Origin of the sequence: Desulfosporosinus sp. SYSU MS00001 (assembly GCF_049943955.1) — a bacterium.
Classification (GTDB): Bacteria; Bacillota; Desulfitobacteriia; order Desulfitobacteriales; family Desulfitobacteriaceae; genus Desulfosporosinus.
Genome location: NZ_JBNFTW010000007.1, coordinates 115,343 through 226,167, shown reverse-complemented (window position 1 = coordinate 226,167; position 110,825 = coordinate 115,343). Strand labels below are relative to the sequence as shown.

Below are 110,825 nucleotides of genomic sequence, written 5' to 3'. Positions count from 1 at the left end.
AGTGTTAAGCATTAGACCGTTCGACTTGCATGTGTTAGGCACGCCGCCAGCGTTCGTCCTGAGCCAGGATCAAACTCTCCAAAAAAGTTATCTCAACTTCTTTAAAGAAGATGATATCTGCTCATGATTCCATGATTCGTTTGAAACTCTTGCGAGTTTCTCTCATTGGCTGTCCTTGTTGTTTAGTTTTCAAAGACCACGGATGGTCAGCCATCTTGGCCGGAATTAAATAATAACATTTTTGACCCATGTTGTCAAATACTAATTTTCACTCCTTTCATCCAGGTTAGTGGATTCTTTAAGCCCAAACACATTGTTCAGCGGTTTCGTCACACTTCAAGTTCATATAGTAAAACATTTCGACCTTCGATACTTGATAGCGATTCCTCAATATATGTAGCTCCAACCTTGTCATAAAACCCTATGGCATTTGGATCTGAAAAAATCATAAGCCGATTTATATTCTTCTTCCTGCATAACTCTTTTGCGTATGAGATCAGTTGGGAGCCAATTCTCTTTCCAATAAATTCTGGCAGTATAAAAAAGTGCTCTAACCAATAACCCTTTCTGATCACCACTTTGCCCGTGCAAAAATCCTCTTCAACCTCAACAATTGAAAAATATCCGGTTATTTTCCCATCAACCGTGACAACGAAAACCATGTTGTCTTGAATATATTCCGGGGTAATTGTTAACTCCTCTTTCCATATATCAAAATACTCTTCAGGATAATTCCAAAACCCTTTTGAAGTAAAAGAAATAGCAGTTAATTCATTACTTTCACTGGCTTTAGCTTGTCTTATTTCGATTTCCATCTGATGCAGCACCTCTATTTATTTTTCAGTCACTTAATTAGTAATTGTCCAATAGCAAATTTAAACAGAGCGAGGAAGTTTCTTAAATAGATTCTTGTTAAATATAATTATTACCTTGACACAAATTCACCTTTTAATATTGAATAATATAATCTATCTACATATTGACCATCCATATAAAAAAAGTCTCGTAATGTTCCCTCATAAACAAACCCACATTTTTCAATGACTTTACGCGAAGGAATATTTATAGACTTATGACATATTTGTACTTTATGTAAATTCATTTTGTTAAATCCAAATTGAATAACTGCTTTTGTAGCTTCAGTTGCAAACCCCTTTCTCTGGAAGCCTCTCCCAATACAGTATTCAATTTCAGCAAAATGATTATTGTTATCTACTAAAAAGTAGGCAATCTGCCCTATACATTCATCTGTTTCCTTTAATATTATTGCCCATCTGTAATAATTATCTTTTTCATAGAAACTGATATATTTATCCAGCAATTCTTTAACATCCCTCTTGGTTGTGTAAACTGGTTCAGAGTACAATGACTGAATTTCAGGATCACTGACCCAATAGTTTAACATGTCAGCGTCATCTGTATATTTAAATTTTCGCAAAACTAATCTATCCGTTTCAATCTGTCTAGTGCCAATATGTTCTAACATAAAAAATCCTTCCTCAATGTAAATGATTTCTTGTTTATAAAACTTACAATATGGTGAATTGTGCGGAAACCATCATGGCCAGAATACTATTTAATAGCATCCTCTCTAACAATTTTTGTATCAGGCTATTTCCTTATTTGCTCCATTAAACTATTTTCACCAGGATATAAAAGATCCTTAATCTATTAATGAACATTTCTCAACATGCGTATCCTTAGCTTCCTAAACTAAAGTTCATTATATTTTTTATTAGATCCGTAAGCTTTCTCAATAGGATACTTTTCTTCGTTCTTCTTTATTTTATCGATAATAGCTTGTTCAGGTTTAATATTTAATTCATTTGACAGCAACAAAGCATAAATCAATACATCTGCTAATTCTTCTTGAATTCTTTCGAAATTAACGGTTACGCTCTCATCACTAGTTTTCCATTGAAAATTTTCGAGTAGTTCACTAGCCTCTATGCTTAATGATATCGCTAGATCCTTTGGATTGTGAAACTGCCTCCAATTTCGAGAATCTCTAAATTCAACAATCTTTTGAATTAATTTATCCATCATCATCACCACGCATCTACAAAATATTGCCCTTTGCAAGTCTATATTAAATCGCCTCTCCAACTCCTTAAAGCTTCTCGTACTGAACGAGCCATCTCAGTTGAAAACTGTGCACCAGTTTTTCTGGCGTACATCCATTGTCCGAAGTTCTTTGCTCTAAAAGGATTGCCCGGAGAAAAAGCACTTTCCCGAGTAGCTAACATATCAGCCAGTTCTTCAGGGGTTAATTGATGATATTGCTCTGTGAAAGCAATGAATTTCCTATCAAAACGTGGCCTAGGGACCGGTCGAGCACCTTCGGGATAATACCCGAAACAGAGCATTGCAACTGGAAATACCCAAGCCGGCAAGTTCAATAACTCACGATGTTTTTCATAGTTTTCCATTATATCCCCAATATAGCAAGAACCAATCCCCCGGCTCTCGGCGGCAATGACTGCATTTTGCGCAGCAATAAGAGCATCTGAACATGCTAATAATAAGTCTGCTTCATCGGGGCCGCGGAATTCCAGACCATGATCCTCGCAAAAACTCTTAACATTAGAACTCTGATAATAGTCAAACCAGCGTTGGTAATCCGCAACAAAAACAATTATCAAGGGGGCTTTGGCTATGAAAGGCTGATGATCACAAGTTTCACTTAAGATTTGTTTTTTACTGGCATTGGTAATCAATATCATGGAATAAAGCATCATATTCCCGGCTGTAGGTGCTCTCATAGCTCCCTCTACAATCCAATCCACATCTTCTTGTTTAAGCGGTTGATCAACATACTTCCTTAGGGAAATGCGATATTTCAGTAATTCTGTAATTGTTTGGTTATTATCTTTCGTCAACCTCAAAACCTCCTCTTCAGTAACGGTTCATGTCAAAGTGAATTTTTTTAGCAGAAGTAGATTTCCTCTCCTAAATAGTTAGACAACTAAAGCATTCACAGTTAAAAATTTAGAGGCAGCAACTTTTGTAACCTCTAAATTTCCATTCCAGCCCATATTCAATTAACTTTCAGATATCCTTCAGCATCATTTCAGCTTACCTATAGAGACATTTCAGTTTATTCCTTTATGATTAAATACAATAAACAAACATAAAGGAGCGATTCAAATGTATAATTTCCAACTCAAACCAACTGAAAAGGTATTTCTCATTACTATGGGAGGGCTAATAAATAAGCAAGAGAGCGATAATTATATGGAAGATTTACTGCAGAAATTACACACATTTAAAACATCCGAATATTATTTTGTTCTAGATACGCAAGAATTAAAAGCTTCAACACAAGATATGCTCGATGAAGAAAAGAAGGGTATCGAACTTTTAGTTAAAACACCTTTCAAAGGCCGATTTAATATTGCATCTAAAGCTCTCATCGCGAATATGCAGGCTAAACGTGTAGCCGGCAATGCTCTAAAACAGATTACTACCGTCCAGTCCTACGATGAGTTTGTATCTATTATTAATTTACACAGAGCAGGATAACCCTGCTTCTAGTACTTAAGCTAGTGAATTTAACACCCAACACCCTATGCAAACTACACCGACGAAATTATAGCCCAAACGCAATGCCCGTTATTTAAAGTCTCATTTTGGCCCATTGACATTTTCCGTCAATGGGCCTTCATTAATCACCTCTTCTCTCACGATAATCGTCGCTCAAAATTCCAAATATGCGCTCTCCCCCATTCTTCATTAGCTTATTATATCTGGGTTTTACCTGTTAAAATATGGCATCTCATCCAACAACCCACTAATGAACGTCAAGTTGTTGGTGTGTTATCCTTTATCATGTTCTCACAAGAACAAATTCATTCTTGGAGGTTAGCATGATGAAGAAATTTACAACAATAATTATATCAGTCTTAATTGGAGTTTTATCTTGTGTTCCAGTAGCAAGTGCTTCTACAAGTTCAACTCGTTCCGCAGAAGTTCATAAAGTTATAGCCAAATCTGAAAGTTATATTGGTACCAGATACGTATTAGGTGGGACAAGCTATCGAGGTATTGATTGCTCTGGCCTTACAATGGATGCTTTCAAGGCAGTTGGTATCAATCTTCCGCGAACAAGTACCAACCAGTATAAAATAGGAACTTATATTCCAGCCAGCCGTCTTATACCAGGTGATTTAGTTTTCTTCAGCTTTAATTCAAGTCATACTGTAACTCATGTTGGAATCTATCTTGGTCATGGTAAATTTATTAATGCCACAAGTCACAAAGGCGTAACAATAAGCAGCTTTAGCTCATACTGGTGGAAAGCATATGTCGGTGCCAAAAGAGTAATAAGGTAAACAAGAAATTTCACAAACCCAAAACCTCCTCAACTTCAGCAGTTCCTCTTTATTTGATATCATTATGGGGTAATGTGCATTTTGTCTCTATCAGAGCATTTATGAGGTTGTCCATCTTTTTAGGTAATCATGGGCAACCTTGAAATATCCATAATGAAATAGTGCTTTGAGGATTAGTTCTTTATAGGTATAATATTGTCATGAAAAAAACATGAGGGGAATTGCTTGTGAAGTTAATATCATGGAACGTCAATGGTCTTCGAGCTTGCCTTACCAAAGGTTTTCTTGATTTTTTTAACGAAATGCAAGCCGATATCTTCTGTATCCAGGAAGCAAAGCTCTCCGAGGGGCAAATTGAACTTGCTTTAGATGGCTATACCCAATATTATAATTTTGCAGAAAGAAAAGGATACTCAGGCACTGTAATCTTTACTCGAAACAAACCAATAAATTGCACTTTAGGGCTGGGTATTCCACAGCATGACAGGGAAGGCCGGATAATTACTCTTGAGTATGACGAGTTTTTCCTTGTCAACGTTTATACCCCAAATTCACAAACCGAGCTGGCTAGGCTAGAATATCGATTAACATGGGAAGATGACTTTCGCCGATACATCCAAAATCTTGATACCCATAAACCTGTGATCTTTTGTGGTGATCTTAATGTAGCCCACCAGGAAATAGACCTTAAAAATCCTCAGTCCAACAAACGAAACCCCGGATTTACAGACGAAGAGCGCTCGAAATTCTCTCAACTCTTGGAATCTGGCTTTGTCGACACTTATCGGCATTTCTTTCCTGAGCAGAAAGATGCCTATTCCTGGTGGTCTTATCGTTTTAATGCTCGAGCACGAAATGCAGGTTGGAGAATTGACTATTTTTGCACTTCTGAAAGATTAACGGACAAGCTTATAGCAGCAAAGATCTACAGTTCTGTTTTAGGTTCCGATCACTGTCCGGTAGGGCTGGAAACAAGAGACTTCTAACCAATAATTATCCCAAACTTACATACCTCGCTAAAGCAACAACTTTTCTTTTCCATCGCTAGGCTATTCGTTTCATCAATGACATGCACTCTTATCAATGCGACATCTTCCTTAAGCTCGGAACGTTCCAAGGCTTCAAGATGTTGTTATATCTTATTGCTTTAATTACCCGTTGTAATTCTATTCACAATTTTGTCAACTTTAATGTCAATATTAAAGGTCTCTTCTTTTTTAAAATAGCTAGCTGGCAAAGAAAAGCATATTATTTTCTTGCTGTTCTTTAAATACGAATAAATAATTTGCGCCTCATCAATATCATTTTGAGATAATCTTGGCATAATTTTGTTTACTTGCCCAAACTTATTCAAGATGGTTTGTTTTATATGGTGTTTTAATTCTAAAATGTTTTTATTTCTGGTATCAATGACTTCTCTGTAAAATAACTTATTTCCTTTAATAAAGAACAATTTTGGATGGTCAGGATTTACAAATTCAATTGCTAAAATGTTTCTATTTTTTATCGAAGATTTGACCAATCTCTGTTTACCAATAATATGCTTTAGCCCCAAATAATACTCTTTATATTGGGCTGCTTTTTCGAACTGCAGATTTTCAATCGCCGAATTAAGACTATTGAGAAGTTCCTCGATAGCCGACAAATTATCACCATTAAGAAGACATTTGATACTTTCAATATGAGTACTATATTCTTCCGGTCTAATCCGGCCAGTACAAACACCTAAGCAGGCACCTAACTGCTTGAATAGGCAACCATTTACTGTCTTTGCTAATCCGGGACTTGTACATTTTCGTATTGGAAAGTACTCGTTCAAGTAAGCTATTGTAGTCTCAACTGAATGACGGCTTGTAAATGGGCCAAAATATAATGCACCGTCATCATATTTTTCCTTTACCACCAAAACTTTTGGATATTGTTCAGCAGGAATTTTTATGTATTGATAATTACATGAATTCTTCATTAGCTTATTATATCTGGGTTTTATTTCTTTTATAAGCCGACATTCTTCAATAAAAGCATCTAATTCAGTATCCGTAACAAGATATTTTACGGCATATATGTTATTTATCATTTCTTCAACTTTAGGTGCCCTATCCTTCTGATTTCTAAAATACTGGGATACTCTATCTTTTAGCTTTTTCGCCTTACCAACATAAATTGTATTTCCCAGTGAATCAATCATCATATAGACACCTGGGCTTAGAGGAAGCTGCTTAAGCGTTTCTTTAATACTCATAGTTTTTTTGCTCATGAAATCATCAAAAGCAGCCAAGACCAACCCTCCTGATAATATTACAAATATTATACAATCATAATCACATATCTATATAATAGCTTAGTTGCTACATTTTATCATTAATCCATGTTCGAATTAACTCATTAAATTTATCATATGCAACCCATGGATATGTATGGTCGGCCCCTTTTATTATAAAACCTCTTGATCTGGGAAGAGCCTCCCCTATGTCCTCTACAGATTGCTTCATAGCCTTTGGTTCATTTTCTCCGGCTAATATTAAAGTCGGGACGTTGGCATGTTTTAGTTCGAAAAATGGAATCCTCCCAAATTTATAGAGCTGGTCGTATAATCTGAATAGCGAATCCCCGGTCAGTCTACTAAAATCGGCCATCAAGTTATCAATTGCCACTTTGTCAAGAAACTTAAACTGCTTAGCTAAAAATAATAGCATTGCTCTATTTCTTAACATAGCCGCCGAGAGTTTATAGATGAAAGGCCTATGAACAAGACTCAACAAATATATTGGTCTAAATAATGCACTGGCTACAACGGCATGATCCACTAAATCCGGACGTCTGGCGAGGAGTTCTATTACAACTTTACCTCCAAGGGAATGGCCAACTACATGAGCTTTACGATTATTCGTTTTGTTTTCGATTAGTTCTGCTATGCGGTCTGCACAATCTCTTAGATTAAGCGTCCCTTCATTTATACTTTTCCCGTGTTCTGGTAAATCAGGTACAAGACAATGGTAATCGCTAAAATGCTCAATCTGCTTATACCACATCCATCCGCTTATTCCCCCACCATGAATAAATACAATAGAAGGCATACTTTTATTTTGGGTCTCTTCAAAATACATAGTCATCCCAATACCCCTCTGATATAGTAAATACTATTTTTTATCCAGCTTGCAATACAGTATCCCACTTTGAAAAGATTATTCCACCCATTTCCAATTTTTATTTATATATGGACATTTCCCAAAATGCTTGTGCCTTCTTTGCATGAGATGCACATGGCTAATTATTTTTTACTTGATATCAAGAAAAGCCATCTCGAGTGAATTTAGTTTAATCGTTGAACTTTTTTTCTCTTTTTTTCTTCATACATCAAATTGTCTGCTTTTGCTATTAAGTCGTCTGCGGTCGTGTTTTCTTTTGAAATAAGATGTACAGTACCAATACTTAAACTCATATTATATGGTTTCTCAAATTCATTTTTCTTTCGTTCTATGGAATTGTTAATTCTCTTGATAATTACTCTTGATCTCTCTTCATCACAGTTAGTGAAGATTAGAATTAATTCATCTCCACCATATCGAAAAGCAAAGTCATCCTCTCTGAGGTTCGACTTTATTGCTTCCGCAATAGCAACAATGTACCAGTCACCTTCATCGTGTCCGAAAGTATCATTGACATATTTTAGTCCATCAATATCACAGAAGGATACTGCCAGGCTCTGTTGTTCCGCCTTAGATCTTTCAACAGCATTATCTAATATGATTTTACCGGAGCGTCGATTCAGCAATCCCGTTAACTCATCGATTGTCGCGTACTTTTTAAGGATTATCTCTGCGTTCTTCTGCCGTGAAATATCCATCATACTAAGAATCATAGCTGGAGTATTTTCATAAGAAAGTGTGCTGGCAGAAACCAAAACAACTTTTATAGAATCCTTTGATTTTAGAACTGCTTCCTCATCTGCGAAAACATTACCCTCCATCATATTCTCAATTAAGTTACATTCGTTTTCTAAATTATTTTCAAAAAACTTCGAAAACGAGTGGGGATCATTAATTTTAACCGAACTAGAGGTGAACTGTTCAGCGAGGCTATTCATCTGTAACACTAAAAGATCAGGCAACCGGATTAAAAATAATGCTGCAGGAGCAACCTCAAAAAGTTTCCGAATATTTTCATGATTTTCATTGATTTTGTTAAACGAATCATTAATGCTACGTTCTGCTGGCACGAAAATAAATCGGACTTCTAACGCCAAAACAAGAAACGTAACCAACAAGAGAATAATTTCCGTTGTGCGAATTAAAAAGATTTTGTAATTAGCTTCAATGGTATACTGATTGACGATATCATCCATGAGTTTAAGAAAAGATTCCTCATTATCTTTAATTACCCTTAAATTATAAGTAATACCGGGGTCTTTTTTATCTTCTCGTTTAATGAGATCCTTTGCAGACGTTAAGATTCTTTGGTAATAGGGTTCTGCTTTGGAATAGAGCGACATAATCGTGACACTATTATGACCCGGAAGTCCTAATTTCTCATCACCTAATAAGAGACCATTGTGAGAGTATTGCCACAGAGCGGTAGATTCCTTTAGTCCTTCAATATAAAAACTTCTCTCAGCAATATCGTTAGCCTGTTCAACCCCAAAAGCAGACTTTACAATTTGCTGACTCAACATTCTTTGCCTGCCAGCAATATTAATAACCATAGAATATGAGGATTCTTGTTGGATAGTGTATTGTATAACAACCTGACTGAATACTACCAAAAAGGCAATAATGGAAAGCGCTAAAATATAGCGTCTCCGTAAAAGCGAAATTTTACCTTTTTCAATCATAGCGTCCCCTAAATTTAAGATATATCGTCCAAACATAATCGTTAAATTTCCTAAAGAACATACATTATTCTATGTAATTCTCCAGAAATCCTTTTTCGATATTCTGAGGTAAATAGTATTCCTGGTAAAATTAGCCTCTTCTAAACCGTACAAAAAAAGTAGTTCCTTTTGAGCATGTCTCAATTTCAATTTTTGCATTATGCCTAGCTGCAATGCTGTAACAAACCGCCAATCCTAACCCAGTTCCATTTTCTTTTGTAGTAAAGAACGGAGTGCCAAGTTTTTCAAGCACCTCTTGCGGTATCCCTTCACCATCATCAACAACGGATAATACAATTTCTTCTTTATCCATAAATGTTCTTATTTTCATAGTCCCGCCTGGTGACATTGCCTGCGTACCGTTCTGAACAAGATTCAGAACCAACTGTCGTATTTCTTTTTTGTCTAAAGGGATTTTCTCTACTTCTTCAAGTTCCAGATTTATATACTTGTCGCTAACCAATCCATCAGCTTGGATTAATGGGAATAAGTTTTCAACGATTTCTTTTATGCTTTGCATTTCTAATTCAACAACTCTGTCTTTGGCCAATGAAAGGAAGTTCGTAATAATCGAATTCGCTCTATCCAATTCTTCTATCATCAGGGCGAAAAAGTCCCAATATTTAGTGCATTCTTCTTTGCGGGATAATAATTGCAAAAATCCTCTAACAGTAGTCATTGGGTTCCTGACTTCATGACCAATACCAGCGGCCATCTGACCGACCAAATTCAATCGATCGAGGTGAGCCATTTCCTTTTCCATCTTGTTTTTTAGGGATTCTTCTTCATACTCTTTAATTATTGTTATATCATCAGCGATACCTATACATCGAATCATTTTTCCATCTTTGTCAAGTATAGGCATTGATCTATCCCAAATCCATCTGATTGTTCCATCTGGCCTGATAATTTTATACTGTTCATTTAATAACCCATTGACAGTGCGCTTTTCTCCCGTATATTCAAGGACAATTCTTTCTTTATCTTCAGGATGTATGGCGTCAAGAAAAGAATCGGGGTCATCATATAAACTTTGACACGTTCTCCCCCATACCTTCTCATAGGCAGGATTAATATAAACAAGCTGCTCGTTCTGCCGAACCCAAATCACTTCACCAAGATTTTCAGCAAGTTCCTTAAATTTTTCTTCACTTTCCTTCAGGTCAATTTCGCTCAGTTTTCGCTCTGTTATATCTTGAACAATCCCGTAAGTTCGAACTAATTTTCCGGACAAATCTTGACGATATTTGATTTTTACATGAACCCATCTGTTTTCAGCATCCGATCTAATTATTCTAAAATCTATTTCAGGGCTTGTATCAATTATAGGATTTCGCATGATATTAATTATTAATTCTTTATCGTCAGGATGCACTAATTTTATAAAATCCTGAATGACCGGTATAAACTCTTGCGGCTTAAAACCACATATTCGAAAGAGTTCATCAGACCAAAGATTTTCTCCAGTAATTCTATCTAATTCCCAGAAGCCTAAATTAGCAAATTCCTGGGCCTCCTCTAATCTCATCCTTGTTTTTCTTAGTTCTTCCTCATCGTTTTTTCTTTTAGTAATATCCCGGATTATGACAGCGAAATAGCCAGCTTGAGGAGAATAAACATTAATCACATACCACTTACAAAGTGACGCAGAATAGTTTTCAAAGGTTTCTGCAATCCCCGTTTTGGCTACTCTACCATAAGTTTCGATCCAATACCCACTCGCATTCGGTAATATTTCAAGGACACGTTTTCCAATTATATTTTCCCTCTTCAGGCCAGTATGTTTTTCAAATTCAGAGTTTACTTCCAAAAACACGTAATCAATCGGGTTGCCGTCGCAATCATAGAGCATTTTATGATATGCAAAACCATCCATCATATTTTCAAATAAGAGACGAAATCTCTCTTCACTATTGCTATGAACGTCTTGTTCAAGGTTCCATGAATTGTATTCTTCATCTATTTTCATATCAAATCTCCCGTCAATTCGTCCCCAAAATCGATGATAGCTGTTTTTTAAATTCGCTATTGTATTTAATGAATTTTATTATCTATGCGTTATTTCGAGCGATATTTAGTTATTTCTACATATTCTGCATTTTGATAGAATTTCCTCTCTCTAGAAAAAGTATAAATAAATGAAAAGGCCAGACCCTCCATAAAAATATAGAGCAATCTGGCGATTATTCGTCCCTACTATTTTCTAAATCAATCAACTCTCAACCTTTCCTTTGATAATTATCAACATTTCAGATAAGTCGCTGCCTGAATCCCCGCAATTGCCCCATCGGCAACGGCAGTAGCAATTTGTCTCACCTCTTTTTTGCATATATCACCCACAGCATAGACACCAGGAATATTAGTTTGCATTTTCTCATTTGCAACAATATATCCATTCACATTATCAACCGAAGAATATATTGAGGAATTAGGTGTTGATCCAGCATAGATGAATATATAACTATTTGAAGCTTCCACGATTTCGGTCTCATTAGTATTTATATCTGTAATCTCCAATGTATCAATACTCGTGCGCCCTTTAATATTGGTAATTCTGGAATGAAGACAAATTTTCAGGTTCGAGGTTTTTTCCGCTTTTGATGTAAACTCTACTATAGCTCCTAACTTTTCTTCAAAATGGATGAGGGTAACCTGTTTTGCCAACTTCGATAAAAACAATGCCTCTTTTAATGCACCATCGGAGCCACCCACAATAAATATTTCCTTTTCCTTATATAAGCTTAAATCATCGGACAAGCAATAATCCACCCCTTTTCCGATAAGTTCTTGCTCACCTGGTATATCAAGATGTCTTGGCGTAGTACCATTGGCAATGATTACTGTTCTGGTTTGGTATCTACTTTTATTAGTTTCTACTTCTTTGATCTCCGCTTCCAGATTCACTGCAGTTACTTCCTCGAATTTAAACGCCACCCCTGCCTCCATAGCTTGGTTATACATTCTAGTCGCAAAAGTCTTACCAGTTTCATTTTCTGTAATTCCCGAATAATGCGTTACATTTGAAACTTGTCGGATAGTTCCACCTACTTGCTTCTTTTCCAGGACCAACGTTTGTACTCCTCTACTAACAGCATAAATCGAGGCGCTAATACCTGCTGGGCCTGCACCTATAATAATTAAGTCATAAATCATATTCTTTAACTCCTTATTAATATTTATTTTTCCGAATCTCCTCTATATTATTTGAATTTGATGTAAAAAAATGATAGCAATTTCACTCTGATAATATAAAAACCCCACCCACCATTTAAGTGAGAGAGGTTTGGCTCAGATGTCGATCATGCTAAAACTTTGGAAATCGGAAATGGCCGGTTATTTTAGAAGGCCAGCTTTGAAGTTGATTCGTTTCGCTCGCCGTGGGGCCCGCATTATGTAATAAGTATGGTACGCCATCTTTCCTCCGTTTATCTGAGATAATTGCTATATGTTCATGAGGATTATCGAAAGTAACAATGTCTCCGGGCTGCCACTGATATAAATTTTCTGCGTCCCCGGGTTTTATATCCTTTGTAAGTTCCGTTCCGTGCCTTCGAAAGAAAACATATAAATTAGGAACCCGACGAAAGTCTATATTTGGATCGGGATTGCCCGCAATCCGAGGATATTTGGCAGGATTTTCACGGATATCGTTATCCACTAATGATTTTAAATTATAACCCGCATCACGCATAGCCCTCCATACGACATCTGTACACACGCCTTCATTGTCAGGGGGAAATCCCCCTTGATAATAAGCACTGCGATATTGAGGCTTTCTGTTCACTTCCGCTCTGGCACCATTCACAATGTCTTGTAAATCACTGACGCCATCGTTGTCCTTATCACTTGGACAAGAAATATTGGAAATCTTAAGTGATTGTCCTAATGGAAACTTATCTAAAGGAGGGAACAATTCAATACTGGCCCAAGATATCAGGGCTAATCCTACTAGGCTGAACAAAAACAGATATCGTTTGGCAGACATTTCAGGCTGATCACCTCACCAGTACCATACTTTAAATGTATTAACATTTAATATCATCCTAAGACAATTATCTTAATAACCAAATCCACTTAAGATATACGATATTTCGTTAAATAAACTTTACTTTCCTTCTACCTTAAGCTTATTTATTCTTACTTATATAAAAAAAGACCCAAAAAATGTTTGAGTCAAGAAAACAGCAACTCTTGGCGGAGTCCTGATAACCAGAAGGCATATGGAAGAACAATCCATTAAAATAAAGCTGCTCTCCATGAGAACAGCTAAATAAAGTTAATATATTAGTCAACTTGTTTTAGTACATAATAACTAGGTGATATGCCTCTATTGATATAGTCGCCAGTTTTCCATTCATAAAACATATAAGTATTTCCGTCCATAACATTTTAGATTTAAATTATTTACCGCCCTCTACAATTCATGCTCCTCTTCGCTTTTAAGAATATAGTTTTCCACGAACTCAGTAGAGCGGTTTTCTGGGACTTCTACAATACCCCTCCTATCTGTTAATCTACTTTATATACACACCAAACACCGAAAGGGTTCGATCAATAGTATGAAAAATAATTAATCTAGACATCATCAATCCATTCTATCCCATTTTCTTCTTACCATTTCGTAATAATAAGGCGATCTGATAATAATTAACCATCTTGTTAAAACAAGTTTAACCCTTTATGATTAATTCAACAAATGATACATAAAGGATTGATTCAAATTTCAAGACGGTATCAATTAACGTAAATGTACAAAAAACAGAACAAGGTAGTTGGAGGTGTACAGCAATGAATTTCAGTGAGATTTTTAAGGATATTTCTGCGGGACTTTTGGTTACAGATGCAGATTTCTATGTGATATGGGCTAATAAATTTGAGGAACGGTTCTATGGGAAACCTGTTGTGGGTTTGTGGGCTTTAGACTGTCACAAGGAAGAAAATCGTCAAAAGATTGGGGACTTTATTGCACGCTTTAAAACCGGAGAATTAAAATCCTTTACAAAAATAGCCTTTGGAATGGTTATTACCTACAGTAGTTATTTTAAGGATGGAGAGTTTGCCGGAATGATTCGAACAAGAATTTATTTGCCCGAAGGGGCAGATGCAAAGGAGACAGCTCATTATCCCAAGTAAAAACTAGAAATAGAGTATTAAAGAGATGCCAATACCTTAACAAGGTACAGCATCTCTTTTTCTCATGTGATTCTTTAATGAAAAAGCTACCAATATGTTATTTACAAGGCAATTTTGATTTGCCTTAAAGGGTGACCTAGCACTTCCTGCAATCAAACTTTAAAATTGACAAACATAATATTATTAAATAAAATACCATTATCAATACTACTACATATAATAGTAGTATTGATAATGGTATTTAGAGGTGTCTATTATGCTCCTTAATATCGAGCTTATTCCCCTTAAATTTGTCCGGCAAAAACCCTCGTGAGCCTATGATATTGAACGGATGATAGAGGAAAGAGGAATCTGAAATTGGATGAAATGAGTGGTTAAACGTGTTAGCAAAACTCAAGAAGACATACCCTGCATTAACTCAACGAAATTTCCGTTACTTTTGGCTTGGCCAATGCATTTCTTTAATTGGCACTTGGATGGATACGACTGGCCAACAATGGCTGGCATATACTTTGACCAAATCTGCACTGTTATTAGGTCTGCTCGGAGTGGCACAATTTGGACCAGTCATGTTTTTTTCACTATTTGCCGGAGTCATTATCGACCGTTACCCTAAAAAACAAATACTCCTATTTACACAAGCATGCCTGATGATCCTTGCGTTCATTCTGGCTATTCTGGTCTTGTCCGGACATGTAACCTATTGGCATATTTTTATTTTGGCTATCTTCCTTGGACTCGTAAACACTCTTGATCAACCTACGCGTCAATCTTTCATGCCGGAATTAGTAGAAAAAAAAGATCTAAGAAGTGCAATTGGACTTAACTCGTCCATTTTTAATGTCGCCAGAATGATTGGACCAGCCATAGCTGCCTTGTTAATGGACAAATATGGAGCAGGCCCATTGTTCATCCTCAATGGAATCAGTTTTATTCCCGTCCTAATTGCAATCAACTTAATTAAAACAAAACCCTTTGAAGCTAAAAAAGCACCTAAGAAAGTACTAACCGAAATTTATGAAGGGTTAATGTATATCAGACATTCAGTCTTTCTGCGCAGTGCTGTCCTATGTATGCTCTCAGTCGGTACTTTTGTAATGAACTATAACGTGATTATCCCCTTGTTTGCCGGAGAGGTACTTAAACAAGGGGTTGGCGGATATGGTTTTCTCTTATCTTCCAGTGGTGCAGGTTCACTCATTGGAGCACTAATAGTAGCTTCTTGGGCTAAAGGTAAGCCTAGGTTGAGGCTGCTTTTCGGCAGTGCTTTCGCCGTATCTGCCTTTCTCACACTACTATATTTTGTCCACCTTCTACCTCTAGCTTCTGTCATGTTGGCCTTTATTGGGTTTTCAAACATTTTATTCATGACTACAGCAAACTCAACCATGCAGTTTAATTCCGCCGACGAATTCCGGGGCAGAGTCATGAGTGTTTATTCGTTTGCATTTTTAGGGACTACCCCCATTGGAAATCTTTTTGTTGGGAGCATTTCACAAAGATGGGGAGCCGGTATTGGAGTTTTAGTCTGTGGATCAATTTCAGTTTTGCTGATTGTGCTAATAGTTATCAATACCATGGTAAAGAAATCTGCCATTCAGCCAAATGCCTAGGATTTCCTAAATAAAATATGCCCTTTGAGCAATAATAGGTTCAAAGGAGTGAGATTATGCGTTCTGAAATATGTAAAGATGCCTTAACAGCCAATGAAATTAATGCCATTTGGACCGCATTTATGAAAAATAGCATGGAAATTCGATTTCTAGAATATTTTTTAGAGACTGCGGAAGATTTTGAACTAAGAAAAATCGTTCAAAAAATGCTGAATCAGCGAATGAAGGATATTGAATGTATTAGTAATATTCTAGTTCAGGAAAATATTACTGTTCCCTTAGGTTTTACAGATGATGATGTATGCACAGAAGCCGCCAAGATTTTTTCGGATAATTTCATATTGTTTTTCTGTTACGATTTAGTTTTATTCTCGATTAGTGTTTTATCAAATGCATTAATTGATTGTGTAAGATATGATATCAGAGAATATTTTCAGACTAGCTTAGAACGTAATATCGAGATGCAAAATATTATTTTAGAAATTAAGATATCGAAGGGTGTTTATTTGAGCTTCCCAAAAGTTGCTATAGACAACGAAGTTGATTTAGTAGATAAAATGAACTTTTTAAAGGGAATTTTCGGTGATAAAAGACCTATTAATGTTGGTGAAATTGCTAATTTATCTAAAATAATAGATCGAGCACAGTTTTCAAAAATGGTTTTTGTTGTTTTTAGTAAAATATCTAAAACACATCACATCTCACAACATTTCAATAGAGGTAGAGATGAGATTCAAAGAGTATTGGATGTATTAACTCATGTTCTTGACGAAGAAAATATCCCAATATCATCGTCGAGTGATTATCAGATATCTGATATTGAAACGTCTCCATTTTCTGATAAATTAATGTTATTCTTTGTAAATATGTGCTTAGGTATGTTTTGCTTTACTATGATAGCGCAAGCATCGACCTCATGCCTTAGAAATGACTTGATATTGAAGATTTCCAAAATTTCAAATGACTTAAAGTTTTATTATTTGGATAGTGTGAAATTATCAATTAAAGAAGGTTGGCTCGAAAGACCTCCACAATCAATTAATAAATGACTCATCGGACTTAGTTCCTGACTTCGAGAAGCTTAATACTTAACGCTTGTTTCTAGTTCTTATTGACTATTAAGAGAGGGAAGGCTCTTAATAGTCAATCCATGATCTACCTATTAGCCCTTCCCTTCTTAGACTCCCGTCTATGCAAATCTGCAATAATTTCGCCTTGTAAATTTACTGCTAAATAAAAAACATCCTCCAGTGAATTAGTTCCTAATTTATTTAGTTGCACTTGTAACCATCTTTCATCATGTTTTGTGCTTTTTAATTTATCATAATCTATTTCCCCATCAATAATGATTTCTACAAAGGGGCCTTGCCCTTCTGGTGAAAGATCTGGCCCCTCAACAAGGTCGACTTTAGAGACAGATTGGTTTTCCTGTTTAGGGAGAATGCTCAATTTCCCTGTTGTCTCTAAAATAGCAAATTCGATATCTGAATAAGAAAAATAACCTTTTTCCCGTAGTAACATCATAAGAATATCCAGATTGACTTTTGTTTTTCTTAAGTTTTCTCTAAGCATAATTCCTTTATGAATAAGGACAATAGGCTCACCATTTGTAATTCGGCGAAATAAACGGAACTTTAAAGATAATATTGCTGCAATGACCGAAATAATTGAAAATAAAATAAGAGTATAACATGAAAAGAACCATTCTTTAATAGTTCGTGATGCAATCATATTTGCCGCGAGATTTCCCATTGCAGCTCCTGCTACCCAATTAAAAAGGGTCAGCTGAGTTAACTGAGTACTCCCTATAAAACGTACTAATATTAATAGTATAAGGAAAGTAATTAAAGTACTAATTGTTAGAAGAAAGTATAACATTTTCTGTGTCCAATTTCTTAATATTTCAAAAATTATGTTTTAAAGGGATACAATATGTACTTAGGCAAACTTGTATTGCCTAGGGATCTGATGACTATTGCAAAACAAGTGAATACAATATTCTTATCTTACCCTGTATCCATTTTATTATTACTCAAGGAACCTTGTTCAGAGCGGGAATTATTTTGGAATATCCTCAGTGAACTCGTTCAGCTAAAGCTGAACATGGAGGCTTCAGATACAATAATGTCCGACATTATTGCCGAGCCGCCTCTCCCAATAGGAATACTTAGCGGCGAAGGAGGACTCTACCCCACCTAAAGTTTACGTAGGACCCACCCCATCAAATTCACAAAGCAAATCCCCTACCGGTCAGGAACGATTTTCCGTTATTAGCAATCGTTTAGCGCGGCTCTTGCTCTTACTAAGGAATTTGACGGTGATGGTCCATTAGCGCCGGTTTTTAAATAGACGATAGAATTAATTTGATGTGTCGATTAAATTCATAAAAATTCATAACACGCAATTAGGTACAACCTTTTCTTGAAAGACACTAAAGGAATAACTTAATAATATATGGATTTACCACAGTAATAAGCCAAGCACCCACTGGAGGAACAATGTATAAAACTATTGGAATAGCCCCTTCCTGTTCTCCAATACATTGAAGGGTTGACATAGTACTTGCTGGCATTCCCAAACTAAATCCAATTAACCCCGAAGCTACATAGGCGGCTAATGCGTCTCTGTTGTAAAAACGAAAGACTAAATAAAAGCTGAAAACCATCAGTATACAAGCCTGCAGGACAAAAATTAAAATAGCGGTAGCATTAAGTTTCGCAAGTGCGGTTAGGTCCATTGACATGAAAGAAATGATTAAAAGCATGGATAAAGAAAAATTACCAATTATATTTACTTTCGGTGATTGGATCGGAGATTTACCCGTTAATTCAAACATTTGTCGTATAATAAGCCCTGCAAGAAAAGAACCCCCTGCCGGATTAATCCACTTACCAAACCCAAATTGTGTAGGAAGTAAGCCCAGACATATAGTCAATAAAAAAATCAAAAGATGTTGTAAGAATTCGTATGGCTTAAATTCGATTGGTGTCATTTTAGGCGATTCCAATTGGGTTCGCTTCTTTAATAAAACAAAAAAGCAACTCCCAAAGACCGTACCTAGAATATTTCCGAACAGCGAATAACCATTAAACAACCCAAGATAAGCATGCCCTTTTGAAATTAGACTTGGAACCCCCTGGAGAACAGAAGCGTCCCCCATCAGGCCCATTGACCCAAATATGACCGTTTGAAATGGATTGTAGCCTGCAGCCTTACTAATCAATAAACTGACTACGTTCTGAAATAATGCCACAAAAATAACAATCCCTAAAAATAGGAATTGACCTTTATAACCCTTTTTTAAAAAAGCACGATCTGTTCTTAGACCTATTGAAGCAAAGAATCCTGCTACAAACACCGGAAGCATAGAATAATCCAAATTCCATTTAACGTGTACAATATTTTTTAAACAGAGAAAGAGAACAGAAGCTAAAATACCTCCAATAAATGGAGCCGGGATGTACAATTTTCTTAACCAAATTGTCTTACTCTGAAGGTAATAACCGAATAGCAAAAAAAGCCCTGCTACTGTTATCGTTTGTATCGAGCTAAAATTCATAAAACTAAACTCCTATATGTTAATAGATTTAATTGTATTGATTAGCTCTTCATCATCCAACAATTTGTCTGTTATCCAAGCCGCAACTTCTCCGGTTATTTTCACACAGTGAGCTTTGCGTTCAGGCGAATCAAAGACTAAATCTTTTGTAATAACTCGGCAGCAAGTGCTTCTATATAACTTTTTGATATGATCATGAAGCTCTGCAGCAATAGGTAACATTTTACTATTCATTGCATTGCCATGATCTCTGCCGTAAGCCATCCCTAATGCCATTACGCCACCACTTATGGCTCCACAAACACAACCCGATTTTCCAATCCCGATCGGAAATCCTGAAGCCAATCTGGTAATTGAACGATCAAAAGGCCAGCCAAGCAACTCATTGAGAGTATGGATCACAGATTCAGAACAAAAAAACTCGCCTCTCTGGAAGTAACCTTCCGCCTTTGTCCTAGCATCATAAATAACTTTTTCTCTTTCCATATACTGCCTCCGATAATAATTAATTAATTATGTATACAAATCACTTTTATATTATATTATTACAATCACGATAACTCAACCACTTCTTAACAAAAAAACCCCGTTTTCACTTTTATCGTGATACAGAGTTTTATTTGACAAAATTAAAGGTTTTAAATTTTTACCATAATAAGGGCCATCTTTTAGGAATGGGAGAAATTGAATTTTGTTCATGAATGGGAATAATCAACTGCTTAAAGTAAAGTTATATAATTTTCACCCCTAAAATTTGTACTATATCAACTGCTTGCAAGGCGTTAATCTTTGCACCCTTGAGTTCACTGAACGTATCGGATAACGTAATACCCCCGATTATACAATCTGAAAGGTCAATTCCTTTTAGTGAAGTTTTAAAGAAATCTGCTCTCTGAAAATCAACTGCTTTGAGATTAACCTTTTTGAACTTCACTTCTGAAAGAAATGCTTCTTGAAAGTTACAATCACTAATTGAACAGCTTTCCCATACTGATAATGTGCAATTTGCGTAACGGAATGAAGAATTAGATAACACTGCCTCTTTAAAATGACTTTGGTTGAAATTGCTTCCACTGCCTTTACATTCTGATATTTTCGCTTTCTTCCAATAGCTATCTTCAAAAATGCAATTTGAAAAATCGGAATTCATAAAGGCTGCATCATAAAAGCTAGTACGTGAAAAATTGCAATTAATAAATTGACACTTGACAAACTGTACCGACTCAAATTCGACCCTTGAGATATCAACATTTGTAAGAACATCATTTACAAAACTTACATTCTTAATATAGTTATCATTTAACCTTGCATCTAAAATTGATTTTTCCAACATAAAATTGCCTCTTATATCTTAATATCCTTAATGATAAATACTAATTCCACCGATATCCTATATTTCCTGCATAAATTATCAAAAACCTCCTCAGTGAACTCGCTTACGCTAAAGCTGAACATCGGGGCTTCAGATACAATAATGTCCAGTGGACATTATTGCCGAGCCGCCTTTTCCAATAGGAATACTTAGCGGCGAATGAGGACTCTACCCCTCCTGAAGTTAACGAAGGGCCCACCCCCACTTATAGAAGTGGGGGTCTTAAAAACTGGATCAAACGCCAAAACGCTCCGCCGTTAATATTCCAATCTGTCTACCTGCCCATTTCGAAACGAACCTTCTTTTAGAAGTGGTGACTTATAAACTCAGTACTTATATATGCTAGTTCTTAGTTGCTAAGAGTTCATAACGATAAGTAGTTATATAATCATTTCCAAAAGGATAATTGATTTTGCATTCACTAGATAAATTATTAAGCACCTTAAAGATCTCCTCTCTATTGCTTTGGTTTGTTTCCATCCTGTCAAACCAGACTGGTAACTTGTACTGCGATTGAAGCAGCGATGCATGAACTATTGTCAGCGACAAATCCCGTAATAACTGGTTCCATAATCGCGGTGAATAAGAATACTGATGAGAACTGTCTCTTAATAACTCAATACGATTAATTTCTTTCTCAGATTCATCGCCATCAACAACAGAGCAATCAAGAATATATAACTTACCGCCATGCTTCAATACTCTGCACATTTCCCGAAGGGCACTTCGTACATCGGAAAAATGATGTACTGCAAATCTCGAGGCAACGATATCAAATTGACAGTCAGAAATATTTAGGTTGTGTACATTTTCTGTCTTAAAAGTTATATTATTTATACCATTTTGAATTGAAGCTATTTTAGCTTCAGCTAACATCTCCGGGGTAATATCAATTGCAACCACTTTTTTTACAAATTTAGCCAGAGCAATCGCAGTATGGCCTCCTCCTGTAGCGATATCCAATACATCATCATCAAAATCAGGATCAATAAGCCTAATCATTCTATCCAAATCTTCCCGATTACCGTGGGTAGAACTCAATCGATATTCACATGCTCTTTTCCCAAAGTTTTTCTTAACCTCATTCGTATTATCCATAGTAACCTCCATTCTGCTGCTGACACTGGCGGCATAAATATTGAAAAATATTTGTTAACTTACTCTCACTTGTGAGCAACCAAATAAATGCGATTAAACACAATTGGCACCATGCCATCTTCCCTAGCCTGCTCACTGAGAGATTCTCTAAAAAGCTCTCTGAACATCTCAACATAATCCGACGATAACAGCACCTGATAATAATCTTGGTTTAAGTATCCATTTTCTGCTCCAGATTGATAAATCCGAAATGCTTTGTCTACACTGTAAAGAGTTTCTTCCTGCACAATCTGACTATAACTGACTCTAAAACCATTACGTTCAAACAGTCGCGCATAGTCCTCAGCCTTTTCCAAGAAGAGCCAAGGACTTCTATAGTCTGAAAATACTCCACTTGTTACTGGGCTGCTCCGAATCTTCTCCTCCGCTGCCACAAAGTTGGAACAAAAATTTCTGGTTGCAGGTGCCTGTATACCCATGCGACCACCTAACTTCAAGGCGTTAAAACATCGTTTTATAACAACATCAGGATCTCTAAACCATTGAAAAGCGGAATTAGAAAAAATTACGTCAAATTCAGAAATGAATTCAAAATCAGCAGCATCTCGCACAGCAAAAGTTATATTGCCAGATGCTGTTCCTCTTCGGCAAGCTTCCTCAATCATTCCCGGTGCTACATCGATTCCAACCACTCGTCCCTTTGTCATCTTGGCTATCTCCATCGAGACATTGCCTGGCCCACACCCCACATCAAGAACATCGTCACCATTTTTAATCGACAATAGATCCAGTAGAACTTCGGAAGCTGACTTTTGTACGAGAGCTGTTTTTTCATAGACACTTGCTACTTTACTAAAATTAATTATAGACATTTTATCCCTCCTAAGTTATATCATACTATGAAACTTTGTGTACTATCAGGAAACAAAATAGGTGAAAATAATGTATACTTCCCTTGCCGAACAGTAATACTCCCACTTATCAGATTATTAGAGACTGAGAATCGAAATATAAGTTACCTTCTCCCCCTGCATCGGGAGAGCGCCATGTGGTACATCAGCATAAAAGTATAGTGAATCTCCTGCTTCAACGAAATATTCTTCATTTCCATACACATACTTCATTTTACCAGATAGAACATAAATGAATTCTTGCCCCGGATGGTCATAGAGCTTAATCTCATGACTAGCTTGGTTATCTATGCTAACTAGTATTGGTTCAAATTTTTGCTGCGGAAAACCCTGCACGAGACTTTCCATCCTTTGCCCGTCAACTGTACTGCTTGGTCTTTGCGCTTTCTGATTCCCCCGCACAATTTCAATGCGACGCGCTTCAGCAGCTCTAAAAAGCTCACTTAAGGAAACATCAAGGGCACGGGTTATTCTCATCAAAGTACTGAGTGGCGGCGACACCTTATTATTCTCGATTTTTGACAATAGACTTTTAGTAAAACCAGTGCGCTTTGCTAATTCGTCCAATGTCAACTGTTTTTCCAGCCGAACTTGTTTTAGTTGTTTGCTAATAATCAAATCTTCCATATCTGTCACTATCCTTAAAATGTCTCTAAATCAAGATTCATATGAATCTATCAATTGTTTACTTTGTGGAAACATTATATCCTTTTAGTCAACTCGCTGTCAATAAATTATCACGAACAGGATAATTGACTAAGACAGTAATTACCATAAAATATTATTAACAACAGCAATTTAGGGAAGGCTTTAAACTTATCTAATACCGTTTTGTATGCATTAGACATGCTATGGTTAATCTCAATTGCTAATATTGTTCATTCTATTCAGCTTCTTTCTAACTTAAGGTAATTTTGGGTTCAAAGTAATTTTACTTTACTTTTTTCAAGTATTAATTGGGTTTATAGTTCTGCCTTTCTAGTTCTTGTAGAAAACAACACAGCTCAGCACTGATTTTATCACCAGTTTCACTCTGAAAAACGACATGTCCCCCAATAGGATAAGTTTTTAAGACCTTCGGTCCGGCAATTCTAGAATTTAGATAATTTGCGCTCTTTGGCTTAACTGTGTCATCGTCAAGGGTTTGAATGATCATTGAAGTACATTTAATGTTTGCTAAGAGTGATTTAGTTTTATGAAGTAAAATTACAAATTGGATTATAGCTCGAAGAGGGGGTACATTGGCACTTGAATTTAGATATTTCCTAACATAAAATCTAAAATCACATCTTAAATTGAGAATTACTCGTTTCGTATTCCCATAAAATATCGGCGTATTGATTAGCACCAAAGCTTGGATCTTATGTACTTGGCAAAGTTGAATCCCAAGCAAGCCCCCCATCGAAAATCCGATAACTACCACATTATTGCATCGCTTTTCTAAATCAACATAAGCATCCAAGACAGATTGAATCCAATGAGTATATTTAGATCTGGCTAGATCCTTTCGAGTTGATTCATGTCCTGCAAGCAGAGGAATCGCTGTTGGCAACCCACATTCATTGAGTTTAGTAACAAGAGAATCAATCTCACGGCGGCTTCCTGAAAAACCATGAATTAGGAGGTATCCTGTATTATGTTTCTTCATTACGAACAAGCTCCTCAAAGCGTTTTTTTATATTGCCAGATTCAAAGGAAGAACAAATTCGCCTTTCCTGGCTGTCGAGGATTCGATAATGCTGGGAGATTAGGTTTTTTTGTATCTTATAACCAAAAGAAGTTTCAATCTCTTCCCACCATACTTTACCGCCAAGAGTTTTAGGATAGTCCCGTTCAGTACTGTCAAAGGCAAGCGCCATAATTACTTCATTGGGCTGGCCGCCAAACATTATAGATAGAATTTCACTCTTTGCAAAAATCGTGCAGAGTGTTACTGCACCCATCCAACCAAGTGTCGACCTGCCTTTTTCAATCTGTACGAGCGTTTTTTTAGACATACCTAGAACTTCTGCCATTTTATCCTGTGAATAATCAAACTCTGTACGAACTAATTTTAGTTTTTGGTCCAGTTTTTTTACAAATTCATCTCTGGTCATCTAAACAACTCCCATATAGTGTAATATTACACTATATGGGAGTTGAGGTCAATAATTAATATATCCCCTAGATTCCCTTATCCCCTACTCCACACCACGCAGGAAATACACCTGGAAACGAACTTGCCGTATGATAACTTACCTTACTCTTATGTTTTCACCTGGAAAGATCAGATGAGGTCGATGCAATAAATGCGGGTTTTTATAAAGTAAACGGTGAACTTGTGGTGCCGTGACGTCACCACCCGATCGTTTTGAACATCTCATCCCTATATATAACCTCCCATTGTCTCGCAAAGGTAGACCCCAAAAACCTAGGGGCTCGTTATCATACAAGAGATCATTAGATTCAAGAACATTTTTGATAAACGGATGCAAATCCTCAAACTTTTCGTGTATTCGTTTTGTCCTGAGTAAAAGTAAGACCCTATAAGAAAAATTTCCCCCAAACAATCAGTTTGAGGGAACATATTTTATCCTTACTTATCACTACATTTTAAGCATTCTTTTCAGTATTTTACCTGAGCTGTTTTTAGGAAGCTCAGATACAAATTCGATTTTTCGAGGTATTTTATAACTGGCAAGATGTTCTTTTAAATATCCAAATACTTCCTTAGAAGTACATTCTTCATTATCTTTAAGAACAATAAAAGCTTTCACAGACTCGCCTCGCAATTTGTCCGTAATTCCGACAACCGCGGCCTCTTTCACCTTCGAATAGTGATATATAACTTCCTCAACTTCCCTAGGATATACATTCAAGCCACCAGCAATGATCAAATCTTTTTTCCTGTCTACGATAAAAATATATCCATCTTCATCTTTCTTCGCAAGGTCCCCGGTATGCAGCCAACCATTCTTCAATGCCTCTTCTGTTTCTTTCTCCTTATTGAAGTATCCTAACATGACATTGTCACCAATGGTTATCAGTTCACCGACATCACCAGCCGGTAGTTCCATATCGCTATCATCAACAATCTTGCATTCAACACCACTAAGCGGCAGACCTATAGAGCCTGCCTTCTGTATTCCATCCAAAGGATTGAAGCTTACTACAGGAGACGCTTCTGTCAAACCGTATCCCTCAACAACTGGGAGCTTCAGGATATCTTTGGCCTGTCTCAGTACTTCCACAGGCAGTGCTGCTCCCCCGGAAATTGCTAAGCGAAGTTTAGGGAAAGTAACGTTATTCTTGCAGGCCTCTAACAATAATACATACATCGTTGGAACTCCCGCAAAAACAGTAACTTCATCATTTAATAAAGATTCTATGACTTCTTTGGGATGAAACTTTTCTAATATCGTAACTGTTGCACCGCTCCATAAAGGGTTAAGAACACAGACTGTAAATCCAAAAACGTGGAACATCGGAAGTACGCACAAATAATTATCATTTACAGTCCCACCAAACGCAATCCGTGACTGTTCAGCATTTGTAACTAGATTTTTATGGGTAAGCATTGCGGCCTTTGGGTTTCCTGTAGTACCGGAGGTATATAATAACGTGGATACGGCATTCTCATCTGTAAAATTCTCAACTGCTTCAACCAAGATTTCAGAAATAGTTCTCTGAAACTCCTCATTCAGAACAATAATCTTAATGTTCAAAAGCTCTTGGAGCGATTCTTTGCTTCGCTTTATTGTTTGAAGAATTGCAGGGTGTATAATCATAAAACTAGCTCCAGAATCGTTAACCAAATATGTTATTTCATCCATGGTAAGCTGTATATTCATTGGAACAATAATTGCTCCATTTTTTACAACACTTAAATAGGAATAGATATATTCAGGTGAGTTCGGACAACTCAGTAGTACTCTTTCTTCTGCCTTGACTCCCAGTTTCAATAATTGACTTGAATACTGATTAACTTTTTTATCAAGCTGTTCATATGTGATACTATTTCCCTTAAATTTTATTGCGATAGAATTGGGATTATATTCTTTCTTATAAATTTTTCCTACCATAATGCCCTCCATAAAACATTAGGAACTTGATCGATTTAATAAAAAAATAACAAAAATAGCAATCGTATTATACTATATATCGCTTCGTATTAAAACGAAATAGGTAAATGACTTTTTTGTTTTTAAACTTTACCATCTTCCTTGCTTAAGAAAAATAATCTTATTCATTTTCATTTCTTCTTCAGCAGTATGACTGTCTCCGTAGGCTGCGTTCACGGAAACAGATTTTCCAAAAAAAAACTTACAATGAAGTAACATCAACGTGCCTCGGGTTCTCGATTTTTCAGTTTAGAAAAAAATATGTCGGTGAAGGAAATGCTCGGGAATTCTTTGGCAAGGTATATCGTCTAAACTAAACTTATTGTATGAACAGAGCTGATCCTATCCCCCTGGCATTAGTCAAACTGCTGCATTACTTAATGCGTTTTTTCTTACCACTTTGTCATCAAATTGAGTTAATAAACCTGGGGCATAGGCAGCTCATTGAAAGAGGCATTTTCATGTGCTATAATGCACTTGCAGTTTATGTCAAAAGCGATAAAAAATACATCATATAGTTTGAAAGGGTTCGGCTTAATGGAAAGTAAACATATTGACGGTGATCGGGACTTTAACCTATTTTTACTGGCAGGGTTGTTCGCCGGGATCGGTGCAGGCATTAATACATCGATATTCAACAACTATTTAAATGATATATTCCGGCTATCCGAGAATGTCAGAGGTTTCCTTGAAGTACCGCGGGAAGCCCCGGGGTTCTTTATCATGCTAATTCTGGCGGTTTTAAGTTTTTGCGGTGATGTGCGAATTGCTATGCTCGGTATGACAGCGGCAGGATTAGGGATGCTTGGACTCGGCCTATTGTCGCCGACCTTTGCGGTTATGATTATCTGGATGATGATGTACAGCCTCGGCACACACATGGTTATGCCCGTCACGCCATCCATCGGCATGTCCCTGTCCAAGCAGAATTCTTTCGGCGCCAGGCTTGGAACGGTTAGCGCTTTCGGCCTGTTCGGCAGTATTGCTGCCTATGTTTTTGTCTTCCTGAGCTTTCACTTCCTGCATATGACTTATCACATTGCCTTTATCGTAGGTGCCGTTTTCTATGTGTTCGCAGCTTTAGCGGTGGGGCTGATGAAGAAAGGTGAACCAAAAGCCAGGAAAGTAAGATTTGTTTTTCGCAGACGCTATATGCTCTACTATGTACTGGCCGGCGTTAGCGGTGCACGGGCGCAGATTTTTCTGACGTTTGCGCCATGGGTGCTGATTAAAGTGTTCGGTGTGCAGCCCCAGATGTTTGCCATCCTAGGAATGATTGTTGCCTTGGTGAGTATCGGCACACGTAAGATGATTGGCAGACTGATAGACGTCCGGGGCGAGCGATTCGTTCTGACTTTGGAGGCCGCTTTATTGTTCGCCATCTGTCTTGGATATGCGTTCTCTGCCGATATTTTTCCCGTTGGCATCGCTGCGGTGATTATCGCCGGCTGCTATGTCATCGACAATTCCATGGCTGCAGTCGAAATGGCGCGGTCAACTTATTTACGGAAGATTGCCGTTGATCTTGCTGACGTAACCCCAACGCTATCGACAGGTGTGAGCCTGCAGCACATCGCTTCAATGATGATTCCCGTTTTTGGCGGGCTTTTGTGGTCGGCTTTTGGATATCAAGCTGTATTTATGGGTGCAGCCGTTATCGCGTTCCTCAACTTTATACTTTCACGCAGAATTAAGATTGAGGTTGATCCCGCCATTAAAGCGAAATAAAACATATTTGGCCAGAAAGTACATACCTATAGATAATTAATAAGCCTTGAGTTACGTAAGATTTATCGTATCTCAAGGCCTTAATTTTTGAGCGATTTCTTGACAAGGGTATCAACTAATTCAATTCTGCCGTTATTTTTACTAACCGCTTGATATAATTCTTCAAATCTTAACAAACTCCTATAAAACCTTATCGTTTTCCAATACTGTTGTATACGGCTAAGGCATCGGTAATATTATACTGTTCCGTTTGGTGATCTCCTTTCGCGCCAGCTGAAATCAGAATATATTCCTGGTTACCTACTTTGGCGAGACTCGCAAGACATAGACCGGCTTCATCGGTATATCCGGTTTTCCCTCCTAAGATTTCCCCACCAATAATATTTTGATTGTTGAGTTCTTCAAATGTGGTACTGTAAAAGGTTATCCCCCGAGGGTGCTTATTCGTGGGTGGTGTTGAATGACGGGATGAAGTAAAAATCTCCCGGAAAGTATCATTTTGTAAAGCATAACTGAGAAGAATAGCCAGGTCTTTGACTGTTGTGTAGTGATTTTCGTTGTGAAGTCCGGTAGAATTTTCAAAATGGGTATTTTTCATGCCAAGTTCTGCAGCCTTTTGATTCATTAAGTTTACGAAATTCTGTTCTGATCCCGCAATCTGATCAGCAAGTCCAATACAGCACTCCGCACCGCTCGGCAGCATTACTCCGTATAACAGATCGATTGCTCTGACTTGCTCACCCGGTAGAAAGCCGGCCATTGATGCATCTGCTCCGTACAGCCCTTGAAACGTAGAATTGGTCAGTTTGATTTCTTTCTTCAGATTAGGTAAATTTTCTATTGCAATAATGGCTGTCATCATTTTAGTCAAAGAAGCAGGATAGATTTTTTCTTCACTATTTTTCTGCATCAGGATGGTATGATCATTTAACCGGATCAGAATCGCATTAGGACTGTTCAGTTTATCCAAGGATATAGAAGCAGAGGGATCGGGTGTTGTCTTTAAAGAAGAATAGGACGAGGTTATATTGTCATATTCTTCTTTAAAGATGTGAGGGTATCCAGGAATAATGATAGATTTATAAACAAAAGCAGCAATTCCAACCATCAACAGAAATGATACAATGTTGCGCATTCCTGATTTTTTCTTTTTTACTTTTCGTACCATATTAAAACAGCTCCTTATTCTATGCTGATATTATTCAACCACAGAACAAGGTGCTATGTTGGAATTCCATCTTATGAACTTCTTAAGTTTTTCTTATGACGGAAGCTTTACTGTAAATGTCGTATTTTCTGTGTTGCTTTCCACAGAGATTGTTCCATCGTGAGCCGTGACAATTTCTTGGGCGATCGCCAAGCCTAACCCTGCTCCACCGGTGTTTGTGGAACGAGCGGAATCTAAGCGGTAAAATTTTTCGAAAATAGTTTCAAGCTTTGCCTGCGGGATTGGATTTCCTTGATTAGTAAACGTTATAACAATAGTTTTGTCCTGCTGTTTAACAGAAATATCAATAACGTTGTTATCATAACTATAGGCTATCGCATTTTTCAAAATGTTATTGAACACACGAGCCAGTTTGTCAGCATCTCCCAACAGAGTGAGGTCGTCAGGCACATTGACTGACACTCGTTTTCCTTGTGGAGTCAACATTGGATAGAATTCATCGGCCATCTGCTGGAGCATGAACTGTAATTTGATTTTTTCTTTATTCAAAACAATCGTTTGAAGATTAAACCTTGTGATCTCAAAAAACTCATTGATAAGCTGCTCTAAGCGATAAGCTTTTTCCAAGGTAATACCGACATATTTTGCCTTCTGTTCTGGAGGCATATCAGGAGCTTCATCCAGAAGACTTAAGTACCCTATAACGGAGGTCAGAGGTGTCTTTATATCATGAGCCAAGTAAACGACTAAATCGTTTTTGCGCTGCTCGGCATCAAGCGCAGCTTTCTTTTGTTTTTCCAAGTTGTTTTTTAACTGATTAAGCTTATTTTCCATAAAATCCAATTCGGGTGATAATTTAATTTCAGCATCGAATTCCGCAACAAGCTTGTCCATTCCAGCACTGACTTCATCGAAATAATTTGTGAACCAGGAAACAGAAAATAGAAAAAGTAATATAACTAAAACTATTAGGATTACAACAAAAAGGATCGTATCCATATTGTTGCGTATCACCAACTGATAGATTTGCTGGGCGTCCGAATTATCAAATCTAAAAGCGCTGACTAATAATCGAACGATACGATCTCCGACATGTCCACGCAGGATAGAGCGCAATAGATAAACAGTCACAGCGGCGGCAACTGTAATCAGAAGCATTTGAAGAAATACTTTTCTTTTTAATTTTGTATAATCATTCCTTCTTTTATCTATCTTACTTTTCAATTTATAGCCAACTCCCCATACCGTTTTGATAGACAACCTAAATAGTGATACTCATTAGTTTATCACTTCTTCCTGATTAAACACTCATTATTTTTCAAATCTTAAGGCATCAATAGGATCCCGTCTGCCTGGGCCTGTTTTAATTTGGCCTCTGCATTGGCAAAATCCAGCTTGGCCTGGTCTAAATCTGACTGAGCTTCCGCCCCGGACTGATAAAGAGTCTGACTTCTGCCGAGAGAAGCTTTGGCATTATCATAGCTAGCCTGGGCCATGCTTACACTGGCCTGGGACTTTTCTAAGTCTTCCTTGGTGGCGCCCTTTTTTAGAGACTCCAAGTTGGCATTCTGGCTATCGAGATTTGCCCGGGCCTCTATCAGGTCAGCCTGCAGGTTACCGGTATCTAATTCCGCCAGGAGTTCACTCGGCTCTACAGTATCACCAACATCTCCGGGGCCCCCTTTCTGAAATTATAAAAGCCTATCCGATTCGATAACTTCATTCTACCGAAGAGGGATAGGCTTTCTTTAAATAATTTCTTATTAATTTCTTAAGTTTTCCTTATGAGGGCTATATTTTTAATTTCACCAGGTTAGTGAACTGATCAATCGGTGTAACCTTAGAAAACGTAACACTACTCAAAAATAAAAATCTCCTCAATTGGTGTTTTTACAACTCGTGAAATATCAATGGCTAATTTAAGTGATGGATTGTACTTGCCTGCTTCCAGTCTAATGATAGTTTCTCTCCGTACTCCAACTAATTGGGCAAGTTCATCTTGAGTCAACTCAATGAGTTGACGATATTTCTTTAAATTACAAGTAAACTTTTCGATGAAACTCACCCCCTTTAATGTTTATCATAATACCAAAAAAGAAAGGCATAAGATATAAGCGTAACCGCCCATCCAAAAGCACAAGTTAAAATAATTAGTTCTTTTGTAACAAAAGGAAATCCCGAACAAAAACCAATAATAAACAAAGTGACTAAAGGAATGGCAGCAGTTTTCAGCTTTGCGTTTTTGCTGTTTTCAAAATAACGCTCATCCTGCATTTCGCCAGCCATTTTTGCTATAAAGTAATAAGCAAAAAAACCGAAAAAACTAAACCAAAATAGCGATAACGGGTTACCCGTTTTAAAATATGTGAAACCTTGAAATCCAAAAAAGCCAAAAAGCCACGCATATTTAATAGATCTTGGAGATGCACTCTTAATCTTCATAATAAAACCTCCCATAGTGATATATTTGTAACTTTGTGACAAATATATCACTATGGGAGCAGGCCGTCAATACATATCGTAAATAAACATCAGATTATTTTATAGCCTAGCTAAAAGTTATTGAATTAATCTTTCTTTCGCATTTTTCTACCTTCACGGAATACATCAAGTAGCTCATTTTAACCCGGAGCATTCAAATAAAATATAGCTTACCGGCTTGATGGCAGACAGTACACCAAGCGCGGGATCATACGTCAAAAGTTGTCTAGATAATATTGGCTGCGATCACAATCAGATAAGAGAAGGGAATCAGTAAAAAGACTGCCGCAAAAGTTCCCAGGGTTTTGCTCCCCACTAAGCCAATGACACATAACCTGAAGTCTTCCTCCGTACATTTCCCGTCAATGACATCGTCCGTCATGATGGATAATTTGGGATCAATCAAAATTGTCATTAAGATGGTGGCAATCCCATTCACAATCGAGGATAAGGTAATGCAGGTCGCTCTCAAATCTGGTTCAATAGCTCCCGCGTAAATGGGAGCCAGGGACCCAATCGTAATCAACGCAACCGCCGCCACATTGGCGACAATGATTCTCTTGGGCAATCTTCCATAACTTAGCTGTTTAACATGTTCTTTCCCCGGCACGGAAACACATTCTTTCATATAGTGAATCCCGGCCTTGGAAAAGCTGTGTAAAATCAATTTCGACAATGACCTGTCTGCAGAAAAAGCCTCTACTCCCTTACAGAGAATTCTTTGAAAGGTGGGAATCAACAAGGCTCCAAAAACCGTCGCCACACCAGAAATTAGAATGATGGCATTAAAAAGGGCTAATAAATCGCCGCTTCCCGAAGCTCTTTCCACATATTTAGTGAGAATGGGAACCTGAAAAGTAACCGCAATCCTTGAGACCAGCATCAGGATATTGAAAAGAGCAAACGATACGGCGATCTTACCCGTCCGAATCCCCACCAAGCGGACGGAGTATGCCAGGGTTCCAATAATGGATATTAGAAAATTAAGCACAAAGACCAGGATGATTTGAATACTCATAACGTCTCCTTCACGTATAATTCTTTCTTTAGCAAAAAATACTGGTAATTCCCTCTCCTTGAAGTCAATCAGAAGCACTTCCCCCAGAACCACTAAAAATAAAAGACCAACATTCTTGTCAGTCTCATGTTGATCAAAAATCAGCTTGGTAAAGTTCTATGTAACATAACTCGATTTACTGACCGGGGTCTCCTCTCCGGTACTTTTGCTAATTATATCTCAAATTACACTAAAATGGAAATCGCTAGCCATTTTTAATCCAGAAATACAAAATGAAGTCCCCTGAGCAGAAGCCTATCTTCTTTCCCTATTCAGAATCACGGTTTTCATCCTGAATGGTTATGAGTTTGAGCTCAGGAACCGGCTCTCCATTTATGAATTGCGCTTCTCCCTCCTGCTGTGCTTTTAAAAGAATATCCAGGGCATCCGCAACTGTGCAACACTGCCTTTGGTACAATGTGAAGCCAAGTATCCCGATGAACGCAGACCAAGAACCTGTTTAGAACTTTGCGAGGCTTGGGCAAGGGGTAAAATTAAAATGCCAACAGCAAAACGGGCAATTTTAGATTCGCATGCAGTAGCGAAAGAGATTGATGATACCGAATATGGTGCTTTGTGCCACGCTATTGGTCATGCTGGAGCCACCGTGCATGTAGAAACACACGCTTTGGGGTTACCTATCTATGAATTAACGGCACTAGTCTTAAAATACGGAAAAGATAACTTTCCAAAACCAGTCAGCGAAAAGATAATCTATTATTCTGACCGCCTATTTTACTGGCAAGAAAATACAGATAAACTTGGATTTGATTGGACTGACTTCTTATTGGATGACACCAGACCTAATAAGGAAAGAGTATTAAGAAAAAAGTTAAAACAATGAGCTTAATCTTTATTTCGCATTTTTCTTATATTGTTTCGTGGTGTAGAAAGATGTGTCTTATATGCAATATAGTGTAGTTAATATTATAGTATATTGATGGTGGTGTAATTCTTACTTACGGTAAAAAAGGATTTTATGTTGCAAAAAAACCAAGGTTGATATGTTACTTAAGCAAATCCCCCGCCACCGCAAACAACGTAAATTCCCTGACATTCTTACCAAAGAGGAAATTCAGGCTCTTTTTGATGCCTGCGATAACTTAAGAGGGAAATGGGTAAAGAGCAGAAAGAAATTCTTTATTCCTGTTAATGTTCTGTCGCGCAAGTTCAGAGGCAAATTCTTGGATTACCTTATGCAGCTCTACGACCAGAACAAACTTGAATTTCACGGAAGCCTTGCATATCTTTCCGTCAGAAAGAACTTTAAAAAGTTGTTATCTCCTTTGTATCGTAAAGAGTGGGTTGTTTACTGCAAGCCGCCCTTAAGTGCTTCCTCTAAACCGGGCCTTTGTTTTTTTGTTCCACTCATTTTATCGTGAAAAATTTTAGTGCAACTATATTGCGTTAATGCATCTGTTTGTAAATCCAAATTTTGCAATCCTGTCGACACTCGTGCATATCCAATTAACACCAAAATCACTCTTTTCACATTTTGAGCTGGTTTCATTGTAACATAAGATGAGAAGGGATTGGTCACTGAACATAGAATAATGAACAGAGTTTTATTACATCTAAGGCGATAAAAAACGCCCCTTTCAAATCAAAAAGAAGCGTGTTCAGAAAAGGACGAGTTTTGAAACAAATAGTAATTTGTACGTTAAACCAGGAAAAGGGAATTTCGTCCTGGCTTAGTCCGCTAAACTGTATTAGTGATATTAAAATGCTGATTCGGATCAAAAGTTAAAATGTTGTCCCTACCCCTAATAGCCATAATAATTTTATTCATAATAATCTACTCCAATATCATCAATCTTCCAATTTCCAACATTATTTTCCCTAATTAAGTAATATGCTCGTTCATATTCTCCACTATTCATAGGTTCTTTTGTTTGATCTTTATACTCAACATAATATTTAACTTTATAGATTATTAAATTCTTTTTCTCAATATTATTTATACGACCACGACCATAACTAAAATAATCATTATAATTAGCCTCTTTTTCTAGGATTTTTATTTCTAAAATTTTAACACTAACCAAATTGTCTAATCTGAAATTTGAATCACTGTATCTAGAAGAATATGACTCTCTTAGCTTACTTAAATTATGATCGTTTTCATAAATAAATGAATCCCTTATAACCTTTTCTGAATCATCAAACCTATTTCCGCCATATTTAAATGAATTGGTATTGTTTGCTTTAATTTGGCCTGGTTGATTATAAATCAATAGTTCAATAAAACTTATTATTAATATAGATAAACCTATAATATATATCAATTTTTTACTAATTTTCATAATAATTCACCCCTTCATATTACTTTATCATAAAAGTGGTTGTGTCCGTAATGGAGTACAGCAGATAAATTCGGAGCTAATTGAATCTGTAAGGGCGATAGAAAGATCCGTTGTTGAATCGAATAAGGCCAGGATAAATAGATGATAGAGGGGAGAGCTTAACTACTCCTCCCCTCTACAAGTAGAGGACTGATAAATAACAAATCAGACTTGATAAATCTGAATTCAATAGCTTCCTCTAAATCCCGTGAACATCTAATACTCTATAACCAGAAAATGTAGAATTATTAGGATAATATACAGAAGCTAGTACATTGTATCGAGCTGATGTATGTGCTGATACATAAGGATATGAGCTCCAACTATCTAAAATGAAAATGTTTCGCCAGGGCATATTAATAGACCATTTACAGACTCTGCGGCAAGGCGCAGATTAAACACCTTGTTTTCCTGATATTTCATATCAAAGCCCGTATTTTCATTTAGAAGCTTCGACTTGGTAACCGTATACACAAAAAGGCAAAAACTCTGGGGCCTTTACTTTTGCATAGTGGTTCCGGTCAAAGTACATCTTGACATAAAAGAATAATCTTCTTTGTGTCCTGCGGATCGGTAGTAAGAATGGGAACAACTGTGTAATTCTTTTTCTTTTCATGTCTGAGACCCCTTTTCAGGAATATAAAAACCTGTCCGATTCGACAATTTTATCTTACCGAAATCAGGCAGGCGATATTGTAATTTCTGCTTATCAAAATCTTAATAAGTGCTTACGAAGCACTTATTCTTTTCTTAAGCTATTGTACACTGACAACGCGTCAGTCAATGTTGACGAGACGCAATGGCCGACGCGTTGCAGTGTACAAAATGTTGCAAATATATGTGTATTCCCGACTTTTTCTTATTACTTTTCGTACCTTAATAAAATAGCTCCTTATTCTGTGCTGATATTATTCAACCACAAAGCAAGGAGCATCTTGGAATTCCATCTCATGAACTTCTTAAGATTTTCTTATTGACGCAGGTTCAAGGGCAACCCTAATTTGTTTCATCACCCTACCGCCGTTTTAAATACAGCTGAAAAGCCCGGTGTAATAAAGGCTGCAGGGGATAGTCCCAAGCACCAATCATTTCACAGGCCTCGCCTCCAAAGCCTAATTTAAATCTCAACAACCCGAACAGGTGGTCAGATTCATCCAGGGTGGGGCTGATGCCTCGAAAATCATAGGTGTGGGCATTAAGCTGATAAGCATCTTGAATCATACGCCACTGGATAGCATGATTAGGGGCCTTCTCCCGTTTTACATTGTTGCTGGCCCCGTAAAGATACCATGAGTGGAAGTTGGAATGGACGGCTAAGGTAGCAGCCAATAATTCCTCTTCGTCTTCAGCCAGATAAAGAGCAATACGGTCTGATGCTTCGACCTTTAATGACTGGTACATATTGGAAAAGTAAGAGAAACTGCGCACCTTGAATTGATCCCGTTCTGAAGTTACCTTCAGCAACTCATAAAAAGCCGGTAAATCCTGTTCTGTCCCGACTCGGACCTTGACACCTAAACGATCAGCCTTTTTAACGTTGCGCCTCCAGTTGGTATGAAAACAGGCGAAGACCTCATCCAAGCTGCGCCCCTTTAAGGGCAGGCGGTAAACATATTCGGGTTGGGACGCAGCGAAACCTGTATCACCTTGCTGCTTCTGCCAACCGATTTGCCGTAATTGCTGCTGCACCTGTTTAGCCGTTGCGTAATTCTCATCAGGCAGCAAATCACGCAAAACTTTACCAGAACTGCCCTGTTCGCGAGCTTGCTCTAAAAACTTTTTAATTGTGGGAGTATACCATTTTGCCTGTACCACAGGAGGGTCGATTTTGACACTGAAAACATGCTTGCTTTTCAAATAAGCAAAAAAAGGTTCAAACCATTCCTTGAGGTTAGGGCTCTGCCAGTCAATAATCGGGCCGCGGGGACAATAAGCCAGGTACCGGTTAAGGTACGGCATTTTCCGGTATAAAACTAAACCACACCCCGCCAATTTGTTATCTGAGGTGAACCATCCCAATAAATCGCTGGTCCACTCAGTTTTGACCTTGGCCCAGGAAGGATACTGCATAAAATTGCCTAAATCTGCTTGAGAAATAAACGAATAATAGGTTTCTTCACTTATTTTGTCTACTTTCAACATCAAGAAAATTACACTCCATTATAAAAACACAAAGCCAAGGGTTACATATCTTTATCTATGCCTGTACCAACAGACTAAAATAGAGTATTATGCGCTTTACCCGCCGAAAAAGGCTTTATATTTTTTAGTAAATTTGGCTATATAAAAGGGCAAAAATAACCGTATTAATTATTTTACCACAATTATGACGTTTAGGCTCCTAAAGCTAGTATTTTCATTTAAAAGCTTCGACTTGTTTCATACAAAAAGTCAAAAGACCTTCGGCAGCATGTTCGCCCTGGCAAGAGAAAGAACAAGCCTGGGAGCCGCAGCGAACAAACCTAGGAAAGAGGAGACCAACCCTAAACAGGAGACAGCAAAAGCGGCATATCCGAGCGCCGGGAATCCGGCGTGTGTGAATGAATCGATAACACCCATCTTATAAGTAGCGGTCTGTTGCCACGGGATGACAAACGCGGAGGATAACAGCACCAATACATAAAAGCATCCTGCCATTGCAACCGATAACACAACGGAAAGTCCTATTTTTCTTGAGCTCATATTGGCTTCTTCCGCCAAGACGGCGACGACCTCAAACCCTGTCATATAGGTCATTGCTGGCAGCATAAATCTCATAACGGAAGGTATTGGCTGCATGTTGGAAGAAAAGGCTGGCCAGAAGTTGGAGGCGCTCCCATGAGAAAAACCAACGACCAGAAGAATCACTCCGATGATGATCATCGCGCTGAACATCACCCTCTGCACTCCTGAGGCAAGACGTATTCCGAAATAGTTGAACACGAAAACTACTATCGTGAGGGCAACTCCGAAGATAAGCTCCGGCAGATGCACGCTGACCCCTGCGATTGTATAGAAGGGCCCTGAATCAAGCTGCGGAATAAGTTTTGCCAGCAAGTAGCTCGACGCGGTAACAAAAAAGGCGATGATCGCCATATAAGCGCCGATCAGTGCCCAGCCCGCGACAAACGATGTTTTTTTGCCGAAAGCCACATAGGCATAAACAACTCCTCCGCCGGCACGGGGGAATATTGTGGCGAGCTCGGCGTAGGACAAGGCGATGAAGATGGCGATAACGGTGGCAATACAAAAACCGAAGATCTCGCCGCCGGCTCCGTATTCCGCAAAAAAGCTGCTGCTGGTATAAACCCAGCTGCTGCCGACAACTGACGCGGCACCTAAGGCAACCAAGCCTGTGAAATCTAAGTTTCTCTTTAACTAGACCATGAAACCACCATTCCTTTCGACGATAAACAACAGTTTATCTGCTGGAAAACACATCTCATATCCGAGACCCCCTTTCAGAACTATAAAAGCCTGTCCGATTCGACAATTTTATCTTATCGAATTAAGACAGGCTAAATTGGAATTTTTGCTTATCAAAATCTTAATAAATTCTTACGAAGGCCTTATTATTTTCCCATACTGTTGTCTACAGCATTACTCACGCTTACGGATTACATAATTATTCCCTTTTAACTCTCTTACTCTTCAATTTTATAGCCAACTCCCCATACTGTTTTGATATATTTAGGATGTTCCGCGCTGTCACGCATTTTTTCCCTTAAATGCCTGATATGAACCATTACCGTATTATTGCTATTGGTGAAATACTTGTCTCCCCATACCTCATGGAACAATTCTTCCGAACTGACCACACGTCCGAGATTGGAACAAAGGACCCAAAGAATGGAAAATTCTGTAGGAGTGAGAGATAGCCTTTTTTCATTCAGCGTACATTCATGGGTCTTCATGTCCAATACCAAGCCAGAAAAGGCAATTAAGTGTTCTTCCTGGTTAGGCACCGCAGAATTATATTTGGTAAATCTCCGGAGCTGTGCCTTTACACGGGCAACAAGCTCCAAAGGGCGAAACGGTTTAGTGATATAGTCGTCTGCACCTAATGTCAGCCCGGTAATCTTATCGATTTCTTCTTCTTTAGCTGTCAGCATGATAACCGGAAAATTATGTTTTTCTCTGATTTTCTGACAGAGAGTAAAGCCATCAATATCCGGCAGCATGACATCAAGTATTGCAAGCTCTAACTGTTCCGACTCAACACACCGAAACGCATCTTGACCATTATAAAATTTGTATACAATAAAACCTTCATTTCTTAAATAAACTTCAATTAGATCCGCTATGGACTGTTCATCGTCCACAATTAAAATATTGATGCTCATAAGTTCTATCCCTTCTTCCTGGATAAACACTCATTATTATAGTACAACAAAACAAAAATTTGTATCATGATAAATTCCTTATGAAAACCTTAAGGTTTAATTAATTAGTATTTTAGTACCAGTATATGGATACGGATATAGAGCAATAATACGAGTAAAAGTGCACCAACAAAAATAATGATTCTATCTAATAGTTTAGTATTAATATACTTATTGCTTAAACCATATAATTTCAGTCCTAGAAGGCCTCCAACAGTATTTGTAATTACATCTATTATGTCTGTCGCTCCAATAGCGAAGATAAATTGAATTAATTCACATGTAAGGCTAAAAATCAGTATTAAAGCTAACTTAGGTAAAAATCCAACTTTTTTAAAATTGACATCCAAAAGCAAGCCAAAAGGAATAAAGATTATAACATTATCTTTCATCTCTCCAAAATTAATCCTTCCATTCGCATTTAAAGGAGCAGCAAATGGATTCAAGTTAAGGCTTCTATGGTGATAATTAAATACTGACAAAATATTGTATTGTAATTTGAATAACACTAACCAAATTAGTATCACTAAATATAAAACCAGCAACCCTCTAAATAATATTTTTACCATACCATCTCCTCTAATTCTTTTTTGTGTATTTTCTCCAGTTGATTGATTGCATGCTGTCATTTTATCTAAACTCCTTTAGTTTTTGTAAATTATGATTGATCCATTTCGATGACTTCATTCTACCAAAATAGCATAGGCTTTTTTTAAATAAGTACTTATGAATTTCTTAAGTTTTCCTTATGAATATAAAAAATATGTTTTCTCAGTCAAGGTATACACTTTTTCTTGTCTGAGAAAACATATTTGATATCTCGTTAAAGCCGATGTTGGCAACACTTTGAAGTTATTCTCTTCTTTGCTTTCATTTTATAATTCAGAATTTTATCATACTATTGATCGAAGCAGGAATCGTTTCTTCATTATTTGGAATTGGCTCCAAACCCAAAATTCTCTTGGCCTTTTCATTACTTACATTGCGGCTCATCCTTAAAAATAGGGCTGCCTCATTCGCTCGCTTATTAAATAAAGCTGCTAAATAAATAACCCAATTGGGTATTTTTATTGAAGAAATTTTTTTCGAAACGTTGGGTTTCTTATTTTTTAACAATGCTGCAATTTCGAGCATAGATATTTGACCATCTGCTGAGGCTATAAATCGTTGTCCATTTGCGTCATTTGTCGCTCATTTTTCACTACCACAACATATTGTGGTCCAACTCTACTATTTCTCCTCCAAACTACATGTCGTCATCAGAACTATATTTCCTTCAATGTCAGCGACCAGTGAAGGTCTCGTCGGTCTCCAACCCAGCCACTTCCGTGTCAATGCATTCGACGTTGGATTGTCACTTAAGACAAACTGGGCAAGCCATCCGAAGTGCTGATAAGCATCTTCAGGGGAAATACTCACCACCGGCAGGTTCTGACGACGTCCTATTGCTTCAGCGATGTCCCGAAATGCTACCTCTTCTTCTCTGACACCATGCAAGCATGAACCAGCAGGGGCAGATTCCAACGCTAATCGGAATAAATTTGCCGCATCAAGTCGATGAACAGCTGGCCAGCGGTTTAATCCGTCGCCGACGTATGCCGAAATACCTTTTTCATAAGCAAGATCAGCCAGACGAGTGGCGAATCCCTGACGGTTTGCATCATGTACACAGGGCGCAAGCCGTACCACAGATACACGCACGCCTTGTGCCGCCATTGAAAGGGCAGCCTCCTCCGAAGCGATTCGGAGTGCCCCCGCGGAATCAGGATCAGTTGCATCTTTTTCCATTCCAAGGTGCCCTGACCTAAGAACTGTAATTACCGAAGTAGTAACGAAAGGTCGATTGGATCCTTTGAGCGCCCTGCCCATTGTCTCGATGGCACAACGGTCTTTTTCGCATGCACCGGCAAGATCTGAGAAGTCGTGGACAAAGCCAGCATGGATTACACCGTCCGCAGCTTCCGCTCCCCTGCGCAGGCTATCAAGATCATCAAGAGAGCCGCGATGTACCTCGGCACCAGCAACCACCAACGCTTCGGCTGCCTTATCCGAGCGGGCGAGCCCGAGCACCTGATGACCTGAACCGATCAGTTCACGAACGATAGCGGAACCGATAAAACCAGTAGCACCTGTAACAAAAACACGCATTATAGAATCCTCCTGAGACTATTTAGTAATAGAGTTAGCCCCTTTTCTTGGCATGCATGAACATTCAGTTCAGCCGGATGGAACACTCTGAACGTATTATAGCCTAAATCTCAACAAGATCATTGCCTGTTCCACGCGACTCATTGCCTAATTCTCCTATAGTGAAGATAGGTACTTTCAGTCAATCTCATTTGCTTCGTTTGATTTTTGAGCCTGCTGATGCAATTTAGCAATGTCTCTTCGCGGCGGATTTCCAAAATAGCTGCTGTAATCCCTGCTGAATTGGGAGGCGCTTGCATACCCTACCAGCTGACATGCAGTTATTGCATCCATTTGCCGGGACAACATGAGGTGCCTGGCTTCTTGCAGACGCAGTGCTTTTTGGTATTGCAGCGGGCTCATGGAAGTGACCTCTTTAAAATGCTTGTGGAAAACAGAAACACTCATATGAGCAAGCCTTGCCAGATCTGAAACTTCCATTGGCTGGTTGAAGTTGTTGCGAAGCCAACCGATTGCCTTTGCGACATGTTGCACACTTGAGTCCGCAAAACCCATTTCGGCAATGTGAACACCGATTGGGCTGCGCATAAGCCGCATTAAAAGTTCATCCTTAACAATTGGAGCAAGTAATTCCGTGTCACTGGGATTGTGCAAGCATTCAACCAGCCTCGTCACCGCATTGATAATACCTTTGTCAGCATCTGTGATATAACCTACCCTCCGCGTTTGCACAGTGTGCAGCCCCTGTGGATAAACTTTGGGGACAAACTCCGCAATTTTTTCCGGGTCGAGGGTCAATCCGATGCCGAGAAATGGTTCTAGAGAGCTGGCCTGTATCGTCTTCAGAGCAACTGGTAATGCAACGGGAATCATGAGCATATGCGACCTGCCGACCTCAAAGGTTTCCTGTCCCAGCCTGACAGCCTTTACTCCCTGCGCAACAATTAACACAGAGGGAAGGTAAAAGGATTTCACCCAATCCGTTCCTATTTTGGAATAGCGTCTGATATGCAGTCCGGAAATGCGTTGGCTAAAGGTGCCGTCGTACGGAGAATGATTACAAATCAAATGTGACAGTTTTGCCATCTCTAAATCGATTGATTCCTCAATTGCCTCTCCCGGTGTCAGTTCTAAGTGATTATCCGTTTTACTCATGATAAAGTCTCCCATAAATAAGTAATTTGGTATCTGTATTCGATGCAATGTAATTACTGAAGCTCATGTTATTAACTTTTTTGTATTTCCAAAGCAGGAAACACTCGATAATCGTCGAATACCCTCCACTATCTGCTTTGAAAGGACAAGATCATATGAATAATGACGCACTCGATCGAATATTGGTGGCCTTTGATACATTTAAACCATACTTTTTAGATCTTTTTGATGAAGATGTTATTATTTCAATTATCGACCATCAAAAATTTCTAAAAACGATTCCTAACCCTAACTTCCCCATAGCTATCAAAGATGGAGATCCATTTACCCAAAGACATCGTGGTATCATCGATGCAATGAACTCTGGAAAGATAACGAACCAGATTATCCCCAAAGAATCCTTCGGCTTTCCTTGTAGGTCTATCGTTATTCCACTTAAGGACGAACATGGGACAATTATTGGCGCAATCACAGTATTAAGCAGTTTAGAAAAACAGGCTGAGATATTAGATGTATCCAACGAATTAGCCAATACTTCGAGTCAAATTACAAATGCCTTACTTCAATTAACCAAGGCGTCCCAATCCTTGGCAGCAAGCAATTCGAATATTTTAGACAACGCAAATGCAACAGCGGAAGAAACTAAGAAAACGGACCATGTGATCCAATTTATTAAAAACATCGCCACCCAAACAAACCTCCTGGGATTGAATGCTTCTATTGAATCGGCAAGGGCTGGAGAAAACGGCCGAGGTTTCGGAGTGGTCGCGGATGAAATTCGGAAACTATCGATCTCCAGTAGTGAGTCGATTAAAAAGGTAGAAGATGTTCTCATCAACATCCAAAGCTCTGTGCTAAAGATTGATAAAAGTATCGAAGAGTCAAATGCAGTTTCTGAAGAACAAACGGCTATGTTAGAAGAAATTGACGCCGCAATGGAAAATTTAAATGCGACAGCTAAAAAATTAGCCGAAATGTCAAGTCGTTTCTAATAGGAGTGCGCTATCCAACGCCATATTTAATGCAAAAGCACCGCCAATCCGCTCGGTGCTCTTTTCTTTGTCCGGTTCATCCATTATTTGCTTTAATAATCTCTTTTAAGGTTACATTTTCATTCATAAATCGTGCATTTGGATTACTTTCTTTCTTTAATCTGATCGCTTTCTGTGGACAAAGGTTTATGCAGGCAAGGCAAAATTCACAATTTCCTCCATAAACCGGTTTAAATCCATCGAATTTTATATTGTCACGGGGACAAACCTTTACACAAGTCCCACAACGATTACAATTAGTACCAATTTGAAAATCTTTATCCGTATTAAAGTTTGGGTTTACTTTGTAAAGGTATTGAATAACTTTTGTCAATAGCGAATCAGATAATGTTTCTCTTCGTATATATAGCTTTCCTTGATTGATGTCACTTAATAAATGGCATAAATTCTCTTCAATATTTTTCTTTTTCATTTTCTGTTTATCAATATTAAATATTGGCAAATAGTTATCAACCATTAGTAAACCATCTGCATATTGAACATTTATATTATTCTCTTCTGCAAAACGCACAAACCAATTAACACCGCCTGCAAGCTTATTCCCATAGGTCATAATGACAAAAATATAGGGGCTCTCGAGGGTGATTTTCTCGACAAATTCGCGGACTATTTTGGGAGCAGCAAATCCATAACAAGGAAATACTAATCCTATTTTTTCATCTTCAAAATGTAGCTGATTGCTTTTTAGTACTTTTGGTATCGAAAAAAGTTCTCCTCCAAATCTTTTTGCGACATCCAAACAGTTTCCAGTAGCGGTGAAATAAAACACTTTCATTTAAGTACCTCCATCAATTCTGTCTTTCACGAGGCTTTATCATTTTGCGTTATAAGATTTGCGTTATAAGGATTAAATGACGTTTCTACAATATCATAATTTTACAATCATCGAATCGTTAATTGTAATTTTGTGAATAAATTATTTATGCTTTAATGATAACAAGGTTCTCACTTCCTCAACTAATTCTTCATTCACTCTGCAGAGAAGAAATTTGCCTTTTTTTTCTGTATAAATCAAATCAGCATTCACCAATTCTTTGATGTGATGTGAAATAGTTGGAGCTCCTATATTCAAAGAACTGATAATATCTGAAACAAAACATTCACTTTCAGTTTGAAAACTAGATTCTTGCATCTCAGCAATTTTAAAATACAATTCTAATCTGTTGGGATGCGATAGTGCTTTAAAGATCTTGGCAGCTTTTTTAGTATCCATAGTTCACTCCACATCATCATTATAAAATTTCGATAACTATCGAATTAATTGTAACTGTAAAAAACATCTCTGTCAATACTGAACTAGACGAAGCAAAAAACCGAACCTTCATAAAAACTAAACAGCCTTCCTAAGTATTAAAACTCAGAAAGGCTTCGGTCGATTAGAAAATTACCAATTATTTCGTGTACGTGGTTGGAAACAATCACGGCAATATACTGGTTTATCACCTGTGGGTTGGAAAGGTACTGTTGTCTCTTTCCCACAACTAGCACAGATAGCGGGAAACATTTCCCTTTGAGGACGAGAGTATCTGCTGTTGGTTCTGCCTTGCGCCTTTTTGGCAGATCGGCAACTTGGACACCGACCAGGTTCATTGGTAAATCCCTTTTCTGCGTAGAATTCTTGTTCGGAAGCAGAGAAGGTAAACTCACTGCCACAATCCTTACATGTTAAAATTTTGTCTTCAAACATAAAAAAACCTCCAAAATTTATTACCCGCGACATGGGAAGTATTTATTGCTTCCAATAGCTTTAGGCAATAGAGGAAGGTTTTCGTAAATCCACAAATACTAACGAGCTTTTTAAGTATAACTACTATGTAGATATAAGTCAAACATTTTAGTGAACCGCCCCCATCTGCACTTCGTTAAGAACGGAAACACTGTTTTTGCCGAAGGATGGGGGCTTCCAGCAAGCCTGAAACGTATGTCTAACAGCATCTTGGTTGAAGATCCCCCATCCGATTGCGTGAATAAATCATCTCTAAGAATTCAACACTTCGTCCAACAAACGAATAGCTTGTTCCTCTCCCAAGCCCTTGACCTCCATAACCTCGCTAACAAAAACCTGACGTGCATTATTCAACATGTTTGTATCATTTGCATCAAGTTTATTTAGTTGGCCTTTACGTGTTAAATCACGGATAATTTCCGCACCTTTATAAATGTCACCACTTTTAAATTTCTTTTTATTAATATCTTTGCACCATCGTTGATTTTCAAAGATAATTGGGTCAGTAGTTCCAAGGTTAAAACCACTGAGTACATTTTCTAATATTTCAGGTTTAACCACCTGACGTATCCCTATATTGACAGCTTTGTCCATAGGAATCATAACATGCAATTTTTCCTGAGGAATATTCAAAATGTAGCAGAGTTTTTTTTCGCCTAAAATCTCTTTTTCTTCAACTGCTTCTACAACGCAAGTTCCATGAACTGGATATACAATCTTGTCGCCAACATTAAATATCATTACACCTACCTCCAGACTATACTCTTAAGTATATCATGAAATCGGAGGAAGTGAAAATATTTATTCTACCATATTACATTTATTTGTGTCAATAATTTGGTGAAAAAGATAATTATCTTCCCATCCAAACCCATCCAACTATGCGGCAACCCGGCAATGACTTGTTCCCCATTCGCCAGTGAACTCGTTCAGCTGAATCTGAACACTCCCACAAGCAATTCCTTTGATCCCTAACCGCAAGGTTAAGTTCAGGTCATAGTTTTGCTGAAGCTTCCAAAATTGAAGTCACCACTTTCTCAATCTCTGATTCCGGTAAAACCTGTGAATGAAGTTCATACTTCAAACCGTTTTTGTATGTAAATATTGCCGCAGGTAAAGTATCATCATTTTGAGTTTTACGAAGTTTAACTTCGGTCCCATCAATTTGTTTGGTATCAAAATTTGATCCTGATATTAACACAGATATTGGGCTTTCAAACGGGCGGTCTCCATAGTACATTAGTACATCCAAACTAGGATGTAATGAATCGGGTGAATATTCTATCGTACATGTCTCTAATTTATCATTCCCATTATAATGTATATTGGATTCTTTCCATTGGAATTTGTATCCCTCTGGAACAACAATATCACTAGGTTGAAGGGTCTTGAAACTTAACTTATCTGATGTAGGAAGATTCCTTTCATCGAAATAAATATTTGTTGGAGGTGTACTCACTGGGACTAAACTTTCGCAGATTTTCTTTAACTCATTAATCGATAGGTTCGTTTTCATGTTCATTAATGTAACCACCACATTGTTCTTAGTAAATTGAATACTATCAGGTACAGTTTCATCCTCAATTACTTTTGCTGACACACCCCCGATCTGAATTTGGGTTTTGGTAGATTGCGGGGAATCAGGTTGATGAATGCTGTTAGAGCATGTTTCAAAGATACATAATTCTGAGTTGGCACCAAATTTGACTAAGTAGATTCCATCATTTTCAATTTCAAGTTCCGAATCGGTCAGCTGATATCCAGCGGTGTAACTTGGAAGTAAAGGGGTAAATGATAAATACTTGTGGTAATCAAAACTTCCGTCCTGTGCAGAAGAAGATTGAATATAGTGGGCTATTTGTTCGCCGGAATGGACATTTGTCACCGTTGATACAGTTTCAACCTTACTGGAAGTACTTGCCTTAGCATTGGTCAAAGTTACGGCGACCAGAACAATTGCTAATGAAACAGCCAATACTGACCACTTTAAGGACACATTTGGGAAATCTTTTATCATTTTGATTCTCCTCTTTATTTGTGAGCCTGAACCCGACAAACTTGCAAGGCCAGCAATCTTAGGCGTTTTTGAGTTACTCTCCGCTAACTTGATGAGTGTATTGGCATATTCTTTAGGAGCGTCAACTCCTATATATTCCATTGCCTTTGCATCGCAAGAAATTTCTTGATCTTCCCGCATTCTATAAAAGGCATACCAAAAGATTGGGTTAAACCAATGAACAGTTAATAATCCCTGTATCAACCAATTGACCATAATGTCTCTCCGCTTTAGGTGTAATAGTTCATGTGTGAAAATATGGTTAAGCTGCACTGGTCCAAATTCGTCCAAAACCCCAACCGGAATTAAGAGCTTGGGATAAAATAATCCAAAAAGTGAAGGAGTTGTTACCACTTTCGTTAAAATTAAAGGAATTGATCCCTTCAGATTTAACTTTTGTTTAGCCTCATCAAAAGCTGAAAGCAACTTTGAGTCATTTACAGATTGGTCCTGTATTCGATGAGCGAACCTTCGATTAACAGATATAGTAACAATCAGTAAGAATGCAATACCCATAATCCATATAAGGATTGGCATACTATATGTAAGCGGTGAGGTGCCAATTGACTCTATTATATTTTTATACCGATATTGAAATACTTCGGAATTTGCAGCCTCACCAGAATTATCTTTGGCAATAGCAACTGGTTGAAGTGAAGTAGATATCAATTTGTTTGAACCGCTAATACTTTCAGGAACAAACCCCGGGGAAGTTTTTACACCAATATTTTCAGATGATCCTTGTACGTCTAATTTAACAAGATTGTAAAGACTTAGGGAACTTTGAGGTGTCCATGGCAAAAGTAACCCGACAATCACAACCGACCATAATAAATAATGCAAACGTGCACTAATCTTAGTTTTAAGAACGGTTTTTACTAGCAATAGAAGAATAATCAAAACACTAACCTTCGCCGAAGTCTGCCAAACCCAATCAAAAAGACGAATCAAATTTGGATGTAGTGGCAGCACCATCATCCCTCCCTTTCTTCGAGGATGCACTTGAGTTCTTTAATATCATCCTCAGATAATTGTTCATCACTTACCACTCAGCTTCCGATACCTTCGGTGTCGCAGGCAATAATATACCTCCACAATCCAAGTTTACATGTGTAATTATTATTACATATGTAAACATATCAGTCAACAATAATTTCCATGCATATAAATTAATTCTAAATTAATTCAAAAGCCAGAGAGTAACTATAAACTCTCTGGCTATGACCTACCTAGCAGTATTCTAAATCAATAACTGTCTCAACATACCGCTTCGTCTTATTGACCCGCTAATCTCCTGTAGCTTTCCAGTCTTTCAGCCGAATCCTTTTCGGTTTTTTCAAATATTGCCTCGGCTACCTCAGGGAATTTCTTCTTCAGGGAAGAATAACGCACTTCTCCCATCAGGAATTCTTGTAAGTTCAACGTTGGTTCTTTGGAATCCAACGCAAAGGCCTTTTTGCCCTCATCCTTCAATTGAGGATTGTAGCGATACAGCGACCAATAACCGCTTTCTACGGCCCGTTTAGCTTCCAACTGACTACATCCCATACCCACCTTCAGCCCATGATTAATGCAAGGTGCGTAAGCAATAATTAAGGATGGCCCCGGATAAGCTTCTGCTTCAGCGATGGCTTTAAGAGTTTGATTCTTATCAGCGCCCATGGAGATTTGTGCGACATAGACATGTCCATAACTCATGGCCATCATTCCAAGATCCTTTTTCTTGGTACGTTTACCGCTCGCAGCTAACTTAGCCATTGCCGCCGTGGGCGTAGATTTGGAGGACTGCCCCCCTGTATTGGAATAGACTTCGGTATCAAAAACCAGAACATTCACATCTTGACCAGATGCCAGGACATGATCTAAGCCGCCAAAGCCAATGTCATAAGCCCAGCCATCCCCACCAAAGATCCATTGGGATCTCTTGACCATAAAATCTTTATTCTTGTAGATTTCATTAAGAAGAGGATTATTACCCTTATTTTTTTCCAGTAGGGCGATGAGTTTATCTGCTCTGCCACGAGTGCCTTCACCTTTCTCAATATGTTCCAACCACTCGTCACAGACAGCGTTGAATTCTATTCCAATATTTAATTTAACCGCTTCTCTGATGTCCTGGGCTAATTTCGCCCTAACTTGATTTAGGCCTAGTAACATGCCTAGCCCATATTCGGCGTTATCTTCAAATAACGAATTACCCCAGGCTGGTCCATGCCCGCTATGATTTTTGGTATAAGGCATAGATGGTGCACTAGCGCCCCAAACGGAAGAACAACCTGTAGCATTGGCAATCATCATCCTGTCGCCAAACAATTGAGTCACGAGTTTAGCATACGGAGTTTCGCCACACCCTGCGCAAGCACCAGAAAATTCAAGAAGTGGTTGCTCAAATTGACTACTTTTTACAGTAAGCGTATTTGAGGGATTGACTTTTGGCGATACAGTCAGAGCATAATTCCATAACTCAGCTTGCTCAATTTGGGTTTCGAGGGGCTTCATTTCTAAGGCTTTTTGTTTGGCTGGACAAATCTGGGCACAGTTTCCACAGCCTGTACAATCGTAAACTGAAAGGGCCATGCGAAAGTTCAAACCCTTCGCACCACTGGCGGCAACACTTACGAAACCTGCAGGAGCGTTTTTCATTTCTTCTTCATTGATCAACACAGGTCTGATAGCAGCATGGGGACATACATAAGAACATTGATTACACTGAATACAATGTTCCGGTATCCAGCAAGGAACATTAACGGCAATACCGCGTTTTTCAAAAGCCGCAGTACCCATTGGGAAGGTGCCGTCTTCCATACCAACAAAAGCACTAACCGGCAATTGATCACCTTCTTGCCTGTTCATGGGAATCAAAATATTTTTAATAAATGTTGGCACGTTATCCTCAGTCCTGCTTTTATCTTGAGCCTTTTCCCAGGAAGCGGGAATACTAATTTTCACGATGCCTTGCACCCCTTTATCGATGGCATCATGGTTCATCTTGACAACTTTTTCACCTTTAGCGCCATAGGATTTTACGACAGCATCTTTCAAGTATTTCACTGCATCTTCCACGGGAATAATATTGGCAATCTTGAAAAAGGCAGCCTGCATGATCATATTAATTCTTCCACCCAGACCAACTTTTTGAGCGATACCAATCGCATCTAAGGTATAAAAATTAATATTCTTCTTGAAAATGTAACGCTTCATAGCTGCCGGTAGATTCTCATCCAGTTCTTGCTCCGTCCAATTACAATTCAAAAGGAAATTTCCGCCCTGCTTTAGGCCTTCTAATACGTTATATTTATCGACATATGACTGGTTATGGCAAGCGATGAAATTCGCTTTATTGATCAAGTAAGGAGATTTTATGGGGCTTTTACCAAAGCGCAAATGAGAAATGGTAACACCACCGGATTTCTTAGAATCATAAGCAAAATACGCTTGGGCATACATATCGGTATGATCGCCAATAATGGCAATAGCACTTTTATTAGCGCCAACTGTTCCATCCGAACCGAGTCCCCAGAATTTGCAAGCTGTCGTTCCAGGCGCAGTGGTATCGATATCTTCACCAAACGGCAAGGAGGTATTCGTAACATCGTCCACAATACCCACGGTGAAATTGTCCTTGGGTTGATGTTGATTCAGATTTTCGAAAATTCCCTGAATGTGGCCGGGAACAACATCTTTGCCGCCAACGCCACAGCGCCCGCCAACGATTGTCGGCTGCCATTCTCCTCCATAAAATGCTGCTTTAACATCCAAATACAGCGGTTCTGCAAAAGCCCCCGGCTCTTTCGTTCTGTCCAAAACCGCAATCTTTTTCACAGTTTTAGGAATGTACTTTAAGAAATGCTTTAAGGAAAAAGGTCTGTACAAATGAACCGTCAATAGACCTACTTTCTCGCCATGAGCATTCAAATAATCAACAGTCTCCTCTATAGCTTCGCATACCGAACCCATGGCTATAATCATTCGTTCGGCATCAGGGGCACCATAGAAATTGAAAAGATGATAATCCCGACCTGTAAGTTTATTGATCTCAACCATATAGTTTTCAACTATCTCGGGAAGAGCTTGGTAGTACCGATTGGAAACTTCTCGCTGCTGAAAATAGATATCCGAGTTTTGGACTGTCCCTTTTATAACCGGATGATCAGGATTTAGTGCTCTTCTTCTAAAATCATCGACAGCATCCTGATCGATTAGTTGAGCCAATTCATCATAGTCAAGGACTTCTATTTTTTGCATTTCATGAGACGTCCGAAACCCATCGAAAAAGTTCAAAAACGGGACTCGTCCTTTTATAGCGGACAAATGAGCTACTGCCGCCAAATCCATGACTTGCTGCACACTGCTTTCAGCGAGCAAGGCAAAGCCGGTTTGGCGAGTGGCCATTACATCTTGATGATCACCAAAGATAGAGATCGCATTTGCTCCAAGCGCTCGAGAACTGACATGAAACACTGCAGGCAAAAGTTCACCCGCTATTTTATACATGTTGGGGATCATTAACAACAGACCTTGGGATGAAGTATACGTCGTCGTTAACGCGCCGGCATGCAAGGAACCATGTACGGCTCCCGCTGCACCTGCTTCTGACTGCATTTCAACAAGTTTTAGCGTTTGTCCAAAAATGTTTTTACGACCTTGGGCAGACCACTCATCCGCATGCTCTGCCATATTTGTGGACGGGGTAATGGGATAAATAGCCGCTACATCGGTAAAAGCATAAGAAATGTGAGCTGCAGCTGTATTGCCGTCCATCGTTTGCATCGTTCTTGTCATGAAAATTTGTCCTTCTTTCGGTTCGTTCTGATTTTGAAAATAAAATAGAGGTTATGGATTGATTCATAACCTCTCTGGAAGATGTTAAATCACGACCATGGGGATTCTATTTAGCAACCTCTTGTGCGGTCTCTGATTCTTGGTTTGTCTGTCTTTTTCCCATGCCAAAGGCATAATAACCCACAATGACAATCAGGAGGAATACTGCTCCCACAATTAATGATAAATGAGTATCAGGATTGAACCACATTCCAACCAAGACGAGTGCCAAAAATATAATGGTGATATAGTTGCTGATCGGAAATAAGGGAGACTTAAAGGGATGATCATTGATTTCATTTTTCCATTTTTCCCTGAACTTAAATTGACTGAAAGCTAAGGCAAACCACGGAACCATTCCAGGAAGAATGCTGGCACTATAAATATAGATAAACAATTTTGAATTTGGAGCTATGACATTTAGTAGAACTCCCAGCAATAGACAGGCAATCGTTGTTGCAATACTATTTCTGGGCACACCACTTTTAGATACTTTGCCAAAGAATTTGGGTGCTTGGCCATTACTAGCTAAGGTATAGAGCATTCTTGCCGCACTATAAATCCCACTATTACACCCTGACATAGCTGCTGTGAGGACAACAAAATTAATGATACCTGCAGCGGCTACAATACCTACTTTAGCAAAGGTCAACACAAAGGGACTACCTAGTATACTAATTTGATTCCAAGGATAAATCGTGACAATAACAAAAATAGCACCCACATAAAAGATCAAAATACGCCAGATGATATTTTTAATGGCTTTTTGCAGCGTTCGTTTAGGATTTTCCGCTTCACCTGCTGTAATCCCCACCAATTCTACGCCTTGGAAGGCTGCCGTTACGATACAGAGGGAAAATAAGAAACCATTGATTCCACCAGCGAAAAACCCGCCATGGCTCCAGAGATTTGAAAGGCCAATGGGATGACCACCGTTACCTAACCCGAAAAAAATCACCCCTGTACCAATAACCAGCATAAAGACAATTGCGATGACTTTGATCATGGCAAACCAAAATTCGAATTCCCCATAATATTTCACTGCAGCTAAATTTGCAGCCGCAACGATTCCTACCCCTATCAGAGCCGGCAGCCAGTGGGGAATGCTCGGAAACCAATAGTTTACATAAATCCCGATTGCTGTAACTTCCGACATCCCCACCGTAACCCATAAGAACCAATAACTCCAAGCGGTCATAAATCCAGCTAAGGGACTTATATACTTATTCGCGAAGGTAGCAAAGGAGCCAGTCACTGGTTCGAGAAACAGCATTTCTCCCATGATGCGCATGACAAAAAACATAATAATCCCAGCCAAGGCATAGGCCAGTAACACAGAGGGCCCTGCCCATTTTATAGTACTCGCCGACCCCATAAACAAACCAACGCCAATCGTACCTCCGAGTGCAATCAATTCAATATGCCGAGCCTTAAGTCCTCTGGTTAATTGTTTTTCTTGCATTATTACACGTCCTTCTTATCGAATATTTACCTTATACTGACGTTGTTCCATTAATTGCTTAATAGTCAGAATTTGTTCCTCATCTGCGGTTTCCAGTTCCAACTCCACTCTCGCACAACCCAATGCCACATCTCTATTTTCCCTGCTATGTGTAACAGCAAGTACGTTCGCGCCTGCATTAGCAACTAACTGCAACAGTTGCCACAGCTCTCCCGGCTTGTCCGAAATAACGGTATCAAAAAACACCTTTCGTCCAGTCTTAACGAGTCCCTTGTTAATGATGCGCGTCATAGTATTGACATCAATATTTCCACCACTGATTACGGCTGCTATCTTACGGTTCTTGTAGTCAGAAAGCCTATTCAGGACAGCAGCAATACTTGCAGCACCAGCACCTTCAGCGACAGTCTTAACCTTTTCGAGTAATAATAAAATTGTACTCGCTAGCTCTTCTTCATCTACTGTAACGATATCATCGACATAACGCTGACAGATATCAAAGCTCAAATCCCCGGGAGTTTTGACAGCGATGCCATCAGCGATGGTCGGGATTCCGTCAACAGTCATTACGTGCTTCTGGGCGATTGATTCCGCCATGCCAGGGCAATTTTTAGTCTGTACTCCGATGATTTTTATTTTCGGGTTTAATTCTTTTATAGCCACAGCCATCCCGGAGATTAGTCCACCTCCACCGATTGGCACAACCACCACTTCTACGTCGGGCAGATCCTCTAAGAGTTCTAAGGCAATTGTTCCCTGCCCCGCCATGACCAAAGGATCATTAAAGGGGTGAACGAAGGTGGCGTTTTCTTCCGTCTGAATTCGTTTGGCCTCTGCATAGGCATCATCGTAAATATCGCCAGATAAGACTACGTTTGCTCCATACCCACGCGTAGCAATCACCTTGGACAACGGCGCATGCCTTGGCATGACAATGGTTGACTTGATACCGAACGTGGTTGCTGCAAGGGCTACCCCCTGGGCATGATTCCCTGCGGAAGAAGCGATGACTCCGTTTTTCTTTTCAGATTCACTTAAATTGGCTATTTTGTTGTAGGCCCCCCTGACTTTAAACGAACCGGTACGTTGGAGATTTTCCATTTTTAGATAAACACTATTGTCGCTCATCTCACTGATGATATTGGAATATGCCAATCCCGTTCTACAAATCACGCCATTTAGTGTTTCTCGAGCTCTTTGTATTTCTTTCAATGAGACCGACATTTCATCACGTCCTTATTTGTTTTGGTAGTATGCAACAAGTTCAATTTCTACTAAAGCCCCTTTCGGTAAGCTGGCGACACCAACACAAGAGCGGGCTGGCAACGTTTTCTTAAAGTATTGTTCATAAACTTTGTTTACAGCAGCGAAATCCCCCATGTCGAGAATAAAAATAGTGGTTTTTACAACATCATCAAAGTCTAGCCCTGCTTCTTGAATAACCTGTTTTAAGTTTTCCATGACCTGTTTGGTCTGAGCTTCAACTCCACCTTCGACAAAAACACCCGTTTTAGGATCAATGGGGATCTGACCCGATGTGTAAAGATAACCTCCAGCCTTTATAGCTTGGGAATAAGCACCGACAGCTTTAGGAGCTTTTTCTGTTTTGATCGCTTCGTTCATTATAATTTCTCCTTGTCATTTTATTTGTACCCTATAATCTATATTTCAATCAGAGCAACCACTACTTACAATACAGTGTTTTTCGTCGCTACACTGCTGCAATCAAGGGAACCCTGAAAGGAAGCAAAACCATTTAGAGATAAGTAATTCAATTTTATTTATTAGCTAAATATCTATAAATTGTGCTTTCCGACGTCTTTAAAGTTGCAGCAACCTTCGCAATTGCACCTTTTATCTTGAAGATTCCGTCTTCACGAAGCTCTTGAACAATCGCACTTTTTTCTTCGCTTGACATTCTTTCTGCAGAAATCTTGTACTTGGTTATAATGTTCTTTACTGCATCATCAACCACGCTGTCCAAAGACGTGCTTAATGATTCTTTTACTTCTTCTGTGTCATCCATACGAACGACATTACCCAACATTGCAGTTAAGGGAAATTCAGTTGGAATTTTATTAATAAGATCATCGGGAGAGTTTAAAATATTCACACAGAGCAATCCGATCAATTCACCCTTTGCATCTTTAATTTTATAGGTCGAAGATATTAAATTTTCGCCGCTTGCAGTACGGCTTCGATAATTCACAAGGGCATTTTGATTCAAAAAGGTCTTATTTTGTAATAGTTTAAATCCTAGATCTGTTAAAGGGCATCCTATATACCGCCCACTAATATATCCATTACGAATTGCAATCACAGAGTTTTCCACATCTATGATATCGTGCAAAAGCACTTCGCAATGGGGACCGATGATGTCTGCAATAAAATCCACGAGGGGAATATATAAATTCAGCACCTCTTTATAGTCCATAAATTCATCTTCTTTCTGTAATTCTGTATATTTCATATATTCGCGATATAATAAGAATTTCCTCCTATAATAATAATTTTTTATTATTTTTCGCAGCTTTACCTTACTCCTTTCTTCTTGATAAAAAATAACTCGCATAAAGCGCTGATCTTACACCTGCTGCCCTTCCAAGAACAATAGAAAAACCGGGGCTGCGGCCTCGGTCCTTCTATTGTTTTGGATATCAGAAATTTAGTATTCGTGACTTCGTATTTTTTGCACAAATTGTCTGAAAGTTCGGCATCTATTTATAGGTGGAGTACTACAGTCAATTTCCCCAAAGCGAAGCAAGATTAACCCTTGCGGGGTCTTTGCTTCGGCATTTTGCTTTTAAATGAAACTATCCGAAGCAATTATATTTGACATATGACACAAACATTGAAGATAAGAATATAAATTAGTATATTCAAAATATTTAAAAAATAGGAAGAGGAGGAACTAACTGTGCCTGAAACAAAAAAAGTTAAGGAGTTAATGGTTCCGGTTTCGTCTTCATCTGAATATCCCATAGTCTATAATACCGATACCTTAAGAGACGCCATAAAAATTTTTAAAAACTATTCAGGGGAGAGTAAAAAGCATCGTTCCATTATAGTCTTAAAACGTGAAGGAAATGAGGAGAAACTTGCAGGTATTTTAACAGTACGAGATATACTCAATGCCATAAAAGCAAAAACACTGAATAATACTGATGACGCTGAGAATTTTCCAGCGTCTTGGGGAAACTTTTATCGTAAGAGTTCCTTAGGTTATAGCGTTAATACTAAAGTTGGAGATGCAATACGCCCACTAGTCACTGAGTTTGTTCATTTAGAGCAAAATCTTTCTGAAGCAATTCGAATAATGATGACTAAAAAAATCAATATACTGCCAGTATTTGAAGGAGGAAAGCCGATAGGAATTATTAGGGCAATTGACATTCTGTATTATATCGAAGAATGTTTGTAATTGAGAGTTATATCCCCTAGGGTATTGACATATGCCCCTATTGTCATCAACGCTATTACGGCATATGTCAATACCGTTATTCTTATTACTGTGAATACCAAGAATAATTAATTCATTTGTCTATGACGATTTCATAAAAATAACCCGCTATTAACCAATTTTGCAGCTTCAATACACTGCTATCCATTCCGTAACATGTATAGTCTTAATTGTTTCCGCACCCGAGTATGAAAGTTTCCAATTACATATACAACAATCTAAAAAAAATATGTTTCCCCACATTCCTCTAAAAGTGTAAAGAAACATACTTAATTTTTTCGCTAAAAGCACAATTTATTGTGTTTAGATAAAATGGTCCACACATGAATACCTTAATTGCACGATGATAAAACTTGTCATAAAGCTTAATTATGTAGCAATTTAGTCTTTAATATAATTCAAATGTAACTTATTAAATTATTTTGTTAGTTAAATAATTCTGTGGCTTTCCTAGCAATTCTTTCCCCAAATATTTTAGCTCGTTCCTGTTGCCCATCATCCCCATCTTTAATGCACACAGCTCCATAATGAATGAAAGGCTGACCCTCAGCAACACCTGAGGAGTAGACTAACATACCTTTTACTAACATCTCGGCGATCATTGAGAGTTCCGCTACCTCTGCACCACCACCAACATAATTTGCCGTAGCAAAAACAGCCCCAAGTTTTCCGCTAACATTTTTAGCTGTCTCTAACCATTGCTTTAATTGCCATGCAAAGGTTCCCGCAATCGTCGGCGATCCAAAGATAACTACTTTGGCTTCGTTCAAGAATTCATTGTCAATTTCTTCGATCGACATACTTTTGACATCAACTTTATCGATTTTCTTTGCACCTTCAGCTATTAAATCTGCAACTCTTCTGGTATTTCCGGTCTTACTATAAAAAACTATAGCCATTTTCATAAAAAGCCCCCCCTCCTTTTAAACGCAATTTTAACATTGTTTCCGCTGTTTGGAAATAAATTTATAAATTAACCGTTTTAAAGTGTGTATTGTACCATAAACTACTATACTGCCTCCTTTGTTTTGTTCTTTGGCCTTATCATATAGAGTTGCTATTATCTTTTTATATTGCTTCAATATTAAATTGGCTAATTACGAAAAGTAGTTTATGTATCTCTTTTTGAGTTCGGATTTATATTTATACTAAAATCCAAGCACTTAAAAAGCAATATTCCTTGATTATCAAGACATTGTGTACTTTATGTACTATTTTAGAATTTGCTCAAGGGAAAAACAACCATAATAAAATATTATTTGACAGATACGTAATTTAAATATGACATAGCCCTAGGTATTGTGTTATTCTATATCTAAAGAGCAAATCAATGAAATTAAGGGGGAATTTTAAATGCTATCAGGAATTTTGAGTATTATTCTAATGATTGCTATTTACGGAGTTGTTTTTATAGATTATAGGCAACAGCGCACATTAAAAACTACAAATGGAAAAAATATATTAACTAGAAAAAGAGTATTTAAATTAAATAAGCGCACTGCCTAAGAGGTGAAGATTTTGAATAAATTATTTTTCAGATGTACTCAAGCTAATGTGTTTAAATAACAGCATTAGCTTTTTATTTTTATGCATTAGCTTAATTAACGAGCATTTCCAGATGAAAGGCTCCGATAATCTTGAAACTAATAATTTTACGATGTTCTATAGATATCATAGCGTCCGAATGTCACGATAAAACATTACAAGGGATTTACGGACCGAAGAAATATCCTTCACTATGGGAAAAATCAGCCTTCAGCATCATGAGTTTTCAGAATAGTCAGCATTTAGCGTATTTATATAAATACAGGAGGTTGTTTAAATGTTTTTTGGTGTGCTGGGAATTATTTATTATATTTTTTCTTTCTTAATTGCGTTTTTGATTATAACAACCCCAATAATGCTATGTCTGGTGTTCTACAGTTCATGTTTAAAGGGAACTTTTACTACGATTCATTTTAATTATGAAGCCATCCTTCCGAATGTATACCTTGATGTATTTTCACAAAGTTGGATACTTCAATGGAAGAGATAGTCAATGGTTTATTTCAAAAAAATGACGTTAAGACTTTGCCTTAACGTCATTTTGCCGTTTCAAACATTATTTCATTCTTTCGTAATCAAACGCAACGTAAAAAAATATAAACCACACCCAATAAATTCGGACTGTGTCATAAAAAGCGCCGACCTTTCTATAGCCTTGAATTAATCTAAAAACGCAAAAGAAGAGTTCCTAAATGTCGCTGTTTTAGGCGTTTTGTTTTTACAGACTTAGTCCCAAATTCTCAAGAATGTACATACCTTAGTATATACGTATATACTGTTACACCAGAAATACAAAATAGGTAATGCAATAATACTCTCTAAGAAACCTTTCCCCCAATATACGCTTTAAGAAGGTGATGATCATCAAGATTGGTATACCAAGAGCGCTCTTATATTATAGATACAAGCATCTTTGGGAAAGTTTTTTTAATGAACTGAAAATTGACTATATTGTAAGCCCGGATACTAACAGAGATATTGTTCGAAAAGGTATAGCCTATGCTATAGACGAATCGTGCTTGTCCTCAAAAATCTACCTAGGGCATGTCGAATGGTTAATCGATCAATGTGACTATATTCTTGTGCCTCGTATTTCAGGCTACGGCAGTGATGGAACGGTGTGTTCCAAGTTCCAAGCCATATACGATGTTGTGGCCAACACGTTTAGAGATAGAAATGTCAATTTATTATCTTATAATATCGACCCAAGAGTCGCCGATTTCGAGATGGTCTCTTTTCTGAAAATGGGTAAAATCCTCGGAAAAAGGAAATCTCAATGTTTATACGCCTACCTTAAAGCTAAACAAGTGCAAAACAATGCACAATTATTAGAGATAAATGAACAGGAACGTTTACTAAATATAAACAAACTTAAGATACTACTGATAGCACACCGCTATAATATCTCTGACAAGTATATTGGAGAGCCAATTCTAAATTTACTGCGTGAGCAAGGAGCTGTTCCTATCATTGGCGATATCGCCCCTAAAAGAGAGACTCTAGCCAAATCTTCCGAACTTACTGAGACATTACCCTGGACCATTAATAAAGAGCTTGTTGGCTCCATACCCATTTTTAAAGATAGAGTCGACGGCATTATCCTTATAAGTACCTTCCCCTGTGGGCCAGATTCTCTAGTAAGTGAAATCATTATCCGACGGGTCACTGATAAACCTATCCTCAATCTCATGATTGACGCACAGGAGGGAAACATCGGAATTGAAACCCGTTTAGAAAGTTTTTTAGATATTATTCGGTTCAAAAAGGATGAGTTCTATGGAAAAGATTAAGGCCAGCTTTCCCCATCTAGGAAATTATTATGCTCCACTAGAGGTCTTATTCACTGAAGGATTCAGTGTAGAATATGTTGTACCACCGCCCATTACCAAAAAAACATTGGCCCTGGGAAGCCGTTACAGTCCGGATTATGTTTGCGCTCCTTTTAAATATAACCTTGGAAACTTTATTGAGACAATTGAAGCCGGTGCCAATACTCTTGTCCAGACGGGCGGTGTATGCAGACTGCGCTATTATGGAGAGCTTCATGAGCAGATCCTTCGTGATTTAGGTTATAACGTAAGATTTGTGAACATGGCCAAGGTTCAGGACAGAAACCCCATTTCCTTTTACAACGGATTAAAGGAAATAAACCCCCAGATGTCTTTAAAAAAAATATCGCAAGTCCTTCCTGTTGTATTGAAGATGATTGAGTATATCGACGAGGCAGAAGACTTCATCCGAAGGAATGTCGGATTTGAAAGAATGATAGGGTCTTTTGACAAAGTCCATGATTCCTTTTTAAACGAACTTCGAACTGTCCGCACCAAAAAAGATCTGAAAGAGACTTATCAAAATTATATGAAACTTTTCAGGGCAATTGAGGTAAACAAGCCTGCACGTCCCCTTAAAGTGGGGATTGTCGGAGAATATTATACGATTATGGAGCCGTTCAGTAATTATTATATTGAGAAAGAACTCGCGCAGCTTGGTATTGTCGTCGATAGATGGATGAATGTTTCCAACTCATTGCTTCATTATCCCAAAAAGCAGCTTAAAGAAAATATTAAAAACTATGCCAAGTATCCGATGGGGGCTACCAGCATGGCAACCATTGACAGAGCACTGGAGTTTGCTAAAAAGGACTACGATGGGATCATTCATGTCAAATCCTTTGGTTGTACACCGGAAATTGATGCCATTCCAGTTCTACAAAATATCAGCAATGATTTTAAAATTCCAATTCTCTATCTTTCCTTTGACACACAATCAAGCGAGACCAGTTTTAATACTCGTCTCGAGGCTTTTTATGACATGATAATCATGAGAAAGGACACTAAGAAATGAGCAAGGCATATTTAGGAATTGATATCGGCTCCATTTCTACCAAAGGGGTGGTCATCGATGAACACAATAAGATTAAGGCAAGTGAGTATCTGTGGACAGAGGGCGACCCCCTAAAAGCCGTTAAACGACTATTGTCCACCTTAAAAGGGCAACTTGACAACACTGACGAAAAAATTGTTGCCGTCGGCACCACAGGCAGTGCCCGTAAGCTGATTGGGGCAATGACGGACGCTGTCGTTATTAAAAACGAGATAACTGCCCACGCCATCGGAGCAATGTCTCTTCATCCAAATGTTCGCACGATTATTGAAATAGGCGGACAAGATTCTAAAATAATTCTGATCGAAAATGGTATTGTAATCGATTATGCCATGAACACTCTTTGTGCAGCCGGAACCGGTTCTTTCCTGTCAAGCCAGGCACAGCGTCTTCACATTAATATCGAAGATTTTGGGCAAATCGCTCTGCAATCAAGTAAACCAACACCCATTGCTGCTCGTTGTACTGTTTTCGCAGAATCTGATCTTGTGCACAAAGCTCAAATCGGCCATAAGAAAGAAGATATCGTTGCTGGTTTATGCAAAGCTGTCGTTACCAACTATCTTAATAATGTTGGTAAGGGTAAAAAGATTATCGATCCAGTTGTGTTCCAAGGCGGCGTAAGCAAAAACGTAGGCGTCATTAAAGCTTTTGAAGAATCGCTTGGGATGCCTGTCATCGTCGATCCTAACAGTCATTTAATCGGTGCCCTCGGTGTAGCAATTCTGGCAAAAAAAACAAATATCGAAAAGGATTTCTTCTTTGGCATTACTGAAATCGAATTCAAAACCATAGGTTATGAATGTAAAAAATGTTCCAATACTTGTGAAATTATCTGCATTTACAAAGAAAATGAAATTATCGATTTCTGGGGAAATAAATGCGAAAAGGGAGCAATCCGGAAATGCCCTTCCAATGCATCCTATCCTCAACGCTCCCTACATGAATGAATAACTTATTTATTCATTCATCTATACTTTTTAACGAAAGGTAGTTTCACCCTTCAGTGGGATGCTCCTAATAACGCTACACGCAGATTTATATCAGTTCCTCTCTACAAACAACGAGACACTATTCACTTGAACTGGGGATGATTTGGGGCGAGTGAATTAGGGACGTGGTGAAAAGGGAAACAGGTTGAAATATTGCACCAATTTCTAGGCTACAACGACACAGTTTCTTCCACGCCCTTTACCTTTATACAGCGCATTGTCGGCCTTCTTTATTATATCTTCAATTATTTGATAATCTTGGCTATCGGCTATTCCAAATGTCATCGTAACAGAAACTTGAGTCTCATTATATTCGATTATTTGTTCTTCAATTATTCCTTTGATTCGATCCACTAATGTATGTGCACCTTCGACTTCGGTTTCAGGAAGGAATAGCAAAAATTCCTCTCCCCCCCACCTAGATACAAAATCTTGTTCTCGCACGGTATCCATAAGGCTTTTGGATATCACTTTAAGAACAAAGTCCCCGCAGTCATGTCCATAGGTGTCATTAATCTTCTTAAAATAATCAATGTCCGCAATAACAAGAGAAAATTTCTTTTTTTGGGGTCTTTTGAGCTCACTTTCTATTTTTTCCATAATGTATCTTCTATTGTATAACCCAGTTAGGGGATCTGAGCTGGAGGTCCACTCCAATCTCTCCATCTTATATTGCATAGATATTATTCGAGATGCTGATGAAATCCCGCTAAATACAAACACGTATCCCAGGATAATAAATATCAAAAGCAGAAACATATTCCATGTATAATTTAGGGTTTTCAGACCTTCAATAGATGTCGTATAATTATTGATTAACAATATAAAAGCAAGAACTGGATAAAGAGACATAAAACCTATAGCTTTATTAGATACTTTATTAAGAACTTCTTTATATGGACTACTTAAATAAAAACTGGAGGTTAATAACAGCATTAACTGCAAACCTTCTCGAAGAAAATATACAAGAGTAAGATTATATTTGATTTCGTTAATACCTGAAAACATTTCTGCAATTTTAACAGAAATAACCAAACAGATTGTCGAGAACATCCAAATACTAAACATAGCAAATATCTTTTTTGATATTGGTTCATTAAATACAATATGAATATACGCTAAATATAGACAGGAAATCAAATATAATACATATTCTAGAATCACTGGATTGTGAATATATTTTTCTGCAAGAATATTAATTATGTACGTACATATAGTAGTTAAGATAAAAGCATTTATGCAAAATATTATTGACTTTTTCCGAGAAAGCAAGGTATGTGTTGTTAACGTGTTAAGTACTGCAATAAAAAACAAGTATAATACTGAAGAGAATATCAACTCAATCCCCCTCTAGAATTATTAGTCTGCTAACATTTACTGCATTCTACATGTTTCCTCCATATCCTCTATTAATTCAAAAGTAATCAAGAAATATAGACGCCAAGTATTTAGCCTACTTATTAATACCCTCTTTATCCAGTTGATTCCATTATATAAACTGTCGTCGTTACTGGGTATTTGAATAATGTTTCATTGACCGCATGCCCTTACTAGCAGTTAACGAACAAGGTATAGCAATCTTGATTACGTATCTGCACCCCAAATAGGATCATGTTGCCGAATCTTTGATAAAGGACTTAAATCGAGTTAGCGCAGGTGACGAATACCCCTGAGATCTCCAGATCATGTGAATGCTCAGAGAACATCTGGGATTACGCACACGAATTAGTGAAACCTTTTTCAGATCAATCCCCGGAAAGAGCGGAATCAGTGCAACACCAAATTTAGCGCCGACAAGCCCGGCTACTGTTCTTTCATCGAAGGCCTTGTTTTGTTATCTTCGCAATAGGAATGTTCTTGTTGAGTCAATCGCACGCAAGTTACTTATTCCTAATCGCCGGAGCTTTGATTAGTATCGGTTATGGCTCAGTCACGCCAATTTTACAAACTCAAACGATCGGTTCAGTCGAACCACACAGGGTGGGTTTAGCAAACTCCTTATTCTTTAATTCGATGGATGCCGGTATGGCAATCGGCGCATATGTCTTAGGGATTATAGCCAGTGGTTCGGGATATCAATCCATTTATGCAGCTGAAGTGGTGCTGATTATCGTCACTGGACTTCAATATTTAGTACTTACTCACAACAAAGAAGCTCTTGATATCCAGCCCGGGCTTTCTAGTGAAATTACAGGGAAGTGAAAACTAATTGCCTTCTTTGCACCTACCGGAACAAAAATCTTCTTAGTTCTGGTTACTCAGGTGTAAAGAAGGTTACTCTGTAACATCACGTAGTGTTGCATGGTTTTCCTATTATTATAGTGCAAAAAGCATAAGCAAAAAGCACCTTCCTTATCCAGAAGATGCCTCTTAAAATAGTACCTTGTCCAATAGATACGCTCATATTTAGTATTTACGTTTAATGAGTTAACATAAACGTCCTTTGTGTTGCCGTTTGCAGGGTTAAACCACATTAGGTGCTTGAAATAGTGAATTTAGAAAGCAGTTCCGAAGAGCGTAGTCTTTAAAGCCGCTTAGACCAGCAGCAATGCTTTGCTTTGCGGCCACTACCGCAGGGACAGGGATCATTGCGTCTAACATCTCGCCACTGGGCCTGTGACTCGGCAAGCAGTTCAGCCTTAATTGCGTCCGTTGTTAACCCTTGTTTTCTGAGCTGCATGACGCGTCTCAACGGCTGTTCAGCATGAGCATAAAAATGCTGTAACCCACTACATAAATAATTAAGTCCCTGCTCTCCATTCTCCGCTAAGATGAACCTGTCTTTTGGACATCCCCCATTACATATCTCAAGCCATGAACAAGAACAGCATTGTAGTGGAAGTTTGGTCTGCTTCTCATTACCGAAGCGATGTTGTACCGGTAAGTCCACCAGTACACTCAGTGGGGAAGATTCAATGTCACCAATGTGGTGGTCAGGATTAACAAAGTGATCGCACGAGTATACACTACCGTCATGCTCAACGATGAGTACTCGGCCACAGGTTGGTGCCATCCAGCATAAGCTGGCATTACCTCCAGACCATACCAATGCTATTTCCGCGAATAGTTGAACGTCCAGCCGTCCAAGATCGTGTAGGATCCATTCGTCGAAAACCGTACACAAAAAATCTCCGTATTCTTCGCTCGTCACAGAGTCCGCTGTCGTCCTTCCGTCCTCAGTGAGCCGTACAATTGGAATGAATTGAATCCATCCTGTATTAAGTTCTTTAAGCGCCCGGTAAACGGCGAGCGGTTCTTTTGCTGTTTCGGATGTTACGGTACACAGCAAATCGGGCTGAATACCATGAGATTGCAAACGGCGGACAGACGCAACTGCCCGTTCATAAGAGCCGCTGCCACTGTGATCTTTGCGATTTTTGTCATGCAGCCATTGTGTACCGTCTATACTCAGCCCTACATCAAAGTGGGCGTCAGCCAAAAATGAACACCACTCGTCATCCAGCAGAATCCCGTTGGTCTGAAGATTGTTCCAACAGCTCCATCCTTCCGGGAGGTAGCGTTTCTGCAGTTTCAAAACAAGACGGTAGAAGTCCAATCCGGCTAATGTAGGTTCCCCGCCATGCCATGTGAACTGTACGACAGGCCCCGGGCTTGACGCTATATATTGATGGATATATGTTTCCAAAAGGCTGTCCGACATACGAAATTGTTGATGCTGGCTCTTTAAAAAACGTTCTGTCTCTAAATAGTAACAGTAACTGCATTTCAAGTTACACAGCGACCCGACCGGCTTAGCCATAACAACAAATGGCTGCATCTTAATCTCTCTTCTCCGTACTCAGATGTTCACCGAAAAAGTCAAAAACTTTCTTCCAGGCATCCATCGCCTGCTGCGGTCGATACATTTGGGTGTGATAATACATAAATCCGTGTCCTGCGTCATCATACCGGTAGAATTGATAATTTTTTCCGTATTTCTTAAGCTCTTCTTCCTGCAGGTCAACCTGTTCCGGCGTCGGAAACTTGTCGTCATTTCCAAACAGCCCCAAAAGAGGACAGCCTAACTCAGATGTATAGTCAATTGGAGCAACAGGGCGGGCTGGTGTCAGTTCTTCTTTGGGAACGACTACGCGCCCCCCCCAGCAATCGACTGCTGCATCAAGACCACTGACCTTGCATGCCGCAAGAAAGGCGTGGCGTCCGCCAGAGCACATACCAATGACGCCTACTTTTCCATTGGAATAAGGTAACGAATTAAGGTAATCCAAAGCCCCCTCACAATCACCCATTACGCTATCATCGGCAACGCCACCTGCGTCGCGGGCTTTCGTCGATATCTCATCTGGAGTCCCGTGCCCGAACCGGCAATAAATGTCGGGGCAAAGAGCTAGGTAACCATGTTGGGAGAAGCGGCGGGCGGTCTCACGGCAGAACTCATCCCATCCGGGCATATGAGGAATCAAAATTATCCCCGGGAACGGTCCTTTCCCCAGCGGTCGTGAAAAGTAGGCATGTATCTGATCACCTTTATGCCCGGGCATTGTGATAGTTTCAGCCAGCATTCCTTCATACTCATCAGTTCTTAATTGGTTCCACATAATAACCCTCCTTATGTGCTATTTATAGTATTTTCATCTAATTATATATTCAATGGACAATTATGGCTACTCGATCTACTCCACCTCACTTGGTTGCTGAAGTTTTGCTCTGCTGTAAATTTAGTCTCCTCAAGAAATTAGCCGCCCTTTTATTGTGTATTCATAATGCTAATCAGCCCCGGTTTCAATATTGAAAATTGGGGCTGATTAACTATTTTCAAAAAAATCCTCAGATATTGGATATATGTTAACTTTTAGTTTTGTACCCCCCATTTATTTCTACTAAATATGACACTTCACATAAGTTAGTACCCGCTTTTCAATCTTACGTACTTCTTCCCGTGAAACTTTAAATATCGACTCAATTTCGTTTAGAGGTACAGTTATTCCATTATCGAGTCCAAATCTTGTCTTGATTATTTGCTGTTCACGTTCATTCAGACAATTCTCGATTGCTTCAATTATTTGTTCCCGGGTATACAAAGAATCACCCCATCCATATCATTTTGTTCATTTATTCTTCCTTTTCAAACACTAAGTCATATTTTTTAATTACACCAAAAATATTAAAAACAGTTGGAATAGCAGCGATAAATCTCCAGCCTTCCTTGCTGAACTCATCAATCAGTTTTCTATGTTTTCCGAAGGTGAAATAGCCTGCAGCCTTAGATTCTACATAAATGTACTTATGAATTATTAACACATCCTCTGTATATTAATGTTAATTATTTCCTCGTAGAAATCTCCACCTGACCACCTGCCAGCCTAATCACGGCGTCTATGACTTTGTTTTTCTGCCCGCCTTTTCCCTCTCTCCACACCGAGCATAAAAGTTGCCTGCGACATTACGTTCCATCACACACAAAAAGAGCCCCGCCCGCATAAGCAGAGGCCTTAACATTGTTAGTATATTTCAATAATTACCCAGACCTGAAATCCTTGCTACAGGCGGCTTTTAAAATGTCACGGTTTTCAAACTTACTACGATCTCCACGTGCTGCGTCCACGGTGACATCTCATAGTATAAATTCCAGATTGTTAGTTTTTTAGGAACCGAAGGAAGTATGTTTACCGCAGATGCAATGGCCTGTACCGATATTGTTTTTTAGTTGAATTGTGTCATTTATCATCTTATTTATTTGCGACAACAAGTCAGTAAATTTATGCTGTGCCTTAAAATAGGGGCCAGCAGACAGGTCTTTATTTAGCTCTTCTTCCAGAACTCTAAGTTCTCTAAACTGCTGGGCAGTAGCCTTTTTTCCTTGACGGAACAGATTTTCTAATTCAGTTTGTAACTTATTAAAGCGTTCAATCAAATCTTGTGCATCGATATCATTTATTAGTATTGTCTCAGTTCTAATTAGTTCTTGAAATTCATCTGATTGAGCAATAGCTTCACACAAATCCTTTGCTTTAGTCAATACAGTCATTTGAATTCCTCCCTATAATTAAATTACTTCAGCCTTATAGGTCCCTTCGTTTTATTAGAACTCAACTCTACTTCTTACATTACAAGATTCTAAAAAGAGCTAAGCCTCTCGCCATCTTCAAAAACATTCCGTGTAAAGGTAGACAATAATCCTCTCCCTTTCGATCATTAGATGCCAAAACTTTACACAAATTGCCCATCAATTCTCGACTCTGCGTTACCGCACTCATCACTCATCACTTATCACTTATACATCACAAGCTCTATATCCCTTTGTTATGTGACTTTAAATTTTTCTTAGCTAAAACTTATTTGAAGTTCTTTTCTCTTATTTTACCTTTAATACTTTAATTATTGTGTCGATTTATCTGGCTCAAAATAATAAAATATTCCCTCTCTTCTTACTCTTTACTCTACTCTATACCTTCAGCTAGCTAAACGATGAACAAGGTTAATTTTAGCTCTAATAGCTTTGGAATGCTTGAGGATGATAAAAATTGTTAATACACAAATCGGAATATTCGTTTGTAGGAATCTTTCCAAAAACGCCAAATGCCATTGAAGTTTATTATACCCGGAGGTATAATCAAAGCAATAAAACTAGTTTGAATTATTAAAACACTTAGTCTATTCTGGAATAACTCTTTAAAATAGGGCTTCACCGCGATCGTTTCCTAGTATTTAACGATAAATTTATAGTCGTTAAATACAAAATGCAGTTCTTATCATAGCTTTTATTTATGAAGGAGGAGTGGTTAAATATGGAGATTGAGAGCATCATCATTGGCTTTACCCCTGAAAATTTTAATAGTATGCCTGAATCATTAATTGATAAGTATACCCTTGCCGCAAACCCGTCTTGATGTCCCTGCCGACTCTACAGTAAGCTTTACCCTTAGCTATGACAAAAATCGAAGATTCTAAAACATAAATTTGATCTGCGAAGCGCTTGTCAGGTCTTCGCAGATCATCTGAGGAGAGATGAGCATGAGCATGAGCATAGCCACACGTCAAGTGTATTGGAACATTGAAGGAGAGCACTGGCTCTATTTGTTCTTCATCATTGCACTTATTTTCTTCGGCTACGGAGTGTACAAACGAGTATCACTTTGGAAATTAGGTCAACCTGAGAATCGCTGGAAAGATCTATGGCAGGGCATAAAAGATATTCTTGTCTATGGATTCGGGCATAAGCGAATCCTGAAAGATTCTTATCCGGGTATGATGCACTTTGGTATTTTTGGGGGATTTGTATTATTAGCCTTTGCAACAGCAACGATCACTTTGCAAGCTGATTTTGGCTTACAAATATTCCATGGATGGCTTTATCTGTTTATAAAACTGACAGCGAATCTCTTTGGATTGGCAGCGATTCTCGGTATCGTAATAGCAGCATATCGTCGCTATATACAAAGACCTGATCGCCTAGATAATAAAACGGATGACGCAATCACCCTAGCCTTAATATTTATAATACTACTTACAGGCTTCCTAATTGAAGGAGCTCGTATTGCGGCAACACCTGATCCATGGGCCGGATGGGGATTTATTGGACAATGGATATCAATACCCCTCAAAGCATCCCTTAATCAAGCACAGTTACTTTCATTGCATAGATTTTTATGGTGGTTCCATCTACTCTTAGCAATGACGTTCATCGCTTACTTCCCTTATTCCAAGCTGTTCCATTTGCTATTGGGTCCATTAAATATAGTTTTCCGTAACAGAGGACCCATCGGAATCCCTGAGCTTATAGATTTTGAAGATGAAGGTCTTGAAACCTTTGGGAAAAGTCAACTGCGCGAGTTTTCTTGGAAAACTTTATTTAATACGGATGTTTGCTTGCGTTGTGGACGTTGCCAGGATAACTGTCCAGCTTATTTAAGCGGGAAACACTTAAATCCCAAAAAGATCATTCAGGATATGCGGCTTTTAATGGAAGAAGTAGGTACAGCCGTCAAAGCTGCACAGAAAGACGCTTTAACTAATCAAACAGCGGAAGCCGAAACCGCTGCAACCGAAGAGAACGTCGAACTGCCGGTACGTTCTCTCATTGGTGAAGTTATTCCTGAAGAAGACTTATGGTCCTGTACTACGTGCCGTTCTTGTGAGCAGCAATGCCCAGTTTTCGTCGAGCATGTTGATAAAACGATTGAGATGAGACGGAATTTAGTCTTAATGGAAACCAGGTTCCCTGCCGAGGCTCAGCTCGCCTTCAGAAATATGGAGAATAACGGGAATCCCTGGGGCATCGGTTGGACCACACGGGTCGACTATTTAAAAGGATTAGGAGTAAAAACCTTCGAAGAAGACCCTACAGCTGAATATTTATATTGGCCTGGCTGTTCAGGTGCCTTTGATGCACGTAACCAGAAAGTCTCCGCTGCCTTAGTTAAACTGTTACAAACGGCTGGTGTTCATTTTGCAATCTTAGGCAACGAAGAAAAATGCTGTGGTGACTCTGCTCGTAAATTAGGAAATGAATACTTGTTTTATACATTAGCCTCAGAAAACATCGAAGTCATGAAAGGATATGGGGTTAAGAAAATTATTACTCAATGTCCTCATTGCTTCAATATTCTTAAAAATGAGTATCCTCAATTAGACGGTAATTTCGAGGTTGTGCACCATTCAACCTTCTTGCTTGAGCTCGTAAAATCCGGGAAACTTAAACTAAACAATATTTCCGGAAAATCAATTACCTATCATGATTCTTGTTATTTAGGCCGATATAATCAGATATATGATCAGCCCCGTGAATTACTCAAAATTGTTGGCCTTGAAATAAAAGAAATGGCTCATACTGGTGAAAAGAGCTTCTGTTGTGGTGCTGGCGGCGGTCGAATGTGGTTAGAAGAACATGAGGGCAACCGTATTAATGTCATGCGTACAGACGAAGCAATTGCCGCTAAGACAGATTATGTAGGTACCGCATGTCCTTTCTGCTTAACCATGATCGTTGACGGAATAGCGTCTCGTGAAGTAGGAGAAGCTTTAAAAGCTCTCGATATTTCCGAAATTTTAGAAGGTTGTATATAATATTGCTAATCTGTCAGACCTTCAGAGAGGTGTATCATTCAACGATAAGGGTGCAAAAATAGAATAAGCACCACTTAAACTGATGCTTATTATGCCCCTATAAGCCGAAGGGAGTGTCCTAAAACTACTTTTTTAAAGTGGTGAGCGATGCTCCCTATTTCTTTCTCCTATAAATCAACCTGAAGTCCCAATTGCGTTTTCTTCAATATATCGTGCAATGAAAGCACCTACAATCAACGACCAAACAGGAGCACTTAAATTTAAAATCGTAACATTGGATAGTTGCACCAATTCCAACCGCTGCATCATTACTTAATATTAACAGAGCAAGGGGTATGGAAACTGAAAGGAAGCTTAGAAAATTGAATTCAGGGAGTTGAATCGTTGGAACAATACAAAGAATAGTCTGTGTCGGTGTTAAACTATCGGTTTATAAGAATTTCTTTTAATTTCTTCATTTGATTTAATGTTTGTCAAGCAACCCTTTACAATTATTCCAGTCCGATCGGCGTACTTGCTTAATTCTGAATCATGGGTAACTAGCACAATTGTACCGCCATTTTGCCTAAATCCAAGCAACCACTCCATTACCTTTACCAGAAAAACTGTATCCATCATTTTAGTTGGTTCGTCAAGTATTAAAATCTCAGGATTTGTAATAATTACTGAGGCTAAGGCCACCCATTGGCGAAGTGAACGGTTTAGGTCATGGGGATGCTTAGCTTCTATACCTTCTAAGCCAAAATCAGTAATCAATTTGTGAGCTTTTTCTAGAGCATCGTTTTTAGGTATTCCGCGTACTGTAAGATTCCAAGCGATTTCTTCATCAACTCGGGCATTAAAAATTTGATCATCCGGATTTTGAAACAGAATTCCTATATCACGTGCGAGCTTCCAAGTAGGAACCCCATTTATGTCTTTTCCTTTTACTAAGACCCTACCTCTTTGAGGTTTGATTAACCCAATCAAATGTTGAATTAATGTCGATTTACCTGCACCATTTGGCCCCATTAGAGCAAATATTTCTTTTCTGTTAATTTTTAAATTGATGTCTTCAATACCTATTTCCTTTTCATAATGATAAGTTAAGTTTTGCATTTCCAAAATAGTTGACTCATTCCATGTCTGATTGCCATAATTGTCCGTCATTTTCAAAATGTCCTGCTGGAGACTGATGTTTCTTGGTAGCTGCTCATCTTCAGATAATTCCATCTTCGTCAGAAGTCCATCATAAATCATCCGTCCATCTCTGAGGATAATGTGACGAGCAGGCAAATGAAGCGCTTTGCGGGAATTATGCACACAAACAAATATTGTCGTTCCTTCCGCCGCAAGCTTTTTAAGTATCTCCCCGAAAAATTCAGCGCTTTCCGGGTCCAATTGCTCAGTTGGTTCATCAAACAGCAACAGTGGCGGGTCTCCAACTAAGGCAGCAGCGATTGCCGCCTTTTGACGCTCTCCACCGGATAAAGAAATCATTTTTCGTTCGAGTAAGTCTTCCAGCCCCATTAAACGAGCTGTCTTCAATATACGCTCTTCTAACTCAGGTCCTTCAATCTTCAGACTTCTTAAGGGAAAAGCCAGCTCATCGTATACTTTCTCCATTAAGAAAACATCCGAATCCTGCAGCACTACACCAATAGCTGCGGCACCCCGACTATTTTCTGCTAAAGCTTCCTGACGGTGAATTTGACCTTCGATTTTCCCAGTAATAACGGATGGAATAATATCGGATATACAGCCTAAGAGAGTTGATTTCCCACTGCCATTATTTCCACTAATGACAATGATTTCACCCGTATTGGCTGTAAAAGAAATATCCTTGAGGGCCGGCTCTTTCGCTCCATTGTAAGTAAAACTTAAATGATCGATTCTAACAGACACCATAACCAATGCCCTCTCTTTTTAAGATTTCACAAGCCAGCCAAAAGGCTTGCGTTTGCCAAAAGAAGATTAGCAATCAAAAATCCGAAACTTAGAAATATAACAAGTTTATCACTATTACCTAGCATCAGATTTCTCTTCTCTATATGAAGACCATATCCCCGTACATGTAAAAGTTGAGCTAAAACTTGCCCTCGCACAAGAGCTTTTACTATGATCGGAATCAAGATGACGAGATAAGCATACAAACGCTGCCAGGGAAAACGGCCATGCCGCAGTCCTCTGGCAGTTTGAACTTTAAGAGTAATTTCCATCTGTTGATGCATGACAGGCAGAGTCGATAAGACAAGTGCCAAAATGATCCCAAGATCAGGATGAATCCAACTCATGGCAGAAATAATTTCATGGAGTGGATTGAGCAGTAAGAAGAGTTGGGCTAGAGCAGCAATATTGAATAACCGCAAAGCTGTAATCAATCCATAATTAAAACCTTCTATACCAAAGATGTAGACATAATGAATGTTGGACGGATTTACCAAGGAATGAATCAATACAATAACGCATCCTAGATACAGTATGGGCAGCAAACGAGAGACTAGTTGCCCCAATACATGAAAGAGAGCTGCAAAAGCTAAAAATGTTAAAAAATATGCTAATAGCGGTTTCCAGGAGTGCCAGGCCATTAAAGAAATAAGAACAAACAGTACTGAAGCAGCACGAGGCCCAGTCCTAATCTTGTGCAATATTGACTTATACAACTAAATTTGTTTCCTTTCCCGCAATACCTTTTAAATTGCTAGGTAAACGTCGGATGATAAACATCACTAAATAAGCACTTATTAGTTTGTCAAAAAGGTTGGAAGGGATTCGGGCCAAGAAAGCACTTGCAAAAATCTCATGACTGGAGTTCAATAAAACTGTATAGAGTATATCTACCCCGCCTCCTGTTACTCCTCCAAAAAGATATACGGCAATGGGTGTTCCTAGGATTGGAGCCAAGAAGGCCAATATGATTCCAACCAGCAGCGGACTAATATAATCCTGAAATCCTCGTTTTCTAGCGATGAAACCAACGACTAAACCAATAACACCATTGACAATCGCAAACGGTATCGTCATAGGATCGGTTGCTATACCTTGAAAAACGTTACTCAATATTCCAGTTAAAGCGCCAAGCCAAGGACCTAAGATCACTGCCGCCAGCATTGTGCCAATACTATCTAAGAAGAGAGGAAGTTTTAGAGCCGTATTCAAAGTACCGCCGACAATATTTATAACAATACCTATAGCAATTAAGGTTAGAGCAACTTTTTTATTCATAGTCTTCTTCCTTTCCTTCACTATGTAGTATATAAGAGCCTAATTTATCCAAGCTCTCTTCCGGTTTATCCTCATCTATACCAATAACTTCAATAGTAATGGATTTAGAACGCAAACGTTGTTCTAAGATTTCCATGAAAACACCTTTGCCTTGTATCATTTGTAATTGGTCAATCTTATTTTCTAACTCACGATTCTGAGAAAGCTCACCACCCCATGGTCCTTCGCAAGTATACGATACTCCACATGAGGGGCTGCCGTTGATGCCGAGAATGGGGCCAACAGGAACATTGCAGCGCTTATATTCTTCCACCTGATTCACAATTTCCTCGACCAATAGTTCACAATGCTTGCGATAGAAAACAGAATTATATTGATATCGTGTCTGCCCCCAGCGCGTTAGCCCTCCGTGAAGCAGCTCGGGACAAGGAAGTTGGAGAATTCCGTATTGATTTTCTCTAAGTAACTTATGTATTTTGATTGCCAAATCAGAATTATCAGGTGAACCGCGCACTTTAGAAAATGGGTTTAATAAGCAATGGGATAGCAAAACAATCTTTCCTGTCACTTTAATACCTCCAATATTATTACATTAATTCCATAATATATTATATAACATTATGGTTATATATGTCGTTCACTTTTCTGTTATGCACGAAAGCCCCCATAAAATGATTTATCCCGCTTATTTGCGGGATAAATCATTTTATGGCGCGCCACTTAATATTCGAACTAGGGAGATGGCAACTAAGAGACGGTTGCGCTGCCAACTGAGCTGGCAGCGCAATTTCAGTATTAGCAACTACCGCCGCATCCTCCGCAGCAACCGCTGTCACATCCTCCGCCATTAAAGGGTACTGCCGGACGTATCTCAAAGCCTCCGCCGGTTTCTGTCTCCATATAGTCTATGACGGCTCCTTCTAAATAATTAGAGAGTTTCTTCTCTATGAGTATTGAAACACCGTATTCTTCGTCCAGAATATCATCATCCGTTTTCGAATCATCAAGAGCCATGCCGAAATTCGGGCCGCTGCAGCCCATCCCCGCAAGATAAAGACGGAGAGATGAATTCTCTTTGTTTTGGGCTTTTAGTATTTCTTTAACTTTTTGGGCTGCAAGTTCAGTTATTTTAACCATCTAACGTCACTCCTTTTTAAACTATATTCGAATTTTATACTTTTGATTTAACCAATCTTTGTAAGTTTTACGCCACAGGCCTTATATTCGTAGGTTTTAGAAACTTTGTCTGAAGCTCCATTGGTTAAGACATTAGTAGGCGTCTCCTTATAATGAAACGTCATAAAAACTATACCAGATGGAACACGATCAGTTATTTGAATCTTTGTTTCCAGTTCCCCTCGTCGGGAAGTCACTTTTACTCGTTCCCCATTTTCAACGTCCAGCCTTTTAGCATCCAAAGGGTTAATCTCTGCTAATTCTTTCGGAGAATAGCTATCGAGTGCCTCTGAGTTCTGCGTAAAAACATTATAATGTGAAAGTTTACGGCCTGTGCTGAGAAGGAACGGGTACTGTTCATCAGGCAGTTCATTCGCCTCCTGATAGGAAATTGCCATAAAGAGTCCTTTACCGCGCGAGAATCTTTCTTGGTGTAAGACCTGACTCCCGGGATGTTCTGGGGTCGGTACCGGCCACTGCAGTCCTTGCGTCCCAAGACGCTGATGGGTAACTCCTCCGTACAAAGGCGTAAGCCTTGCCACTTCCCGCATGATTTCTGCTGAAGAGTTATAGGAAAACGGATATCCCATACGGTTGGCGAGTTCACAAAGGATTTCTCCATCAGTTTTAGCATTACTAATAGGCAGGATAGCCTGATTGACCATCTGAATTCGCCGTTCGGCATTGGTAAATGTTCCGCTCTTTTCTGCAAAACTAGCTCCTGGCAAAACAACATCCGCCATTTTAGCCGTCTCTGACATAAAGATGTCTTGTACTACAAGGAAATCAAGGGATTTCAGTCCCCTGCGCACATGATTGGCATCGGCATCGGTAACCACCGGATCTTCGCCCATAATATACATAGCGCGTAAATCTTTGTTAATGGCTGCCGGAAACATATCAGGAAGCATGAGTCCAACATTTGGACTTAGCGTTACGCCCCATGCTTCTTCAAATTTCTTTTGGACCTCTGGATTTGTAACCTTCTGGTACCCTGGATAGTCGCCAGGCAATGCACCCATGTCACATGACCCTTGAACATTATTTTGTCCACGCAAGGGATTAACTCCAGAATATTTCTTACCTACATTGCCCGTTAGCATAGCAAGGTTTGCCAAACTCATTACGTTATCCGTACCTGTGGTGTGCTCTGTTATCCCCAAGGTGTAGAAAATCATGGCCCGTTCTGTCGTAGCATAGATTTTAGCCGCCTCAATAAGCTGTTCCACGGGAACACCAGTGATCTGACTCACTAATTCCGGCGGGTAATTTCCAAGGTTCTCACGGAATTCTTCAAACCCTTCTGTACGTTTTTCGATGAACGAACGATCTTCCCAGCCATTTGCTAGAATAATGTTCATGATCCCATTAATGAGAGCAACATCCGTCCCTGGGCGGAGTCTTAGCCATAGATCCGAACTCTCTGCCAGTTCAATTTTGCGAGGATCAGCGACAATTAGCTTTGCCCCTTTGGCTAAGGCTTGTTTCATCTTTGCTCCAACGACAGGGTGAGCTTCTGTGGGGTTAGCACCAATAACAAACATAACTTTGGCATCCGGAATTTCGTCGAAAGAGTTCGTTGAAGCTCCTGACCCGAATGAAACTGCCAGTCCGGCTACTGTAGGGGCGTGACAGACTCTGGCACAGTGGTCGATATTGTTGGTCCCGATGACCGCACGCATGAACTTTTGCATGAGATAATTTTCCTCGTTCGTGCAATGAGCTGAACTTAAGGCAGCAAGGGCACTCGCTCCATAATCATATTTAATTTCTTGAAACTTTTTTGCCACTAAGTCTAAGGCCTCATCCCATTCTGCAGGAACCAATACCCCTTTTTTTCGTATCAAAGGTGACGTTAACCGATTTTGGTTGTAAATCATATCCATCCCGAACCGCCCTTTGACACATAAGGCTTTACCATTAACCGGAGCATTGGGGTTTGAGGTTACGCCAATGACTTTTCCGTCTTTCACGTTAAGATCGAAGTTGCAGCCTGTCCCACAAAATGGGCAAGTGGTTTGAACTTTCGCTACGTTCCAGGGACGTCCCTTGCCAGCCATCTTCTTTTCAGTTAACGCTCCGACCGGACAGACCGAGACACAGGAACCACAGAAGACGCAATCAGATTCGTGATAGGGAAGATTAAAAGCCGGACCGACTTGGGTATCGAAGCCACGGAAAGAGAAATCCAAAACGCTCCGTCCTTGGATCTCATCACACGCCCGAATGCATTTACCGCACAAGATACATTTATTAGGATCTCTTATAATGAAGGGGTTTTCTTTGTCCACAGGAAGATTACGGCGCTCACCTTGATAAAGCGCTCCGGTGACACCGTATTCATAAGCATATTGGGCTAAGGAGCAGTTCCCCATCCTTTGACATGTCATACAATCTAACGGATGATTCGCCACCAACAGTTCCAGAATTGTTTTGCGGGCTGCCCGAACTCTGGAATTTTGAGTTTGAACGACCATGCCTTGGGTAACCTGGGTCACACAAGATGGGGGAAGATTACGTATCCCTTCAATTTGAACGATACACAAACGACAAGCACCGGCAGAGGTGAGTTCCGGGTCATGACACAAGGTTGGAATTGAGATATCATGCATGCGACAGGCTTCAAGTACAGTCGTTCCTTTTGGGACACTGACTTCTCGTCCATCAATGGTTAAAGTAAACCACTCCAAAATGTCTCACTCCTCATTCACAACATAATCAATCATAACATAATAATTATGTAGTGTCATTCGATTTAACTTATAACACATATTATAGCCTTTCGAAACTTTATACGCTAGTCTTTCTTAAATATTTATTATGAAAATTTCAACAACGCCAGAAAACTTGTTCAACTAAAGCTGAACATCGGGGCTTCGGTGGGGGACTCTATACCCCCACCGAAGCAAGGTATGGGAACCACTCCCACTTGACGTGGGAGTCTTACGATTGGATCAAAGTTTTCCAACCGCAACTATAATTCCGCCTTTTGTTTTCTTCTCTTGTCTAACTCTATTTCCATACCTCTTACTCCGTCCGATCATGTCCTGCTTGTATAATTCAGTTTGTTGGCTTTCATTTATTGAAACTAGATCAGTAATATAATTCTCGATATGGTTCCAGTTTAAAAAGGTTCTTCATACTTATATTGTGTAATGACCTTTTCCTAATGAGTTCATGTTTCAACATTTATTAAGTACATAAAGGCTTAGAAGGAGACTTCTCAAAATGGAATCAGGCGAATTATATTTTGCAATATTTTTCACCACTTCTGGCGCAATAAGGTTTAATAGGTTTTTGCGTAACAATACCATAGCAGCAGAAATTAAGCCCGTACCCCGAAATATTAGCACAAGTTGCGCAGTAGGAGTGGAGTTTTACTATAAAGGAGATTTGAGTATGTTGTTAATCCAGGATATTAAGCAAATATATAATATTAAAGGCAATCAGTATAGTTTAAAGTACGCTAAAAGCCACTAACAGCTGGTCTGATAGTGAAGTATCTGCTGATCAGACGTCTATAAAATGATATTAAAGGATAAACATATAGTTTTGGAGTGAAGCCATGAAAGAGATATATTTAGATAATGCTGCTACTTCATACCCAAAGGCACCGGGTGTAGCTGAGACGGTTTCGCATTTTTTATCTTCCATTGGCTGCAACGTTAATAGAGGGGCTTATACAAAAGCCTATCAAACAGAAGAAGTAGTTTATGAAACAAGAGAATTGCTCTGCCGTCTGTTTCACTTTGATAAACCCGAGAATGTTGTATTTACAAAAAACGTAACAGAAAGCATGAACGTCATCATCAAAGGTCTCCTGAAACCTGGAGATCATGTCATAGTGTCTTCAATGGAACATAATGCTGTTATGCGGCCATTGAACAACTTAAGAGCACGAAATCTTGAAGTCGATATCCTGGAATGTAATAAAGAAGGGGCATTATCACTGGATCAAGTTGAATCTCTTCCAAGCTTGATTCAAGCAAATACGAAGGCAATATTTATGACCGCTGCTTCCAATGTTTGCGGTACAATGCTGCCCTTGAAGGAGATCGGTCACTTCTGCCATGAGAATAATATTTTTTTCATCGTGGACAGTGCCCAAACTGCGGGCTTTACAGAGATGGACATGAATTGGCTTGAGGTTGACGCACTAGCCTTTACCGGACATAAAGGATTGCTTGGTCCCCAAGGGATAGGTGGCTTTCTAGTAAATAAACGGATTGAGCCGTCTATTGAACCACTGATTGAAGGAGGTACAGGAAGTCTTTCCGAACTAGAAACACAACCCGCTTATATGCCAGATAAATTTGAAGCAGGAACACTAAATATTCCTGGAATTTTTGGACTTAATGCTGCTCTAAAATACCTTTTCAAAGTTGGCATCGATAGAATCCACGAACAAGAATTACATTTACTGAATCTATTTATGACCCGGTTATTGGAGATTCCATCAGCGCAATTAATCGGAAAGAAAGATCTTCAGGATAGAACGTCAATCATCTCAATCAATTTTCCGAAACATGATAATTCGGAGGTTAGCTATCTTCTATATAAAGAACATGGAATAATGACACGCTCAGGACTTCATTGTGCTCCGTCTGCTCACAGAACTTTGGGTACTTTTCCACACGGAACTGTACGTTTCAGCTTTAGCCATTTCAACACAGAAAAGGAAGTTTTCAAAGTAATCGATTGTATATGGCGGAGTTTAAATACTTTGTAAGATTTGTGACGCAAAAAATCCCGCAATCACTTGCGGGATAATACATTCCTTTGGTGCGCCACCGCGGGATCGAACCGCGGACCTGCCGATTAAGAGTCGGATGCTCTACCAGCTGAGCTAGTGGCGCGTAAATTGGTAGCCCCAACGGGATTCGAACCCGTGTTTCCGCCTTGAGAGGGCAGCGTCTTAGGCCTCTTGACTATGGGGCCGTAATTTGGCTCCGGGACTAGGATTCGAACCTAGGCTATGTGATTCAGAGTCACACGTGCTACCACTACACAATCCCGGAATACTGGATGCCTTTAAATTCAATAAGCATCATCATTACATTATGCATAATCATTTGATTTGGATTATGTCACGGCCTTTATTATAATCCATTTATAACTCATACGCTAGTCTTTTTTAAAATTTTTTTTCAAGATATTCAATAGCTTTATCTAAACGTTCTAAGCATTTCTTTTTCCCTAGCAAAGCCATGACATCAAACAAACCAGGGCTAACGGTTTGCCCTGTTAAGGCTAATCTTGTTGGGTGAATGATCGTACCGCCTTTAATCTTTAGTTCCGCAATTAACTGGCGATAAGCTCTTTCAACGCTTTCAACATCAAATCGTTCCAGGGTGCTTAAACATTCTCTGCCCTTTGCGAGTAAGGACATTAAGCCTTCTTGTTTAACAAAATATTTCTCGAGGCCCTTTTTATCATAGGAAACAACGTCTTGAAAATAGTAACGACTTGCTTCGGTCAATTCTCCTAGAGTCCTTACTCTTTCTCTAACCGTGTTTACGACGTCACGAATATATTTTCGATTTTCTTCTGCTTCTATATTATTGATTAGACCAGCCCGAATAAAAAATGGTATGGCTTGTAGAGTTAGTCTATCTAAATCATAGGTGGTCATATATTGTCCATTAAGCCAAATTAGTTTCTGAACATCATATACAGCAGCGGTTTTAGAAACCTTTTCTAGCGAAAAAGCAGAGATCGTTTGAGTAGGAGCTATAAGTTCACTTTGCTGCTCTGCCGGAGACCATCCAAGCAGTGTCAGATAATTGACTAAAGCTTCCGGTAAACAGCCCATTTCTTGAAATTCGCCAACAGAGGTTGCGCCATGCCTTTTGCTCAATTTGCTGCGGTCTGGTGCTAAAATCATTGATAGATGCGCAAATAATGGTATCTCGTAACCTAAAGCCTGATAGATTAAACACTGCTTTGGCGTGTTGGATAAATGTTCCTCCGCCCGGATAACATGGCTAATTTGCATAGCATGATCATCAACGACACAAGCAAAATTATAGGCAGGGCTTCCATCCGACTTAACAATAATAAAGTCATCGAATTGGTTAGCATTAAAACTTACAGTTCCTCTAATAAGATCTTCAACAACAACTTGACCCGAGTTCGGAACTTTCATCCTTATCACAGAAGGAATCCCCCGCTTTAGTCTATCTTGAACTTCTTCAGGAGATAAGTTTCGACACTTTCCCTGATAACGAAAAGGCGTCCCCTCTTTTCGTTGCTTTTGACGTTCTTCTTCTAATTCTTCTGCACTACAAAAACAATGGTATGCTTTATTTTCATGAATTAACCTTTGGGCTGCTTTAGTGTAATGTTCTTGCCGTTGGGATTGAAAGTAGGGGCCAAATTCGCCACCCTTTTCCGGTCCCTCATCCCAATCGATCCCTAACCATTTGAGACTGCTCAATATTTGACTTACAGAGTCTTCCTTGAGTCGTTCTGTGTCAGTATCCTCAATGCGAAGTATCAATTTCCCGTTGTGCTTTTTTGCGAATAACCAGTTGAACAATGCTGTTCTTGCTCCTCCGATGTGCAAATAACCTGTAGGGCTCGGAGCAAATCTGACTCTGATCTTTTCCATGTACTACTCTCCTATGTAAATATTTAGCTCGAAAAAAGCCATTTGTACCACAAGATATAAGTCCAAATTACAACATAGTTAGTTTTCAAACAATCCACTTCGCCAATTATAGATACTTGAAGCGAACTCATCCCTAACCTCTTGGGCAGCACTCTTCAATAATTGGTAATTCATTTAGGCATCCCCCCTAAATGCTTATTTCTCCGAATTTCAGAAACGGTAGAAATACTTATATATAACTTATATCTTATGAAATAGTATTATAATTCGATTATACATGAGTTCGAATATAATTTTCAAGGTACTTGCGAACCTCCCCTAACTACACTTCGCTAAGAACGGAAACACTGTTTTGGCCGTAGGATAGGGGCTTCCGGCAAACCCAAAATCCATGTCTCCAGGGTATCTCTTTAGAGATGCCTCACCTGATAGGCGTGAGTCCATCATTTCGGTAAGATCGGCAACTCTATAATTGCTGCATACAAGCCAGGTTCATGGCTTCTACTACTTCCTGATCCGATTGTCCAGATAGATCTTTTGCCAATCCAGGAAAGTATACAAGGGCTAACTGTGACGGTGCCACTGGAAATATTAAGAACATAAAATTTGCAAAGAAACTGGTAAAATACCGGACGGAATCAACCTGCCGTTAAAATCTTAAGAAAATATCCTGTCAACCAGATACGTCAGTCGTTGATACGATGTTCCTGTTCACATCTTGATCGGAATTACTATTTAATTGATTACAGAGATGAAATCCTGCAGCCGTTGGAGAAAGTTTTCAGCGTTGATCTCGAAAATATGATATGACCACATCTGAAATAAAAAAAATTCTCAATACCACAAATCAAGTCTGAATATACAACACAAATATACCAAAAAAGCTCTGTAGTCCGCATAAACGCTGTACCTTACAGAGCTTTTTACTATAACTTTTACTGCAAAACTCCGGATATAGAGACAAAATTTTGTGAGCTTATACTTTTTAACGAATGGTAGTAATTGTTCCTGATAGGATGCTCCAACCGTTTAATTAAAGCGATATTACAAATCCGATATATACTTTTCGATTCTTTGAAGAAGCAATCTGCGGATAAGGAAATAAATAAAGTTACAGAGTAAGCCAAATAAAATCACTAGACTTAAGAGATCAAAAGACAAGAAGATATTTAGTGCTAATTCCAATACTTTAAGCGGATTGGTAAACACTACCCAAGAATTTATATGTTGAAATCTCCCCAATACCATTCCGTAAGCAACAAGGAAATTAAAAAATATTAACCATGTAACTTTTCCTCTTTCGAAGAGACTTACCCGATCTGTGATTTTCTCAAAGGGAAGAAATGAAAAAAGAAACATTATGATTCCGAATAATTCCAGCAGTAGATACTGTACGATAAGCAGCATCCGACCAGACAAAGACACAGTATTACTCCATTGATAACCAATATGTCCCAGATCAGTGAATAAATAAGCTGTATTTGGTAAAAAGAGTAGCCATAATAAGCCAAAAAATACTTTTAAAATTATTGACCCAACACGTAAAACACGTAAAAAAAGGTAAGTAAATCCTACTGCGACAAATGCAACAAAAACATTTGAAACTTCGATTTGGATCCATTTAGGTTTTCCCAAAACACTCAAGAAAAGAAACAAGATAACGATAATCGCGCATAAAACACCCCACCAAGTCTTATACCATACTGGCTTTTCCTCCGCTCCTCTTCTATCATCTGTCCTTATCTCCTCGGTCTGTTTCGCTGGCCTTGATTTCCCAAACTTAACCATTGTCCTCTCCCCCCCTTTATAATGCGTCATAGAATACAATTTTTATGTGGGTGCTCAAAAACAAAAAAGCGCCGTCGAAAACGATGCTTAAACTACCTATAAACGTCGAAAAGCCCATTGCTGAACTTTTTATGTTTCATTAATTGTATCAATTATTGAGTACTTATTTGAGCCAGGCTCGACATAATGGTGATCAATAGTTCGCCTTTTGAATCGAGGTTGAAGATTTTTTCCTTTTGAACCTTCATTCATTCATTATCATTATTCACTTTGACATATTGAAAGCATCTTTACAACGAAGACCATCGATGGCAATGGATACTAATCTATGGAATCGGTCAATATTGGAAGCGCCTCCTTGCTGCTCTAATGCCAATAGAAGGCTAAACAAAAGAGTGCTTAAATCCTGCACATCGATATCTTCCCGTACCGCTTTCGCTTGCTGGGCCCGAGTAAGAAGATTAGCAATTGCCGATTGAAAATCCTGTAACACACCTGAATCTGCTGTCTCACTAATTAAGGCACCACTTTTAAAAGCGTCTTTCCAGGCCCTGTTGGTAAAACCCTCATCCAAAACACGTGAAAATAAATCAAAAAATGCCTTGCCCGGATCGACATGATTCATCAGAGACTTAGCCTCTGATGTAAGCCGCTGCTTATAACTAATATTGACTGCCTCAAACAATGCTTCTTTCGTCGGAAAATGGCGATATATTGTACCGATACCTACCCCGGCTTGGTTGGCAATTTCACTAATCGGAATTGACAACCCTTTTTCGGCAAAAATCTTTTGGGCAGCTTTCAGTATCTGCTCTTTGTTTTGTTTTGCGTCCGCCCGCAATGGTTTTGGTTTTGAATGATCGACAAAATTGTCCTCATTGGGCTGTGGACTATCAGCCGTCTGGTTCAAAGACTGCTCTTTCTCTGTCATTGTGATAATCCCCTTTCTTTTCTAATTTTACTTAAAAAATGGGCATTGACAAATGGAATTATAATTCCGTATAATATCGGCATAAGCGGAATCACTGTTCCCTATACTCAGGCAAAGCGGACATAGAGTGTTGACCTCTGTGGGGGCAACAGTACATCGCGGATCTCTGGATGACTTCCTGGACTTTGATTGCCAGGGATGGATACCAAGCCTTGGATATTGTTGCATGGTAATGTATTGATTTCGAGGCTATTTGAAAAATTAAGGTGTGATAATCATGAAAAATAGGATTTACTTTTTTACAGGTACAGGAAACAGCCTTAAGGTTGCAAAAGATATTGCCAAAGCATTACCCAATTGTGAGCTTGTTGCAATTTACAAAGACACTCTATTAGAGATACCATCTGGTTATGAACGTATTGGATTTGTCTTTCCTAATTATGCCGGAGGTCCACCATCAATGGTAGCAAACTTTATCCGTAATATGAAGTTTTCGGATCAAAGTGATACCTACATTTTTTGTGTAGCGACATACGCAGGAAACAATGGTGCTGTTATTTCACAAATGGGCAATTTGCTTCAACAGAGGGGTTTACAGCTGAACTATGGTGCCAAAATTATTACGTATCCAAATGCGATAACAGCATACCCCATGCCTATAGAAGTCAACGACATTTTAAAAAAGGCAGAAATCAATACCAAACCTGTAATTGATAGTATTGTTGCAAAGCAGCACATACCCATTTCAAACTTAGAAGAGTCAGATAAGGAGAAGTATGATACATTTATTGCTCTAATTCAAAATAGCAATAGTGGATACGATGTCAATGATGATTGTATCTCCTGCGGGATATGTCGGGATGTTTGTCCGGCAAAGAATATAACCTTAGAGGATGGAAAGCCTGTATTCCACCACCAATGCGAATGTTGTATGGCCTGCATTCAGCACTGCCCAAAACGAGCCATCAATTACGAGAATAAGACACAAGATAGAGAGCGCTATACACACCCTGATATTGGCCATAAAGTCATTTCACAATATTACATGTAAACGACAATGATGAGTTAGTAAGAAACTCATGAACATCTCCATGACTGATTGTTGTTCCGATTATTCCGCCGGACAGCCCTCTAATCGGAATACCAACGCTATAAAGAAATATATGTTTCAATCGGATGACGATCATTAAATTTTCTCCGGAGACTCCATAAACTACTGAATCAGTCTGCAATTCAATTGTGCCGAACCATCTTCAAAAATGCCATTTTTACGAGACCTATTGTTTCCTTGCTCTTATGAACAAGAATTGAGGCTTCTTTGTTAATCTCTCATATATATTAGGCTGATCAATCTTGAATTGTTCAATTGGCATCGGTTCGAGTAGTTTTTCTATTATAAATCCAGCATCAATAACTGATGATACAATCTTGCTTAATGGCCGTCTATAAAATTGCACTTTCACTTTTCCGCAATTAGTATCCCATTCATCATCCAATAATTCAGTTAAAAAGTAATTGTCTCTGTTAAACACCGTAAAATCCATGAAAGGGTGATGAACGGAGAAAATAAGTTCCCCTGTCTTTTTTAGGATTCTATTAAATTCACTCATTACATTATCCCAATTTTTAAGATAATGAAGCGTTAAAGAGGATAAAACAACATCTAAAAACTCATTTTTAATAAAACTTAGTGGCTCATTTAAATCAGCCCTTATTACAACAGCTTCATCCCCAACTCTGTTTTTTGTCATATTAACCATCTTTGGACTAAAATCAACCGCTATTACATTAGCTCCTTTTTCCAATAACCGTTTAGTATACCAACCTGCTGCACAACCAGCATCTAAAACCTCTTTCCCTTTGACATCCGGAAGCAAAGAGATGGTTGCAGGTCTTTCATAGTAGGCATTAAATGGTTTTGAATCGACGTAATTAAAATAATATTCAGCCATTTCTTCATAAGAATTAAATGAAACTGAATCCCTATTTATGGTTGGTCCATCTTGATACAGACAATTCAAGATCTATCCCCCTTAATAATTCACGGCACAACCACATGTGGTTCTAATTCCGTTATTATCCTCTGTTTCTTGCAATAGGAAATATCCCTATTCAATCCGTCAGAACAAAATTATGTATGATTATAGGGCTAACCCTCTAACACTTGACATTAAAGCTCCTAACATACGATGAAAACCCTTTGGGTTTTGCGCCGGCACCCTATATTGTTTGTTAATCTCTATTTGTAACGCAGGAATCTGTAATTCACGTGCGACAAAACTACTTATGGTAGTATTTGGCCCTGCAGAGGCAAAATGGTCATGGGTTATTTTACTTAACCCAAAATCTTGAAAGTGACGCTCGACCAATTCTAGCATACTCGTCTCCAAAAGGGATTCCCCGTGATTTGTCCCAAAATCCACATCAAATTCATGCTCGCGGGCAGCTCCATGAATGTCTAGTACAAACTTTACATTTTCCCTTTTACAAATCTCTGCGATTCTTTCTTTGTAAATACAAGGATTATCAAAGTTAGGATCTCCACCATATAGATTAGTCACTGCAATAGCATGACAGCCTGTTAGTTTATTTAATAGGTACACGATAGATCCTGTGAATTGATCTGACATCTTAATCTTCTTCTGTCTATAGTGTCTTACAGAATGTGGAGCTGATACCAAAACTGGCAGGTTCCCGATAGAGATCCAAAAGGGATCTTCTTGCTTAGGGTTAATTCTCTTGTCCGTCTTGTAAAAATAGACTTTTTCTATGTTAACTGCTTCATCATTAATACGAGACCTATTAAACTCTTCTAAAATATCCTCATGTTTGGCCAAAGTATGCCTCCAGAAATTGTTGACGTTTAAAATTTTATAATTTCCAAACCTATTTATTATGTTATTTTCCTTTTCCTAGTTTCCGCTTTTTAGGCTTTGTGGGATTATTTCGAGAAGCAAATAAAGCTTTTATGGCCCATTCCGCTAACTGTTCTCTGTTTTCCAAAATATCAACAGGAACCTCATAATATGGCATTCTCATGGGCTTGTCATCAAATGGTTTGAATGGTTTCATGCCTGCCATTATATAATCTGACTTATTAGACTCATCCACCTTAAACTATAGGATGTCATTTGCTATTCCGAAAATTAAACTGTCATAGTAAATACTCGCCCCACCAAACATCTTTTTGACCGTAACATAACCCAGCTTTCCAAGTTGGTCTACTACATATTCTTTGTAACCTTCGCTAGAAGTTCTTATAACAATGTTGAGTGGGTAGCTATTTATTCTTGAGGTTAGTGGGGTACTGATTGTGCGTGGGATTTTTCGTGTGTGCGAAAATATGGTTGCTTAAGATTATTTTCTAACGGTCCAGTAGAGAACCTATGATATTAAGAATATCCAATTTGCTTGCTGGATCAGCGTGTCCCATTACGCAAATATCGAAGTCGATACCTTCTATTGCTATAAGTAAAGAATTTAATTTACTTTTATCCAAATAGCAATTATTGTAATAATCCACTCCCACAGCATCGCCTATAAATAACACTCTTTCTTGAGGCACAAAAATGCAAGTACAATCTTCACTATGTGGAGATACAATAGGGTGTAATTCAGCAACTATATCTCCTAAATCAATTTCCATAGTCCCATCGTAAGAGATATCGGAAGTCGTTACTAGTATCTCCGAAAGTACTGGATACTCTTTTCGAATACTACTATCCGCAAATTCAATCTCAAGCTTTGTTTCTAACCTCTTCTTCATTTCTGAATCGGTCCATTTCCACTTTGCTATTTCTGCTAATTTCTCATTCGTTTTTTTGTTAGCAAATGTGATCCCTTCGATTGCATTCATACCAAAACTATGATCCCAGTGCCAATGAGTAATAGCGATGAAGTCTGGTTTTCTTAAACCTTCATTAATTATAGCTTCATTGAATAATTGAACATGCCTTTTTGAATTACCCGAATCCACCATTAATGAATATTTCCGCCCATTTATATATCCTAATACAGGCCTATCAACCTCTTTATTATACAAACTATAAAACACTCTATCAGTAAGCTGTCTTAACTCCATAAAAAAAGCCCTCCTTATGTAAAAGCTTATGAACGCAAATTCGGTGTTGCGTTTTCATTCTAATTCCAACATTATACTCCAGCTTTCCAGTTCGGTCATCCGATAATAAGTAAGCAAATCCATCCTGCGGGATTGAAGGAGTTCGGTGATTGACTGATAGCTGAGCTTTATGACATTGGCGGGTGTTTGGGGTTAAGGTTAGCAGCGATGCTGGGGTGGACGGGTAATGGTGAAGTAGCTATCTATAGTTCAGATGTTCCAAAGATCTGGATCAAGTGATGGTCCGTATGCCTCAAATAATCTTGAATAAGCTCTGAAAAAGAAAAGAATTTATTATCACCGACATCACATTGATAAGATAATTTCTCTTCCGAAATGTTAGAGATAACTCTAACAATTTGCTTATTTATAGCTGCCCAAAGTCCAATAACCTCATCAGACGGTATGTTCTGGTAATCCTGAATTGATACCCAGTCGTTTTGTTTATAAGGCACAACAACAAACGGCTGCTCTTCAAACTGAATCCTGATAAACCTATGGTGATTATTCGTGGCGGAATCACACAAATGTCCAAGAATTTCTTTCTTTGACCACTTGCCGTTGGGCTTTGCTGTAAATTCCTCTTCTGAAAATTGATTTACCCTCCTAGGGAGCACTTCAATTAAGTAATTTAACCTTTTGATTATCTTTTCCATTCTTTACTCCATACTCTCTCGACGGATAATTGCCGTCAGTTATATTTAGAAAAAATCTTCAGCTAAAGAAAATCCGAACCTTTACTTAGACTTATCAGCAACGTTTGCAACAATTGCCGTTTCATTTGCTATTAAGGAATTACCTGATCGTACACTTTTCAGTTCAGATGCACCTTATGGCGATCCAGTATTAGCTAGAAATACTATCGAAAGGGTTGCCGCCGATAATTACATCCGTGACCGAGTTTTGGGAGAAAATATATCGCTTTATGTTTCAAATCCTAGATTCTAAGCTAAAAAGTCGTACTTGTCCGAATGTCTAAGCTTTTTGAATCAAGGACTTTGCCCAAAGAAGATAGCTCATTTATCTTGAAGACTGGTCCGTCAGATGTTTTAACAAATGCAAACCATATTCTGTCATCGTTATTTCCCACTATTTTGGCGTTTATCGGATTCTTGTGTTCGGAATCAGTCAATTTGACCCCTGCAATTTTTTCATTGTTAATGTCACCAAACAGCATAGGAAAAGGAGTTCCAGAAACTTGTTGAAAATACTGCCCTGAGCAACCCGAAAATTCACCTCCCCATACCCATTTCCACCCAAGCAAACTCTTTTTAATGTAACTGGCATCATATGTTGTGGTATTTCCAGTAAGACGTTTTATAAAAACAACTACACCATCATTTACATTTTCCTGATAAATCACTTTGCCCGTGCGTCCTGCCTTCACGATCGCACCTTCGGCAGTTGTTTCACCTCTATTAGAATTAACCCAGATACCGCCACCTATTAGTAAAAATAATATCGCACCAATTAATAGAATCCTCTTTTTTAGCGTCTCCTCCACCTCCACTTTTAATATGAAGTTCATTCACACAACCCATAGACTTAATAAAATTTATTCCACAAGTTCCCTTATTTTTCCTGCCAAGATAACGAATATTGTCTGAAAACATAATCGGCTCCTAATGTTTATGACATTGTGCGTAATCATTTCCACATAAAATGGTCTGGTCATGAGAGTGAGTCGTATCTTCAGGTTGGATCGTTACATGTCCAATTCCTAAATGTACTAATTTGTGTTCAACGACTCTAAGCAGATTCTGTATTTCGCCTACTACCATCTTACTATCAACTACCACATGACAAGACAATGCAACTCTCCCATCGGTAATCGTCCAAACATGTAAATCATGAACTTGCTGAACACCATCTGCCGAAATGATGGCATCGTGAACTTCTTGAATTTTGATTCCAGCAGGGGTTCCCTCCATCAGGATAGTCACTGTTTGTTTAATAATTTTCCATGCTCCAACTGCGATTAATAAAGCAATCAGAACGCTTAGGATCGGGTCAATGACATACCATTTTGTGAAGGCTATGATTATGCCGCCAAAAATAACCCCTGCCGATGCAGCAGCATCCCCTAACATATGCAGAACTGCACTCTTTACATTGATATTTTCTTCATGCCGCATTCCTAATCCAAGGTACAAATTCATTACCAAGCCAACACCAGCACTAATAAACATCCAAGTAGGTATTACAAATTCCGGAATCCTGAAACGATAATACGCTTCCCAAAATATCCAAACTGTAATCAATATCAATGTAATGCCATTGACAAAAGCTGCCAGAACACCGGCTCGATAGTAGCCAAAAGTCATACTCTCGTCTGAAGGTCTCTTAGATTGTTTTATAGCATACCAAGATAATCCAATGGCAGCGATATCCGTAAGTACATGCCCTGCATCACTCAATAACGCTAGACTATGAGAAATCAATCCACCTATAACTTCAACGACTAAAATAATTAGAGTTAGAAAAAAAGCTAATTTCATTTTTCCTTCCGGTGCATGAGAATGAAATAAACCACCATGGTCATGGTCATGATTATAGTCGTGGTGGTGGCTATCTGAGCTCATTTTATACCCCCCTAAAATATGGCATTTTTTGTTTGCTAGTAGTTATAGTATGTTGGTTTTCTTATTTAAAATGAATTATTTAACTGTTAACTTTCTTTAATTACAACCTTCCGAAAAGTATTGTCCCATTTCAATACAAAACCATTTACTGAAGCCAGATTATCAGCCATCAAGACAACGTCTTCTGTCTCCATCGCTGTATCCGTTCATTCGATACACAAAGTTCTTATCTATTTCCTTTAGAGGGTTGTGTTTTTCGTTTGTTCAATCATTTCATCAGCCACTCTGCGGGTTAACTTATTGTTTGATATTATACTTTAACCACCATACCCATCTGCTCTCGGTTTACCTGCAGCTTAGCGCAATTCTTCAAATTTCCCAAGTCTGCCCTTCCGATAACGAACCTTACGTCAAGTGAATATCACATCTAAAACTCGAAAACACCAAATTCAGGCTTAAGGGGCCGATTTTGGTGTTTCAAGCTTAAGCATTTTGGCGTTTTTGATTAAACCCAAGATCTTCAAAATACTCGTGATTCCTTCAATTTTCCATGCTGTTGTATCATTTAATATTCGCAGTTTAAGAGCCCTGTCCATTATAGACGAACTTAAAAATGTGTCGTTTCTTTTGCCTTTAGCACAACAACTTATCATGTACGCAACAATACCGGTTGTGGACCAATTACGGCCGTACGCCCAATGAACTTTCTTCTCGCGAAAATTCAAACCACGATTGCTTCCCTCAGTTCAAGCTATGACTATCCAGAAGGTCGGCATGAACGATCCATGTCCGTGTGGCAGTGGAAAAAAGCATAAGAAATGCTGCGGAAGATAATATGCGCTTCTTAGTTATAATGGCCAAAACTTCATTTCAAGGCAACTATTCCTTAAGGATTGCTTGCTATTTTATATGCCCTAGTGAAAGTGCATAGTTGTTAGTTACAAAGATCAGAGTATTTTTGCAGACCATGCTTTGTACAATACAAATATAAATCTCCACCCTTTTTAATCATTGGAATACGGGCTTCTGCACTTTGCTCAGGATACAAGCGGATAAGAAGGACTCTATCGTAAAGCACATACGCCACAAAAGTGATATAGTGGTCTTTCGTCATAATATGACGAATAGAAACGTAGTAGTCCATGTCCATTTCTTCTATTGTAATTTCATGTTCTGCTGTGTAGGGCACGGGCTTTAGCGGCCGTAGTTTTCGGCCACAGCAGGTAATGGAGGCGTTCCCTGTACTTGTCAGAATGTTTCCGCAGGCGGGGCATACATAAAATTGAGTTTTAAAAATCTTTCCCACATCAGGCAGGTTGGGATCAAGTTTACCCTCCAGCATATTCTGAATATCTGCCCCTAGTACTTCTGAAAGCTCAGACCAGAGCGTAACATCGGGACAACCCAAACCGCACTCCCATTTAGATATGGTCTTATTGCTGATATTCAATAAATCTGCAACCTGTTGCTGTGTCAGACCCTTTTCTTTTCGCAGATGAAAAATTAAACGCCCAACCTTCGCACAATCCACATTAATCACCTCCAGTTGTTAAGAGTTTATCTATGCTATAGATATTTAGCAATAACTTGAACCAGCCGTGTTGGAAGCTGTCGTAAATCGGTGATATCTAAAAAGTGTTCTTGTCCGTAAATATCACAAATAGTCTCTTTATCCTGCCCTATGGCAGCAGCTAGAAACACTATCCCTTTGCGCTTATATTCCTGTATTACTTCTTTCATATCAGTTATGGCTGTCTCACCGGTATAGTTTGGCATAGCTTTTGGCTGACCGTCGCTGATACTGATGAGCAGCTTCGTCTTTTGCGGTGCTTTCATTAGTTTTTCTGCCAGGATTCGCAGCGCCATGCCATCCCGGTTGTTGCTGTGTCCTTGTATCGCCATAAGGCAATACTTGTCGTTCAGGGCAGGATTTTCGTAGTCGATATAGGAGTAAAGCGACATCTTCTCCAGAGATGAGCGGTCTGCAGTATCCCCGTAAATCAGCATGGGTATTTTGCAGCTTTCACAAAATTCATAAACGGCAACAGCAGCCTGCTTTGCAGCATCCAACCGCCCAAAGGCGCTCATAGAGGCCGATTCATCAATTCGTAATGCCACCGTAAGTGAAGGTTCTTCATCCGGCAGACATTTATGGGAGTAATAGTAAAAATCAGGGGAAGCCAACTTTTCCGCATGGAATTTCGTCCCGTAAAGACGAGATTTCGCAAACTCCGTGGATATTTCGTGTTCCAACAGCGGAACAGTTTTTCGTACCAACTCCCGGATTATTGGCAGTAGCGTCGATGCAATCTGTTGATATTCACAGTGATGGGCGATCGTTGCTTCCGGTCTGTGAACAATCAGATTGACTTTCTCATGAGAAGAACCCTTTACAATTTCCCGCGCTTGCCGGTTCAGATGTTTGCGAAAATCTCGCCTTTGCTGCTCCAATTCCACTTTGGTTTTTTGTTGCAACTCGTGATAGATAGGGTCTCCGTCGTCGCCGTGGTCTGAGCTTTGCGTATCGGCTGCGTTTTCCGCGTCATCATTTGAATAACCTTCGTTGTCAGCTGACTTTCGCAGGGATACTGCCGGGATGTCATCCTGAATAGTGTTAAAGAACTCTGTCTCCATAGTTTCTTCTGTATGGATTTCCATAACCTGGCCGTTGGTTTTGATTTGCCGTTCCGATATCTCTTCCAGTTCTGACAACACCCCATGCTTTGATAAGGCTTGTTCCAGAATAACGATTTCATCGGGGTCGGTAGTGATTTTATAAATTACCTTGTGATATAGTGCATTTACCGTCTCTGAGCCCTGAAGTACAGCGTCCACCAAGAAAAAATAGGAACGCATACCTGCAACACCCTTGATAGCGTTTGCCTTGGCGGTTTGATCCAATAAAACAATAACACGGGCAAAGATCAACAGCAATTCTTCATCAGTACAGCCGGTTTTAGCCGCCGCTCTTGTCGACATAACTTCGATGGGGGGTAAATCCATCTTTTCACTGTGCTGCACACGGTCACGCAGGGCCTCGTTCAACGGGCGGCAGCCATTGTAGCCCCGATTTGTAGTAATGACAGCGATAAAATCAGGATGACGATGCACAATCCGAGTAGGCAGATTGATGCTACCGTCCGCCTCCAACGCCGAGTTCAGTGCCATCAGCACCGCTGCATCACGAATTACTGTAGGCTCTTGAATTTCCAGCAACCAGCCGTTTTCATAAGCTCGCACAATTTCTGAGGGATAATATTTATAAGTTACGCCTTTAGAATTATTTTCATCCTCCGGCAGCACCGGCAGGATAGAACCTAATACGTCGGATTTATCCATATCCGCAAAACAGGTCACCTTCGTATAGGGAAGTCCAAAGTCAGCGGAGAGGGCTTTGGCAAGCTGTGTCTTGCCGGAACCGGCATCTCCTTCTAAAAGGATATTTGTAATTTTCATTTCACCGCGCGTCCAATTGCGCTTTACTTCTGAACAAATGCGGCGTTCAGCGTCACTTTCAATGTGGGTGACAGGCTTTTGCCAGACAAGAGATATTTCTTCTTCCGTCAACTGTCTGGCAGGGGACAGAAGCCATTTGTTTTCCATTTTAAAATTACTCCATTTCCTCAAATATACGGGACAGAACACGTAGCCGTTCGCCATTCAGCTCTCCTAAATCGCTTAGCGCCTGTGAAAACTTTTGAATATCCTGGTCTATATTCGGATTCTCGGTATAGACTGCGATTGGCATAACGCCGCCCTGCACGCCAATCCGTTCCACTGCAGGTTTCTCCGGGTCGTATAACAGCGGCATCCTATAGGCTTCACGAAAATACAGCAGAGTGCGGCTAAGAAAAATCATCAGATCAAGCACCTGATGAATAGGCAGCTCAGTGCTGATTTCTAATTCACCGTTCGCTGCTTGTTTCCAGATTTGCACTGCAATTTGCATATTCTTGTTGATTTCCAAAGTTGGTGCGCCCAATGTCAGCCGTTTGATATCTGACTTATAAGCGTTTCTCCCATCGATGCGGTCATACTGATCGGCAATCATTACAATATCCTTGTTCATTTCCAAATCCTCCTTGCTTGTTTGTCCTGTTCCAGACACTGCTCACGCAGCGCTTCCAGTTCGGCGGTATGATCGTCGGCAGGGTTTTCATATTTAAGGACTTTCATTACGGAAAGCTCAAAGCCTTTCATGCCATAATGATTCCAAAGTTCTAGGAGCCTTTTGTTAGGATGATAGTTTCCATCAAGTTTGGCGCTGGTACTATTAAAATCAGCCTTTGTATCTTTGGAAATACCCAAGAAAGACTCATTGGTCGCTATGCAACGGTAAGAAATCACACCCATTTCGGGTTGTCTGTTTTTATATTCCTCAAGAAGTTGCTTTTTTCTTTTTATATCCATTTTGTTCACCTCGGCTTTATTGTATAAGTTGCCTATAATGAAAACAATCCACGCCCCGTAGAGTCTACACTCTATTAAAAACTAGATTAAAAAAGAAACCCATGTCACATATTTGTGGTTCCCATTTCAATTTTGTATTTTGGTATTTTTCATATCTGTAATTGATAGAATATTCCCCAAATTTAGCTATATTTTTGATCCTACAATGATTTACTCGCTCAATCCTTAATTTTACCCTTTCTTACGATTTCTAAAGCCTTTTAACGATGTAGTGCGCAAAACAAAAAAGCACCGTCGTTAACAATGCTTAAGATGATAACTATAAACGTCGAAAAGCCCAGCATTTGTCACGTTCAAAGTGCAAAATCCAGAGCATATATTACCCTGGATTACATTTACCACAAAGCCGGTTTGATTACTTGTTTTTAACCCCGCTCTCGCAAGTTTGAATGAAGCTCATTTCATCACACAACCCCTGCCTTTACTCTTGACTATTTCAATAATTCCCCATCCCCGAAACCAATGGTACAGAGAAGGGAAATCTAATTAATAGCTAATCAAAGCCGCCATTAAAACCCCAGTAGCCAAACTTAAACAAAACGAAAAGATCCCGACGCCTACATTCCCATTCGGTATTTCTTTCCGAATCGTAATTCCCGGAGTCAAAAGTTCAAATAGATAATAAATTCCAACAAGAAAAACGATCCCCGTTAAAGCCCAAACCACCAAATCCCACAAACTAACTGCATGATAGATCGCTGAAGCCAGCAATAACGAAATACCGAGTATCTTACCCCCTAAATCGAAAGCGACGGCTTTGGCTGATGCTACCTTTAACGGATTCTCCAAATCATCACCATCAAACATGATTTTAAATTCCTGATAAGGTGTCGTTAAAGTGAATAAAAAAATAGCAAAAACCATCAATGGTAAAGTGACTCCCAAGTACTTAAGGAAATTAATTAATAGCATACAATAGCCCCTCTCTCCCACTCCTTATTTCTTATATCCCGACGGCAAAAAGCAAGATAGATTACCTGTGATTCGCTCCCCGATTCTTGCACTGATCGCCGAGGCCTTTCCTCCGACGAGAAAAGATCCCCAGAGCAATCGTCCCTTATAAGGGCCAGTCACTGTCATGCTTTCCACTTCCTCCAGCTCCACGAACTTCTGATAGATCATCGGTTGCTCCCAATACATTTCGTCCCTGTCTTTCTCTAGTACGCTGCCATCTGCTTGAAAAATACTGACAGCTCCTCCTTCTCTCCCATAAATGGGTTTAGCCACAAAGGGTTCTTTCCCTAAAAAAGGATTTTCCAGATAAGTCGGGAGCATATAGCGCTCAATAATTTCATGCTCAACCTCCGTATAGAACATTTTTGCCTCATGCAAACCCCATATCAAAGCTTGCATCGCCTTAGTCTGGGCAATGAACGCTGCCGGGGGATTGATAATCGCCAATCTTCCTCGGGCGATTAGATCAAGAACATGGGCTCCTGTGGGATACCCATCCTCATCCTTCTCTTCAGCCATTTTTTCCAGCGCATGAAGCCGGTACCAAACATCAATTTTCTGGTAGTCTCCTTCGATAAGCGCACAAAGTTCATCCTCAATCACTCTGAGATTTTCCAGTGGGACAAATCGACCAGGCAGGTCCGACCTTTTCAATAGGTACTCGACTGTTCCCTTATCCTCTTCATGCCAATCCAAGGCGCTAAAAACGATATTTTCTATCGGGTAGCCTAACCCCTGATAGCGTTCGACAATCCCCTGAAAAGCATCTGTGAGGTCCTGCTCCATCCCTAAATTGGGGTTGCCTGCACCAAAAAACTCACACGCTTTACCATTTGTATAAAATGCTTCGACCACACTTGTGGGGGTATCTGCATTAAATTCCAGCATTTTAATCCCCTGTGCGGTATGCGCAAAATCAAAGCGACCGATCGTCGTCGGAATTTCTGGCAAGATCGGGAGCCGAATCGCCTGAAACGTTTCTGTGGGGAGTCCCAACATTTCAAGCAAACTTTCGGGACTTTGCTGAACCATCACGATAGTTTTTGCATAAATTTTTCCAAGTTCTTCCGTTGCCAAAGCAATTTCCTGGCGAAACTCCTCGTTAATATAGTGGATTCCAGCTAAGCCATATTCATTTCCATCGATCCAGTCCCAGGAGAAAACCTCACGAATGGACCCGTAAAACTTTTCACGAACCTCTGGGTATGGACACCTCTGCACGGTTTAACTTTCCCCCTTCAATCTTAAATCCAATTTTATTGACAACTAGCTGGCACTGGCACCGCTACTGCTTCCAATCCCACCATGACTACCACTTGAAATCCCGCTCTTTAAACTAGAAGAAGAGGAACCGGAACTTGTCGAACCCGATTTCCCCCATGGGGATATACCAGCAATTCCTGTACCTTGCGATTGTGTGCTTGAAGAACTCTCCGATGAGCCGAACGCAGGGGTCTTCACATTCCCGGACGTTCCTGAGGATACTCCCGAATTTACTCCTGAGAAATACCCAGAAGATCGTCCGCTAAAATAGCCAAAGGGACCGAACGGACCAAACGGTCCAAAAAACCCCGAGAAAAGACCTCCATGGGATTCGTTCTCAACAATAACCGTCCCTCCTCCATTTGTTGCACCACCGATAATACCCTGCTGTTCTTGTTGGTCCTCAGATATTTCCTTTATTCCATAGCCCACAATGCCAACTACGAGAGCCGTTGACAAGAAAATCCCGACCATGCGTTGTGTCCTGGTCACCTTATCCCTTCTTTCTAGGTACTATGTTCACTCTTATTGTAGTCTTTTGAGTTTAACCCTTATCCCTTAAGCCTTAACTGTAGTTGTCTTCTTTAAATATAGGCTAAAGACTTGCCGATCCTCATCGATTTCAAAGGACGTCTTTTCCCATTCACTCTCTTGAAAGTTTATATATTGGCTTACCGCATACATAAGTAAATCCTGCATATTCCCAAGTTCCAGAGTCTTAAGAAGGGGGTAATGCTCTGCTTCCTCGCTGAACTCCCGAAGCTCCAACAAAATATATCCCATCCCCGAAATTTGTCCTGGAGTAAAAGAATTCGGTTTTTCTTCCACTTTTTTCACATAAATCACTTGCAAATATTCTTCTTTAGCAGATGAAGTGAGCTCATAGACTGTAAATTCCTTTACGAAGTAATCACATAAACAGCGCGCAATCACCTCTTCTTTCGGTATGCTTTCATACCCAAAAAGTGCTGGAAAACCCATTTCTTCATCCAGCAATCGGTACTCCAACTGGGCCATACCTCATTCTCCTTCTACTTTCATTTTTGGTATTTAACTCTTTTTTCCTATTCGCTTTAAAAAAAGAATATGTTTCGTTTTCATCATGATTCCAAGAATGAGCTACATATACCATTCATCATTTGTGTTATTTCTATGAGATGGCATGGGTAACTCCATTCGCTTCAATTCATCCCAGAAATGGGGGATCATCTGTAATTGCTCTTGATTTTTTGTGGATACAGTGAGCTCCTTACCTATTACTTGAAAAGCTTCCTTTTGGACTATTTTGTAATCCATATCCTTGTCTCCCTTCAATGATAATTGAAAAGAGATGCGTGGAAATGCTTTGAGATTCACTCCAGATTGTCGCGCTTCAGATGGCGAAATTCCATGAGCTTTACGGAAAGCTCTTGCAAAGGATTCAGGGGAATCATAGCCATTCTTAAATGCAATGTCTAGAACTTTAACATTCGAAGATATGGCCGGCTCTTGAGCAGCTAACGTCAATTTTCTGTTGCGAATATATTCCGCAATCGTAAAACCTACATTCATTTGCTTAGCTATGCCAAAAAACCTTACTAAAACAGCGGAACAGCTCCATGTGGTTCAATCTACCTTCACCAGCAGGATTAAGCAGCTGGAACATAATATTGGTGAAACCTTATTTATCCGCACAAATAAAAATGTAGTACTGAAAAATGCAAAACAGCAAGAAGACCATTGCCGAACTGGAAATTATGTAAGAATAAAAGGAGCGTCCAAACGCTCCGGTAATTTTATCCCACACAAAAGTGTTGTACAAATATTAGAAGTAGAACTGGGATTTAAGTCTCTGCGTCAATCCTTAGGTCGTCTCTACTTAATCGATGCTTCAACCATCAGCCTTTGTCTTTTCCAATATGCACGCGCAAACGATGACTTGGCTCTATCCCCGGAAAGTTACTATCATGGAAATTGTACTTGTTTTTGATAATATATAAAGGACGCTGTTTATTTTCGTCATAAATTCTTGCTATATATTCGCCAAGAATGCCAAACGATAAAAGCTGTACCCCACTGAAAAAGGTGATGGCGACCATCAGGGAGGTCCAACCGGTTATAGTTGCTCTCCCGATTATCTTTTGAACTAAGGAGTAGACGATAAGCAGCAAAGCAACGAATATGGTTATAAACCCCAAAGTCGACATTAACTTCAATGGTTTTGAAGAGAATGAAAATATCCCATCAGCTGCAAATTTCAACATTTTCTTCAGAGGATATTTTGTTTCTCCCGCAAACCGCTTATCCCTATCGTATTCGATGAACGTTTGCTTAAATCCCACCCAAGCAATCATTCCTCTGATAAATCGGTTTTTTTCCTGCATCGTGGAAAACACGTCCGCAACTTTTCTGTCTATTAACCGAAAATCTCCTGTATCGACCGGGATATCAACATCAGACATTGCAGAAAGGAACCTATAAAAGCACTTGGCTGTCACGAGTTTAAACCACGTTTCCCCGGATCGCTGATTGCGCTTGCCGTAAACCACATCATAGCCTTCCTGCCAGAGTTTAACCATCCGGGCAATTTGCTCAGGCGGATCTTGCAGATCAGCATCAATAATAACAACCGCATCACCGCATGCCAGTTGAATCCCACATGTTACAGCTGTTTGATGTCCAAAGTTCCGCGAGAAATCAACAATTTTAACATTTTTATTATCACTGGCAATCTGTTCCAGTATCGCCATAGTACCGTCCTGACTGCCGTCATCGATAAAAAGCAGTTCAAAATTATAGCCGTTATGATTCATTACGTCTAACAGACGTTGATAGCACACTTCAGCAACCGATTCTTCGTTATACATGGGAACCACAACCGAAAGCAGAAACTCTTTTCTCATCCCTCAACTTCCTTCACTTTGAATGTCCAGATTTTATTTAACAGAAAGTTAGTCCAGATTCCGAAAAACGTAGCAGCAACTTGGCTAACGATTTTGCCCAAGCCAAATGTTACAAGGAAGTATAACACTGAACTATTTAGCAGCAATGTAATAAGATTCACAATAACAAACTTGTAGAATAACTCGGAGTGATCTTTTTTGCACTTAAATACCCATGCCCTGTTCCAGAAATAACTATTTATCGTACCTGCGGAGTATGCCAAGATATTAGCCAAAAGATAGTTAACCATTAGAAACAATAGTACGTAATATACGGTAAATGTCAGGCTAGTATTCAATACTCCTATCAAGATAAACCTTAACAACTGTATCATCTTTAAGCCTTACGCCCCCAGCCGCAAAAATAATAAAGATCCAAGAAAGCATATAAGCGTATCTGGCCTGTGCCTCAATCAACATCAGAAACAATGCGTAACCTAAATAGAGTATTAAAAAGAAATTAATTTCAACCGGTCTGTCTTTGTTTCTATGTAAACCCAAAATGCTCATAAATAATAAGATCAAATAGAAAGATGAAGCTAGACCCGTTAAGATCAAGTTTGATTTTGAGAAAACTTTAGCAAAAGCAAAATAATCAACTGCTCCGGGAATAGTCCATATATAAGCGGACATGTCAGGTACTGCCCATTCAGATTCAAACTTAATAATAGAAAAGCCTAACAATTTCAGCTTTGGCGTGTTTAACAATCTGTCTTTAATGATTTGTTTACTTGCTTCGGTTATTTTTACCGGATCATGCTTGTATAGCTCTGGAATTTCGGCATCGTCCAGATTCCAGTGTCCATGGGCCTCTATATTGGTACCCTTGAGTATCGAAGTCCAATAGGGTTCTTTAGAATTCCATAACTGTGATTCCGTAATTCCACTTGAGACTAGCAGCGAACTCAAAATGATAATTGGGACAAGGCACGAAATAATTATGACCGGCAGCTCAATTATTAAGTTTTGAAATCTCTTGTAAAATAAGTAATAGAATAAATAGGCCAAGATAAAAACATAACCGACCATTCTAAACATATGTCCAACTGCAAGTCCTAATCCACAGAAAACCAGCAATTTAACTTTATCCCACTTGTCCTGCGTTTGATTTTTCACAGCAGCCAGAAAGTAATAAGTACTAAGTAAATAGAAAGGTGTGGCAATGTTTTCTTGCATAGTTTGAGAATTATACATTATTGAAGGCAGATATAAGGCATAGAGAAGCATCGAAACCAGTGCTGTTTGCCGGTCATCATATATCTTTTCGACTACTTTATATAAAAGAAATACTGAAAATGTAGAAAATAAGACATTGGCAATTTTAATTAAAAACAAAGGAGCCGAGCTAAACTTGTAAAACAAAGAAAAATATAGAACAGTGACCGTATCATGTGCAAATCTGGCAAAGTACCCATAACCATGAAATCCGCTATAGTCCCCTTGGGCAACTTTCTGCGCATATCCGTACATCAAACCAAAATCTGAAATCGGTTTGGTCGGTATAATAAAAACCCATAAAAGTCTTAGGATAAAAGCTGCTAACAAAATAACTGCAAAGTTATGCTGGGAGCTTTTTAAACCGCTGAGTACCGAAATCTTCTTATACTTAAAAAAAACAAATATTGCAAACAAAAACAAACCGAAAACTTTATAAATTAGTACCCCAATAAAAGAAATACCTAACAGAAAAAGCACTAACCACATCACAATCTGATTAAATATTAATTTAACCATCCTCAAAACCTTTCTTTATAGAACATATAAAACTGCTCCAGGACCATATACTATTTAACTGCTTATCTTATTACGTGCAATCCGGATTATAAATTCAAGCTCCTGTATCCGAAGGAATACCGCGAGAAGAAGAACTATTACAGCACCAACAAAAGTTCCAATAACAAGGTTAATTAGCGAACCCCAAAATTCAGTATTAGTTATTAAAAAAACCAATTAAATTATATAATTTTACAAATTTCTAAAACAATGTCAAAATTAACAGGTTTCAATAAAAATATACCTGTAAAAAATTACAGGTATTTAATAATGGAACATCACCATAGATTATGATATTAATCTCTATTCGACATCGTTTTCCATATAGCTACAGCTTTTAACCTGGATTTTACACCTAATTTGCTAAGTATATTTCCTATATGGAAATTTACGGTTCTTTTTGTGATACCCAATGCTAAGGAAACTTCTTCACTATTTAGACCTTTTGAAACAAGCTCCAGTATTTCTCTTTCCCGTGGAGACAATGATTCTTCGGTTTCATTAGATTTTAATGTTATTAGCTGATCATCATTGTTATCTACAAGCTCTACCTTTAGAAAATGCGCCAATCCTTTTGAAAAGTATTCTTTTCCCTGTACTACATAATGAATTGCCTCAATCATTTCTGTTTTGTTACATTCTTTAAGTAGAAATCCCTGAACTCCTTTCTGCAGTGATTTTGTAAGATACCCTTCTGGATTAAGGCCTGTAAGCATAATTATTTTCACTTCGGGGTGAATCGATTTAATATCATCAATTAAATTAATACCCGAACAATCCGGCAGGCTAATATCAAGTAAAATAACATCAGGTGCCGTTGATTTTAAGAGGTTCAGGCATTGGACTCCATTATTAGCGATTCCCACTATCTCCAGGTTTGTTTCCGACGACAGCAAGGACACGGTTCCTTCCGCAAAAAGAGTATGGTCATCGACTATTAGTATTTTCAGCATTTTTGATTTCACGTTATCCAATGCCATTTTTTTGTCTCCCTCTCTTATTGAATTGTAGCTTTAAGGATCGTACCCTGAGAAACTGCAGAAGTGATTTGCAGTTCTCCGCCTAATCCTTCGAGCTTTTCTTTGATTCCAACTAATCCAAAATGATTACTGGATATTTGCCAGTCCTCTAATTTAGTAACATCCAATCCCTTGCCAAAAATCTCTTATTATTAATTCAAGCTTAGAGTTGTTTAACTCAATTTTAAGAGTTATCCTTACTGGAACCAGAGTGCTTTATTGCATTCGTAATTCCTACCTGTAAGAAGAGGTAGGCCACCAGTTCTACGTTTTCTTTCAAACGCACTTCGTCACTGATTCGAGCCGTTCTATGGAGATTATCACAGATTCATGTCTAGCGCTAACTGTAATGACCCATCGTGAAGATCTTGAGCAAATGCTTATTTCTCTTGTTCAAAGTTCTTAAAGAAGAGACTGTTTACTCGCTGGATGCACCCACTCTTTTTTCAAAAAGGGTGCATTTGCTTTATTTCTACTCTACATAATATTCCGACAGAATTCAGTCTAAAGAAACCGCTAACATTTAGTCAAAGGTGAGTTTGTCAAACTATATTAAACTACTTATTTTGAATACTTGAGTCCATTAAAACCAGACCCTTCAGAACTTACAGTTTATTGTCTATTTACCAAAGTTTATCAGTCACTCCATATTCTTTATAGATTTATGGTAATCTTCGCCAAAATCCGAAACATTCCTCCTAGATAAGGTGTTTTTTATGTTGTTTAGGGCCAAGAGCTGATCAATCATTGGATTCTGCGTTGCTGTAGTGGGCTCTGACTTCTTCGTTTTCTGCCCTATTGGGTTAATATCTCCTCCAGTTGTGCTAGTACCATGGGCCATGCTCGCTCATGGTTATTTTTAGACTCCTCATCAGGGAATCCAGTATGTGTAAGACGAAGCAATGTCCCATCTTCGTTTTGATTTAATTCTACTGTTACTACGGTCTCTGCTCCCTTGGTTCCCCCTTCCCCTGTTAGCCATGTCAATTCAACTATATGATCGGCCTCAAGCCTCAGGAATCGACCATAATGTGGGTGTCGTTTTCCATCAAAAGAGGTTTCAAAATAAAAGGCCGAGTTTATTTCACCTTTCATCATGACTGACCCCGGCGAGGCGAACCAGAGGTCAAATTGCTCTGTCCAAGCTCTGTATAAGACTGGAGCCAGCTGCTATTGCTGCCCTAGACAGGGCTAGTAGCTTAAACCTAGTCCAACAATTGCCCAACGGTCTCAACTCACGTTGGCACCTCTTACACTGGCGGTCATAACCTTTCAGGTGGCCAATGGCAAAAGCTAGCGCTAGGTTGAGCTATGCGGCGTGAAACACCACTCCTGGTAGTACTGGATGAACCAACGGCTAGTCTGGATGCTCAAGCAGAACATGCCCTTTTTGAGCGATATGCCCAAGCATCTATTCGCAATGCAGGACAGATAGGTGCTATTACCGTTTTGGTTACCCACCGATTTTCCAGCATAAGCATGGCTGATCTGATCGTCTTTCTGGAAGATGGCAAGGCTATCGAAGTTGGAAGTCACGATGAATTACTGCGACAACAGGGCCGTTATGCTGAACTATACGAGATGCAGGCGGCTGGCTATCGCTAGGGCAACCATATTTTAATTTCACCAATTTATAAAACAGAATGCATGGCGATATTTCGTAGTATCACCATCACCTAGTTTTTACGCTTGGTTTTGAAGTCAATTTTGTGTTCAATGAAGTAACGCCAACGTGCGTTGAGTGGACAAAAAGATGCCAATGCGCCTATTTGAGCCCGATGGAACCTTGACGGAAATTACTTATTGTTTAACACCTTAAAACCATTCAAAGTAATAATTATCATTTCTTTCAGCAATACACAGAAATCTTGTTGATAATATTTTTCATTGCCGCTCTTAATAATAGCTTCTATCTGACCAGGGTTCGGATTGGTTCGTGGAAACAAGCCAGCCATGTAGTTATAAAGCATACTGACACATTGCATGGCTTTATTCTTTGTATCAAAAAATGAGTATTGATTCATTAGTACTTTAGCCATTTCTTCCATTTGTTCATACATCCGCTTTTTGTAGATAACTAACTTGTCTATATCGATGTTTAGTTCTATGACTGTTGTAAGTATGGAGCCAATCCGTAAAAAATTAACATGCTTTTTGATGCTTTCGGAAAAAATTAATGCAAACTGTTCAAAACTTAAAGGGTCCTTAAATCTTTCATCAGTTATTAAATCTTCAGACAAGGACTGACCATCCTGAATAAATAATGCAAAAAATATCTCCTCCTTAGACTGATAATAACGAGATATATTTGCTCTGCTAAATTCTAATTTGCTTGCTATCATGTTAAGTGTTATCTCTTTATAAGGTAATTGGTCCAACAGACTACTAGTTGCCGATAAAATTTGTTTTTGCCGTACTTGTTTTTGTTCTATTTTTCTTGCCCTTTGAAATCCCAATATAATCCGCTTCCTTCATAATAACAATTATGGAATATTTATTAAATAAGTATAGCAAGATATAAATATATTGAAAAGTTGCAGAGCGCAACTTATAATGAGTGTTAATAAGTTTCCCCATGCAACTTATTCTTTGTATTATATTTAATTAAGAAGGAAGGATTAAGTATGGGCATATCAAATCATTACATTTTTAATCTGGGAGGAGTGCTCTGTTGAAGCCATCTTCGGAGGAACTTCGTCGATTCTCTTCCGAAAGATATCCATAGCCCGGAAGCCACCCTTCCCAGCCAAGGCATTACATACTGCAACAAACTCTTCGAGATCGAAAAGACTCTTGAGAATCTTTCGAGCGAACAACGAAAATTAGAGCGTCTGAAACAGGAAGCCCCTGTTCTAGAGGCTTTTTGGGTGTGGATCGATTCCGTGAGAGGCAAGGTGCTGCCGAAATCCAAACTGAGCGAGGCTTTGACTTATGCTCTGAACCATAAGGAAGAGTTTATGAATTATCTTAAGGATGGGAATTGCTCCATATCCAACAACCTTGCAGAAAAGGACTTTATGAACAATTATTTATTATGGGGCAACTCCTGCTACATAATCATTGTTGTCATACTGACTGATATGGGTTTGGAGCCTTGTCTCCATAGGACCAGGCATAAGTTTGGAAGAACTTGTCTGGCGGGTAATCTGCGCCCGTCATTGCTATGAGCACAGCATATGAACCATAGACACCAACTTGATATTTTCCGGTTAGAACCATATGAACGCCCCTGAAATACTCTTTGATGGCGGAGACATATCCATTAGCTGGGCTTCAAAGTCAACCGTGAAATAAATACATACTCCTCTTGGCACTCCTAAGGCTTGAGCCTTTGCAAGAGCGTATTGTGCATCAAATACCCCTCGCAAATAATTAAAGTAGCTCGCCTTAGTGGGATCTAGCTCTAAGATAAGCCACAAAGCCATGCCTGCGTCTAGGATCGACTTTACTTCTGCAGCAGTTATACCATAGTTACCTCCAAGATAACGTCCAATTGCCTTTACACCTGCATTCTTAAGGGCTTGCACATTCGCTAGGGTTAACTTTGTCGCGCAATCAATACCATTCATTTTTCTTCTGCTTTCTCCTGAAGTTGCTGAAAAATACTTTAAATTTTGGCGGCATTCTAAGACCAATCTTTCCAGTCGAAATAATCTCCTTCGACATCTCCATAAATATACATATCCAGAGTATCTGGGCTAGTAGTAGATTGCTTTAATTCCCACATGGGTTTACTGTTTTTCAATTGTTTCACCTCCCCTCAACGATTTCTAATAGATTGCGTGAGAACTCTTTCATCGCTCCACCCTCTATGAGCTCTTTGGGCCAACACTGTGGTATCAATTCCAATTCTTTCGGCCCACTGTGCCATTGTCAAAGATGCTCCATTATAATCAATCACCCTATTATTTTTCTTGTTATTACATTGTTGCTTTTGAGTAATCCACCGACAATTTTCTGGGCAATAATTGCCATTCACATCAATTCTATCGATAGACAATTCTTCAGAATATCATTAGATAACGCCCATTGTTTAAATGCTTCAAAATCGTCTTTCCATTCATCACAAACGGAAATACCTCGTCCCCCATAATATGCATATCTTGTAGAATTAGAGTTTCCGGTTCTATGACGAATTGATTTCCAAATTCTATACAACCTTGTATTGCCGTCACCATAATTGTTCTGATGGCTTCGATTCCAAGCAGATGTCATTTCTCTATTTAGACATCCACAACTTGATGTTTTCCCTGTTCTTAAACTAGTTCCGCAAACAATAACAACTTCACCGCAATCACATTCGCATTGCCACATCGCTTTATTATGAATGTCATTAGGAGCTCTAACCCTAACAGTTAGACGACCGAATTTATGTCCCGTTATGTCAACAAACTTACCCAAAGCAATCACTCCCCGCCTAAAGACTTTAATACCTCATCAAGGGTTGCGTAGTTCTTGGTGATAAAATGCGCATTAGCCCATGGTTCGTCAATAACCGTCTCTCCGCAGACCTTACGAATATCGTTGATACAGAAGGCTCCTGATCCTATGATCTTGTCTATTGCGCTTGAAACACTGAGTAAGTCAACATGCTTGATTGACTTAGTATCAATTTGCAGGTATGTCCCTTTCAAAAACTCAGCTTTCCCAATGCGTTTTCGGATAATTTCCTCAGACAACATATCCGTTAACGGGTCCATGCAAAACGTGAGTAGTTGGTCAACTGCGTCCGAGGTACCCTGCACATCACCACGGAGCAACGCCGGGGGAATTCCAAATCACTTCGCTGTAAAGTCACAAACATCGTCGATCATAGCTCGAATATCCCGCGTACCTTCATTGGAATAATTCTTTGAGCCTAGATCTAGGAAGTCCTGACCTCGCCCAAGAGGAATAACTCCATTATCCGCTTCAAGCCAAGTCTTAAATTTCTCATTAACGAGATTATCAAAGGCTTTACGCTCTTCTGTTCCAGCGACCGGGATCGTCTCGTATTTAAATTTGCCTTTGATCCCTCGCGATCTTTGGAAGTATTTCATTGAGTAGGAAATCAACTTTGAATAACTCTGATAAAGCCCATTAATAACTCGACGCATGTCTTCGTTAGAGAGCTGCCAGTACAAGACTTCACTCTGCACAAAAGAACGGTTAAATGTAAAATCGCCGACAGTAACGCCGGTGAAAACATCATCATATAAGGCATATGGTGTTCGATTAAAACTATCCGCAATAAGTAGTTCCACTTTGCTCCACAATCAGGCATTCATTGTTACGGTAAAGTTGGGATATCCATTTATGAATAAATCCACTAGAATTTTGGTTTCGATTCGGCTCGATGTACCAAAGATAATATTCATTCCCCTTGGTCTCTTTCCCGCTTAAGAATATTTTAAACTCACATTTGCATACGGCATTGCTAATCAGATTAACCGCGCTCCAAAAGGCCAGTTCGGGGATATAAATATCAGCAATTAAATATTCGTACTCACTTAAAGCACTGTTGAAATCGTCTCCGCTTAGCGGAACATTACCGCCAAGTCTATCCTTAAGCCATGTAATTAAT

The 110,825-nt window shown here is 39.0% G+C and carries 112 protein-coding genes, 3 tRNA genes, 1 rRNA gene and 6 pseudogenes (1 of these 122 cut by a window edge); 26 read left to right on the top strand and 96 right to left on the bottom strand.

What is annotated here, in order from left to right; translation table 11 throughout:
- From ACPUYX_RS14470 to ACPUYX_RS14450, 5 genes are all read right to left on the bottom strand, one after another.
- Window positions 1-85 (bottom strand): 16S ribosomal RNA (locus ACPUYX_RS14470); the annotation flags it as partial.
- Window positions 86-329: 244 nt separating this feature from the next.
- Entirely contained in the window at window positions 330-815 is a 486-nt protein-coding gene (locus ACPUYX_RS14465; protein WP_426380330.1) for a GNAT family N-acetyltransferase, read from the bottom strand.
- Window positions 816-925: 110 nt separating this feature from the next.
- A complete protein-coding gene (locus ACPUYX_RS14460) occupies window positions 926-1,486 on the bottom strand; it encodes a GNAT family N-acetyltransferase (protein WP_426380329.1) in 561 nt (186 codons plus the stop codon).
- A 227-nt stretch (window positions 1,487-1,713) separates the two neighbouring features.
- Window positions 1,714-2,049: a nucleotide pyrophosphohydrolase gene (locus tag ACPUYX_RS14455; protein ID WP_426380328.1), complete on the bottom strand. Its 336-nt coding sequence runs from the start codon at window positions 2,047-2,049 to the stop codon at window positions 1,714-1,716.
- Window positions 2,050-2,084: 35 nt separating this feature from the next.
- The gene (locus tag ACPUYX_RS14450; RefSeq protein WP_426380327.1) at window positions 2,085-2,879 is read right to left on the bottom strand and encodes a nitroreductase family protein; all 795 of its coding nucleotides are present in this window, start codon (window positions 2,877-2,879) and stop codon (window positions 2,085-2,087) included.
- Window positions 2,880-3,147: 268 nt separating this feature from the next.
- Here ACPUYX_RS14450 and ACPUYX_RS14445 point away from each other — a divergent pair, with 268 nt between their 5' ends.
- The 3 genes from ACPUYX_RS14445 to ACPUYX_RS14435 all read left to right on the top strand — a co-directional run bounded on the left by ACPUYX_RS14445 (window position 3,148) and on the right by ACPUYX_RS14435 (window position 5,317).
- Window positions 3,148-3,522, top strand: coding sequence for a hypothetical protein (locus ACPUYX_RS14445; RefSeq protein ID WP_426380326.1), 375 nt, complete (start codon window positions 3,148-3,150; stop codon window positions 3,520-3,522).
- Window positions 3,523-3,866: 344 nt separating this feature from the next.
- Complete coding sequence (locus tag ACPUYX_RS14440; RefSeq protein ID WP_426380325.1) at window positions 3,867-4,331, top strand: C40 family peptidase; 465 nt, start codon at window positions 3,867-3,869, stop codon at window positions 4,329-4,331.
- Between the two features lie 227 nt (window positions 4,332-4,558).
- Window positions 4,559-5,317 (top strand): exodeoxyribonuclease III, encoded by a 759-nt coding sequence (locus ACPUYX_RS14435; RefSeq protein WP_426380324.1) that lies wholly within the window; start codon window positions 4,559-4,561, stop codon window positions 5,315-5,317.
- Window positions 5,318-5,478: 161 nt separating this feature from the next.
- On the opposite strand, the gene ACPUYX_RS14430 is transcribed toward ACPUYX_RS14435, so the two are convergent.
- From ACPUYX_RS14430 to ACPUYX_RS14405, 6 genes are all read right to left on the bottom strand, one after another.
- The gene (locus ACPUYX_RS14430) at window positions 5,479-6,609 is read right to left on the bottom strand and encodes a GIY-YIG nuclease family protein (protein WP_426380323.1); all 1,131 of its coding nucleotides are present in this window, start codon (window positions 6,607-6,609) and stop codon (window positions 5,479-5,481) included.
- Window positions 6,610-6,679: 70 nt separating this feature from the next.
- Window positions 6,680-7,444 carry an alpha/beta fold hydrolase gene (locus ACPUYX_RS14425; protein WP_426380322.1) on the bottom strand — a complete coding sequence of 255 codons (765 nt, stop codon included), beginning with the start codon at window positions 7,442-7,444 and terminating at the stop codon, window positions 6,680-6,682.
- A 200-nt stretch (window positions 7,445-7,644) separates the two neighbouring features.
- Window positions 7,645-9,162 carry a diguanylate cyclase domain-containing protein gene (locus tag ACPUYX_RS14420; RefSeq protein ID WP_426380321.1) on the bottom strand — a complete coding sequence of 506 codons (1,518 nt, stop codon included), beginning with the start codon at window positions 9,160-9,162 and terminating at the stop codon, window positions 7,645-7,647.
- A gap of 130 nt (window positions 9,163-9,292) precedes the next feature.
- A complete protein-coding gene (locus ACPUYX_RS14415; protein WP_426380320.1) occupies window positions 9,293-11,170 on the bottom strand; it encodes a PAS domain-containing protein in 1,878 nt (625 codons plus the stop codon).
- Window positions 11,171-11,442: 272 nt separating this feature from the next.
- The gene (locus tag ACPUYX_RS14410; RefSeq protein ID WP_426380319.1) at window positions 11,443-12,354 is read right to left on the bottom strand and encodes an NAD(P)/FAD-dependent oxidoreductase; all 912 of its coding nucleotides are present in this window, start codon (window positions 12,352-12,354) and stop codon (window positions 11,443-11,445) included.
- A gap of 151 nt (window positions 12,355-12,505) precedes the next feature.
- A complete protein-coding gene (locus ACPUYX_RS14405; RefSeq protein ID WP_426380318.1) occupies window positions 12,506-13,186 on the bottom strand; it encodes a DUF1287 domain-containing protein in 681 nt (226 codons plus the stop codon).
- An 803-nt stretch (window positions 13,187-13,989) separates the two neighbouring features.
- Between ACPUYX_RS14405 and ACPUYX_RS14400 the strand changes: the two genes are divergently transcribed.
- The 3 genes from ACPUYX_RS14400 (at window position 13,990) to ACPUYX_RS14390 (ending at window position 16,996) form a co-directional block, all read left to right on the top strand.
- Window positions 13,990-14,334 carry a hypothetical protein gene (locus tag ACPUYX_RS14400; protein WP_426380317.1) on the top strand — a complete coding sequence of 115 codons (345 nt, stop codon included), beginning with the start codon at window positions 13,990-13,992 and terminating at the stop codon, window positions 14,332-14,334.
- A gap of 380 nt (window positions 14,335-14,714) precedes the next feature.
- Window positions 14,715-15,947, top strand: coding sequence for an MFS transporter (locus ACPUYX_RS14395; RefSeq protein ID WP_426380316.1), 1,233 nt, complete (start codon window positions 14,715-14,717; stop codon window positions 15,945-15,947).
- A 56-nt stretch (window positions 15,948-16,003) separates the two neighbouring features.
- Window positions 16,004-16,996 (top strand): DUF3231 family protein, encoded by a 993-nt coding sequence (locus ACPUYX_RS14390; protein ID WP_426380315.1) that lies wholly within the window; start codon window positions 16,004-16,006, stop codon window positions 16,994-16,996.
- A gap of 106 nt (window positions 16,997-17,102) precedes the next feature.
- Here ACPUYX_RS14390 and ACPUYX_RS14385 read toward each other — a convergent pair whose 3' ends face one another.
- Window positions 17,103-17,699, bottom strand: coding sequence for a DUF421 domain-containing protein (locus ACPUYX_RS14385; RefSeq protein WP_426380314.1), 597 nt, complete (start codon window positions 17,697-17,699; stop codon window positions 17,103-17,105).
- 180 nt (window positions 17,700-17,879) lie between these two features.
- On the opposite strand from ACPUYX_RS14385, the gene ACPUYX_RS14380 reads away from it, so the two are divergent.
- Window positions 17,880-18,146, top strand: coding sequence for a hypothetical protein (locus ACPUYX_RS14380; RefSeq protein ID WP_426380313.1), 267 nt, complete (start codon window positions 17,880-17,882; stop codon window positions 18,144-18,146).
- A 232-nt stretch (window positions 18,147-18,378) separates the two neighbouring features.
- On the opposite strand, the gene ACPUYX_RS14375 is transcribed toward ACPUYX_RS14380, so the two are convergent.
- The 9 genes from ACPUYX_RS14375 to ACPUYX_RS14335 all read right to left on the bottom strand — a co-directional run bounded on the left by ACPUYX_RS14375 (window position 18,379) and on the right by ACPUYX_RS14335 (window position 26,948).
- Entirely contained in the window at window positions 18,379-19,506 is a 1,128-nt protein-coding gene (locus ACPUYX_RS14375; protein WP_426380312.1) for a sodium/glutamate symporter, read from the bottom strand.
- Window positions 19,507-19,518: 12 nt separating this feature from the next.
- Entirely contained in the window at window positions 19,519-19,992 is a 474-nt protein-coding gene (locus tag ACPUYX_RS14370) for a C-GCAxxG-C-C family protein (protein ID WP_426380311.1), read from the bottom strand.
- A gap of 244 nt (window positions 19,993-20,236) precedes the next feature.
- Window positions 20,237-20,839: a pentapeptide repeat-containing protein gene (locus ACPUYX_RS14365; RefSeq protein ID WP_426380310.1), complete on the bottom strand. Its 603-nt coding sequence runs from the start codon at window positions 20,837-20,839 to the stop codon at window positions 20,237-20,239.
- A gap of 381 nt (window positions 20,840-21,220) precedes the next feature.
- Entirely contained in the window at window positions 21,221-21,976 is a 756-nt protein-coding gene (locus ACPUYX_RS14360; protein ID WP_426380309.1) for a class I SAM-dependent methyltransferase, read from the bottom strand.
- Window positions 21,977-22,041: 65 nt separating this feature from the next.
- Window positions 22,042-22,848, bottom strand: a complete 807-nt coding sequence (locus ACPUYX_RS14355; RefSeq protein WP_426380308.1) for a class I SAM-dependent methyltransferase — start codon at window positions 22,846-22,848, stop codon at window positions 22,042-22,044.
- Between the two features lie 117 nt (window positions 22,849-22,965).
- Window positions 22,966-23,514, bottom strand: coding sequence for a helix-turn-helix domain-containing protein (locus ACPUYX_RS14350; protein ID WP_426380307.1), 549 nt, complete (start codon window positions 23,512-23,514; stop codon window positions 22,966-22,968).
- 325 nt (window positions 23,515-23,839) lie between these two features.
- On the bottom strand, window positions 23,840-24,535 hold the full coding sequence (locus tag ACPUYX_RS14345; protein WP_426380306.1) for an alpha/beta hydrolase: 696 nt from the start codon (window positions 24,533-24,535) through the stop codon (window positions 23,840-23,842).
- Window positions 24,522-24,983, bottom strand: a complete 462-nt coding sequence (locus ACPUYX_RS14340) for a helix-turn-helix transcriptional regulator (protein ID WP_426380305.1) — start codon at window positions 24,981-24,983, stop codon at window positions 24,522-24,524. The genes ACPUYX_RS14345 and ACPUYX_RS14340 overlap by 14 nt, the downstream gene beginning before the upstream one ends.
- A gap of 489 nt (window positions 24,984-25,472) precedes the next feature.
- Window positions 25,473-26,948 (bottom strand): long-chain-fatty-acid--CoA ligase, encoded by a 1,476-nt coding sequence (locus ACPUYX_RS14335; protein ID WP_426380304.1) that lies wholly within the window; start codon window positions 26,946-26,948, stop codon window positions 25,473-25,475.
- A 576-nt stretch (window positions 26,949-27,524) separates the two neighbouring features.
- On the opposite strand from ACPUYX_RS14335, the gene ACPUYX_RS14330 reads away from it, so the two are divergent.
- Complete coding sequence (locus tag ACPUYX_RS14330; protein WP_426380303.1) at window positions 27,525-28,715, top strand: MFS transporter; 1,191 nt, start codon at window positions 27,525-27,527, stop codon at window positions 28,713-28,715.
- 190 nt (window positions 28,716-28,905) lie between these two features.
- On the opposite strand, the gene ACPUYX_RS14325 is transcribed toward ACPUYX_RS14330, so the two are convergent.
- The 6 genes from ACPUYX_RS14325 to ACPUYX_RS14300 form a co-directional block, all read right to left on the bottom strand.
- On the bottom strand, window positions 28,906-29,883 hold the full coding sequence (locus ACPUYX_RS14325) for a D-alanyl-D-alanine carboxypeptidase family protein (protein WP_426380302.1): 978 nt from the start codon (window positions 29,881-29,883) through the stop codon (window positions 28,906-28,908).
- A gap of 93 nt (window positions 29,884-29,976) precedes the next feature.
- Window positions 29,977-31,107 (bottom strand): vancomycin resistance histidine kinase VanS, encoded by a 1,131-nt coding sequence (gene vanS, locus ACPUYX_RS14320; protein ID WP_426380301.1) that lies wholly within the window; start codon window positions 31,105-31,107, stop codon window positions 29,977-29,979.
- Between the two features lie 101 nt (window positions 31,108-31,208).
- Entirely contained in the window at window positions 31,209-31,442 is a 234-nt protein-coding gene (locus ACPUYX_RS14315; protein WP_426380300.1) for a TolC family protein, read from the bottom strand.
- Between the two features lie 296 nt (window positions 31,443-31,738).
- Window positions 31,739-31,939: a helix-turn-helix transcriptional regulator gene (locus tag ACPUYX_RS14310; protein WP_088225130.1), complete on the bottom strand. Its 201-nt coding sequence runs from the start codon at window positions 31,937-31,939 to the stop codon at window positions 31,739-31,741.
- 14 nt (window positions 31,940-31,953) lie between these two features.
- A complete protein-coding gene (locus ACPUYX_RS14305) occupies window positions 31,954-32,325 on the bottom strand; it encodes a DUF3796 domain-containing protein (protein ID WP_426380299.1) in 372 nt (123 codons plus the stop codon).
- A gap of 265 nt (window positions 32,326-32,590) precedes the next feature.
- Window positions 32,591-33,382, bottom strand: coding sequence for a lipid II flippase Amj family protein (locus ACPUYX_RS14300; protein WP_426380298.1), 792 nt, complete (start codon window positions 33,380-33,382; stop codon window positions 32,591-32,593).
- Between the two features lie 448 nt (window positions 33,383-33,830).
- Here ACPUYX_RS14300 and ACPUYX_RS14295 point away from each other — a divergent pair, with 448 nt between their 5' ends.
- Both ACPUYX_RS14295 and ACPUYX_RS14290 read left to right on the top strand, forming a co-directional pair.
- Window positions 33,831-34,265, top strand: a complete 435-nt coding sequence (locus tag ACPUYX_RS14295; protein ID WP_426380297.1) for a putative immunity protein — start codon at window positions 33,831-33,833, stop codon at window positions 34,263-34,265.
- Between the two features lie 265 nt (window positions 34,266-34,530).
- A pseudogene (locus ACPUYX_RS14290) lies at window positions 34,531-34,746 on the top strand (transposase); the annotation flags it as partial.
- On the opposite strand, the gene ACPUYX_RS14285 reads toward ACPUYX_RS14290, so the two are convergent.
- The 10 genes and pseudogenes from ACPUYX_RS14285 to ACPUYX_RS14240 form a co-directional block, all read right to left on the bottom strand.
- A complete protein-coding gene (locus ACPUYX_RS14285) occupies window positions 34,731-34,931 on the bottom strand; it encodes a recombinase family protein (protein WP_426380296.1) in 201 nt (66 codons plus the stop codon). The pseudogene ACPUYX_RS14290 and the gene ACPUYX_RS14285 overlap by 16 nt on opposite strands.
- Before the next feature lie 271 nt (window positions 34,932-35,202).
- A complete protein-coding gene (locus tag ACPUYX_RS14280; RefSeq protein ID WP_426380295.1) occupies window positions 35,203-35,724 on the bottom strand; it encodes a DUF4829 domain-containing protein in 522 nt (173 codons plus the stop codon).
- 369 nt (window positions 35,725-36,093) lie between these two features.
- Window positions 36,094-36,379: pseudogene (locus ACPUYX_RS14275) on the bottom strand (vancomycin resistance protein); the annotation flags it as partial.
- Window positions 36,380-36,777: 398 nt separating this feature from the next.
- Window positions 36,778-37,905: a lipid II:glycine glycyltransferase FemX gene (locus ACPUYX_RS14270; protein WP_426380294.1), complete on the bottom strand. Its 1,128-nt coding sequence runs from the start codon at window positions 37,903-37,905 to the stop codon at window positions 36,778-36,780.
- Window positions 37,906-38,154: 249 nt separating this feature from the next.
- Window positions 38,155-39,093, bottom strand: coding sequence for an APC family permease (locus ACPUYX_RS14265; RefSeq protein WP_426380293.1), 939 nt, complete (start codon window positions 39,091-39,093; stop codon window positions 38,155-38,157).
- A gap of 293 nt (window positions 39,094-39,386) precedes the next feature.
- Window positions 39,387-40,085, bottom strand: coding sequence for a VanR-ABDEGLN family response regulator transcription factor (gene vanR, locus ACPUYX_RS14260; RefSeq protein WP_426380292.1), 699 nt, complete (start codon window positions 40,083-40,085; stop codon window positions 39,387-39,389).
- Between the two features lie 104 nt (window positions 40,086-40,189).
- A complete protein-coding gene (gene vanZ-A / locus ACPUYX_RS14255; RefSeq protein ID WP_426380340.1) occupies window positions 40,190-40,693 on the bottom strand; it encodes a glycopeptide resistance protein VanZ-A in 504 nt (167 codons plus the stop codon).
- Window positions 40,694-41,006: 313 nt separating this feature from the next.
- Complete coding sequence (locus tag ACPUYX_RS14250; protein ID WP_426380291.1) at window positions 41,007-41,258, bottom strand: hypothetical protein; 252 nt, start codon at window positions 41,256-41,258, stop codon at window positions 41,007-41,009.
- Between the two features lie 96 nt (window positions 41,259-41,354).
- Window positions 41,355-42,272 carry an SDR family oxidoreductase gene (locus ACPUYX_RS14245; protein ID WP_426380290.1) on the bottom strand — a complete coding sequence of 306 codons (918 nt, stop codon included), beginning with the start codon at window positions 42,270-42,272 and terminating at the stop codon, window positions 41,355-41,357.
- A 177-nt stretch (window positions 42,273-42,449) separates the two neighbouring features.
- The gene (locus ACPUYX_RS14240) at window positions 42,450-43,427 is read right to left on the bottom strand and encodes an AraC family transcriptional regulator N-terminal domain-containing protein (protein WP_426380289.1); all 978 of its coding nucleotides are present in this window, start codon (window positions 43,425-43,427) and stop codon (window positions 42,450-42,452) included.
- A gap of 155 nt (window positions 43,428-43,582) precedes the next feature.
- Here ACPUYX_RS14240 and ACPUYX_RS14235 point away from each other — a divergent pair, with 155 nt between their 5' ends.
- Window positions 43,583-44,419, top strand: coding sequence for a methyl-accepting chemotaxis protein (locus ACPUYX_RS14235; RefSeq protein WP_426380288.1), 837 nt, complete (start codon window positions 43,583-43,585; stop codon window positions 44,417-44,419).
- Between the two features lie 76 nt (window positions 44,420-44,495).
- Here ACPUYX_RS14235 and ACPUYX_RS14230 read toward each other — a convergent pair whose 3' ends face one another.
- The 10 genes from ACPUYX_RS14230 to ACPUYX_RS14185 all read right to left on the bottom strand — a co-directional run bounded on the left by ACPUYX_RS14230 (window position 44,496) and on the right by ACPUYX_RS14185 (window position 56,978).
- The gene (locus tag ACPUYX_RS14230; protein ID WP_426380287.1) at window positions 44,496-45,254 is read right to left on the bottom strand and encodes an EFR1 family ferrodoxin; all 759 of its coding nucleotides are present in this window, start codon (window positions 45,252-45,254) and stop codon (window positions 44,496-44,498) included.
- A gap of 141 nt (window positions 45,255-45,395) precedes the next feature.
- Window positions 45,396-45,692 (bottom strand): ArsR/SmtB family transcription factor, encoded by a 297-nt coding sequence (locus ACPUYX_RS14225; RefSeq protein WP_088225076.1) that lies wholly within the window; start codon window positions 45,690-45,692, stop codon window positions 45,396-45,398.
- A gap of 171 nt (window positions 45,693-45,863) precedes the next feature.
- The gene (locus tag ACPUYX_RS14220; RefSeq protein WP_088225077.1) at window positions 45,864-46,166 is read right to left on the bottom strand and encodes a zinc-ribbon domain containing protein; all 303 of its coding nucleotides are present in this window, start codon (window positions 46,164-46,166) and stop codon (window positions 45,864-45,866) included.
- A 291-nt stretch (window positions 46,167-46,457) separates the two neighbouring features.
- The gene (locus tag ACPUYX_RS14215; protein WP_426380339.1) at window positions 46,458-46,943 is read right to left on the bottom strand and encodes a CarD family transcriptional regulator; all 486 of its coding nucleotides are present in this window, start codon (window positions 46,941-46,943) and stop codon (window positions 46,458-46,460) included.
- A 256-nt stretch (window positions 46,944-47,199) separates the two neighbouring features.
- Complete coding sequence (locus ACPUYX_RS14210; protein WP_426380286.1) at window positions 47,200-49,239, bottom strand: M56 family metallopeptidase; 2,040 nt, start codon at window positions 49,237-49,239, stop codon at window positions 47,200-47,202.
- A 297-nt stretch (window positions 49,240-49,536) separates the two neighbouring features.
- Window positions 49,537-53,043, bottom strand: a complete 3,507-nt coding sequence (nifJ, locus tag ACPUYX_RS14205; protein ID WP_426380285.1) for a pyruvate:ferredoxin (flavodoxin) oxidoreductase — start codon at window positions 53,041-53,043, stop codon at window positions 49,537-49,539.
- Between the two features lie 106 nt (window positions 53,044-53,149).
- Window positions 53,150-54,544 carry an amino acid permease gene (locus ACPUYX_RS14200; RefSeq protein WP_426380284.1) on the bottom strand — a complete coding sequence of 465 codons (1,395 nt, stop codon included), beginning with the start codon at window positions 54,542-54,544 and terminating at the stop codon, window positions 53,150-53,152.
- A gap of 15 nt (window positions 54,545-54,559) precedes the next feature.
- Entirely contained in the window at window positions 54,560-55,768 is a 1,209-nt protein-coding gene (gene ilvA / locus ACPUYX_RS14195; RefSeq protein WP_426380283.1) for a threonine ammonia-lyase, read from the bottom strand.
- 12 nt (window positions 55,769-55,780) lie between these two features.
- Complete coding sequence (locus ACPUYX_RS14190; RefSeq protein ID WP_426380282.1) at window positions 55,781-56,167, bottom strand: RidA family protein; 387 nt, start codon at window positions 56,165-56,167, stop codon at window positions 55,781-55,783.
- 154 nt (window positions 56,168-56,321) lie between these two features.
- Window positions 56,322-56,978: a helix-turn-helix transcriptional regulator gene (locus tag ACPUYX_RS14185; protein WP_426380281.1), complete on the bottom strand. Its 657-nt coding sequence runs from the start codon at window positions 56,976-56,978 to the stop codon at window positions 56,322-56,324.
- Window positions 56,979-57,461: 483 nt separating this feature from the next.
- Between ACPUYX_RS14185 and ACPUYX_RS14180 the strand changes: the two genes are divergently transcribed.
- A complete protein-coding gene (locus tag ACPUYX_RS14180; RefSeq protein WP_426380280.1) occupies window positions 57,462-57,965 on the top strand; it encodes a CBS domain-containing protein in 504 nt (167 codons plus the stop codon).
- Between the two features lie 464 nt (window positions 57,966-58,429).
- Here ACPUYX_RS14180 and ACPUYX_RS14175 read toward each other — a convergent pair whose 3' ends face one another.
- The gene (locus tag ACPUYX_RS14175; RefSeq protein WP_426380279.1) at window positions 58,430-58,909 is read right to left on the bottom strand and encodes a flavodoxin family protein; all 480 of its coding nucleotides are present in this window, start codon (window positions 58,907-58,909) and stop codon (window positions 58,430-58,432) included.
- Between the two features lie 448 nt (window positions 58,910-59,357).
- Between ACPUYX_RS14175 and ACPUYX_RS14170 the strand changes: the two genes are divergently transcribed.
- From ACPUYX_RS14170 to ACPUYX_RS14155, 4 genes are all read left to right on the top strand, one after another.
- Entirely contained in the window at window positions 59,358-59,510 is a 153-nt protein-coding gene (locus tag ACPUYX_RS14170) for a hypothetical protein (protein ID WP_426380278.1), read from the top strand.
- 896 nt (window positions 59,511-60,406) lie between these two features.
- Window positions 60,407-61,339 carry an acyl-CoA dehydratase activase-related protein gene (locus ACPUYX_RS14165; RefSeq protein ID WP_426380338.1) on the top strand — a complete coding sequence of 311 codons (933 nt, stop codon included), beginning with the start codon at window positions 60,407-60,409 and terminating at the stop codon, window positions 61,337-61,339.
- On the top strand, window positions 61,326-62,393 hold the full coding sequence (locus ACPUYX_RS14160; RefSeq protein ID WP_426380277.1) for a hypothetical protein: 1,068 nt from the start codon (window positions 61,326-61,328) through the stop codon (window positions 62,391-62,393). The genes ACPUYX_RS14165 and ACPUYX_RS14160 overlap by 14 nt, the downstream gene beginning before the upstream one ends.
- Window positions 62,390-63,382, top strand: coding sequence for an acyl-CoA dehydratase activase (locus tag ACPUYX_RS14155; RefSeq protein WP_426380276.1), 993 nt, complete (start codon window positions 62,390-62,392; stop codon window positions 63,380-63,382). Before ACPUYX_RS14160 ends, ACPUYX_RS14155 begins: the two co-directional genes overlap by 4 nt.
- Before the next feature lie 207 nt (window positions 63,383-63,589).
- Here the strand turns inward: ACPUYX_RS14155 and ACPUYX_RS14150 are convergent, their stop codons facing one another.
- Complete coding sequence (locus ACPUYX_RS14150) at window positions 63,590-64,492, bottom strand: GGDEF domain-containing protein (RefSeq protein ID WP_426380275.1); 903 nt, start codon at window positions 64,490-64,492, stop codon at window positions 63,590-63,592.
- A 541-nt stretch (window positions 64,493-65,033) separates the two neighbouring features.
- A pseudogene (locus ACPUYX_RS14145) lies at window positions 65,034-65,222 on the bottom strand (LysR family transcriptional regulator); the annotation flags it as partial.
- A gap of 62 nt (window positions 65,223-65,284) precedes the next feature.
- Here ACPUYX_RS14145 and ACPUYX_RS14140 point away from each other — a divergent pair.
- On the top strand, window positions 65,285-65,626 hold the full coding sequence (locus ACPUYX_RS14140; RefSeq protein WP_426380274.1) for an MFS transporter: 342 nt from the start codon (window positions 65,285-65,287) through the stop codon (window positions 65,624-65,626).
- Window positions 65,627-65,948: 322 nt separating this feature from the next.
- On the opposite strand, the gene ACPUYX_RS14135 is transcribed toward ACPUYX_RS14140, so the two are convergent.
- The 5 genes from ACPUYX_RS14135 to ACPUYX_RS14115 all read right to left on the bottom strand — a co-directional run bounded on the left by ACPUYX_RS14135 (window position 65,949) and on the right by ACPUYX_RS14115 (window position 69,413).
- Entirely contained in the window at window positions 65,949-67,184 is a 1,236-nt protein-coding gene (locus ACPUYX_RS14135; RefSeq protein WP_426380337.1) for an anaerobic sulfatase maturase, read from the bottom strand.
- A gap of 19 nt (window positions 67,185-67,203) precedes the next feature.
- Entirely contained in the window at window positions 67,204-67,983 is a 780-nt protein-coding gene (locus ACPUYX_RS14130; RefSeq protein WP_426380273.1) for a dienelactone hydrolase family protein, read from the bottom strand.
- 282 nt (window positions 67,984-68,265) lie between these two features.
- The gene (locus ACPUYX_RS14125; protein WP_088225094.1) at window positions 68,266-68,466 is read right to left on the bottom strand and encodes a sigma factor-like helix-turn-helix DNA-binding protein; all 201 of its coding nucleotides are present in this window, start codon (window positions 68,464-68,466) and stop codon (window positions 68,266-68,268) included.
- 31 nt (window positions 68,467-68,497) lie between these two features.
- Window positions 68,498-68,686: a DUF4177 domain-containing protein gene (locus tag ACPUYX_RS14120; protein WP_426380272.1), complete on the bottom strand. Its 189-nt coding sequence runs from the start codon at window positions 68,684-68,686 to the stop codon at window positions 68,498-68,500.
- A gap of 343 nt (window positions 68,687-69,029) precedes the next feature.
- Window positions 69,030-69,413, bottom strand: a complete 384-nt coding sequence (locus ACPUYX_RS14115; protein ID WP_426380271.1) for a YlbF family regulator — start codon at window positions 69,411-69,413, stop codon at window positions 69,030-69,032.
- Between the two features lie 986 nt (window positions 69,414-70,399).
- Between ACPUYX_RS14115 and ACPUYX_RS14110 the strand changes: the two genes are divergently transcribed.
- On the top strand, window positions 70,400-72,451 hold the full coding sequence (locus ACPUYX_RS14110; protein ID WP_426380270.1) for a heterodisulfide reductase-related iron-sulfur binding cluster: 2,052 nt from the start codon (window positions 70,400-70,402) through the stop codon (window positions 72,449-72,451).
- A gap of 417 nt (window positions 72,452-72,868) precedes the next feature.
- Here ACPUYX_RS14110 and ACPUYX_RS14105 read toward each other — a convergent pair whose 3' ends face one another.
- The 6 genes from ACPUYX_RS14105 to fdhF form a co-directional block, all read right to left on the bottom strand.
- Window positions 72,869-74,338 (bottom strand): ABC transporter ATP-binding protein, encoded by a 1,470-nt coding sequence (locus tag ACPUYX_RS14105; protein WP_426380269.1) that lies wholly within the window; start codon window positions 74,336-74,338, stop codon window positions 72,869-72,871.
- A gap of 26 nt (window positions 74,339-74,364) precedes the next feature.
- A complete protein-coding gene (locus tag ACPUYX_RS14100) occupies window positions 74,365-74,886 on the bottom strand; it encodes an energy-coupling factor transporter transmembrane component T (protein ID WP_426380268.1) in 522 nt (173 codons plus the stop codon).
- Window positions 74,887-75,085: 199 nt separating this feature from the next.
- Complete coding sequence (locus ACPUYX_RS14095; RefSeq protein ID WP_426380267.1) at window positions 75,086-75,655, bottom strand: CD3073 family putative ECF transporter S component; 570 nt, start codon at window positions 75,653-75,655, stop codon at window positions 75,086-75,088.
- Window positions 75,648-76,223 (bottom strand): CD3072 family TudS-related putative desulfidase, encoded by a 576-nt coding sequence (locus ACPUYX_RS14090; protein ID WP_426380266.1) that lies wholly within the window; start codon window positions 76,221-76,223, stop codon window positions 75,648-75,650. The genes ACPUYX_RS14095 and ACPUYX_RS14090 overlap by 8 nt, the downstream gene beginning before the upstream one ends.
- Before the next feature lie 227 nt (window positions 76,224-76,450).
- Window positions 76,451-76,792 (bottom strand): HesB/IscA family protein, encoded by a 342-nt coding sequence (locus ACPUYX_RS14085; RefSeq protein ID WP_426380265.1) that lies wholly within the window; start codon window positions 76,790-76,792, stop codon window positions 76,451-76,453.
- Window positions 76,793-76,839: 47 nt separating this feature from the next.
- Window positions 76,840-79,521 carry a formate dehydrogenase subunit alpha gene (gene fdhF / locus ACPUYX_RS14080; RefSeq protein ID WP_426380264.1) on the bottom strand — a complete coding sequence of 894 codons (2,682 nt, stop codon included), beginning with the start codon at window positions 79,519-79,521 and terminating at the stop codon, window positions 76,840-76,842.
- 538 nt (window positions 79,522-80,059) lie between these two features.
- Between fdhF and ACPUYX_RS14075 the strand changes: the two genes are divergently transcribed.
- Window positions 80,060-80,311, top strand: coding sequence for a DUF3343 domain-containing protein (locus tag ACPUYX_RS14075; RefSeq protein ID WP_426380263.1), 252 nt, complete (start codon window positions 80,060-80,062; stop codon window positions 80,309-80,311).
- Window positions 80,312-80,396: 85 nt separating this feature from the next.
- The gene (locus ACPUYX_RS14070) at window positions 80,397-81,560 is read left to right on the top strand and encodes an aminotransferase class V-fold PLP-dependent enzyme (RefSeq protein ID WP_426380262.1); all 1,164 of its coding nucleotides are present in this window, start codon (window positions 80,397-80,399) and stop codon (window positions 81,558-81,560) included.
- A 51-nt stretch (window positions 81,561-81,611) separates the two neighbouring features.
- Here the strand turns inward: ACPUYX_RS14070 and ACPUYX_RS14065 are convergent.
- From ACPUYX_RS14065 to gltX, 4 genes are all read right to left on the bottom strand, one after another.
- Window positions 81,612-81,687, bottom strand: a tRNA-Lys gene (locus ACPUYX_RS14065).
- Between the two features lie 6 nt (window positions 81,688-81,693).
- A tRNA-Glu gene (locus tag ACPUYX_RS14060) sits at window positions 81,694-81,769 on the bottom strand.
- 6 nt (window positions 81,770-81,775) lie between these two features.
- A tRNA-Gln gene (locus ACPUYX_RS14055) sits at window positions 81,776-81,849 on the bottom strand.
- A gap of 116 nt (window positions 81,850-81,965) precedes the next feature.
- Window positions 81,966-83,441: a glutamate--tRNA ligase gene (gltX, locus tag ACPUYX_RS14050; protein ID WP_426380261.1), complete on the bottom strand. Its 1,476-nt coding sequence runs from the start codon at window positions 83,439-83,441 to the stop codon at window positions 81,966-81,968.
- 539 nt (window positions 83,442-83,980) lie between these two features.
- Here gltX and ACPUYX_RS14045 point away from each other — a divergent pair.
- A pseudogene (locus ACPUYX_RS14045) lies at window positions 83,981-84,298 on the top strand (hypothetical protein); the annotation flags it as partial.
- Window positions 84,299-84,485: 187 nt separating this feature from the next.
- Here the strand turns inward: ACPUYX_RS14045 and ACPUYX_RS14040 are convergent.
- Together ACPUYX_RS14040 and ACPUYX_RS14035 are read right to left on the bottom strand one after the other, a co-directional pair.
- The gene (locus ACPUYX_RS14040; RefSeq protein WP_426380260.1) at window positions 84,486-85,229 is read right to left on the bottom strand and encodes a DUF1361 domain-containing protein; all 744 of its coding nucleotides are present in this window, start codon (window positions 85,227-85,229) and stop codon (window positions 84,486-84,488) included.
- Between the two features lie 265 nt (window positions 85,230-85,494).
- Window positions 85,495-86,160: a TetR/AcrR family transcriptional regulator gene (locus ACPUYX_RS14035; protein WP_426380259.1), complete on the bottom strand. Its 666-nt coding sequence runs from the start codon at window positions 86,158-86,160 to the stop codon at window positions 85,495-85,497.
- A gap of 277 nt (window positions 86,161-86,437) precedes the next feature.
- Between ACPUYX_RS14035 and ACPUYX_RS14030 the strand changes: the two genes are divergently transcribed.
- A complete protein-coding gene (locus tag ACPUYX_RS14030; protein ID WP_426380258.1) occupies window positions 86,438-87,211 on the top strand; it encodes an EFR1 family ferrodoxin in 774 nt (257 codons plus the stop codon).
- A 226-nt stretch (window positions 87,212-87,437) separates the two neighbouring features.
- Here ACPUYX_RS14030 and ACPUYX_RS14025 read toward each other — a convergent pair whose 3' ends face one another.
- From ACPUYX_RS14025 to ACPUYX_RS13995, 7 genes are all read right to left on the bottom strand, one after another.
- Complete coding sequence (locus tag ACPUYX_RS14025) at window positions 87,438-88,181, bottom strand: class I SAM-dependent methyltransferase (protein ID WP_426380257.1); 744 nt, start codon at window positions 88,179-88,181, stop codon at window positions 87,438-87,440.
- Window positions 88,182-88,301: 120 nt separating this feature from the next.
- Window positions 88,302-88,997, bottom strand: a complete 696-nt coding sequence (locus ACPUYX_RS14020; RefSeq protein ID WP_426380256.1) for a hypothetical protein — start codon at window positions 88,995-88,997, stop codon at window positions 88,302-88,304.
- 61 nt (window positions 88,998-89,058) lie between these two features.
- Complete coding sequence (locus ACPUYX_RS14015) at window positions 89,059-89,271, bottom strand: TfoX/Sxy family protein (protein WP_426380255.1); 213 nt, start codon at window positions 89,269-89,271, stop codon at window positions 89,059-89,061.
- Window positions 89,272-89,524: 253 nt separating this feature from the next.
- Window positions 89,525-90,241, bottom strand: coding sequence for an MBL fold metallo-hydrolase (locus ACPUYX_RS14010; protein ID WP_426380254.1), 717 nt, complete (start codon window positions 90,239-90,241; stop codon window positions 89,525-89,527).
- A 242-nt stretch (window positions 90,242-90,483) separates the two neighbouring features.
- Window positions 90,484-90,936 (bottom strand): DinB family protein, encoded by a 453-nt coding sequence (locus ACPUYX_RS14005; RefSeq protein ID WP_426380253.1) that lies wholly within the window; start codon window positions 90,934-90,936, stop codon window positions 90,484-90,486.
- 293 nt (window positions 90,937-91,229) lie between these two features.
- On the bottom strand, window positions 91,230-91,808 hold the full coding sequence (locus ACPUYX_RS14000; RefSeq protein ID WP_426380252.1) for a hypothetical protein: 579 nt from the start codon (window positions 91,806-91,808) through the stop codon (window positions 91,230-91,232).
- Window positions 91,809-91,902: 94 nt separating this feature from the next.
- Entirely contained in the window at window positions 91,903-92,862 is a 960-nt protein-coding gene (locus tag ACPUYX_RS13995; RefSeq protein ID WP_426380251.1) for a cation diffusion facilitator family transporter, read from the bottom strand.
- A 753-nt stretch (window positions 92,863-93,615) separates the two neighbouring features.
- Between ACPUYX_RS13995 and ACPUYX_RS13990 the strand changes: the two genes are divergently transcribed.
- On the top strand, window positions 93,616-93,696 hold the full coding sequence (locus ACPUYX_RS13990) for an SEC-C metal-binding domain-containing protein (protein ID WP_426380336.1): 81 nt from the start codon (window positions 93,616-93,618) through the stop codon (window positions 93,694-93,696).
- A gap of 100 nt (window positions 93,697-93,796) precedes the next feature.
- On the opposite strand, the gene ACPUYX_RS13985 is transcribed toward ACPUYX_RS13990, so the two are convergent.
- From ACPUYX_RS13985 to ACPUYX_RS13945, 9 genes are all read right to left on the bottom strand, one after another.
- Window positions 93,797-94,393 carry a helix-turn-helix domain-containing protein gene (locus ACPUYX_RS13985; protein WP_426380250.1) on the bottom strand — a complete coding sequence of 199 codons (597 nt, stop codon included), beginning with the start codon at window positions 94,391-94,393 and terminating at the stop codon, window positions 93,797-93,799.
- 35 nt (window positions 94,394-94,428) lie between these two features.
- Window positions 94,429-96,465 (bottom strand): AAA family ATPase, encoded by a 2,037-nt coding sequence (locus tag ACPUYX_RS13980; protein ID WP_426380335.1) that lies wholly within the window; start codon window positions 96,463-96,465, stop codon window positions 94,429-94,431.
- Between the two features lie 7 nt (window positions 96,466-96,472).
- The gene (locus ACPUYX_RS13975) at window positions 96,473-96,931 is read right to left on the bottom strand and encodes a DUF6530 family protein (protein WP_426380249.1); all 459 of its coding nucleotides are present in this window, start codon (window positions 96,929-96,931) and stop codon (window positions 96,473-96,475) included.
- A complete protein-coding gene (locus ACPUYX_RS13970; protein ID WP_426380248.1) occupies window positions 96,928-97,272 on the bottom strand; it encodes a GIY-YIG nuclease family protein in 345 nt (114 codons plus the stop codon). The genes ACPUYX_RS13975 and ACPUYX_RS13970 overlap by 4 nt, the downstream gene beginning before the upstream one ends.
- 546 nt (window positions 97,273-97,818) lie before the next feature.
- Window positions 97,819-98,244 (bottom strand): DUF350 domain-containing protein, encoded by a 426-nt coding sequence (locus ACPUYX_RS13965; protein WP_426380247.1) that lies wholly within the window; start codon window positions 98,242-98,244, stop codon window positions 97,819-97,821.
- A 24-nt stretch (window positions 98,245-98,268) separates the two neighbouring features.
- Window positions 98,269-99,507, bottom strand: coding sequence for a glutathionylspermidine synthase family protein (locus tag ACPUYX_RS13960; protein WP_426380246.1), 1,239 nt, complete (start codon window positions 99,505-99,507; stop codon window positions 98,269-98,271).
- A 45-nt stretch (window positions 99,508-99,552) separates the two neighbouring features.
- A complete protein-coding gene (locus ACPUYX_RS13955; protein ID WP_426380245.1) occupies window positions 99,553-100,041 on the bottom strand; it encodes a hypothetical protein in 489 nt (162 codons plus the stop codon).
- A 66-nt stretch (window positions 100,042-100,107) separates the two neighbouring features.
- Entirely contained in the window at window positions 100,108-100,566 is a 459-nt protein-coding gene (locus ACPUYX_RS13950) for a hypothetical protein (RefSeq protein WP_426380244.1), read from the bottom strand.
- Between the two features lie 102 nt (window positions 100,567-100,668).
- A complete protein-coding gene (locus ACPUYX_RS13945; protein WP_426380243.1) occupies window positions 100,669-101,100 on the bottom strand; it encodes an AraC family transcriptional regulator in 432 nt (143 codons plus the stop codon).
- Between the two features lie 10 nt (window positions 101,101-101,110).
- On the opposite strand from ACPUYX_RS13945, the pseudogene ACPUYX_RS13940 reads away from it, so the two are divergent.
- Window positions 101,111-101,182, top strand: a pseudogene (locus ACPUYX_RS13940) (hypothetical protein); the annotation flags it as partial.
- Window positions 101,183-101,426: 244 nt separating this feature from the next.
- Here ACPUYX_RS13940 and ACPUYX_RS13935 read toward each other — a convergent pair.
- From ACPUYX_RS13935 to ACPUYX_RS13910, 6 genes are all read right to left on the bottom strand, one after another.
- Window positions 101,427-102,431, bottom strand: coding sequence for a glycosyltransferase family 2 protein (locus tag ACPUYX_RS13935; protein ID WP_426380242.1), 1,005 nt, complete (start codon window positions 102,429-102,431; stop codon window positions 101,427-101,429).
- Window positions 102,428-102,805: a GtrA family protein gene (locus tag ACPUYX_RS13930; RefSeq protein ID WP_426380241.1), complete on the bottom strand. Its 378-nt coding sequence runs from the start codon at window positions 102,803-102,805 to the stop codon at window positions 102,428-102,430. The genes ACPUYX_RS13935 and ACPUYX_RS13930 overlap by 4 nt, the downstream gene beginning before the upstream one ends.
- Entirely contained in the window at window positions 102,759-104,204 is a 1,446-nt protein-coding gene (locus ACPUYX_RS13925; protein WP_426380240.1) for a glycosyltransferase family 39 protein, read from the bottom strand. Before ACPUYX_RS13925 ends, ACPUYX_RS13930 begins: the two co-directional genes overlap by 47 nt.
- A 335-nt stretch (window positions 104,205-104,539) precedes the next feature.
- On the bottom strand, window positions 104,540-105,223 hold the full coding sequence (locus tag ACPUYX_RS13920) for a response regulator (RefSeq protein WP_426380239.1): 684 nt from the start codon (window positions 105,221-105,223) through the stop codon (window positions 104,540-104,542).
- 17 nt (window positions 105,224-105,240) lie between these two features.
- A complete protein-coding gene (locus ACPUYX_RS13915; protein ID WP_426380238.1) occupies window positions 105,241-105,390 on the bottom strand; it encodes a hypothetical protein in 150 nt (49 codons plus the stop codon).
- A gap of 667 nt (window positions 105,391-106,057) precedes the next feature.
- A complete protein-coding gene (locus tag ACPUYX_RS13910) occupies window positions 106,058-106,429 on the bottom strand; it encodes an SRPBCC family protein (RefSeq protein WP_426380334.1) in 372 nt (123 codons plus the stop codon).
- A gap of 144 nt (window positions 106,430-106,573) precedes the next feature.
- On the opposite strand from ACPUYX_RS13910, the gene ACPUYX_RS13905 reads away from it, so the two are divergent.
- Window positions 106,574-106,867, top strand: a complete 294-nt coding sequence (locus ACPUYX_RS13905; protein ID WP_426380237.1) for a hypothetical protein — start codon at window positions 106,574-106,576, stop codon at window positions 106,865-106,867.
- A 191-nt stretch (window positions 106,868-107,058) separates the two neighbouring features.
- On the opposite strand, the gene ACPUYX_RS13900 is transcribed toward ACPUYX_RS13905, so the two are convergent.
- Window positions 107,059-107,718 (bottom strand): TetR family transcriptional regulator, encoded by a 660-nt coding sequence (locus ACPUYX_RS13900; RefSeq protein ID WP_426380236.1) that lies wholly within the window; start codon window positions 107,716-107,718, stop codon window positions 107,059-107,061.
- Window positions 107,719-107,937: 219 nt separating this feature from the next.
- Here ACPUYX_RS13900 and ACPUYX_RS13895 point away from each other — a divergent pair.
- Window positions 107,938-108,270: pseudogene (locus tag ACPUYX_RS13895) on the top strand (IS66 family transposase); the annotation flags it as partial.
- A 58-nt stretch (window positions 108,271-108,328) separates the two neighbouring features.
- Here the strand turns inward: ACPUYX_RS13895 and ACPUYX_RS13890 are convergent.
- The 6 genes from ACPUYX_RS13890 to ACPUYX_RS13865 all read right to left on the bottom strand — a co-directional run.
- Complete coding sequence (locus ACPUYX_RS13890; RefSeq protein ID WP_426380235.1) at window positions 108,329-108,481, bottom strand: hypothetical protein; 153 nt, start codon at window positions 108,479-108,481, stop codon at window positions 108,329-108,331.
- Entirely contained in the window at window positions 108,472-108,831 is a 360-nt protein-coding gene (locus ACPUYX_RS13885) for a glycoside hydrolase domain-containing protein (protein ID WP_426380234.1), read from the bottom strand. The genes ACPUYX_RS13890 and ACPUYX_RS13885 overlap by 10 nt, the downstream gene beginning before the upstream one ends.
- 406 nt (window positions 108,832-109,237) lie before the next feature.
- Window positions 109,238-109,663 (bottom strand): hypothetical protein, encoded by a 426-nt coding sequence (locus ACPUYX_RS13880; protein ID WP_426380233.1) that lies wholly within the window; start codon window positions 109,661-109,663, stop codon window positions 109,238-109,240.
- A gap of 5 nt (window positions 109,664-109,668) precedes the next feature.
- Window positions 109,669-110,022, bottom strand: a complete 354-nt coding sequence (locus tag ACPUYX_RS13875; protein ID WP_426380232.1) for a hypothetical protein — start codon at window positions 110,020-110,022, stop codon at window positions 109,669-109,671.
- Between the two features lie 18 nt (window positions 110,023-110,040).
- Window positions 110,041-110,505: a hypothetical protein gene (locus ACPUYX_RS13870; RefSeq protein WP_426380231.1), complete on the bottom strand. Its 465-nt coding sequence runs from the start codon at window positions 110,503-110,505 to the stop codon at window positions 110,041-110,043.
- Window positions 110,483-110,825: the 3' portion of a hypothetical protein gene (locus ACPUYX_RS13865; RefSeq protein WP_426380230.1), read on the bottom strand. Its footprint extends 5 nt past the window's final position; 343 of the gene's 348 nt are visible here — the last part of the coding sequence; its start codon lies off the right edge, out of view; it ends in the stop codon at window positions 110,483-110,485. The genes ACPUYX_RS13870 and ACPUYX_RS13865 overlap by 23 nt, the downstream gene beginning before the upstream one ends.

Bases quoted from the DNA above. Each gene is read 5' to 3' on its own strand.
- ACPUYX_RS14465 (WP_426380330.1), bottom strand. From the start codon at position 815: ATGGAAATCGAAATAAGACAAGCTAAAGCCAGTGAAAGTAATGAATTA.
- ACPUYX_RS14460 (WP_426380329.1), bottom strand. From the start codon at position 1,486: ATGTTAGAACATATTGGCACTAGACAGATTGAAACGGATAGATTAGTT.
- ACPUYX_RS14455 (WP_426380328.1), bottom strand. From the start codon at position 2,049: ATGATGATGGATAAATTAATTCAAAAGATTGTTGAATTTAGAGATTCT.
- ACPUYX_RS14445 (WP_426380326.1), top strand. From the start codon at position 3,148: ATGTATAATTTCCAACTCAAACCAACTGAAAAGGTATTTCTCATTACT.
- ACPUYX_RS14440 (WP_426380325.1), top strand. From the start codon at position 3,867: ATGATGAAGAAATTTACAACAATAATTATATCAGTCTTAATTGGAGTT.
- ACPUYX_RS14425 (WP_426380322.1), bottom strand. From the start codon at position 7,444: ATGACTATGTATTTTGAAGAGACCCAAAATAAAAGTATGCCTTCTATT.
- ACPUYX_RS14420 (WP_426380321.1), bottom strand. From the start codon at position 9,162: ATGATTGAAAAAGGTAAAATTTCGCTTTTACGGAGACGCTATATTTTA.
- ACPUYX_RS14415 (WP_426380320.1), bottom strand. From the start codon at position 11,170: ATGAAAATAGATGAAGAATACAATTCATGGAACCTTGAACAAGACGTT.
- ACPUYX_RS14410 (WP_426380319.1), bottom strand. From the start codon at position 12,354: ATGATTTATGACTTAATTATTATAGGTGCAGGCCCAGCAGGTATTAGC.
- ACPUYX_RS14405 (WP_426380318.1), bottom strand. From the start codon at position 13,186: ATGTCTGCCAAACGATATCTGTTTTTGTTCAGCCTAGTAGGATTAGCC.
- ACPUYX_RS14400 (WP_426380317.1), top strand. From the start codon at position 13,990: ATGAATTTCAGTGAGATTTTTAAGGATATTTCTGCGGGACTTTTGGTT.
- ACPUYX_RS14390 (WP_426380315.1), top strand. From the start codon at position 16,004: ATGCGTTCTGAAATATGTAAAGATGCCTTAACAGCCAATGAAATTAAT.
- ACPUYX_RS14385 (WP_426380314.1), bottom strand. From the start codon at position 17,699: ATGGGAAATCTCGCGGCAAATATGATTGCATCACGAACTATTAAAGAA.
- ACPUYX_RS14380 (WP_426380313.1), top strand. From the start codon at position 17,880: ATGTACTTAGGCAAACTTGTATTGCCTAGGGATCTGATGACTATTGCA.
- ACPUYX_RS14375 (WP_426380312.1), bottom strand. From the start codon at position 19,506: ATGAATTTTAGCTCGATACAAACGATAACAGTAGCAGGGCTTTTTTTG.
- ACPUYX_RS14370 (WP_426380311.1), bottom strand. From the start codon at position 19,992: ATGGAAAGAGAAAAAGTTATTTATGATGCTAGGACAAAGGCGGAAGGT.
- ACPUYX_RS14365 (WP_426380310.1), bottom strand. From the start codon at position 20,839: ATGTTGGAAAAATCAATTTTAGATGCAAGGTTAAATGATAACTATATT.
- ACPUYX_RS14360 (WP_426380309.1), bottom strand. From the start codon at position 21,976: ATGGATAATACGAATGAGGTTAAGAAAAACTTTGGGAAAAGAGCATGT.
- ACPUYX_RS14355 (WP_426380308.1), bottom strand. From the start codon at position 22,848: ATGTCTATAATTAATTTTAGTAAAGTAGCAAGTGTCTATGAAAAAACA.
- ACPUYX_RS14350 (WP_426380307.1), bottom strand. From the start codon at position 23,514: ATGGAAGATTTGATTATTAGCAAACAACTAAAACAAGTTCGGCTGGAA.
- ACPUYX_RS14345 (WP_426380306.1), bottom strand. From the start codon at position 24,535: ATGAAGAAACATAATACAGGATACCTCCTAATTCATGGTTTTTCAGGA.
- ACPUYX_RS14340 (WP_426380305.1), bottom strand. From the start codon at position 24,983: ATGACCAGAGATGAATTTGTAAAAAAACTGGACCAAAAACTAAAATTA.
- ACPUYX_RS14335 (WP_426380304.1), bottom strand. From the start codon at position 26,948: ATGGTAGGAAAAATTTATAAGAAAGAATATAATCCCAATTCTATCGCA.
- ACPUYX_RS14330 (WP_426380303.1), top strand. From the start codon at position 27,525: ATGGAAAGTAAACATATTGACGGTGATCGGGACTTTAACCTATTTTTA.
- ACPUYX_RS14325 (WP_426380302.1), bottom strand. From the start codon at position 29,883: ATGGTACGAAAAGTAAAAAAGAAAAAATCAGGAATGCGCAACATTGTA.
- ACPUYX_RS14305 (WP_426380299.1), bottom strand. From the start codon at position 32,325: ATGAAGATTAAGAGTGCATCTCCAAGATCTATTAAATATGCGTGGCTT.
- ACPUYX_RS14300 (WP_426380298.1), bottom strand. From the start codon at position 33,382: ATGAGTATTCAAATCATCCTGGTCTTTGTGCTTAATTTTCTAATATCC.
- ACPUYX_RS14285 (WP_426380296.1), bottom strand. From the start codon at position 34,931: ATGAAACCAGCTCAAAATGTGAAAAGAGTGATTTTGGTGTTAATTGGA.
- ACPUYX_RS14280 (WP_426380295.1), bottom strand. From the start codon at position 35,724: ATGAAAATTAGTAAAAAATTGATATATATTATAGGTTTATCTATATTA.
- ACPUYX_RS14270 (WP_426380294.1), bottom strand. From the start codon at position 37,905: ATGTTGAAAGTAGACAAAATAAGTGAAGAAACCTATTATTCGTTTATT.
- vanR (WP_426380292.1), bottom strand. From the start codon at position 40,085: ATGAGCATCAATATTTTAATTGTGGACGATGAACAGTCCATAGCGGAT.
- vanZ-A (WP_426380340.1), bottom strand. From the start codon at position 40,693: ATGGTAAAAATATTATTTAGAGGGTTGCTGGTTTTATATTTAGTGATA.
- ACPUYX_RS14250 (WP_426380291.1), bottom strand. From the start codon at position 41,258: ATGCTCGAAATTGCAGCATTGTTAAAAAATAAGAAACCCAACGTTTCG.
- ACPUYX_RS14245 (WP_426380290.1), bottom strand. From the start codon at position 42,272: ATGCGTGTTTTTGTTACAGGTGCTACTGGTTTTATCGGTTCCGCTATC.
- ACPUYX_RS14240 (WP_426380289.1), bottom strand. From the start codon at position 43,427: ATGAGTAAAACGGATAATCACTTAGAACTGACACCGGGAGAGGCAATT.
- ACPUYX_RS14235 (WP_426380288.1), top strand. From the start codon at position 43,583: ATGAATAATGACGCACTCGATCGAATATTGGTGGCCTTTGATACATTT.
- ACPUYX_RS14230 (WP_426380287.1), bottom strand. From the start codon at position 45,254: ATGAAAGTGTTTTATTTCACCGCTACTGGAAACTGTTTGGATGTCGCA.
- ACPUYX_RS14225 (WP_088225076.1), bottom strand. From the start codon at position 45,692: ATGGATACTAAAAAAGCTGCCAAGATCTTTAAAGCACTATCGCATCCC.
- ACPUYX_RS14220 (WP_088225077.1), bottom strand. From the start codon at position 46,166: ATGTTTGAAGACAAAATTTTAACATGTAAGGATTGTGGCAGTGAGTTT.
- ACPUYX_RS14210 (WP_426380286.1), bottom strand. From the start codon at position 49,239: ATGATGGTGCTGCCACTACATCCAAATTTGATTCGTCTTTTTGATTGG.
- nifJ (WP_426380285.1), bottom strand. From the start codon at position 53,043: ATGACAAGAACGATGCAAACGATGGACGGCAATACAGCTGCAGCTCAC.
- ACPUYX_RS14200 (WP_426380284.1), bottom strand. From the start codon at position 54,544: ATGCAAGAAAAACAATTAACCAGAGGACTTAAGGCTCGGCATATTGAA.
- ilvA (WP_426380283.1), bottom strand. From the start codon at position 55,768: ATGTCGGTCTCATTGAAAGAAATACAAAGAGCTCGAGAAACACTAAAT.
- ACPUYX_RS14190 (WP_426380282.1), bottom strand. From the start codon at position 56,167: ATGAACGAAGCGATCAAAACAGAAAAAGCTCCTAAAGCTGTCGGTGCT.
- ACPUYX_RS14185 (WP_426380281.1), bottom strand. From the start codon at position 56,978: ATGGACTATAAAGAGGTGCTGAATTTATATATTCCCCTCGTGGATTTT.
- ACPUYX_RS14175 (WP_426380279.1), bottom strand. From the start codon at position 58,909: ATGAAAATGGCTATAGTTTTTTATAGTAAGACCGGAAATACCAGAAGA.
- ACPUYX_RS14170 (WP_426380278.1), top strand. From the start codon at position 59,358: ATGCTATCAGGAATTTTGAGTATTATTCTAATGATTGCTATTTACGGA.
- ACPUYX_RS14165 (WP_426380338.1), top strand. From the start codon at position 60,407: ATGATCATCAAGATTGGTATACCAAGAGCGCTCTTATATTATAGATAC.
- ACPUYX_RS14160 (WP_426380277.1), top strand. From the start codon at position 61,326: ATGGAAAAGATTAAGGCCAGCTTTCCCCATCTAGGAAATTATTATGCT.
- ACPUYX_RS14155 (WP_426380276.1), top strand. From the start codon at position 62,390: ATGAGCAAGGCATATTTAGGAATTGATATCGGCTCCATTTCTACCAAA.
- ACPUYX_RS14150 (WP_426380275.1), bottom strand. From the start codon at position 64,492: ATGTTTAGTATTTGGATGTTCTCGACAATCTGTTTGGTTATTTCTGTT.
- ACPUYX_RS14135 (WP_426380337.1), bottom strand. From the start codon at position 67,184: ATGGCTAAGCCGGTCGGGTCGCTGTGTAACTTGAAATGCAGTTACTGT.
- ACPUYX_RS14130 (WP_426380273.1), bottom strand. From the start codon at position 67,983: ATGTGGAACCAATTAAGAACTGATGAGTATGAAGGAATGCTGGCTGAA.
- ACPUYX_RS14115 (WP_426380271.1), bottom strand. From the start codon at position 69,413: ATGACTGTATTGACTAAAGCAAAGGATTTGTGTGAAGCTATTGCTCAA.
- ACPUYX_RS14110 (WP_426380270.1), top strand. From the start codon at position 70,400: ATGAGCATGAGCATAGCCACACGTCAAGTGTATTGGAACATTGAAGGA.
- ACPUYX_RS14105 (WP_426380269.1), bottom strand. From the start codon at position 74,338: ATGGTGTCTGTTAGAATCGATCATTTAAGTTTTACTTACAATGGAGCG.
- ACPUYX_RS14095 (WP_426380267.1), bottom strand. From the start codon at position 75,655: ATGAATAAAAAAGTTGCTCTAACCTTAATTGCTATAGGTATTGTTATA.
- ACPUYX_RS14085 (WP_426380265.1), bottom strand. From the start codon at position 76,792: ATGGTTAAAATAACTGAACTTGCAGCCCAAAAAGTTAAAGAAATACTA.
- ACPUYX_RS14075 (WP_426380263.1), top strand. From the start codon at position 80,060: ATGGAATCAGGCGAATTATATTTTGCAATATTTTTCACCACTTCTGGC.
- ACPUYX_RS14070 (WP_426380262.1), top strand. From the start codon at position 80,397: ATGAAAGAGATATATTTAGATAATGCTGCTACTTCATACCCAAAGGCA.
- gltX (WP_426380261.1), bottom strand. From the start codon at position 83,441: ATGGAAAAGATCAGAGTCAGATTTGCTCCGAGCCCTACAGGTTATTTG.
- ACPUYX_RS14040 (WP_426380260.1), bottom strand. From the start codon at position 85,229: ATGGTTAAGTTTGGGAAATCAAGGCCAGCGAAACAGACCGAGGAGATA.
- ACPUYX_RS14035 (WP_426380259.1), bottom strand. From the start codon at position 86,160: ATGACAGAGAAAGAGCAGTCTTTGAACCAGACGGCTGATAGTCCACAG.
- ACPUYX_RS14030 (WP_426380258.1), top strand. From the start codon at position 86,438: ATGAAAAATAGGATTTACTTTTTTACAGGTACAGGAAACAGCCTTAAG.
- ACPUYX_RS14010 (WP_426380254.1), bottom strand. From the start codon at position 90,241: ATGGAGTTAAGACAGCTTACTGATAGAGTGTTTTATAGTTTGTATAAT.
- ACPUYX_RS14005 (WP_426380253.1), bottom strand. From the start codon at position 90,936: ATGGAAAAGATAATCAAAAGGTTAAATTACTTAATTGAAGTGCTCCCT.
- ACPUYX_RS14000 (WP_426380252.1), bottom strand. From the start codon at position 91,808: ATGAACTTCATATTAAAAGTGGAGGTGGAGGAGACGCTAAAAAAGAGG.
- ACPUYX_RS13995 (WP_426380251.1), bottom strand. From the start codon at position 92,862: ATGAGCTCAGATAGCCACCACCACGACTATAATCATGACCATGACCAT.
- ACPUYX_RS13990 (WP_426380336.1), top strand. From the start codon at position 93,616: ATGACTATCCAGAAGGTCGGCATGAACGATCCATGTCCGTGTGGCAGT.
- ACPUYX_RS13980 (WP_426380335.1), bottom strand. From the start codon at position 96,465: ATGGAAAACAAATGGCTTCTGTCCCCTGCCAGACAGTTGACGGAAGAA.
- ACPUYX_RS13975 (WP_426380249.1), bottom strand. From the start codon at position 96,931: ATGAACAAGGATATTGTAATGATTGCCGATCAGTATGACCGCATCGAT.
- ACPUYX_RS13970 (WP_426380248.1), bottom strand. From the start codon at position 97,272: ATGGATATAAAAAGAAAAAAGCAACTTCTTGAGGAATATAAAAACAGA.
- ACPUYX_RS13965 (WP_426380247.1), bottom strand. From the start codon at position 98,244: ATGCTATTAATTAATTTCCTTAAGTACTTGGGAGTCACTTTACCATTG.
- ACPUYX_RS13950 (WP_426380244.1), bottom strand. From the start codon at position 100,566: ATGGCCCAGTTGGAGTACCGATTGCTGGATGAAGAAATGGGTTTTCCA.
- ACPUYX_RS13945 (WP_426380243.1), bottom strand. From the start codon at position 101,100: ATGAATGTAGGTTTTACGATTGCGGAATATATTCGCAACAGAAAATTG.
- ACPUYX_RS13935 (WP_426380242.1), bottom strand. From the start codon at position 102,431: ATGAGAAAAGAGTTTCTGCTTTCGGTTGTGGTTCCCATGTATAACGAA.
- ACPUYX_RS13930 (WP_426380241.1), bottom strand. From the start codon at position 102,805: ATGATACAGTTGTTAAGGTTTATCTTGATAGGAGTATTGAATACTAGC.
- ACPUYX_RS13925 (WP_426380240.1), bottom strand. From the start codon at position 104,204: ATGGTTAAATTAATATTTAATCAGATTGTGATGTGGTTAGTGCTTTTT.
- ACPUYX_RS13920 (WP_426380239.1), bottom strand. From the start codon at position 105,223: ATGGCATTGGATAACGTGAAATCAAAAATGCTGAAAATACTAATAGTC.
- ACPUYX_RS13905 (WP_426380237.1), top strand. From the start codon at position 106,574: ATGCGGCGTGAAACACCACTCCTGGTAGTACTGGATGAACCAACGGCT.
- ACPUYX_RS13890 (WP_426380235.1), bottom strand. From the start codon at position 108,481: ATGGTTCTAACCGGAAAATATCAAGTTGGTGTCTATGGTTCATATGCT.
- ACPUYX_RS13885 (WP_426380234.1), bottom strand. From the start codon at position 108,831: ATGAATGGTATTGATTGCGCGACAAAGTTAACCCTAGCGAATGTGCAA.